Source organism: Carboxylicivirga linearis (genome assembly GCF_018271995.1).
Taxonomy (GTDB): domain Bacteria; phylum Bacteroidota; class Bacteroidia; order Bacteroidales; family Marinilabiliaceae; genus Carboxylicivirga; species Carboxylicivirga linearis.
In genome coordinates this window covers 1-113,202 of the sequence record NZ_JAGUCO010000017.1, presented here as the reverse complement: position 1 = coordinate 113,202, position 113,202 = coordinate 1, and the positions used below count along the sequence as shown (strand labels likewise).

Below are 113,202 nucleotides of genomic sequence, written 5' to 3'. Positions count from 1 at the left end.
TGTTGATATTACAATGGTGGAATCCGTTTGCATGGTGGCTACGGAAATTAATAGCCCAAAACCATGAATTCTGTGTTGACAAAGCCATGATGCAAATTTCGGAAGAACCCAAACAATATCAGTATTCATTAATCAATTACTTGCCCGGGAGTACCAATTTGAGGTTGGTAAACAACTTCAGTCAAAGTTTAATTAAAAAGCGAATAATCATGATGAATAATACAATTCAAAATAAAATTAAAACACAGTTAAAGGGAATACTTATTACAGCCTTTACTGCTATTGCATTGCTGGCATGTACCGATTCGGATAAAACTACATCGGATAATGAGGTTGAAACCCTGACAGGTGCCCGGGCCACGATAGAATATCCTGATGGAAGTATTTATAGCGTTGTATTAACCGACAATGGTTTGGTTGAGGAAGCAGAGAACTTAAAAGGTGTTCAATTTATCCTTAACGGAGAGGTTGTTGACTGGACTTTATTAAAAGGGCTCAATGCAGATCAGATTAGATCTTTGGGGCAAATTCCTGTTGGCCAAAATTTTAAAGGCCTGTTATCGGCTGACAACAATGGGGCAATATTTGTGATGACCAAAGATTATGAATTGCCTAAATCTGATAAATCCATTTCTGATCAAATAATTTACCTGAATGGAGAGAGGTATACCGAAGATATCAATAGTATTTCTCCAGATGATATTGAGGCAATTAGTGTGTTAAAGGGTGAAGCAGCTATTGAAAAATATGGTGAAGATCATAGTCAGGGAGTGATTGAAATTACAACGAAGGATTTTGAAAGTACTTCTACCAATTTAGAAGGAACTTCTCAGGATGAAGTAGTTGTGGTGGGTTATGGAAAGATGGAAGATAAAGAAGTTAATGATGTTATTAAAATAACGAAGAAATGATTGATATGCATTAATAATATTGGTGGTTTTTTGTGAAAGTAGCCCGGGTAGTATTTTTGCCTGGGCTACTTTTTTATAGACCAAATGGTCGGCAGTTACTTTTTTATCTTATTTTTGCCATAAACGCAACGCTATTATGAACGAAATATATTTGAACCTTCCGTTAATTGAATGGATTGGTTATTTGGCATCAACACTGGTGTTTATTTCATTGAGTTTATCATCCTTGGTAAAACTTCGTATTTATAATTTTATCGGATCGTCCATCTTTTCGTTTTATGGTTTTTACATAGGTGCTTTGCCGGTAGGTATTATGAACCTTTTAATAGCGCTATTTAATATCTACTATCTGCGGTTTTTATTGTTTAAAAAGGAACGATTTAGTTTAGTCAGGGCTAATGTTGATGATGAGTTTTTACGTCATTATTTGTTATATCACTTCAAAGATATCTGTCGTTTTTTTCCTGATTTTAATCTCAACTTCGACAAACGAAACGGCCAGGTCTTATTAGCATTGCGCGATGCCAAGGTGGCGGGTGTTTTTATTGTGAGCAATAATGAAGAGGGCAGGTCTGAAATTATATTGGATTATGTGACGCCCGAATATAGAGACTACAAAACAGGCCGCTTTTTATTGCAGAAATACCGTGAGCAGTTTGCTGATGTAAATAACAATAGACTGGTTTGTGAATCAAATAACAAAACGCACATTCGTTATTTAAAAAAGATGGGATTTGAGCAGGTAGGAGAGCAGGAGTATATTTTGCAGATGTAGTTGAGGTGGTTATTTGTTTAATCGTTGAGTTGTTTAAACGTTGAATTGATTTACATACAGTTAAATAGTTGGTCAACTTAACAATTAAACAACTTGGCAACTGCACAACTCTACATGCATTACAGTTCAGCCCAGATACGTGCCAGTGAAAAGCCCGGTGCATTAATGTTTAAATCAAGGAAATAACCGAAAGGTGTTTGAGCTACTTCGTGTTCGGCATTCTCCAATCGTTTTTGAGCCGCATCAAATACCTGTTTTGTAAAATCAACGTTGGCCTTTGATTCGCCTAAATGAGCAAAGGAATGGAGTACAATTCGTTTGGTGTTGTTCTTGCGGGCAGCCCATTTTAAATGGTTAACCAGCTTTTTTTCGCGGCTTTTTACATCTTTCTCTTCATCGGCTTCTTCAATCTGAATGCAGGCCAGCAGACAATCTTCAAATGATTTAGCTTCGCCCGGATCTGGTGCATCTTCCAGATTTTTAACCTGTGGAGTGTAACTGAATGATTGGGTGTAAAAGATAAGTACGCGCATAATATTCTTTGTATAGGGCTAATGTACTAATAGTTGGTTAGTTTGAAAGGTAAATGGTGGAAGTTTATGGTTCGATTATCAATGAATCAATTGGCAGTTAGTTAATAGGAATTGATAAACAAAATGCCCCTTCGTTAAGAAACGAAGGGGAGTAATCTTTTATCCAATTTTCTGGTTCACTATTTCCAGAATTTCTTTTTCGGCTTTTATGGCTTTTTCTTCAATCATTTTGCCTTGGGCCAGAACGCTTTCAACAAAGCTTTTATCATCCAAACCTGAGGCGTTGATCTTCACATTCAGGTAAGCACCCATCACGGCACTTCTTACGCATAAAGCACCTACACCTGCATCCGATACCGAATTAAGATTACCTGTTTCGGCCATGGCACGAATCATTTCAAATGCTTCGTATGATTTTTGCATTACTTTGAATGGTATTTCAATGGCAAAGCGCGTGGCATCGTCAATGGCTTGTTTGCGGGCGGCTTTTTCTGCATCGGTTCCTTTAGGCAAACCAAAAGCATCCATAATGCGATTGAAGGCATTGGTGTCTTCGTCAACCAATCGCAATAATTCGCTTTGGATAGCCATTCCTTTTTCGGCCCAGTCGCTGAATTCTTCCCAACGATTATCCCAGCCTCGTTTGTGAGCCGATAAGTTGGCCACCATAGTGCCCAATGCAGCTCCCAACGAACCTACATAAGCCGATATAGATCCCCCGCCCGGAGCAGGCGATTCCGATGCTGTTTCGTCAGCAAAATCGGTAAGGTTCATATCAATCAGCTTTTTCTGATCATCTTTTAAAATGTATTCAATGATCTTCTTATCCGGATCGAATGGATATAATTCATCCAGTCCCATTGACTTAACAGCTATCTTAATGATTTCTCTTTCTGGAATACCGGTTGATCGCTCTTGCTTACGCAGGAAGTATTTACCGGCATCTAACATAGCTTGTAAAGGAACTACGCCCACCATTTCGGAACCGGTTACGCGAATGCCACGGGCATTAGCACGTTCGTAAACGGCATCGTAAGCAACATGCAGAGGTGTAACGGTTATATCAGTGAGGTTCATCGAAATCTGGGCAACGCCATATTCCTCAATAAACCAGCCAATACCTTTAACCGACTTCAGCATACCGGGTTCCATCACCGGATTGCCTTTTTCGTCTTTTACAATCTTACCGGTTAAAGAATCTCCTTCTCGTTTTACACGTCCGCGCTCCCGCACATCAAAAGCAATGGCATTGGCACGACGGGTAGAGGTGGTGTTAAGGTTGACATTGTATGCAATAAGGAAATTTCTCGCTCCCACAGCTGTTACTCCCGATTTAGCAACACTTTCGTTCCACTCGGCAGGACCAAAATCAGGTTTCCACTCAGCTGTACCGATACGTTTAGGTACGGCTTCGTATTCGCCTTCGCGGCACGATGCCAGGTTTTTGCGTTTGTCTTCTTGGGCAGCAAACTCATAGCAGTAGATAGGAATATTCAATTCTGTTCCGATACGTTCTGCCAGTTTATGTGCATACTCAACGGTTTCTTCCATGCTGATATTGGCCACCGGAACCAGCGGACATACATCGGTAGCACCAAAGCGGGGATGGGCTCCTTTGTGGTGGCGCATATCAATCAGCTCCTGTGCTTTTTTAACGGCCTGAAAAGCGGCTTCGCAAACTTCGTTGGGTGTGCCTACCATGGTTACTACAGTACGGTTGGTGGCCTGACCCGGATCAACATCAATCAGTTTAACACCGTCTACTTTTTTTATTTCATCGGTTATCTTTTCGATGATGGTCATATCGCATCCCTCGCTGAAGTTTGGAACGCATTCGATTAGTTGTTGCATATATCTTTGTGTTTATTTGTCGATTTGTTTAGCTGTTAATTTGTATTGTTTAAGGATTCTTGTAAATAAGCTAGCGGCTAGTAGCCAATAGCTATCAGCTATTTAATAATAACTCCATTTAATATCGTTGTCTCCACCTTATTCTCTCCATAAGCGTATGGCAGGTATTCGATGCCGGGGATGGGTTTAGTAATAACAAGGTTGGCTTTTTTGCCTTTCATAATCGAACCCAGTTCCTTGTCGATGCCCATTGCGTATGCTGTGTTTTTGGTAACGGCATTAATTACTTCTTCGGGCAGCATGCGGTACAGTACACTTCCCATGGACATAATCAGCTGCATATTACCCGACGGTGATGATCCCGGGTTAAAGTCGGAAGCCAAAGCAACGGGTAATCCTGCATCCATCATTTTACGAGCCGGAGCGTAGGCCATATTCAGGAAGAAAGCTGCTCCGGGTAGGATGGTTGGCATGGTGCCTGAGTTAAGTAATGCTTTTATCTCGTCATCGCCTGTAAACTCCAAATGATCGACCGAAAGTGCGTTGTGCTGAACACCTACCTGTATACCACCTGAATAATCCAGCTCGTTGGCATGAATCTTAGGTGTCAGTCCGTATTTAGCTGCTGCATTAAGTATGCGATCGGTATCTTCAACCGTAAAGAAACCCACATCGCAAAACACATCCACATAATCGGCCAGATCTTCTTTAGCCACTGCCGGAAGCATCTCATTAATCACCAAATCGACATATTCTTCTTGCTTGCCACGATATTCCATGGGTATAGAATGGGCACCTAAAAACGAACTTTTGATGGTGAGGGGAGAAGCTTCTTTTAAACGACGGATCACGCGCAACATCTTCAACTCACTTTCTAAGGTAAGTCCGTAGCCACTCTTGATTTCCACAGCTCCGGTACCCCAGCGGATAATTTCCTGAAGTCGTTGCATCGCATCTTCAAACAATTGATCTTCGCTGGCTGTTTGCATCAGCTTGGCCGAGTTTAGAATGCCGCCACCACGTGCAGCAATCTCTTCGTAGCTTAAGCCTTTTATCTTATCAACATACTCTACATCTCTGCTTTTAGGATATACCAGATGGGTATGCGAATCGCACCAGGCAGGCAGAACCAAACGATCGCTTGCATCAATAACTTCTGCATCGCGGGCAAATTGCTGAGCTGAAAAGTCACTCATCGACCCATAATCCTTAATCAATCCGTCTTTCACTTCCAGCCAGGCATTGTTAATGACAGGTAGCTTAGCCATATCGCTTCCGGCAACATACGGTATGTGTTGCTCTTCTGTTTGAATCAGGCTTTTTATATTTTTTATTATCAGGTTATTCATGTTTCGAAATGTATTCTTTTTGCAAAAAATAAAGGTAAGGCATTATCTGTTAGCATGCTTATGATTTTGGTCAATCGGGAGGTTTTATGTTAGGCAGAAGGCAGAAGTTTGTTAGGCAGTAGTCAGTGGACAGTAGTGAGGTAGAAGGCAAATAAAGCTGTTAGCATACGGACTGCGGACTCTGTGCTTCGGACTCATCAACACAGACATCCCTCCGGGATTAGAATGGCAGCTTTCTTAAGAACATAGCATTTACATACTATGCTGTTACAGGTGTCCCTTTGGGACTGTTTTTTAGTCATTAGTCAGTAGTGAGGTGGAAGAAAAGCTGCTGATTTTTGGCTCGCGGACTACGGACTTTAGGCTTCGGACTCACCAACACAGACATCCCTTCGGGATTTGAATTGCAGGTTCTGATGTGAACATAGCATTTACATACTATGCTTTTGCAGGCGTCCCTTTGGGACTGTTTGTTAGTCAGTAGTCAGTAGTCAGTAGTGGGGCAGAAGGCAGAAGAAAGCTGGCTATAAGCTGTTAACTATCGGACTTTGGACTTTGTGCTTTGGACTCATCAACACAGACATCCCTCCGGGATTAGAATGGCAGCTTCAATTATGAACATAGCATTTACATACTATGCTGTTACAGGCGTCCCTTTGGGACTGTTTGTTAGTCAGTAGTTAGTAGACAGTAGTGAGGCAGAAGGCAGAAGTTGATTAGGCAGAAAGTAGCTGTATGACTCCATGCACTGCGCACTTCTCACTAAGCACTGAAAAGTGAAGGCAGAAGTGAAAAAGGTTAAGGATAAAGGCAAAAAGGTTTAAGAGATGACCGGGGACGATGCCAGCAGCATTGTTGCGAACTTTTTTTATCAGGTAGTGTTATGCTTAAAGATTCTAAGGTGTTGATCTGTAGAATGTATTTGAATAAAGTTGCTAATTAAAAATCTACATCATGAAAAAAGTATTTTACCTGCTATTACTGCTTCCCTTTATGTTTGCTTGTTCCGAATCGAGTGACGAAGATGAGATGGTGCCCGAAGTCAACGAAGAATATATTGCTGCCAAAAATTACTATAACAATACATTAAAATCGGTTATTACAACTAATTGTGTGAGCTGTCATGAGGGGTATCACAGTCGGAGTAACGGGAGTAATTATGGCGAGTTGACCAACGCAATTAATAGTGCTACTACCATGTACAACCAGGTTAATTCGGGAAACATGCCTAAAGATGGAGATAAACTATCGCAGACCGATATTGCTAAATTCGAAGAGTTTAAGAATCTGGTGGATGCCATTGAGTGAGAGATTGTAATTTTTATTTCATCATAATACAGACATTATGAAGTACAGAATCGTATGTGGATGTATCTTCTCGTGGCTTTTATCGCTGCCTTTGTATAGTCAGGAAAAGAACTTACTTGAAGAGTTAAATGTCACCGAAACAAGTAAGTCGGAGCAGGTTGTTTCCACCTTTAAAAGCACCCGACTGGTGCTAGGATCCACTACGGTTCAGTTAGCACCAGGCGAGCTGCAATTCAGAGTTTCGCATCTGTTCGGACCAATGTCGGAAGGTATTCAGGAGCTGTATGGATTGGATCAGATCTTTAATGTTGACATTGCTCTTGATTACGGAATTAACCAATGGTTTTCTGTGGGACTGGCCCGATCGAGCGATTACGACAAAACCCTGCAGTCGAATGTGCAATTTGCCATTCTTAAACAAACGACTTCAGACAACGAATTTTCGTTGAGCTATGTGGGGGGTGTAAATGTACGGACACGAAAATATGATGTAGATCGCGATTTTGTCGATCGGATGGAGTATGAACATCAACTATTGTTATCGCGCAAGTTTACCCATGGTTTTTCGGCACAGCTAACACCCGGATGGGTTTATCTGAACCGCGTTCCAACAACCGTCCATCCGCATTCGCTATGGTATACCGCTCTGGGAGTGAGTTATGCTGTAACACCTTCCACAACCATCAACGGAGAGTATACCTATACCTTTCCAACCTTTGATGATAAGCTTTATGATGCCGGAAAAAATGTACTGTCTGTAGGGGTGGATATTGAAACCGGTGGACATGTATTTCAAGTGTTTGTAAGCAATGCAACGCGTCTTCAGTCTTCGGGATATGTGGCTCAATGGAATAATAATGTCTTTTTTAACGGAGATATTCATTTGGGCTTTAGTATAATGCGATCCTTCGGTTTGTAACTGATCTGTCTTGATGTAAAGGTTTTTATCATTAAAAAGCACAACGATGAAACAGCTAATAGCAGGGGTGATAGGTTTGTTCTTTATCAGTACGGCAGCTTTGTCGCAAAGCAAATATAAGGCCGATGAAGGAATGGTTTCGTTTTTCTCATCTGCTCCTTTGGAAGATATTTATGCCGAAAATAAAACGGTTGTTAGCCTGGTTGATTTATCAACAAGGGAAATAGCCTTTGTAATAACAATTGTTGATTTTCAGTTTGAAAAGTCGTTGATGCAAACGCATTTTAATGATAAATACATGGAGTCGCATAAGTATCCCAAAGCTACTTTTTTGGGAAATATTATCTCGCCTAACGAGCTAAAGAATCCGGGAAATTATAAAGTGAAAGTGAAAGGTGATTTAACCATACATGGAGTAATACAAAATATTGAGGTAGACGGAGAAATAATTATTGGTGAAGCAGAGGTGGAAGCTTCATCGGAGTTTACCGTCAAGCTGGAAGATTACAAAGTGAAAATACCTCGGTTATTGGTCCGGAATATTGCAGAAGAAGTATTGGTAAAAATCAATCTCACCTATTATCCTGTTCAACCTTAAAATTCTGCCTTTAAATTTTATCGCAATAGTTCACTATTATTCTAAAATTATTCATGGCAAATTAGCTCTTTATTTCAATCTGAGTTTTAAAATTTAAATCTAGCTCAGGTTATTAATATTCTTCTTTCCCGTTATCAAAGTTATTTAGTCAGGCAGAACAATATATTAATATATAATTATAATAAGTTCATCAATACTGAATAAATAGTATCATTATAATGTGTTACGAATTAGATCATTTGCAATTAACCGTTAGAAGAATGTAATAACAAGTAGTTTCTTTTGTGATTTGTGCAGGAAGCAATTGTCAAGATGTATAAGCAGAGAAGCTAAGTTCTAGAGGTTAATATACTTTTACTATAATATATCCCTTAAATCAGTAAAAATTTATGAATAATATTGATAATAAAATTTCAGCAGAGTTAAATGTAGAAGTGTTAACTCAGATCAAAGATCTGTTAAAGCAAATAACAGATCTGATGCCTTTTTTAATTGGTTTATCGCCCGATGAAAGAATGCGATATCCCAAGATGGATGTAAGCAATAAGGATTTTGTTAACGATGCCGTTAATGCAATCAGTAACGATGGAGCTATTCTTCCGGGATACATCAATCCGGATGAGATGAAAAAAGATTTGAATTTATTTAATCAACTCGAAGAGGTATTAGTGCCTCTTACGTATTTGTATGATAAAGTGCGCGATACTCAGATACTAGCCGGTTCAGAAGCTTATTCAACCGCTTTAATGGTTTATAATATGACCAAAGTTGCGGCCAAAGCCGGTGTTCCCGGAGCCAATAGTATTTATACTCAATTAAAGGGTAGGTTCGAAAGAAGTAAAAAAGTAGATAATATAAACGAAAACTAAATGTTAAACCTCACAGGGATTGCATAATAATGTAATTGTGCTAATAGTAGTAAAAGTATATTTTACAGGTGTAAGGGGGGCCTCCGAGGTACCCCCCTCCACCTAATAGGTACCCCTCCCCACCTCAAAGCTCGGGGCTTCGACCTTTTACCTAGAGTGATGGAGCAAAAAGCTCGACAACCGGAGCTTTTACCTCGACGCTTGCACCATTGAGGTACCCCTCCCCACCTCAAAGCTCGGCACTTCGACCTTTTACCTCGAGTGATGGAGCAAAAAGCTCGATAACCGGAGCTTTTACCTCGACGCTTGCACCACTGAGGTACCCCTCCCCACCTTAAAGCCCGGCGCTTCGACCTTTTAGCTCGAGCGATGGAGCTTAAAGCTCAACGTTTGCACCTTATTGCTTCAGTGCTTTACCCTTTAGTTGATCTATTAAAGGTTAAATGAGGAGTGATACACTTTAAAAGAATGCCGCTCAACTTGTTGGGTGTGTTTTTGGAAAGTATAGTTATGTTAGCTACTTTTAAAAGCACAAAAATAATAGATCCGTCAGTTAACGACGGTTACAGAACCATATTAGCAATATAACCACTATTAATAGTGCTTATATACTAGTTGGGTGCAATAACATATGTGCTTGAACAAACATGAGTGCAAGGAGAGAATAAAATAATAAATATGAAAAAGACATTTAAGATTATTGGAATTGTAATACTTATACTTTTGATTGGAGGTATATCATATATCTTTCTTACAGTGCCACAATTACCGAAAAATAGTAACGGTATAATTGAAGATATCATAACTTCTGAAGTTCCTGAACTTGTTAGGGGTAAATCAGGGTATGTTGTGAATAATGGGACAAAAATCTGGTATGAATCTATTTCGCCCAAGGATACAAATAAGGGGGCTATTCTTTTGTTTATGGGTATTTCAAATGATGCTTTAGGATGGCCTCAAACATTTATTGATAAATTAGTTGAATCAGGATATCAAGTTATAAGATTTGATTATCGAGGCACAGGTTTTTCGGATTGGATTAAGAATTGGGAACAGCAACCTTATTCTCTAAAAGATTTAGCAAGTGACAGTAAAGTAATACTTGATTCTTTGAAAATAGAGAAAGCTAATTTATTTGGAATATCTTTAGGAGGTATGGTTGCTCAAGAATTTGCGATAAATTTTCCGGAGAGAACCAATACTCTTACATCTTTAATGTCATCAGGAAATATTCTTGATAAAGAGTTACCACCAATTTCAAATGAAATAGTTTTTAAATTGATCAAAACAAGTATAAGATATGGAGTATTCCCGAGTGAAAAAAACACAATTAAACTTCATTTATCATCAAGAATCATTCTTCAAGGTGAAGCAAAGTATGATATTGATGTCAAGGGAACAGCAGTTCAAGTATTGTATAATTTAAATAAGAGAAGAGGTTATAATCCAGATGCTTCAAGTCAACACCATGAAGCAACTTATCGTTCAGGTTCTCGGTATGATAAATTGAAGAGATTAGAAATGCCTGTTTTGATTATGCATGGATTGAATGACCCTTTTATCCCTATTGAGCACAGTGAAAAGATGGCAACTATTATACCTAATGCAAGAACAAAATGGTTTGAAAATATGGGACATGATATTCCTGTAAATATGACTGATACGATTTGTGAAGAAATAACCAAATTTCTTAATTCGAAAAGAGAATATTAATTACTGCACCCAACAATAAATATAGGTCATTTGGCGGATATTGCTAAATTTGAGCATGTTAACATTTAATAAAACATATAGCAGTTTGATACTTTGGAGCCTTAAATGCCAAACGCTCCATATTATCAACGTTGTGCCGTATTTGAGGAAACGACCCCTGCAATCAAATAAACGAACAATGAGAAATAGATTTTTATACTTGATTTTAGCATTTGGATTATTCACAGCATGTATTAATATGAATGACCCAAAACAACAAGCTGAATACATTAAATGTTACAATTCTTTTGACACCTCTTTGGTTAATTTAATGCCGAGAAAGATTCCAAATAATTTCTTAAACATGGGATATGCTTCCTTGGATTTTCTGGATGGAAGGGGATTTAATAAATATGCAGGAATGCATATAAAAACAAAGATTAAAGATTTGAACGAGTATACAGAATTAAAAAACAAATATTCAAGTCAAGCAAAATCAATTAACAAATCGACAGATAGTTGTTTGATAATTGTCTCAACTTATGGACAATTTGAGGATGGTGTACAAGGTAGTTTTCATTGTAACAAACCGATTCCTGTGCCACAATATGGAATTTGCGATGCTAATGATTCTACGAATTTATGGGAAAGACTAAATGACATTGAGATTATTGTGCTTGACTATGAATTTAAGGATTTATTAAATCGTCCTGATTCCAAAAAGAGAAAGGATATGCCTACTGAATTATTAACGGGATACTCAAAAGGAATTACACTGAATAAAAATAATTTGACAATTCAAAAATGGGTAATTGTCTGGTAAATTGGAAAAATATGGATATAAAAAGAATTCTAACCAAGTATGTTATTTTGTTGTTGATTTATATTGTAATTGTCAGGTTTATACAACCGTATGGACTGCAAATCTATTATTCAACAGTTGAAAATCCGATTGATAATCCTAATACGATTCAAACAATACAGTCAATTATGGCATTGGTAACATTTATAATCAATCTGATTTTTGTGATTTTTATGATAGTTGATTCAAAAGCTAAGAAGTTGCTGGATTGGTTGATTATTGTGATTACATTTTTTAGTCCCGAAGCAGGGATTACAATATTTATTGTGTGGCAGATTTTTAAACAATTGACAAGTAAAAACGAGGCACAACAATAAATGTTGGAGAATGAGGAACTAAACAAAGCCCTGGATAATCCACTCAAATTTGAAGGAAAAGACAGCGATGAAACCCCATCCGAAGGTGATGCTTCAAAAGTAACAGGTCGTGTGGCTGTTTTATCGGTTAAGGAACAAGAGAAATTTTATCAGGAAGTCATTGAGCGATACAACGACTATGTGGAATATCTCAAGCAAGCCGATGAGTACGACCTTGAGGTGGAAATCCTGAACCTAAAGGCAGAATACCGAAGTATTATGCAGGGGCGGACTAATCCTTAGTAGTGATGAAGTCTTTGTAATGAAGATGGAGCAAAGGGGTTAGCTAGTATGTATTTGTATCTTGCCAACCTGAGAGGGGATGAGCTTTTTGATGTAAAGCATACTAGAAGAGCCGTATGATGGGAGACTATCACGTACGGTTCTGTGAGAGGCTTAGGGTGCAATTCCCTTTGCCTACTCGACGCCCAATCCGTTGGCGGTAATTAGAACTAAGAGACAAATGAGGTATATTTTAATATTTGGGATTTTACTAACTATAAACATTAAGTCATTTGCTCATAAGGACAGGTATTTTACATACAAGTTCGATAAGGTGACAGTTCGTTTCAAAACAGGATTTTTATACGAAGAAATCACTAATGCAAAAATAATTGGACAATATGCATCTCTACTTTGTAATGAATTAAAATATGAAGGACCTGTCTTGCTGGACTTCATTCATGATTATGGACAAAGCTATATGGGGAAAAACTACAGTTTTGTAAATTTTGGTTCAGATAATTATAGCTCAGTAAATTATTACAGAACTGCTTATGATAGTTTAATCGAAGAGAATGTTCTCCAAATGGTTTCTTATTCAAATTTAAATGAACAAGACCTAAGGGGGCTTGAAAAAATGGTTTTTACTACAGAACCAGTTGATTCAATCGAAAAAATAGTAATTCGTCAATTTGGATTTCACTTTGATGTTAATAAAACATTGAACCTACTTCATTATGCGATTAATAACCCTAATGAAACAATTAATTTATCTCAAAAGGATAGCTTAGCAAGCTATTTGCCAAATATGTATTACGAACTTAATACAATTCCAAAATGCAAAATAGATTCTATTAGTAGTTTGAAAATAAAAGACGTTGAAAAGATAATTGGACAAAAAATATATGCGAAAGTTGATACAATAAACAATAACCGAATATCATATTCATATTTTGCCCAAAATAATTGTTATTTAATTTATGCAAGTGTTAATAACAACGAAATAGTTCTGGATACTTTAAATCAGATTTATTCATTTGAATTAAATAATGATTATTGGCAATCTCTTTTTGTTTTTGAAACACCTAAGAGTTTTAAATACTATGAACAAGACGGTTTTGACAATGAATTTAAAAAATCAAGACTTCATGAAATGCCAATAAATGAACATGAATCAATTGTGTTTTTTGACATCAATTGGATTTCAGAGGACATTTATTTTATAAACTTGCTTAATAGCTTCGAAATGTCCGCATTTAAAATTTTTCCATATTTGAAAAGAGATGATATTCTGATTACAGATTTTGAGAATTATATAGAATCATATCGAAAGGATTAAGAAATAACTACCGCCAACAATGTGTAAAAATAATAGCCGTGTTAGTACGTATTCAGGCGGCTTTAGCCCGCTTCAAAATTTTAACGGTTTGATAGGTTTGTCACCCGCAATCGGCTACATTTGTATATACTTGACCGTGTGCGCCCGGCATGGGCATTAGCTTTAGGGTGCGAGTCCCGAACAGGCAGGGGTAAACTGTACTGTTAGCAAGTGGCAAGGTGTATCGGGGCGACCCGACCGCTGAAGGAAGCCAGACTGCAAAATCCTGTACTGATGAACAAGAATCGCATATTTAGGCGGGTGTTTGCTGAGGATGAGATGGCACGTCACATCGAAGTCCATATTCTTTACCACATAGCAGACTACGTAGATGCGGCAGCGATAGGAGGACAGTTAATGTCATTACCCGGGGATATCTCACTGATTACGCGATAATGGAGGTGAGAAGTCAGCAGAGGTCATAGTACTTTACGGGAAACGAGGTGTATAGAGAAATACACAGGACTCACGGGCAAAGGAAGGACCGAACGTTAAACGCTTGGAATTGTATTGTAATTCATGGGATGTGTTGAAGGTAGTATCCAAATATTCCGTGGCATTCATTCAACGAAAAGCAGCAAGAAAAGAGTAGATGTTAGAAGAGATTGTAAGCAAAGATAACATGAAGGCAGCCTATGACAGGGTAGTCGGCAACAAAGGCAGTGCAGGAATAGACGGTATGTCGGTTACCGAACTAAAGCCCTATCTTGATGAGCACTGGCCTGTTATTAAAGCATCGATCTTGGATGGAAGCTATCGCCCTCAACCCGTCAAAGGAGTTGAGATAGATAAGCCCCAAGGTGGGAAACGTTTGTTAGGTATTCCCACCGTATTGGATCGAATGATTCAACAAGCTATTCAGCAGGTGCTTAATGTTAGGTTTGATCCTGACTTCTTGCACTTCAGTTATGGTTTTCGCAAAGGCAAGAGTGCTCATCAGGCCATTAAACAAGCATTGGACTATGCAAACTCAGGTTCGCGATATGTTGTGGATATTGACCTATCGAAGTTCTTTGATAGGGTAAACCACGATTACCTGATGGGGTTGCTTGCCAAAGAAGTTGAAGATAAAAGATTATTAGGCTTAATAAGAAGATATCTTCAATCGGGCATAATGCTAGACGGAGTAACGAGCAAACGAACCGAGGGCACGCCCCAAGGAAGTCCGCTCAGCCCATTACTGTCCAATATACTTCTTAACGAACTGGACACGGAGTTGTCTAAGCGCCAACATCGTTTTGTGAGATATGCTGACGACTTTAGTATTTATTTGAAAACGAAGCGCTCTGCTATACGGGTTATGAGATCAGTTAGCCGTTTTGTGGAGCATAAGCTAAAGCTAAAAGTCAACCGTAAGAAGAGTGCCGTTCGCTATGTGGGGCATATGGAGCTCTTGGGCTACGGCATATACCGGATGCGGAACCAGCAATTTGGTTTAAAGATAATCGAAAGCAACTGGCAGAAGTTTGTGCGGAAATGCAAGACCCTTACCAGGAAGAGTTACCCAATCTCGTTTGATGAAAGGGTATTCAAACTGAAAGAGTATTGCATGGGTTGGATAGGCTACTTCCGATACGCAAACATTAAAACCAGATTGAAAGGTCTTGACCGTTTGCTAGGCAGTCGATTACGCTACTGTATTTGGAAAAGCTGGAAACGTATCCGCACTAGCATACGCAACCTTAAGAAGCTTGGATTGCCTGAATGGCTGGCTGTCAAGTGGGGATTTACAAGAAGAGGTGGCTGGCACGTAGTGCAAAGCCCCATTCTGCAAACCACATTGACTAATGCATGTCTTCAAAAGAGGGGATTTATGCCAACAGCTAGCATCTACGAAAGATATTGCCATGTTTAGCGAACCGCCGTATACCGGCCGGTAGGTACGGTGGTGTGAGGGGGTGGAGATACGATTATTTTCGTATCTTACTCTACTCGATTGGCACCAATTCCCCCCCCCCCTCCCTTTTTTTTTTTAAACCAAGAAGATTGGCTTTTAGAGTAAGTTAATAAATCTCTTAAAGGTTAATTTATTTCTGAGGCAAAACTAAATTCAGTTAGCAAAAACATACAGGAAATGACAAAAATATAAGCAATGTTGATTTTTATTCATGATTTGAAAAGTCATATGTGGATTAACTTATGAATGGAAAAACTGGATATTAAAACATCACCCAACACCTTGTAATCAAGATAAATCCTTCATATTTATTGAGAAGAGAGTGATTTACTGAGAGTTATTCAGACCCTAACCTATGGACTTTTTGTCCATAGTGAAGCAGTGTTTTGATAGACTTATAATTTTGAGAGGTTAAATTGTTTTATTGTTTGATAAACACAGTGGTAATAAGTGTAAAATCATTTACTATTATATTAATTTTATATTTAATTATTTATAATGAAACTTAATATTAAAATTTATGAGATTTAAATCATTTTATGTTACAACATTATTTGCGATACTTTTCACTAGTAGTTGTTCAAAAGACTCTGATCAGGATTTACAATCTGGAAGTATTGAAGGAAATTGGAAGGTCTATAGTGCGCTAAGTTCCAATGGAGATTGGGATGTTTCATATGAAGATGACAACTATATATATGAATTTAAGAATGATGGAACCTGTGAGGGGAATGTTGCTGTGGTGGAGCTAATACCTGTTTTTGGGCATTGGTCTATTGAAAGTAATAACTTAACCATATCTGGTGATGGCTATAAATTGGAGTATAAACTCGCTAAGTTAGACGCTAACAGCCTGATTTTGCACAAAATGTGGGAGGATAATACCAATTATTATGAAGTAGCTTTAAAAAGACAATAACTTTATCAAACCTATACAACAATTAGATATTATGAAAACAATTTTGCTTTTAACTCTTTCTTTATTCTTATTTTTTACCAATACATATGCCAAAACTTGGGTCATCAATAACATGGATGCCAATGCCGATTTTAATGAGATAGTGGATGCTCACAACAGTAGCCAGGTGCTCGATGGCGATATCCTTTATGTAGAGGGATCGACTGAACGATATACAAGTTTTGACTGCACAAAACAATTAACCATTATTGGAGCCGGTTATTATTTGGCTGAAAACCGAAAGACGGCTAACATGCTAAGTTCAATGATTGTAGAAATAGATTTTCGGGCAGGATCAGAAGGATCAACTGTTATTGGAATGACGTTTAATGGTTCAAGTAGTGCAGCACCTAATTTTTATGCCAATAACATTACTGTAAAACGTTGTTATACACAAGGACCCATAGTAATAGGAAATGTTAATGGAGCAAGAATACTAAGTAGCGATATATACAAAATCTCAAAAGGAGGCACTTCAGTTTTTTTCAACGAAGTGGTGGTTTGCAACAATATTATCAGGAGCAATTTAGATATTAGTACTTGTGAATTTCAGAAAATTGAAAATAATATCTTGCTAGGTTCAGATTTTAGTTTAAATGTTGCTTATTTCCGTAACAATATTGTACTCGACGGAAGTGCAGCTATAAGTATTAATAGCAATTACATTACCCATAATATTGCGAGCAACCAATTATTCGACAGCAATAATTACAATGTATCAGATTTAAATGCGCTTTTTGTCAATGGCGATAGCCCGGATATGAAGTATGTATTGAGCGAAAGTTCGTTTGCCAAAGGTAAAGGGCACGATGGTTCCGATTGTGGTATTTTTGGTGGTAGCACACCTTATGTTGTTAGCGGTTTGCCAACCATTCCGGTTATCACAGAACTGGAAACCGATCAGGCAGGTAACCTTAATAGTGGATTAAGCATACGCGTAAAAGTTAGTACCTACTAATTGTTTCTTATTAAATGTTTAATCCAAATTGTTGTAATATGACTAAATGGCTTCTTTTAAGTGTTTTTTTAATAACAACACATATAAGCTCGGCAACTATTGTAGGCGGCGAATACTTTTTTAATACCGATCCGGGAGTTGGCAATGGTACACAAATAACCATACTAACACCTGTTAACGATGCTGACCTCGATTTAAATATTAGTATACCTGAATCGTTACCCTTAGGTGTTAATTATTTATACATCCGTTTTTTAGACGATAACGGACAATGGTCGCATACTACCCGACGGCCTTTTTACAAGGAAGAAGAGCCGATAAATTCTGTAAAGCTTATGGCTTTGGAGTATTTTATTGATGAGGCTGTTGCCCCCGGTAATGGAACACCTCTTGCTGTTGATGCCGGAGCATCATCGAGCGAAGTGCAGTTTAATATGCAATTAAGCGGATTATCGGCAGGCGCACATTATTTGTATGTTAGGGCTCAAAATCAAGATGGTGAATGGGGTATAGCAACAAAACGTGTGTTTTTTGTGGAAGAAGAGTTGGCTAAGCCAATTTCTGAGTTGGAGTATTATTACTTTAACGATCAATTTACATCAGGCAAGTATGTGGTAAACCTGAATACTCCTGGTACTGAATTAATGGAGACATTTGAAGGCAATACCGCAGAACTTGTGAAGAATGAAACTTACACACTTAATGTGGTAGCCATCGATGTTGATGGTGTGCGTAGCTCAGTGGCCAGCCACAGTTTTGTTTTTGATAATGCTACCTCAGCCTATCCGCACTTAAGTTCAAAAGCCATTGTTATTGCTCCTAACCCGGTGGTAAATGAAATTTGCCTTAATGCAGATGCGGAGTATTTACTTAATCATTCGTATCAAATTGTATCAAGCAATGGAGCTGTTGTAAAAAAAGGACTTTTAAGTTCTGATAAAATAGCGGTAGCGGAGTTAGGTACGGGTACTTATATTCTTATTGTGAGTAATAAGGAAGGAATCATTTTTAGTGACTTTTTTATTAAGAAATAGCTTTATGATGATGAATTTTAAAGAACAATGGAATAAAGGACTATCAGAACTTGAAACCATTTACTTGACTAGTAATCTGGCTTATTAGGTAAAAAAATGTTGTATTTAAAAAAATTGACATTGGATAGATCTTCTAAGCATTCGTTGTTCAATACTAATGGTTTTGTAGCTTTATCTAATTCTTTAAGTAAAGTTTCTATCGTTGTCAATTCTTTTGGTGTAGGTATATTTTATTAATCCTTGAGGCTTAAGAGTTATTCTTAAAACAAACACGATAAGCAAAAAAATAAATTATGAAATATTTATGTATCTTTTTAGTGTGTCTTATTCCACTTGTTGTTTCGTGTGATAAGGACGAAGAAAATGTGAAGTCAAAACAAAAGGTGCTAATCGATTTTGATGGCATAACGGAAGAACAGTTACTGGAAGGTGTGGTAGATGGATTAGTCACTTATCAGATTGTAAGCACTACTGAAGACGATGCTTGTGGTGAAGGCAGAACCTCCTTTGAATTGAATTCAAATACTTCAGTGTCCTGGCTGTGGTTATATGGTGCAAGGCTGCAATTAGATGTTTCAAGAGTAGAAGTTGAGTTATTAACTTTGTTTGTACATGATAATTGTGGAGGCTGTTTTAAAGTGTTTTTTTATAATGATAAAGGTGAGATAATTGATTATTACCATGATTTTAATAGTGAGCTTGGAAAACAAAAGATAGTGATTCCTGCTAATTTTTCTAACCTTAATTCCATTGCTTTTTCCGGATGTGAAGACGCCATTGGTAAAATAGTACTTAATTAAATTTTAAAGCAAATGTTTCGATTAGCAAAAGCTGTATTTCTATTTATAATAGGTTCATTAGTGGTTTTTTCGTCGTGCGAAGTGAGTAAAGAAGATGTTGCACCAGAGGATAATAAGGATGGGGATAATACACCCAAAGAAACTATTTATATTGACCTCGACAATGCTCAACAGCACGATTTAAAATACATATCTTTACACACATATGGTGAAGAACCATCTATAAGAGGGTCACTTCAAAACTCAACTCAATTTATAGCGATACCTACTCTTCATAAAGAAGAGGCTAACGCCACAATATCTTTTGAACTTAACTACTATGGTTCACAGAACTATGGTTACTGGGAAGACATGAAAGAAACATATAGTTATGTTGCCAACCCTCCAGCAGTTGAAGTTAAAGTTAAAATTGAGGATTGCGAAAATGACAATGTCTTACTTGGCATCGATGATGATGAGTTTAAGCATGTAATGGTGAACTCTGTTACCTTTGGAAGATCAGAATGGACGAACTACGTAAAGATTTCATCAGATGATAAAGAAGATATGATACCGGAAGGCACAACATATAAAAGCTATTATATGAAACAGTGGTATAATCAAGTTGAATTTTTCAAAAAATACGCAGAAGATGCATTATTTGAAATTATTGATAATCATTCTGAAGAAAGAACTGATATTACCAATAATTATATATCTCACCACTATGTAAGTGCAAATCAGGATAGTCTGAATAATTTACAACAATCATTTTATGAAATATGCAAGTCAGGAAAGGCATATGAACTATCTGGAACCATGCATGTTAAGTTGACTGAGTTTAACGATAATGTTAAAGCTGATGAGTTGTATTACAAAGATATTCCTGTTAGTGATCAAGATGCATCTTATCCATTAGTGATTAAGTAATGTGAAAATATGAATTTACTTGTGTCTTAAACATCTTTTTTCATCAAATAAACAGTACTGCCGATATCTAATGTTGCATAGGTTCTAAACCCCATGCGCTCATATAGAGGAAGGTTGCGTAAGGTTGAGGTTTCGAGGTAAATGGGTAATTTCGAATGTGCTTTTATTTGGTCGTTCGCTTAAAATAAAGGTATACTGATAATAAAAATCATAAACTGCTACGATAATGGCTCATAAATCATGGGGTTGTCCCAGGCGCAACACATGCTACGCTTGAAAGCCGCGTTCGTTAAAGCCACTCCCCCCCCGCTCGGCGTAATTTGTGATTAAGTTCATGTTAATAGGTAGTTTAAAATTACCAGATAACTCAACCGAAGTCGCAGACTTTGCTTTGTTAGTGGGATGGGCATTAATTAAAAAAGACATAACAACTAGACAACAATACTCTAAAATGAAAATAGAAACTACAACACATTTCACAAAACAAGGACATCAGATTGAAGTTCGAGAAGCTAGAATTGAGGATGCAGACGGATTAATAAAATGTGCAAAATCGTATATGAAAAATGGATTTATTCCTTTGACAGAGGAAGAATTCAATCCCACTGTTACAGAGCACGAGAATTGGATTCGTGGATTCATGGAGAATGAAAATAACCTATTGCTTGTTGTTGAAGCAAATGGATTAATAATTGGAAATATTGACCTGACTTCACATAAACGAAAAATGCTAAGTCATACGGGATTTGTTGGAATGGGAATTCATCAAGATTGGCAAAATCAAGGGGTTGGAACAATTATGATTGATATTGTAAAACAATGGAGTAATATGAATCAGAATATTGAAATCTTATGGCTTCAAGTTTTTAGCAACAATCTGGGAGGAATACACCTTTATAAGAAATCCGGATTTATTGAAAATGGAAGACAAGTGAAATTTATTAAGACTGAAGATAACCAATACATAGATAATGTAATAATGACCTTAAATTTATAAAAGAGAATCAATAATTGTTGTCAATAAATTGGAATATGAGTCTTTGGCACGACCGAGCGATTACTCCCGGTTGAACTACATTTGTCCAGCTCGCCATCCCCAAGTACTTATTGAGACTTTTTTATGATTTCACATCAGATTGTTTTAACCGTGCAAAGGTCTTAGGGACGGTTATCGGTTGAATTTAGGTTTCAGGTCGGTTAAAAAGGCTTTTGATCAAACCCGCTGCAGAGTTCAGTTAGGGGTGTAGATAAATTGAATTTAAAAGCGTTTTACCCAGTAAACAATTAATGCCAATCAAGTATTCGTTCATTGATTTCAAAAATTCGTTTACTCATATTAATAGCTTCGCTGTCTGAAATCTCTGAACTGATTTTTGCAGAAGATTGCTTAATTTTTTCAACAGCCTTAGAAACGATTTCTCTTCCATCGTCTGTGATTCGAATCTGGACTTTTCGCTTATTATTCTGATCAATTTTTCGCTCTACTAATTTTTTATCCTTTAGCTTGTCAATTAATCTACTAGTGTTGGTTGTTGACAAAATCATTCTTTCCTGAATCTCCAAAAGAGATAATGATGATTCACAAGAATCGTAATGTAGTATTATCAATATATTTAATTGTTCGTGCGAAATACTAAACTCTTTTAATATAATTTCCTGATATCGACTAATATTCTTCGCTAATTCAAGCACATTATGAAAAAGCGACAATTGTGGTGATCTGAATGTTTCCAATTAATTTCTCATTTATGTGATTGATGAATTCTCATCAATGAAATTTTAATGTTTTGTAAGTTTGCGTGTAAACTATTGATTAATTAATAGTTGATATGCAATGATAATAATACTAATGCTGATATGAAAGCAACTGTAATTTAAATGTTAGCTCTTGATTAGCTCGTAATTAACATTTGAGAAATAAAACACTGATTAACCAATAACTACTTAAATATGAAAAAGATCAAATTATTGTCAATAATTTTATTTGTATTGTTTTTTACGGCTTGCAATACAACTTCCAACAAGAAAAATACGGTTGAAACAAACGAAAACGGCTTTGTTATTCTTACAGATGACCAGATTGATAATATAATACGACGGGCGTATCAGTATGTTGCCTTATACAATGTAAATAACAAATTTGCTATAACACAAGGCGGCTGGAATACTTTGCATGCTGATACAAAGCTAAAAGATCATACCATGAGGGACATTGCCCGGCCTAATAATGATTCTTTCTATACCGGTATTATGCTGGATTTAAGAAAGGATGCCTTTGTGGTAAACCTTCCTAAATTCGACTCAAAATATGTGTCATTAATGGTAACAGCCTACGACCATTATGTTTATGTGCCAAAATCTACCCGACAAGGTGATTTTCAGAAAGACGAAAAAATTGTGTTCTATAGCAAGCGCACCGAAAATTATCAAGGTGAGTCTGTTGCCGGTATCGATAATGTTTTTGAAGCCAATGGCGATTTTATTTCAGTTATCTTCAGAGTTATGCCACATGCCAATGAACCTGAAAGGTTTAAAAAAGTAGTAGAGCAAATAGGGCAGATCAGCATGCAGTCGCTTTCCGAATTTCAGGGAAAAGAACCAATACCTGCTAATGAAATTACATTTCCGGAAGTGGGGAAAACCGATCTCGATATTTTTGAGAATAATTTTCTTGAAGTAATGCAATTCATTTTTAATCATATCACTTTTGATGATAATGATGAGATGGACAGAGAACTGTTAGCGTGTTTTGCACCCCTGGGAATAGCTCCGGGAGAAACCTATGACCCAAAAACTGCCTTGAAAATTGATGGTAAGAAGTTTAGGCAACATGCAGAGAAAATTCATGCAGAAAATCTAAACAAGCTAACAGATCCTGATATGTCAGCTAGTTTAGGTCCACGAGTCTTTAAACAAAAAGGACAAACTGATCTGGAAGCTATATTAGCGGTTTCGATTATTGGCCCTATTGGATTACCTATTGAAGAAGCATTTTACCCTGCAGTAAATACAGCTGATGGTTCGCAGATGAATGCCATGAACGATTATGTGATTAAAATGACCAAAAAAGAATTGCCTCCTGCCCGGGCTTTCTGGTCCTTAACATTATACGACAAAGCGAATGGATTCTTTATACCTAATGAATGGAATAAGTATAGTGTTGGCGAAAATGCAGGTATGAAATTAAACGATGAAGGAGGAATAGAGATTTATGTTGCTGCTGAAAAGCCAGATGGCGTGCCTATTGAGAATTGGTTGCCAATTAATCGTAGTGATGAAGATTTGGATATAATTTTGAGGGTTTATGTTCCTGAACTGGATAAATTAAGAAGTTGGAAAGTACCTGTTGCACATAAACTGTGAAAAAATCAGATGTATTTTAAACACAAAAAACCTCTTTTAATTAAAAAAATTTAGAACAACATGAGAAAAATATTCATCTTAATACTAGTAATAACTTTTTCAATAAAGCTGTTTGCGCAATCATCTAACGATTCAAAATTTCGTTTAGGCGTGGGAACTCTATACGCCTCTGAAGTTGAGTCTACAGGTTTGACAATAAATGGTATTTATAGTATTTCTGAAAGATGGGAAACGGCTGTAGCATATTCACACATCTTCGAAAACTTAAACCTTAGCTGGGATGTATTGGATGTTGATGGACATTATATTTTTTATGACAATGATAAAAAACTGAATGTTTATGCTTTAACCGGTCTTGCATTTACTTATTGGAAGCGAGAAACCATAGGCACAATACTGATTCCTAAGAAAACAAGAACAGGGACTTATATTGGCTTGAATATTGGTGTAGGAACTAATATAGCACTTTCGGAAAAGTTTAATCTCGTACCTGAAATCAGGGGTACCCTGTTTGACCTTTCGTATACAAGAATTGGTGTAACAGCTCAATTTAAGTTTTAGTTAACTAATATAAGTTTATATCGAGTTGAAATTGTTTTAATACATAAAGCTAACCTTCTTAAGATGAAGTAAGAAAAAGGCGCAGACCTCAAAGCTTATCAATTGGAGCTTTGGGGGCTGCGCTTTGTTTTTACGGTGATCTATTCAAGGTTAAAGGAGGAATGATGCATTAAAAATAGATCACTATTCTGTTTTTGGAGACAATTAATATGTTATCTATATTTAAAGGGTTATAAAAAATGAATAGACAACTGTCTATTTGTTGATTAAGTTAATTACCAAAAGGCGTGGAATAGCAGATATAGGAAATATAACCGTCATGCAATGGCGGTTACAGAGTAGTTGTAAACCATTTGGACGCGAAACTACGAGCTATATCTAATTGAATAAAATGAGCAAAATAATTATAAAAGAATAGAACTAATGGACACTAATATGATACCAGGACTTATAAAAGCTGAATTTGGGTATGAAGGGACAATTAAACTAGATTCATGGGCTGGATTTCAAAGTAGAAATGGAGATTATGGCTCAATTAGTTCGTCAGAAGGTTGTGATGGCAGTTGTAGACTTGCAACTGGAGGAGACATGGCAGATAAAAATCCAGAGATTAAGGATTTTCATATAAAAGCCTATGAATTCACAATTAAGAATCAGGAATTGAGTTAAGAACACGATTCTTGAATACCTGCTGAAAGAATATAAAGACCTACAAGAAGATTTTGGATATGATGATGACGAAAAGGAACAATACATGCCCGATGTTTTGGACATAAGCGGATTTAGAAAACTGATTGGATTATCAAATGTTCATTTGTTAAATGTGGAGAAAGAAGGAGTTGGATATGTTGGTTATGAATTCGGATGCACATGGGATGACGAACATGGATTCGGAGTGATGACACACAAAGACAGAATTGTAAGTTTTGGCGGTGCAGATTCTTCTTTTTTGACATGGATAGCTAGAAAAGATATAGAACCGATTGAAAAAGAAACTAATGATTCTAAATCAGAGGAAACTGACATCCAAAATAACACAGAGATTAAAGATGACAGAAAGCCTTGGTGGAAATTCTGGAAGTAAAAACGGTTTACAACACTAAATATAAGCAATAGCGGTTTCTGTGGGTGTTCGGGCGGTAGTGGCTCTAATCAGCCCCGCCAAATCTACCGATTTGACTATTTTATATTGTGTAGCTTTGGCTACTTAACAGCTTGATACGAAACCGCATTTAAGTCCGCTACATGCTCATATTATTAACGTTAGCTGCAACCAAAAATTGAGAGACGCAATAAAATAAAACCCATTGAATATGAATAAAGATCTACCTCATATCGGAATTGATATTCCAGAAGATGTTCCAGATGAATTTCTAGAACTTATATCAAATGACGTTAAAGCTCCTGGACTTAATATCGAATTCCGAAAGCATTCACAAGGCGTTATGATGGCTGCGCTTGATTGGGTAGTTCCGACAGCCATAGCGGCATATATTTTCAAGCCATATTTCGAAGCATTTCTTAAAGAGGCTGGAAAAGACCATTATAATGTACTTAAGAAATGGCTTAAAAAGTTCGTAGATAATGGTCGTGCAATTAAGGTACATAGAGTAACTGCCACTCAATCTCCAAATAAATTAAACAAAGAGGACAGTCAATCAAAAGCTGTATCCTTATACATTCAGTCAAAATCGGGACAAAAAATCAAATTACTATTTGACAATGATTTGACTCAACAAGATTGGGACCAAGCAATTGATAGTATTATGGATTTAGCAAAGGACAATTACGAAAACTTCCCTAATGATAAATTGACTACAGAAACAGAAAAGTTTGACTATAGAACTTTTATTTATGCAGTTATTGACAGAAAGACAAAGCAATTTGTTTTTTACGATGACAATGATCTATTGAGAATTCATAAAGAAGAAAATATAAATGGCAGCAGCTAACACGCTGGCATAAAGCATGGCTCGGTCGGCTCGTCCTGACACTTTAGTCTAATATGAAAATTGTTAATTATGAAAACTTATACCGAAAAGTCATTTAAAATAGCGATGGTAATAATATTGCTTTTTGCTATCACCTACCTGAATGTATTTTTAAAAGTATGGAATAGATTTGCTGATGGTGAAGTTCTAATAGCCATTCCATTTATAGCTGCAGGAATTTTGGGAATTATTGGTTCTATATATGCATTTAAAGGTCGAAAGGATAAAGCAACAATAAAGAAAAGAGTAGCAATCCTGATTAATGTAAGTGTTATAATTCTGTTTCTGGGATTAATTATTAATAATATACTTGATATAACTAAAGTCCTCCATTGACTTATTAGTTAGTAATATTACAACAAGTAATGCACAAAGCTCAGGTATGTACTCAGTAGGATATAGAATTTAATTTAGCTGTAGTTGTTTAAGGCTTACATGCAGTTGCAATAGTAAAAAAAGATCAAGATTATGAAACAATTGGGTGTTACAATATGGATGAGTTTTATTTTCTCGACCATTGTGTTATGTCAAAATAACTTCAAGAAAGAACATACAAATGAAATGGATAAAAGAGAACTGATTTTTTGTCCCAAACCAACTTATTCGGTACAAGACACTGGTGTTGTTAAAATTAATTATTGGATCGATAAAGATGGTAATGTAATAAAAGCGCAACAAGATTCGATTGAAACAACTGCCATCAACAAGGTTTTAATAAAAGAAGCCCTGGTATCAGCCTATAAATTAAAATTCTCTGCCATTAAAAAGGATACTGTTATGAAAGGGAGCTTCACATATTATTTTGATTTGGAATGATACCAGCTTTTATTGTGCATAAACGATCTTGCGAAACTTGATTTTGTTATCATTGTATCTCAACTGTAATACTTTCAAATACATTTTGTATGAATGAGCTGGAACAAAATATTAAAAATTACTTTGGTGTTATTAAGCCGGAGGATTTGAGTACTATCAGTTCGTTATTCAAACTAACTACCATAAAAAGGGGTGATTTTTATGTAAAAACAGGAAGCTGGTGTAACAAATTGAGCTTTATTCAGTCGGCTTACCTGAGGATCTATTCTGTAGCAGAAGATAAAGAAGTAACCCAATGGATTTCAACACAAGGGTATTTTATCACCGATTTGTCCAGTCTTTTGTTTGGTAATCCATCCCGTTGGACTATTCAGGCACTAACAGATTGTGTGCTTTACACCATTCATCACGACGACTATCAGCAAATAGGCAAGCTGGTTCCACAATGGCACCAACTCGAAAAGTTATTTATTGGCAAGTGTTTTACCATATTAGAAGACCGAATATTTAGCCATTTATCAATGACAGCTGAAGAAAGATATACCTATTTCTTTGAGAATAACAGAGAGTTATTTAATCAGGTTCCATTGCAATACATTGCTTCCATGTTAGGCATGACACCCGAAACATTCAGTCGAATCAGAAAAAAGCAACTTTCCTGAATTCTTGATATTTGTCAAGAGTAATAGATGCAATACTCATAACCTTTGCAACGTACTTCAGAGATAAGGAAATACGTAACCGCAATTTTATTAGTACCATTTTAAATGTAAATGTTATGGCAAAGGAAATTAAAACAGTAATCAGTATTAAAGCATCACCTGAGAAGATCTGGGCGATTTTAACAAACTTTGATAAATACCCCAATTGGAATCCGTTTATAAAAGAACTTAGTGGTGAGGTGAGGGCAGGCAATAAAATTAGGGTTATTATTGAGCCTGAGGGGCAAAAAGCAATGACATTTAAACCGAAGGTGCTAAGTTATGTGACAAACAAAGAATTTACCTGGAAAGGTCATTTATTAATGCCGGGTATTTTTGATGGCGAACATCATTTTGAACTGATGGACAACGGAGACGGAAGTACAACTTTTTTGCAAAAAGAAAAGTTCAAAGGTGTATTAGCAGGCCTGCTAAATCTTGAAAACACAGAAAAAGGTTTTAAATTGATGAACGAAAAATTGAAAGAGTTGTCAGAACAAAAATAAGAACCAAATCCTAAAATTTGTGTTAACTCAGTTTAATTCTTACATGAAGATGAGGTATAGGACAGTACTATTAACTGCATTGACCTTTTTTATAGTAGCTTGTAATAAAGAGGGTGATAAAAAGGTAGATGATTGTATTGACAGCCATTTCTTTTCTGAATACAGTTCCCGAAGTTTCAAAATGGGCTTTAGTACCTGGGCTTATGCTAAAAGGGTGGAAGCGGTTGATAGTACCTATCTTTTTATTCGCGATAATTCAGATATTTATTCCGAGCATATTGATAACAACATACCATGGAATGCCTGGATGAATGATTTGCCCTTACCGGACGAGTTTACAAACGAAATTGCCGCAAGGGTTTCACGAAGAATAGTTGATAAGAAATTAACGGTGTCGGTTAGTTTATTAAATACCTCCAGAAACGATCTGGCACCTGATTTTGATGGTTCAGTTCCTGAGTATTCTGCCTTGAATGACGTGGAGATTGCCATTGCATATTTTAAACATCTGCAATATATAGTTTCTCAACTCAATCCCGATTATTTAATTATCGCCATTGAAGTCAATGAATTATTAATGAATGCACCTGATAAATGGAAAGGCTTTAAGTTGTTAATGGCTAATGTTAGAACAAAAATAAGGCAGGAGTATCCATCATTAAAAATTTCTGAATCTATCACCTTACACAACTTATATCAACCGGATGTGGTCAATCCAGAAGGCTATATTAATGAGGTGATTAATTACGCCAATACAAATGACTTTGTATCAATCAGTTTTTACCCCTATTTTAAAGCGTTAAGCACGAAGGCAGGTTTTCAGGATGCATTTGATTTTTTACATGATAGGATTGACAAACCAATTGCATTTGCTGAAACAGGTCATCTGTCTGAAAATCTGATAGTCGATTCCTACGCTATTGATATATCAGGTAATCAGTGCGAACAAAATGAATATTTGGAGGTGCTCCTTTCAAATGCTCAGGAGCAAAAATATGAATATGTAATCTGGTGGGCACATCGCGATTACAATGAGTTGTGGGCTGAATTTCCTGCAGAAGTTCGGGATATTGGCAAGCTTTGGTTAAGTGCTGGATTGATAAATGAAGACGGAATTGAGAAAAAAGCGTATTCAACCTGGAAAAATGTATTTAATAATTAACAGGTTGTGCTTGCCATCTCTTTATTTTTTAGATGAATTGAAGGGTGGGGAATAATTATAAAGTGTTGTAAACAATCAAATTAAATAAAATGAGATAATGAAAAAAATACTGCTTTTATTGGCTGACGGATTTGAGATTTACGAAGCAAGTGTGTTTATTGATGTGATGGGTTGGAATCTAGAAGAAGGCGACAACTCAACTCAATTGTTTACCGGCGCTATACGTAAAGAGATAAAAAGTTCGTTCAATCAACGCTTTATTGTTGATTATACCCTTGATGAGGTAGATGTAAATTCTTTTGATGCTTTGGCTATTCCGGGAGGTTTTGAGGTGTATGGTTATTACAATGATGCTTATGATGATGCCTTTTTGAATCTGATTCGTGAGTTTAAAACAGCTAATAAAATAATAGCAACCGTTTGTGCGGGAGCTTTGCCCACAGGTAAAAGTGGAATTTTGAAAGGCAAAGATGCTACGGTTTACGATATGCCTAAGCGCCGGGAAGCACTGAAAAGCTTTGGAGCCAACGTAATTCATCAGCCCATTGTTATTGATGATAACATCATTACATCGTGGAATCCGTCTACAGCCATTGATGTAGCTCTATTGCTTCTGGAGTGGTTGACTTCAAAAGAGAATACCAATAAGGTTCGCAAACTGATGGGGTTTTAGTAACTCAAAGCCTTATTGATGTGAAAGGATAGTCAGCTTTTAACTATCCTTTGGAGGCGGCACGCTGTAAGCGATCATTTATGGTCTTACCCAATCCTTCATCCGGCAAGCGTTCAGCAACAATTGCATCCAGTTTCATTTTATCCAAATGATGCAATGTGCTAAATAGGTTTGAAGCTGCTTCTTTCAGATCGTTGTTATAGGATAAGGCTACCTGATGAAAAACAGAATAATCTTGCCTTGATTCGTTGAATGTGATGACACCTACTTTCTTATCCTTCAGCGATTCAAGTGTTTGGGTAATATTGTTTGATAAAATAAACTGCGTTTTAGGAGAATAGTGTTTCGAAAGCATACCCGGAGCATTGGGTGAATTTTTCGACTGATTTTGAGTTGTTAACTCACCGGTAACCTCTTCGATGTCTTCCATTGAAATGGCACCTAAGCGATACAGAATTGGTGAATTGTCCTGAAAACCAATAATGGTTGATTCAACTCCTTTTTCGCAGTTTCCACCGTCTAGTATATAAGGAATTTTGTTGCCCAATTGCTCTTTTACATGCTGTGCACTGGTTGGACTTAAATAATTAAACGGGTTGGCGCTGGGGGCTACCAAAGGAAAATCAATATAATTCAATAATTCCAGAGCAACAGGATGAGCAGGTAACCGAACAGCAACGGTTGGTTTTCCACCTGTAACCAGATCAGAAATTGAAGGTTGTTTATCCAGTACCAGAGTTAAAGGACCGGGCCAAAACACCTCTGCCAGTTTAAATGCCATTTCCGGAATGTTGGTAGCAATCTTATTGAGCTCATCAATGCTTTTAATATGAACAATAAGAGGATTGTAAAACGGACGGTTTTTAACTTCAAAAATTCGTTTGATTGCCTTATCGCTAAAGGCATTTCCGGCTAATCCGTATACTGTTTCTGTAGGGATGGCAACCACATCTTCATTTCTTAAAAAATGGGCAGCTTTTTCTATATTGTTCATGTGATGATGTAAAAGATAGAGATACAGTAATCGCAAGTGCCATTACCATATCCCTATTATTAATTTGCAAACTATTAGTTTTTAAAAGAACAGTTTTGTTTGTATTCTTACTTTTACTCGTTATTGAATAGATGCATTATCCTCAATCAGTTTCTGTCTTTGGTTTTCCTGAAACTCCTTCACCTTAGCCTGAATACTTTCATCTGACAGACCCAGTATTTTGGCTGCAGCTAAAGCTGCATTTCCGGGATTCAGAATCACCATTGGAGCTACACCTGAAGGCATTCTCAGGCTTGAGTAAACGTCGTTTCCGCCAAATGAATTACCAACCGGAGGGCAGGCAATTACCGGGCAATGTGTTTGTGCATCACTAAACCCGCTGAGTGCATTACTCATACCTGCAATGGTTATAAATACCACATTTTCTTTTTCCTTTTCTTTGATGATATCGTAGCATACCAAGGGTACTTTGTGTGCCGATGCAATATGGCACTCGCTTTGAATATCAAAAGAATCAAGTTTGTCGGTTATCTTCTGAGCCCATTCAAAATCGGCTTTCGATCCCATTATAATCACTACTTTACTCATTAGTCTTCTATTTTATTAAATGAATAATCGTACTCGTAACTCATTGGTACAATTTTGTTATACTCTTCAATGCTGGCATCGTTTAAACAGGCTTCAATTATGCGTCTTCCTGTTTCGTGCAATTCGGGTTGCAGATATTGTTTTAGCTCTTTTTTGAAGAACTCAGTTAGTTCAGCTGCACCGGCATCATATCCCTCAACGCCAACTTCGGGTTGCTTGTATACCTTTAATAAAGGCTTTGGAATTTTGGCTCCTTCAATGGTCAGGTAGTTCAGCTCATAACCCAATAACGGACAACGTGACTCCTTATACTGGTCTTCGCGTAATTTAGCTGCACCACGACGAGTCATATATTCGCGCATTAAAAGTTGTGGTTTAAATCCAACCTTCCAAACACCAATGTTCTGGTTTGGAACCAATGTAAAGGTGGTACGCGGAGTATTGATAATCTGCTTTAGCAACATGTTGGCGTGGTCTACCTTTTTACCGGTGGCAAAAGGCCAGTACGAACCTACACCTTCACTTTGCATCGATCCATCACTTACAATACTTGGGTTTTTATGTCCGCGAGGAGCTACTAAACGCCATAACCAGGCTAGTGCCGGAGGTAAGATGTGGAACATGCCGGCAATACCGTAAGAGGGTTCACCCTTGGTACACTGTGGAGCACGCAATCCAAAACTGCGAACATCTACCGCAACCGGACGATCGATTACGTTAGGTATAATTTTACGAGGAATCACCACACGTGGATTAGGGCATTTTTTACCCGGTTCATCTTCAATGTGATCCCAGATAAGAGCGGTTGAGTTAGGTGTGGTTTCAATGTTTAAGAACAGCAATGGTTCTTTCGGATCAATAGTTGTTTTCTCCAACGTTGGATCATCACCATATTGGTTTACCGAATCAACACGCACAAACCATGAGTTCTCAGCATCAACAATGCGCAGTTTACCATCATTCTCTTGAACAGAAGGATGACAGAAAGCCATATCGTCAGCCACCGGACGGAAGGCACATGACTTAGGTAGTTCGATGTGTTTGGTTTCAGCGGTTACAGAATTTTGTCCCAATAAAACAGCTCCTTCTGTTTCGCGTAAAATATGTTGGTGCAACTCCGACTTACCACCACCCGAGGCACCCTCGTGCATAAATGTTGTAATGTTATCATATGGCGAAATAGCCTCAACAGCAGAACAGTGTGCAGTTGTCCACCCTTCTTTTTCTCCCTGGGTTAATAACACGCCGTAAATACCTTTTTTAGCTGATGGTCCCGGGTATAAATTATAGGAATATAATTCGTGAACTTCGTCTGTGCGGTTGTGAACCACTACTTGTTTGCCATTAAAATGAGTGTGTCGGAATACCGGAGCCACAAAAATAGATGATTTGATTTTCATACCCTCCTCAAGTTCATCCAGTGATCTCATTTCCTGTAGCATGGCCAGTCCTAGAGCAAAAAATCCTGCGTTAGCCGGTGCAATGGCAATACCTAATGAGCCAATACCTGCACGACCTGCAAAGTAAAAAAATACGGCCAGATCCTGAGATTTCAGCCAATCAAATGTCTCCCCTTGAATTTTTGAGAATTCATAACCAAATTTATCTTCGAAACGTGTTTTATCGGTTGGTTTACTATCCGCTATAACCATTGTTTCAGGGTCTCTGCGTCGCATATATGGTTCGGTGTAATTGGCTGAAATGCCATTTTTCACGCGTTGCACCACTGCTTCAGTAACCTCGCCCTTTCCAGGAACATCATATTTTACATGAAATTCCGAATTATCTAACCCATATGTTGCAGCCGCAGCTAACTCACTAGTGGAATTAAATACCCTGACACTTTTACTATTCTGTAATAACTTCGCAATGTTTGCGGGTACTTCAATATTCAGCTTGGAAAGATGTTGTAGTAAATCGCTCATTTTAATGGTTTTTTAATGAATAATGTTTATTTGTTTTTTTCTCTTAATCACTTTTCATGGGGAGGTTTTTTGTTGATGAGATTAGATCATATTTTATAGCGGGAGTTAAACAAAACTTAAAACACTTAAGGAATGCTTAATTTAATAGGTAAAATTTTTTAACCATCCGGAGGTGTAATTACCCAAACAATTTCTGTTGTCATATCCGAATTATTATAGGCGGCATGCACTCTGTTTGAGTTGAAATAGAAACTATCTTTTTCTTTAAGCGTATATTTTCTCTCATCAAATTGAATTTCGAGTTCACCTTTCAGTACAAAACAAAACTCCTGACCTGGATGGGTTTTCATAATGTTTTTTGAATTAGAACCCGGTTGAAACTCGATGAGAAAGGCATCCATTTGCTTGCTGTTACCATGGTTGGATAGAAGATACAAAGAAGCTCCTGATTCGTTCTTTTCAACAAAATGCTTCTGATCAAATTTTACCAAAGGATTGTTGGTTACAGCCTCATTTTCACCGATTAGTTCACCCACTGTTGTATGAAGATTATCTGCAATGGACTTCAAGGTAACAATGGATGGCGAAGCCTTTGCGTTTTCAATTTGAGATAAAGCACTGGAACTAATTCCGACTTTTTTAGCTAAATCGTTCAATTGCAAATGAGAAGCTTCTCTCTTTCTCTTTATTCTTTCACCCAATCTTTTCATTGAAATGATACTTTTAACATGAGTTGAGACAAAAATAGTAAAATTATAATATTAAGCACTATTAAAAATAGTTAAGAAGGGCTTAATTTATCAAGGCGTAATCTGAAGCTTTTCTCTATAGTTTGGTAAGGTGTACAATCAAAATATTATTTTTGAACCTGTATCAGGTCTCAATACTTTATCGAACTCATGCTTATAAATAAGATTCAACATGTTTAAAAAAGTCCCCCATACCTACGTAATAGTGTTTTCGTTAATTGTGATAGCTGCCATTGCCACCTGGTTTGTGCCAGGCGGTGAGTATGTTGAAGAAACAATTTCTGTGAATGGTATTGATAAAACAGAGATGGTATTTCAACAGGTAGAAAATCAACCTCAGACATGGCAGGTTTTTGCTGCTTTTGTTAAGGGCTTTGAGCGTGGAGCGGGTATTATCATTTTTATACTGTTGATTGGTGGTGCTTTCTGGATTATGAATGAAACCAAAGCCATTGATGTGGGAATATTTTCGTTTTTAGGATTGGTAAAGCAGCTCGATAAAAACAAGGTCATACGAATAATTGGAGCTAATAACTTAATTCTGACTTTGATCATGCTGATGTTCTCGGTGTTTGGAGCGGTGTTTGGTATGAGTGAGGAAACCATTGCTTTTATGGTGATACTGGTACCCTTAGCTATTTCTATGGGATACGATAGTATTACAGGCATAGGAATGGTGTTTGTAGCTGCTGGTTTGGGTTTTGCCGGTGCTGTTCTAAATCCCTTTACCATTGGAATTGCGCAAGGCTTGGCAGGCTTGCCTTTGTTTTCTGGTTTCGAGTATCGCTTGTTTTGTTTTGCCGTAATCAATGTAATTGGTATCAGTTATATATTGTGGTATGCAAATAAAATTAAGGCTCATCCGCAAAAATCATCGGTTTATCATGAGGATGCCTATTGGAGGGAGCGTTCTTCTAACGATGTAGAACAAACAGAAAAAAGTACACCATTGTCGGCATGGATTACTTTTAGTCTTACATTGGTTGCACTGATATTATTGAGTATAAAATATAGTTCTACTTCAATGCAAATAGGTGACAGTGAATGGCGCCCTTTACCAGTCTTGCCTGTATTAACAGGTCTGTTCGCTTTCTCAGGTGTATTGGCCTTACGTAAGAAAATTCACTTTTTTATTCTTACCATTCTGGGCTTTTCAATGGTGTTTTTAATTGTGGGAGTAATGGGCTATCAGTGGTACATTACCGAAATAGCAGCCTTGTTTTTAGCAATGGGATTAGTTGCCGGTGCTTCCTTTGGTTACGATGCCGATAAAATAACCAAGTTGTTTTTAGAAGGAGCCAAAGATATCATGTCAGCAGCTCTGGTAGTTGGTTTGGCCGGTGGTATCATTGTTATTCTCGAAGATGGTAGAATAGTACATACAATCTTGCATAGCATGGCTCAATCGATGAGTGATTTGGGTAACATTGCATCGGTGGGTATAATGTATGGCATTCAAACCTTGATCAACATTTTTATTCCAAGTGGTTCGGCCAAAGCGGCACTGACCATGCCCATTATGGCTCCTTTCAGTGATTTAATAGGCTTATCGCGTCAGGCAACAGTAATGGCTTTTCAGTTTGGTGATGGATTTACCAATATGATAACGCCTACCTCACCGGTTTTAATAGGTGTATTAGGTATTGCAAGGGTTCCATATACCAAGTGGGTAAAATGGATTTTACCTTTAATTATTTTGTTAGTAGTAGTTGGATTTTTACTTTTAATACCGACAGTTACAATGGAATTAAATGGATTTTAAAATGATAAAAGAGAAATCGACTCAGCCTGGAGATGTAATAAAATACTGCCCAAAGTGTGGTAGTAAGGAATTTATTTTTGATGGTTCGCGATCGTTTAAATGCTCAACATGTGGATTTCATTTCTTTATCAATTCATCGGCGGCAGTAGCTGCTGTTATTGTCAATGAGAAAGGTGAGGTGTTATTAACGCGCAGAGCCTTCAATCCGGGAAAAGGAATGTTGGATCTTCCAGGTGGTTTTGTCGATCCAATGGAAAGTGCTGAATCAGCTATCAAGAGAGAGATTAAAGAAGAGTTAAACCTGGATATTGAAGAGATGCAATACCTGATTTCATATCCAAACGAATATGTTTTTTCAGGGTTTTCAGTTTTCACTACTGATTTAGGTTTTTTATGTAAGGTAAAATCATTTGAAAAAATGCATGTAGAGGATGATGTGTCTGGTTATGAATTTATTAAAGAAAATGATATTAATTTTGATGAGATCAGTTCGAAATCAATTGGTGATATCTTAAAGTTTTATTTCCGCGAAAGAAAATAGAAGCTATAAAAACTACAATCTTCAGTTTAAATACTAATACTATCTTTACCAATAAAAATCACCATGACTCAGGAGTTACAGCTACTTTTGATTACTGCCGCATCCGTCGGATTTTTTCATACATTAATGGGCCCCGATCATTATTTACCATTTATAATGATTGGAAAAGCACGTGAATGGTCGTTGCGCAAAGTTATAGGTTTAACTTTGCTTTGTGGAGTTGGTCATATCCTGAGCTCTGTTGTTTTAGGTTTTTTCGGTATTGCCTTGCAGGTTCAGGTGGCTAAGCTCGAATTTATTGAGTCGTTCAGAGGAAATCTGGCAGCCTGGGCATTTATAGCTTTTGGATTATTGTATACGTTGTGGGGTATTCGACACTGGATAAAAAAGAAACACCATGGTCATTCTCATGGTAAGCTAAACGATTCGAGAAATATTACGCCTTGGGTGTTATTCATCATTTTTGCATTAGGGCCTTGTGAACCTCTTATACCAGTCTTGATGTATCCGGCTGTTGCTCAAAGTACATCGGCTTTAATATTGGTAACTTCTGTTTTTGGTGTAACTACTCTTCTAACAATGGTTGCTATGGTGGTTACTTCTACTTATGGCTTAAGTTTTATCAATATTAAAAAGTACGAGCACCTTAGTCATTCCATTGCAGGTATGGTTATCTTTCTTTCCGGCTTGGCTATGCAGTTTTTGGGTTTGTGATTGTTGTGCCTTGATGTCTCTGAATATAGTAGATTTATCTATATTTTTTAGTGGTTGATAAATTTCTGAAACTTTTTAAGAAACAAACCGTTTGGTCTGTTATCGGGGAAATTATTAAGTTTCGGGAAGTTGCTTATGGAAAGATATATATTACTTGTGGCTTTAATTGCAATAAGTATCATCAAGGTATTTACGTGTGCTTCTGCACAAAATTCAAAAAATGAATACCTGTTTATTAATTATGGTGAAGAATATGGAGTTTATGATCCGGATGTAATTGCATTTGATCAGGATTCCACTGGCTTTTTCTGGATTGCTACCAATACAGGTCTTTTTAGATATGATGGTCAGTATTTTGATTATTTTAATCATATAGCTGGGGATACTTTATCGATACCAGATAATAAGATAACAGCCTTGGAGTATGATGCTGTTGATGATGTTCTATGGGTAGGTACTTTCTTTGGGGAAGTCAGTCGACTTGATCTTGATACCTATAAGTTTTATAACCCTAAAGCCATCCCGGTTAAAAGTGTTTTGGATGGAGATGCAAGAATTACATCCATATCAAGGTACGATAAAGACTGGTTGATTTTAGGTACACTTAGTTCAGGAATGTACTTTTACGATTTAAAGAATAAAAGATACATACCTTCATCTGAATTTGGAGCTGAATTTCGCAGGATACATCAGATAATAAGTTTTGGTGGTGATACATATATTGCATCTGGAAAAGGATTGTATTCTTTGAAAAAACTCGAGCATTCTTTTCGTATACAACAAGTGGAAGAGTTAAGTGAAATAGTTCCGGTAACATCAATCCGATTGCACAATAAGAACTTAAGTCTTACCAGTAGAAATACACTTTATACGTTTAGCCTGTTATCTCACGAAAAAAAGGTAATTTATCAAAACAGAGATGCAAGTAGATTTACATCGCATCATGTTGATGATGAAGATAATTATTGGATTGGTACCAATGGGTCAGGTGTTTTGAATGTATCAGAAGATGGTAAATTACTATGTCATTATACTGCGGATGTTGAAAAAAATATGACGTTGAATACGGATTGGATTAATGACATTTTTATAAGTAATCAGCAAAACATTGTTTGGGTTGGAGGCAAAGGTAGTCTTGGTTACTTTGATAAGGATCATTTTAAATTTAAACAAAAGGTAATTGATGATAATGGTAAGGGAAATCGCATATACCTTTTGTTTAAGGATTCGATGGGGTGCTATTGGTACTATTCGTGGGGTGGAGTATACCGTAGTGAACCAGACGGTAGTAATTATAAGCTATTTACTTATGGCAAGGAGAAAACAAAGCTAACGGAGCGAGTATTTGAAATTTTTGAAGATGATTTACAGAATGTATGGTTGGCGTCAACCATTGGTTTGATTAAATATAATCTTAAAACGAACACATCTTCTCTGTTTCGTTTTAAGGAAGAGGGAGTGGAGACAAAACTCCTAAATCGTATTTCATCAGTAAAACCAAGTGGTGATTCTTTATTATGGATTTCATCCTACAAGGGATTGATAAAGTTTAGTACAAAAAATAGCAACTACTCTGTTTATCCTTATTCCAACAAACTCTCGCAATCATCATTTCGCACTAACAGAATTTGTATTTACAATGATACAACTGTACTGGTTGGAACAGATGAAAGCTTTTTGTTGAAGTTTAACGCCAATAAAAAAACATATAAGCAAATATCAGTTAAGCATTCCTTTGGATCGATAGAAAAAAGCTGTTATATACTTGACGTTATAAAAGATAAAGATGATCAGGTATGGTTGGCAACCTATGGCTCCGGACTTCTTCAGTACTTTGTAAATAATGATTCTATAGCAAGTGCATCAGCAAATCAAGCCCTCAATCTTGATGTTTATGGAATTTTACCCGATGATGATGGTATGCTTTGGTTATCAACCAATACTAAATTGGTTAAATTTAATCCTCAAGATAAAAAGATTACAAGTTTCAGTTCGCGCGATGGAGTCAATGTTCTTGAGTTTAATGATTGTGCCTTTTCAAAAAGTAAAGATGGTACGATGTTATTTGGCGGGTTTGGTGGTTTTATAGAGTTTCATCCTAAGTCATTATTTTATAATACTGATAAGCCCAAGGTGAAAATTAATTCATATAAGCTTGACTCTAAAATTTATGCCAACGAAAATACGGGGGATATTGATGTTGAGTATTATATTCCTGATACAATAGTTGTTTCAACCGATGAAAAGAAAGTGTCGTTCTACGGCTCTGTCTTTAATTATACACAAAGTTATAAAAACCAGGCGGCCTGGAAGCTGGACGGGTATGATGCTAGTTGGGATACTATACCTGCATATGTTGATAAAAGTTATAGTCGTTTGCCTGAAGGAACCTACAAACTATTACTTAAAGGAAGTAATAATGATGGGGTATGGAGTGATAAAGCCGATTCGGTAGTGGTGATTGTAAAACCAACCTTTTTTAAAAGTCGTTTATTTAAGGTATTGTTAGTTGTTTTCAGCATAATCATATTGTACCTCATTTATTATTTAAGAGGAAGAATACATAAACGACGTGAGAAGCGATTGCAGTTCTTAGTTGAGCAAAGTACCCGAAAGTTGAAGAAGACCAATGATGAATTGGAGGAAAGTAGAGAAGAGTTGATTAATCAGCAGGCAGAATTAGAAAAACACCGCCATTATTTGGAAGAACTGGTGTTAGAAAGAACGGAAGATCTGGAAAAAGCACGCGAGAAAGCCGAAGAATCAGATCGTTTAAAAACTGCATTTTTGGCCAATATGTCTCACGAGATCAGAACGCCGATGAACTCAATTATAGGTTTTTCAAGTTTGCTATCTTCTAATTTGCATAACGAAAAAGAACGTCATGATTTTGTTCAATTGATTCAACAAAGCAGTGAAAGTTTGTTGGTTTTAATAGATGATATCATTGATATATCAAGAATAGAATCGGGGCAGTTACACTTTGTGAAGAAGCAATTTCAAGTAGTTGATCTGTGTAATACAGTATATAAAACGTTGATTGTTAATGATAAAATATTTAAGGGGACTGAACTTAAACTCGATATAGATGGTGTTTCAGAAGATGCACAAATCTATTCTGATTGGGAACGATTAAAACAAGTGTTGTTCAATCTTCTTAATAACTCACTTAAGTTTACATCTGAAGGGTATGTTAAACTTTGCCTGAAGAATATGTCACGGTCAGAAGCAAAGCCTGATCCGGAATTGTTTGGGCAGCGAAATTTACCTGATCGATTCTTTTTATTTTCGGTAGAAGATACCGGAATAGGCATTAGAGCTGAAGACTATGAAACGATATTTACTCCATTTGTTAAGATTGAAGATCGGGAAATAAACTACGGTGGAATGGGCTTAGGATTACCAATTGTTAAACAAATAATAAATGCTTTAGGTGGTGATATCTGGTTAAAGTCTACCTTGGGGGTAGGTACCACTTTCTATTTTTACTTACCGAATTAGGTATTTAAAGCCCGAAAAGGAATCGGGCTAAGATGGTTTAAATAACAGGGGTACCTTTATAAACTCTTGATTGCCCAACTGGCACTATCGTACCCTGATAATTAACTCTTGTTGAAGTGTTACCTTGTACAGTAGCTGAAGCTATAGTGCCATCTTTATTACTGTCAATTCGAATATCCCAGCTGCCTATAGCTGAACTGGTATAAATATGGATGTAGTAATTTCCTTTCTTCTCATTTCGTTTAACCTCGTATTTATTTATTTTGGCTCTAACCGAAACTCCACCCACACCATTGGGACCTAATCCGGAATTGGATCCCAGCTGAATAAAGGCTTCATCTTTTTCAATGGCAATAAAATTTAAATTGCTGTTAACGGGTACAGATCTTCCGTATTTGTTGCTTAAAGTATTGGCTTCCAAAACCCATAATTGCGAATCAATAGCTAAAGAAAGAACTTTAGCCATGGCTTCGCTTAATTTAGCATCTTCTTTTTTCTTGAGTTCACGCTTTTCTTTCCGGGTTAATTCTTTCTCGTTTTTTTGTGCATATAAGCCTGATGTAAGAGCTAATGCAATTAAAATAATAAAATAGCTTTTCATGGGATAAGTTTTAAATTGGTCTTACTAGTTCCATTTAATTCTGTAACCAATATTCCATTCAATTACGTCGGCAACAGAAAAGTTATGAGCTCTAACGAGCAAACCAACATAAATATCTCTTTTAAAATGATACTTAAGGCCAAATTTTTGGTATAATAGGTTAGGGGCATTGCTGCGCGAATTGCGAAAAGCAAAAGCTCCAAAATATGATGCAACCGATAAACGATCAATTGTAAACTCATAAGTTCCATATAAACCCAGTATCAACTTATCAGTAAATTTATCAGCTTGATGAACCACAGGAATTTCATTATCAGGGTAAGTAACTTTAGATCCAATCATTTCATCATAAGTAAGATCAAAACCAGCTCCAAACTTATTTTTCCATGTTGTTTGCTTTAAAAACGCTGCAGAAATATTTGAGAAGGAAAACATCGCGTCATTAATCAATTCTTTATTCTCGCGGTTCGTGTATATCTTATTTTTGGCACCTGAACCAAATTGTATAGCAACCTCGTAATGTTGTTCGTATTCTGGTTGCGCAATTCTTATAAGTTCGGGTCTGTCTTTAAAATTATATGTTAATTGAAAAAATGGAGAGACAAGATTAAGTCCGCTATTGGGCTTTTTGGTACCTCCATTAGAAAAGTGAGTAAAGCCAAGTCCACCCCTTGCGCTCCAGCGTTTGTTAATGTAATATTCGTAGAACATATTTGCATTTACATATACGGTACGATACGATCCGATAGCTATATTAAAAGGGTTATCGTACGCATCATAGGCTTCCCAGTTATAGGTCAATCCAAAGCCAAGTTCATAACCAAATAATGAGTTTTCTTTTCGTTTTATGGGTATACCAATAAATCCATAAAGGGCTGTTGGCAATCCTAATTCATCAACATTAAAAAAGTTGGCATTATAGAACGATACTCCATAATATGGGAAGTTAAAAATGTGATGCCAGTCTTTACGACCATCTGTTTGAACACCATAAGAGATATCTAGTGCTTGGTAATATCTGATAGGATCACCGGATTCATTTTCACCTTTTACAAAATCATTTGTTGGCAGTATATAGCCGGGAGTGTAACGTAACGAAAGGTAATTATATCTTTTAGGTAAAGTTTTAGTACTGTCTGATTTATTCTTTTTAGTAAGACTAATTCCATTTGAAGCATATGATAGAACTGAAAATGGAATTATAATAGATATAATAAGAAGTTTTCTAAACATTGGGAACAGGTCTTATAAATGTTAATAGATAATAAACTAATGTAAAAAAGTATGATACGATAAAAATAGTGAATCTTTGGTAGTAAAGTTGTGGTATAATGCTGAAAAAGTAAAGAAGATGAAGAATATTTTTTTTATCCTCATATTACTTAACCTTATTACACCTGCACCGGCACAGCTGATGGTTCCTGTTAAACAATATCAACTTCTTTGGGATAATGATGTGTTTATGACAACAGACCATTATTATACTCAAGGATTGGGATTCAGAATGTACGATCCTTTTCTTAGTAACAATCCTGTTAATTTAATTTTGTTAAAAACAGGCGGTTATGATAGAATTGTTCATAGTTTATCAGTATTGCAACAAACCTATACACCCAAAGATATTAGAAGTGATGAAATTCAATACAACGACCGACCATATGCCGGAGTTTTACTCGTAACTTCTGGTGTAACAAGTTCTACTTTTGATAAAAAAAGAATTTACCATAGCGAATTAGATCTTGGAGTGATGGGGCCTGCTTCAGGAGCAGGAAAAGTCCAATATTATTATCATGATATAACAGATAATCCATTACCTAACGGCTGGCATTATCAGCAGTATAATTGGCCGGTTATTAATTATAATTTTATCGCTTTTCAACAAATACACTCAACAAATTTGTTTGAAGCATTTGCAAAAGGTAGGTTAAGAGCTGGTACTTTGCATGATGATGCTAATATGGGTCTTTTAGTAAGGTTTGGGAAGATGGATAGCTATATGCAGAGTCTTGGTGTTAATGTAAGTTCCAGAAGTTCTAAATGGAGGTATTATATTGAGGCAGAACCAAGCATGAGATTTGTTGCTTACAATGCCACATTGCAAGGTGGATGGTATCGAAATAGGAACATCCATTATATACCATTTAATGACTTATCATACATAGTGCCTAACTTTAGGGCTGGTATAACCGCTATATATCAATCTTTTGGGTTGAGGTTTGATCTTAATTATACAGGAAAAGAATTTAATGAAGGTACTGATCATTGGTTTCATAATATCACACTTTTTCTTTCGTTCTGATTACCTTTGAGCCATGAGCGATATAAAAGTGATTTTTCAGGATGATGATCTGATTGTTGTAGATAAACCCGTTGATCTGCCCATTCATAAAAACGACTTCATGCCTGCAGATGCTCCTTATTTGACAAAGGAGATTGGAGTGTTAACAGGTAAATCGGTTTTTCCTGTTCATCGGCTTGATTCAAAAACATCAGGTGTTATTGTATTGGCTTTCTCACGCGAAATAGCTTCTGAACTAGCACAGCAATTTGAACAACGTAAAGTTGAAAAAACGTATGCTGTGGTTTGTAAAGGAATTCCGGGTGAAGGAACATTTAATAAACCTGTGGTTATTAAAAAGAAGAAGAAAAGAGTGAATGCTTATACAGCCTATAAAACCATAAAGAGTATCTCAACAAAAATCTCTTATAAAGATATTACAGACGTTGCTTTAAGCTTGGTTATTGCAAAGCCTGAGACGGGGCGCTGGCATCAAATTCGTCAACATTTTGCCTTTGAACGATTGGATATTTTGGGTGATACGCAGCACGGCGATTGGACTTTAAATAAGATTATGACTGCGCAAACCGATATAAAGAGGTTATTGCTACATGCTTACACCTTAACCTTTACTCACCCTGTAACTACTGAAAAAATGAAAGTTACAGCCCCAATACCTGAGGAATTTGAGCAAGTATTGGAGCAATTAAATGGTTATGAAGTTTGCTTAACTGATGATTGATCAGAAATAGCTGTTTTTTTCTTTTTATTCCCACTAATGGGCGGTTTATATGAATCAAAACCCTTACCGTAAACCGCCATTACATTAGCTACAGTTACAAAAGCTTCCGGATCAATTTCTTTGATGGTTTGAAAAATCATATGTGATTCTGATTTGCGAACCACCATCACAATAAAATCACGATCTTTTTTACTGTAAAAGCCATGTCCTTTTACAAAGCTGAGTCCGCGGTTAATCTGACTGGCTATCATTTTAGCCACTTCGTCTGGTTTAGATGATATGATGGTTATCTGCACCGATTGGCGGGCTCCGGTTAAAACCCAGTCGGCAACATACGACATTAAGCCAATTACAACAAAACCATAAACCATTGTTTCTAGTGAATGGAAAATGATATACGAAGAACTTATTACAACAAGATCGCATGCTATCATTACTCTACCCGGACTAATATTACGTTTGCGGTTGATAAGCATGGCAATTATTTCCGTTCCACCAGTACTTCCTCCCTGAACAAATAAAATACCGATACTAAAACCAATCAAACCTCCACCAATAATGGCAGCCATAAATTTTTCCTTAACAATAGGCTCTGGAATAAGGTATTGAAAGATAGTAAGGAAGACCGATAGCATGATTAATGAATAAATGGTTTTAATACCAAAACCTTTACCCAATACCTTCATCGCAATCAATATCAAAATTGAATTGAGAACCAGGTTAGTAGGTCCAACAGGTAAATCAGTCAGGAAGTAAATTAAAGACGAAAGTCCCATAATACCTCCACCAACAATATTGGAAGGAATAATAAATCCTGTCCATCCAATCGAACTAATCATCAGCCCTGCTGTGATAATAAGATAACTCTTTAGTTCGCTGAAAAAAGCTGCCTTGTTCATTTTTTGTAATTACTAATATATAAGCCCAAAAAAAGGTGTCTGAAAAGAAAACAGACACCTGAAAAGTTACTATTTAAGATTTTTTAGTTTAGTGTCTTTTTGAAGCAACGCTTACGTTTATGTTGTATGTGATCAAATGATTTCCACATTTGAATAGCTACATGGTTGTTTTCAAGCATTCCTGTTGTTTCAACATATTTAATGCCATCTTCTTTGGCTGTTTTCCAAAGGTCGTTCATTAGCAATGCAGCCACACCCATCTTTTGCAATTCGGGTTTAACGCCTGTTAGCATTAAGTCCATTTCAGTAGGTTTCTTTAACGCTCTCATAATATGCCACCATCCGAATGGTAATAATTTACCTTTGGCTTTTTGCATGGCTTTAGAAAGTGACGGTAAAGCAATCAGGAAACCGGCCATTTCATCTTCCTTATCCAATATGATTTTTACATATCTGGGATTGAGAATCGGAAAATATTTATTCATATAAAACTCAATCACCTTAGGAGGAAGTTTAAAGGTTCCGAATAACTCAGCAAAAGCTTTGTTGAATAGTTCAAATACCTTCTCTTTATAGGGCTCAAGCTCTTTGGATGATTTAAAGTTTTGAGGTTTTAATCCATAACGCTTAATAAGCATATCGGCTACCTTAAACGATTTTTCAGGTAAAGCGTCAGGGAAAGTAATTCGAAATTCTAACCAGTCAATTTCTTTTTCGTAACCCAAAGCTTCAAAATGCTCAAGGTAATAATCCATATGGTAATCTGAAGCAACAGAAGGAAGCCAGTCGTGCCCTTCAATTAAACAGCCCTGATGATCAAGGTTCGAAAAGCCTAATGGGCCTTGTACTTCAATCATGCCTTCCGACTTTAACCAACCCTCTACGGTTTCCATCAACTTGGCTGATACCTCTTTGTTGTCGATAAATTCAGGACGAGTAAAACGGCCTACTTTTTCGCCTTTTTTCTCAATCCACAATGAATTGATGATACCCCCAACACGACCAACACATTTATTGTCGATGTAGGCTACCCACAACTTAACGGTACAAAATTCAAATGCAGGATTTTTCTCAGGTACCAACGCACTTTTTTCTTCGTCGATCATTGGAGGTACCCAATATTTATTTGATTTATATAGTTGATACGGAAACTTAACAAAGTCGTTAAGAGTCTGGTTATTTGTTACTTCTTTAATAATAATTTCCATCAGAAAACCTGTTATTTGATTTTGCGAAGATAGTATTAAATTGGTTTAATTTCAGAAAAATTTCACTAATTAACAAACGTCTTCATTGATAGTGTTTTAAGGGCTTGTTTAGAAGGCGGTTTTGTAAAACTGCTTTCTAATTGTAACAGATCGTTTAGCTTGGTCGATGTTCTGTAAAATCTTCTTTTTAAGGTGATCGGGGTAATTAGGATGATTAGTCAAAAACTGATCAACTATGTCAACAAGATTCTTCGATGAATACATACCTAAACTGTTTTGAAGCCAGCCAAACGGGAAAAAGATGTCTCCGGTCATTTGTATTTCTTCCAGCATTTCTAAATTCTTCATAAGATAATGAATGGAATGTTGTTGGCGCAGCGGATGGTGCAGATAGGAGAGAGAGAGCTCAACCCATTTTTCTTTTGAGCGATTTTCCTGGTTACTTAATGATGCCCAGAATAAGTCTCTGTCTTTGGTATTGTTTGAAAGGGCGGGGAGTGCGAATGTCATCATATTTTTCAAATCGTCATTTTCTATTTGCTTGATGACTTTATTGTAACAAGCTTGCCAATTCGGGAATTGCTTAATTGCTAGTTGTGAAACTATATCAACGCGATTACGATCACTTAGTTCGGCGCCATAAAAGGTGTTTTCTTTATCGCACAGTTCAACCATTTGTTCATACGATTGGGTATCCAAGGCAATATTCATCCAAAGATTTAATAAAGTTTTTTTTGTCGCCAGGTTATCAATTGCCTTTGCTTTGGTGCGAACCGTTTTTGTAATCTCTTTACTTATTCTTACCCATGAATCCTGAGGGATGGTTTTCCAGAAAATGCTTTTCAACTGATTGGCATATAGATTGATTAATAGAGGTTCGTCTTCTGTATAAATGTTTTTTAGTAAGAAATTGATGTATTTAGAAGGATCAATTCTTCCGTCCCAAAAATTTTCATATAAATTAATGGTTGACCGGCCTCTTAGTAAAGGATCTTCCAAATCAAAAGTGTGATTCATCCAATAATTAATCTGTTGACCATTCATTCTGAAAAGACCATATCCCATTTCATCACTAAAGAATAATGTGTTGGGATATGCTATGTTCTTATCAACCGAAACAATGGCATCAAAATATTCCACTTTAGAATTATTGTTAGCATTCAGAATGTTTAATTGTTGTGGCCAGTAGGTAGTTTCTGAGGTTAATTCGGGGTGTTCAGGAAATTGTTGCAATGTCCATGAATCATAATTGTCATTTGGTGGCGTCATGGCAATAACCGGACGGCCAGGCTCATTTACCCAGGTGTTACTCCAAACACTCAGGTCGTGTTCGGTTAGTTTGTCAATGCAATTAATTAAATCGTCCCATGTAGCATTGGCAAAGGCAAAGCTGCTAATGTATTCCTGAATTCCTGTTTGTAATTTATCTGAACCAACCATATTTTCGAGTTGGGCCATTACAATAGGTGATTTGTGATAAATAATGGAACCGTACAATGTTCCAGCATTCTTTAGGTTAAGTAACTTCTGATTAATGGCATTGGTTCCTTCACTTCTGTCAACTGAGTAGGCACTCGGAAAGTGTGCTAACAAAAATTGAAGCTTATGATTGATGTTATCAAACCATGGTTGCGTTATTTTATCAGCCATAAAATTGGCAAAGACCTCTTTTAGCCATACTTCTTCAAACCATGTCATGGTTACCAAATCCCCAAACCACATATGAGCTGTTTCATGCGCTATTAGGTTGGCACGATTTATTTCTTCATTCTGCGTTGGATTTTCATCCAGGAAAATCCGTTCAGAACGATAGTAGGTTGCTCCCGGGTGCTCCATGCCTCCAAACTGAAAAGATGGGATGGCTACCAGATTATAATGTTCGTATGGATACGGATAGCTGGTATAGTCTTCGAGCCAATCCAGTGATTTTGTTGTTTGGGAGAAAATGGTTTTAAGGTTACGATTTACTTTTGATGTGTCATCGACCATATGATACAGACCAATGGACTTACCCTTCCATTCAATCGTTTCGCGTTTGAACTCACCGGCAGCAAACGCCCATAAATATGTGCTGATCGGTTTAGATAAAGCAAACTCAACTGTTTTTCTATGCATATCTAAATCCTGAGTTAGTATCTGTACACCGTTGGCAATTCCTTCCCAATGTTGAGGGATGGTCATTTTAACTGAGAATTCACCTTTTATATCAGGCTGATCGAAACAAGGAATGGCTGATCGGGCTCTGTCTGGTACAAATAACGAATAGAAGTAATTATCGTTACGGTTTAAAGGCCCATCGCCCATAATGAAATCAATCATTACTTCATTTTGCTCTTTCAGCGATGCCTTAGGAAGCATGATATGCTCATTAACAATGCGTGGAATGAGCGTATCGTTATTTAAAATTATTTGTTGTAATTGAGCACTGTCGGCTTTAAAATCCAAAAAAAGATCATCTGTTTGATCGGAAAGAGAAAAGCTTATAAGGGATTGAGCGGAAATTGATTCAGATGCCTTATCTGGCACATCCATTGATAAAAAGTAATTTAAATTCTGGATGCGAGCTGCTCGTTCTTTTGCCAAAGGATGGGGTACACCATCTTCGGGCCATTGTGTGGGAATTAAATGGCAAGAACTTAGTACAATTAATAGTAGAGAAAATAGGTATGTAAATTTCATCTTTTAGGTTTTTCGAACCCTAAAGATAGGATTTTGAAACCTTTTTGCCGATAAAGCTTGTGTCTCCTTTTATTTAGTAAGTTCCTGAATGATTAAACCGGCCAAAGTAAAACCAAAGATGGCTGTAATATGGGCTAATGATCCGTTGATAACTGCTTTTTTATCGGACCAATCATGATTAACCAGTTCAGGATCACCGGGGCCGGTTGTTTCTTTTTCTTCGGGTTGATGCTCTGTGTTTGTAGGTTCATCCAAAACGATGTTTTCCATCACTTCATCGCTGTAAACGCACATAAATGGTTTACCAGGTTTACCCACTTTACGAACCAGTTTGCGGATTTTACGGGCCAGAGGGCAGCCCTGAACTTTCCAAAATTCATCAACCCGAACTCGGGTAGGATCTACTTTTAAAGCTGCTCCCATTGATGAAACAAAAAGAGCATCAGTTTCGGTGGCCGCCCTGATAAGGTGAACCTTACTGCCCAGGCTATCGATGGCATCAATAATTACATCGTATTTATTTAGGTCGAAATCTTGCGATGTTTCACGACTGTATATCTTCTGAAGCGAAGTAATATTAGCATTGGGGTTGATGTCGAGCAAACGATTTTTCAGTGCTTCGGTTTTAACTTCGCCAACCGTTTTGGAGGTTGCCATTAACTGACGATTGATGTTACTGGCTGTCACTCTATCGCTATCAACAATGGTTAAATCCATCACTCCTGTACGGATAAGACTTTCGGCACACCAACTGCCAACACCTCCAATGCCAAATAAAATCACTTTTTTAGATGCAATGTTTTGCATCTTATCGGTTCCCAGTATCAACTCGGCTCTGTGAAAAATACCTTTGCTCATTCCTTACATACTAAAATTTGGGCGCAAAAGTAGTAATATCTGACTTATAAAGTAGTCATCAATTGTTAAATGGTGTTGATATGTTTGGAAGGTGTTTGTAATAAAACACAATCTCTGTCAAAGAAAGCTTCGTATTTACGGCTTGCAATGCTGAAAAACTGGAGTTTTCTATCAGAGATTAGATATTTATTTCTCTGTCTCTGAAGCCTAATAAATACAAAATCGCATCCAGTCCAATGGTTGATATATGGTTTTTAGCCGATGCTTTTACTTTAGGCTTAGCATGAAAAGCAATACCTAAACCAGCTTGTTTCAACATTGGTAAATCGTTTGATCCATCACCCACAGCAATCACCTGATCGAGGTGGATATCTTCTTTGAAAGCAAGAAGTTTAAGAAGTTCTGCTTTTTTCTCACCATTCACAATTTCGCCTGTATGACGACCTGTTAACTTACCATCTAGTATTTCCAGTTCGTTGGCAAAAACGTAGTCGATATCCAGTTTGCTTTTTAGATAATTACCAAAATAGTTGAATCCACCCGATAAAATGGCTGTTCGGTAACCGTATTTCTTAAGTGTTTTAAATAAACGCTCAGCTCCTTCGGTAATAGGCAGATTTTCGGCAATTTCTTTCATTACCGATTCATCCAATCCTTTTAAAAGAGCCACCCGTTGCTTAAAACTTTCATTAAAGTCGATCTCGCCGCGCATGGCAGCTTCGGTAATGGCAATTACCTTATCACCTACACCGGCTTTAATGGCTAACTCGTCAATAACTTCTGTTTGAATAAGTGTTGAGTCCATATCAAAACAAACCAATCGGCGGTTACGGCGGAATATGTTGTCGGCCTGGAAAGCGATATCTATGCCAAATTCTTTTGATATTGACATAAATTCCTGCTTCATACCTTCAGAGTTCTTTGGTGTTCCGCGTACCGAAAATTCCACAACTGATTTGGAATTTTTTTGATCATCGTTTAACATGACACGACCACTCAAACGCGTGATATAATCAATATTTAATCCTTGAGTAGATATTACATCGGTTACTTTCGAAAGCTGAGAAGCTTGCAGCTTACGGGATAATAATGTAATAATAAAGCGTTCTTTCCCTTGGTGACCTACCCACTCGTTGTATTTCTTTTCGGTAATAGGAGTGAATTTGATATTCACACCCAGCTCGTATGATTTAAAAAGAAGATCTTTTAAAATAGGAGAGGATTCGTTAGTGGCGGGCACTTCAAATAAAATACCTAAACCTAAATCTTCGTGTATAACAGCCTGACCAATATCCAGAATATTAACATCGTAATTAGATAGAATATTAGTTAATGCAGCCGTTAATCCCGGTTTGTCTTCTCCCGATATATTTAAAAGAATTATCTCCTTATTCTTATTCATGATAATGTTTTGTTAGTGATGCAAAAGTAATAAATCGCAATAAAAAACCGTAGATGTAACTTTAAACTTTAATATAGTTTTTACTTTCTTTAATAATTCGTCACCATTTAAAGCATGGGCCCATTAACAAGTGAAAGGCAATAACCGGTATGTGAGCCATACCATCTACAATAGGAACGGTTCCATATCCTGCACTTACCTTTGCTTCCAGAGGTAAACAAAAATGCTTAGTGTTAATGAGTGGGTAGTAAATGGCTCCCTGTAGGGTTATTCCGGCAAGGTAGTAACCATCATTAAAAAGTCCTCCTTTCTCTGTATATGTTTGATTTCGAATGGTGCTTTCAGGATGTCCGATAACGGCACCTGCACCCATTATCCAGGTATATTTTTCTTTTAGTATATGATGATTAAGAAATACCTGATTATATCCGTGAGAAACACTTATTTGTTGAATCTCATCGTTGGTGTTTTTTAGAAATATTTTAAGATGATTCATTTCAAGACTCCAGCCTTTGTTATTCTTGTAGCTTCCTAAACGATAGGAATAGTAAATAGGTAATCGTAATGACTCGGTTTTGTAATGAGCTGTTATTGTAAGGTCGTTAAAACCATCTTGTTCTATTTTAAGCGGCATAGGTGGTACAACAGCAATACCGGGTAAAAACTCAAATGACCAACTTCTTTTTTCTTGAGCAACTATGGAGGAAAACAAGCTGATGCTAATAAATAAAATAATAGTAGGCTTGTTAATAATCATAATTGAACGGATTAAAATAAACTTAAGCGTTAAAATCTTTTATTAAAGTTAACCGATTAATGCATTAGAATCAAATGAGTTTTGTGTGGGAATACAACATATGAAGCGCTATATAGGATGAAAAAAAATAAAAAGTATTTGCGGAAAATTAAAAAAGTTCTACTTTTGCACCGCTGTTAAAAGAAACAGTGTTTATTGCGAAAATAGCTCAGTTGGTAGAGCACGACCTTGCCAAGGTCGGGGTCGCGGGTTCGAGTCCCGTTTTTCGCTCACATTTTGCCGATGTAGCTCAGGGGTAGAGCGCTTCCTTGGTAAGGAAGAGGTCACGAGTTCAATTCTCGTCATTGGCTCACGAAGGGTAGGATTATTTCCTGCCCTTTTTTGTTTCCTTTATATTCTTCTGTTATCAGGTTAATTAATATCTATCAACAATTCTTTAGGACGAATTACAAGCATTGTCATCTCTGGATTGCAATTTAAGCTCTTAGATGAAAACATTGCTATCTCGGGATTACAAATTAAGCATTTAGAGTAAAGCATTGAGTACTTTAGGTAAAGCAATGTCATCTCTAGATTACAATTTAAGCACTTAGATTAAAGCATTGCTATCTAGGGATGGCAAATTAAGCACTTACAGTAAAGCAATGAGTACTTTGGGTAAAGCAATATTATTGTTAATAATGTCGAAAGCAGGTATAAGTCTAAAAAACGCTAAAAAAAACTAAGTGAGTTGTTTGAGTTTAGCTGTTCTCTTTAATTTTTTGTTTTTTTGCGACTTAAAGTTTTTAGCATGAAGATGAATGGTTTAAAGGCCTTGTTGCCGGTCGGTATATTTCTTGTTATTTATTTGGTACCCGGAATTATTGGAGGCGATTTCTATCGAATGCCTATTTTAATTTCGTTTTTTGTGGCAGCCATTGTTGCTGTGGCTATGGCACCCGGTAAAACCATTTCGAAAAAAATGGAGCTTTTCACCAAGGGAATGGGACACTCAGGAATAATGATGATGTGTCTGATTTTTTTGATGGCAGGTGGTTTTGCCGGATTGGCCCGCGAAGTGGGTGCTGTTGATGCTACTGTGCGGATAGGTTTAAGTATTCTGCCGGGTGAGGTACTGTTGGTTGGATTATTTGTGATTGGCAGTTTTATTGCTTTGTCGGTGGGTACTTCGGTAGGAACTGTAGTAGCGCTCTCGCCGGTTGCTTTAGAGCTGGCCGAAACAGCACAGTTTTCGTCTGCACTGGCATTGGGAGCGGTAATTGGTGGTGCTATGTTTGGCGATAATTTATCGATGATATCAGATACTACTATTGCAGCAGCAAGAACACAAGGCAGTTCTATGCGCGATAAGTTTAATATGAATATTAAGCTGGTTTTGCCGGCGGCAGTTATTTCAATAATTCTTTATTTATTGTTGGGTGGATCGGGTGATCAGCAAGATGTGGAATTGCTGTCAGGAGATTGGCTTCGTATCATTCCTTATTTGGCAGTTTTAGTATTTGCTTTAGCAGGTGTGAATGTTTTTGTAGTGTTGCTGGGCGGAACTATTTTGTCGGCAATTGTAGGTTTAGTATTGCCTGTTAATGATGCGGTAATGGATGGATGGCAAATAATGTCAGCTACCAGTAATGGAATGTTGGGGATGGCTGAGATTGTAGTTATATCGCTCTTGGTCGGCGGATTGGTTGAGATTGTAAAGGCAAACGGTGGTATAGACTATTTACTTCATACTATTGAAAAAAGAGCCAAAGGGAAGCGAGGGGCTGAAATAACTATTGTTGCCGTTACTTCCATTGTAAATGTTTTTACAGCAAACAATACCATTGCAATTCTAATGGGTGGCCCAATTGTTAAAAATATTGCTACCAAATTTACGATTGAACCCAAGCGTTCGGCCAGTTTAATGGATACAGCGTCGTGCTTTGTGCAAGGTGCTCTGCCTTATGGAGCCCAGATACTGGCAGCCGTTGGTTTGGCTTCGATGACGGTAACTCCTTTTGAAATAATGCAGTATTTGTTTTATCCTTATTTGATGGGAGTGTCGGTGTTGGCGACTATATTGTTATCTCGTCACTCCGACCTCAACAACGCAGCTTGGGACCCACTAGCAAAAGAGGAGGATAGAAAAATTTGAGATACATACTGTAAATCTTTAAATTTTTCCCGAAGCGTTGCTCAAGTGGGTAAGTGAGTGCTGTTGTCGGCGGACTTTTTGCTTACTTTTTTGACTGCTGAAAAAAGTAAGAGCCCCGCGGCTTGAGCGAAGAATTCTATTATTCCTTTTTTAGAAAAACCTGCCTGTCGTCAGCCAGAGAATCAAAAATCTTTCGGATTGAGGCGATTGCTGCGCAACGTTGACGAACTTATGGCTTCAGGTACAACTTCTCGTTCCTCGACGCCACCATTCCGCCATGTTCGCAACTATCACTAACAATCCGAAGTTCGAAACTATGTTTCGAGTGGAGTGATTCTGGTTCTTAAGTTATTCGAATATAAATAGAGTTTAACATCAACTTTCAGATTCTCCTCAACCTTTTAAAGTGATCCGGAATAAAAAATAAATTAAAAAAGCAGAACCAAACTGATTCTGCTTTTCTTACGTTTTATGTTATTAATACCTATCGCATCGACTTTAAATACTTAAAGAACTCACTGTCGGTTGATAGAATAATGTGTGTTTTGCTATCAAATGTTTTTTGGTAGGCTTCCATAGATTTCATAAAACCGTATAATTCTCTTGATGAAGCTGTTTTGTCGTAAGCCTCTGCATAAATGCGAGCGGCTTCTCCATCGGCTCTACCTTTAATCTCTTCGGCTGTTTTGTAGGCTTCAGAAACAATACGACGCAGTTCACGTTCTTTCTCACCGTTTATGTTGGAGGCTTCTCCCTGACCTTCTGATTTGAATTTATCGGCAATACGATTACGCTCACTTTTCATTCTTTCGTAAACCTGAGTTTGTACTTCCTCAACGTAGTTAATTCGCTTAAAACGGAAATCCAGAATTTCAATACCAAGGTCTTTAGCTTGTTCATTGGCTGAAGTCTGAATCATTTCCTGTATTTGATCTCTACCCACCTTAATGGTAGTTAAGCTATCGCCAATTAATTCGCCAATAACACCAGAAGATACAGGTGTGCGATTGGTTGATCGAACAGCCTCTTCAATATTGTGTTTGGCAATGTAGTTACGGGTTTCACCATCTAATATATCGTCAATACGAGAGATGGCACCTCTTTCGTTAGTTAATCGTTTAAAAAACTGAAGAGGATCAATAATTTGCCAGCGGGCATAAGTATCAACAAAAATAAACTTCTTGTCTTTTGTTGGAACCTGGTTAGGATCACCATCCCATTCTAAATACCTCTTATCAAAGAAATGTGTTGTTTGAATAAATGGTATTTTAAATTTAATTCCGGGGGTAACTATTGGTTGCCCAACGGGCTTACCAAATTGAGTAACTACCACCTGTTCGGCTTCATTAACTACGTAAGTGGCCGTTGATAGAAGAAAAACTACAACCGCCCCTAATACGATCAATATGATGAATTTTTTATTGTCCATTGGTTGATTTGTTTTGTTGTGTTAGTTGCATTTGTAGCAATGGTAAAACATTGTTTCCTTTTTGGTCAGTTATAATTTTTTCTCCTAAACGAGGAATAACATCTTCCATTGTTTCAAGGTAGATACGTTTTTTAGTCACCTCAGGCGCTTTAACGTACTCTTTATACAAAGCATTAAAACGAGCCACATCACCTTTTGCATTATTAACCCTCTCCGAAGCATATCCTTCGGCCATTTGAATCGTTTCTTTGGCTTGTCCCGCGGCTTTTGGAATTACCTTGTTGTATTCTGCTTTGGCTTGATTAATAAGTGTTTCTTTCTCCTGCTGCGCTTCGTTAACCGCATTAAAGGCTGCTTTCACTGGCTCTGGTGGATTTACATCTTGCAGTACAACCTGCTCTATCTTTACACCAAGAGAATATTCTCTACAAACTTGTTGCATCAGCTCTTGCAGCTTGCTACTTATCTCGGTACGACCAACGGTTAGTACTTCATTAACTGTTCTGTCACCAACAATTTGGCGCATGGCAGCCTCTGAGATATCACGCAGTGTGATTTCGGGGTTGCGAACTTTAAATAGGTAATTGTAAGCGTTGTCAATTCTATATTGCACTACCCATTCCACATCAGCAAGGTTGAGATCACCTGTTAACATCAGCGATTCGTCCATGGTGCCTCGGCGGGTATACTCAGTTCTAACACCGGGTTTAGTGGTTCTAAATCCAAACTCCAGTTTCTGCTGACGTTCGATAGGTACCTTATAAACCGTTTCCATAAACGGAATTTTATAATTAAGTCCGGGGTCTACAGTTCGTTGGTATTTGCCAAAACGAACAATTACACCAACTTCTTCAGGACCAACCTGAAAGAAAGCTGTCGTTAGCACAATGGCAATGAAAGCTATTGCAATAACGGCTTTGATGTTTTTGAATAATTTTTCCAGCCAGGGGTTGGAAGAATTAAGATTAGAAAATTGATTTGAACTCATTGAATTATATATTGAGGTTTCTTACAAATGTATTCAGAAAATAAGAAAAGAAAGAATATAATACTGCTTATTATTTATAATAAAGTTAGAAGTATAGTTAGAGTAATTAGGAAAAATTAGGATTCAAATGGGACTTAAAGATCTGTTATTAGTATTGGGTTTACGGATTATTTTCCATGTTTTGTATCACCGATATTGTTTGAGGTGGTGTGTTATAATGTTATGAAATAGAGGTGATAGGGGGAGTGTTGGAGTGTTGGTGTGAATTGTGTTTAACTCCCATATGTATAATTGTACTCATCTTAAAAGTGCTACTGCTACTTTTTAAACATTAAAAAAGTTGAAAAAATGTAATTAATACCTCAATTTCTAATAAGGAGAGTTAAGTGGAAGACTCTATATTTGGGGGTTAACTTTTTAGTATCATTTATTAGCATTAAAATCCCTTTTTTACACATGCTTTGATAGATACATTAAGACAGCCAAAATTATTTTTATGAAAAGACATTTTTACCAGATTTGGACTATTCTATTAGTGTTATTTGTGTTTTCTTCTCAGGGTTTTTCCCAGCGGAAAATGGAGAAGTTGAATCACGGTTTATTAGCCGTAAAAACTAGTGGAGGAGTCTTAGTAAGTTGGAGAGTACTTGGATGGGAACAAAAAGATGTTAGTTATAATTTGTATCGCAATGGTGCAAAGATAAATAGCACTCCTATTGATGGAGCCACTAATTATCTTGATGCTTCTGGAGCAACTAGCTCAAACTATGAGTTAAAGTTGGTTATTAAAGGAGAAGAACAAACCGAGAGTGAAACATGTGAAGTGTGGGCGCAAACATACTTAGATGTGCCTGTTAGAGAAATTGACGGAGGATTTGATACCTATGAATTGAATGATGCTTCGGTTGGTGATTTAACAGGAGACGGGCAATATGAAATTATTGTAAAGCGATTGGCCAAGGGTGATGCAAGCATTAGTAATTATCATTATTTAGAGGCTTATAAGCTTGATGGTACTTTACTCTGGGCCGTTAATATGGGGCCTAATATTTATAACAATGTTGAATTTAACTTTTTGGTATACGATTTTGACGGAGATGGTAAAGCTGAAGTAGCATTGCGAACGTCTGACGGTTTTGTTGATGGTGTTGGTAATGATATTGGTGATGCTGATGGTGATGGTGTAATCAATTACAGATATTCAATTTCAAGTGTGGGATATCGGACCGCAGGACCCGATTATCTATCTGTTTTAAATGGTGAAACAGGAGAGGAAATGGCACGTACCAATTATATTCCCAGGGGTAATATTACCGATTGGGGACGCGATGATGGTGGTCACCGTTCAACTAAATGTATGTTCACAGTTGCCTATCTCGATGGGGTTAATCCTGATATTGTTATTAGCCGTGGTATATACGAGCGTATTGTTTTAGAGGCCTTCTCATTTGAAAATAATGCGCTGACAAAAAAATGGAACTTTGACTCCAATAATAATCCGGACTATGCACAGCAAGGTTATCATAACCTTACCCAAGGTGATGTTGACGGAGATGGTTGTGATGAAATCATGTATGGTTCAATGTGTATTAATAATGATGGTACCGGATTGTATTCTACAGGATTGGGACATGGCGATGCTCAGCACTTAGCCGATATTAATCCTAATAGAAAAGGGCTGGAATTTTTTGGATGTTTGGAGAATTATGCTGGTGGTAATTACCGCGATGCAGGTACCGGCGAGATTCTGTTTTACAAAAATATAGGAAGAGATATGGGACGCTGTGGTGCAGCTGATATCACACCTGATTATCCAGGAATGGAAATGTGGGGACCATCAGGCTTTCCTTTCTTAAGTTCAACAGGAAAAGAAATAACAGATTTAGCAGCTCCCGGATCAATGAACTTTTTTATCTGGTGGGATGGTGATGTAACACGTGAAATGTTAGATCATGCATGGTATGATGATCATGGTGTTGGAACAATTACAAAATATAATAATGGAGCCAATAATCAGTTGTTATATGCCGAAGGAACTTTATCTGATAACTGGACCAAAGGTAATCCTGCGTTAAGTGCTGATATTTTAGGTGACTGGCGTGAAGAAGCCATCTGGAGAACATCAGATAATAGTGCGTTGCGTATTTATTCTACTCCTTATACAACAACAGAAAAGATCTATACTTTAATGCACGATCCTCAATACAGAGCTGCAATTGCATGGCAGCCTAATTCATATAACCAACCACCTCATCCATCTTTTTTTATTGGACATGATATGGATTCAATTCCTCCATCACCAATATTAATTCCCGGACAGCTGGTGTTTACTAGTGGAGTTTGGGATTTAAGTTCAGCTTCATGGAAGAAGGATGGTAGTGAAATATTATTCTCAAACGGAGATAGCCTGTTGTTTGATATTTCAAGTAGTCAATCTTTGGTGGAACTGGCTGGAGAATTGGTTCCTGAAGATATTCGGGTTATTAGTCCAAATGATTTTACATTTACAGGAGAAGGTTTTATTTCTGGGGAGACTGATTTAACCAAAGCAGGTCAAGGTAATTTAACCATCGAAACAGCTAATACCTTCACCGGAATTACCAGAGTTTGGGATGGACAACTTACATTGTCAGGAGAGCTGAATGGACCGGTTTATGCTAAAAGGTTTGCTACTGTGGCTGGTTCAGGTTTGTTTAAAAAAGGAATTGATGTTGAGACTTATGGAGAGTTGATTGTGAGTAATGCAAAAGAGGATGCGGATAGTATCTTTATAAATCAGCATTTAAGTCTGGGTGATAAAACTACTGTTTACATGGATTTGTCAGACGACATTGAAGCGGTAGATAAGCTTAATGATATTATTGTAGTTGACGGAGATATTAATGTAAACGGTAACGTTACTATTAATATTAATCGTTTAGATGGGAAATTAACTGCAGGTACATATATATTGGCCAAGTTTACAGGTGCCTTTAACGGAAGTATAGAAGATATTAAGATTGAAGGATTACCTGGATTACCGTTTGAACTTATTATTGAATCGGGAGAAATTAAGTTAGAAGTTGCGGATACCCGATTGCCAGGAACAGTAGTATGGAAAGGTAGTGTAAATAAAACCTGGGATTTATTTAATACGCTTAACTGGGATAACCAGGGAGTACAGGATTATTTCTTAGGAGAAGATTCCGTGGTGTTTGATAATACGGCTATTCAGAGAAGTATAGAAATTAAAGGGGAATATGCAGTAAGCGATTTTCTTTGTGAGTCGGATAATACAATGATACTTTCAGGATCGGGTAAAATTGCCGGAGATGCCAATTTTACAAAGAGAGGAGACGGTATGTTCGCTATTTTAAATTCAAATAGTTATACAGGCGCAACCATTATTGAGGGTGGTATACTTCGTGTAAGTTCATTGGCCAATGGAGGATATAATTCGCCTATCGGTTCATCGTCAGCTGATGCTTCCAATTTAGTCATTAACGGAGGTGAATTACAATATGCAGCTTTCTCTGAAGTAACTACAGACCGTAGTATTACATTAGGTGAGAATGATGGAACCATTAATGTTAATGGAGGTAGTATAATTGTAAAAGGTAGCCTAACCGGCTCTGGTCGCTTGATTAAAAAAGGTAGTGGTACATTGTGTCTTGAGACAGTCAATAATCATGCAGGTACAGTAATTGAGGCCGGTACTATACAACTATTGGAAGATGTTGCTAATATTAATGGTTTAGGAGATACGCTTACTTTAAAGGGTGGAACTCTGGCAATGTTAGATAATAGTTATTCATACACCGATGGTTGTAGATGGCATATTGTAGTTCCGGAAGGAGAAAGAGGAACATTGCGTTTAGACAGTAGAAGTTCATTAACCGGTAAGTTGTTCGGAAAAGGAACCTTGAATTTGTATTCACCCTGGATTAGAAATGATTTAAATGGTGACTGGTCTAATTTTGAAGGCACCATTAATGTTACAACTGATGGTGATGGAGGAGACTTCCGTATTAATAACAACTACGGCTTTGGAAAGGCTTCTGTACATGTAAGTTCTGACCTTTATGTTTATAATATTGCAGGAGGGACAATGGCATTCGGAGCCTTAAGCGGTGAGGCAGGTGCCACAATGTCGGGAGCCACCTATAACGTTGGATATAATAATAACGATGCTATATTCCGGGGATTATTTACCGGATCGTCAACTATCAATAAATATGGTGAAGGAAGCTGGACGTTAACCAATGCTAATGATTACAGTGGAAGCACAAATGTTTACGGTGGAACACTTGTAGTGGCAAATAATGGTGGAAGTGCCACAGGAACCAGTTCTTTAATGATCAGAAACGGAGCTACATTAGATGGATCAGGAAGTGTAAGCGGAACTGTTTCTGTCTTATCAGGTGGAGTGCGTAAAGGATCCAATACCTTATCCGGATCTTTAAGAGTGTATGGTAATGGTACTCTGTCTGGTGAAGGGAATTTAAATGGGAACATAACTTTTTATGATGGTTCAATAGTTGCACCGGGTAACGACGGCGTTGGTACATTAACCTGTCAAAGATCAGTTACCTTCCATGCCGGATCAGTTCTTTATTTTGAGTTGGACAAGAATGGAAGCGATAATGATCAATTCGTATCTGGTAATACTTTAACGCTTGCCGGTACATTAAATATTTCAGAATTAAACGGCGCAGCATTAGAAGCTGGTGATAGTTTTAAATTGTTTGATGCCTCTACCATTGAAGGTAGTTTCGCTGGTATCTCACCTGCTAGTCCGGGTGAAGGATTAGAGTGGGATTTATCGAAGTTGAATTCTGAAGGTATAATTTCTGTTACAGGTACAACGGCAATTGATGATTTGAGTGTTAGTGCTGTAAAGTTATACCCAAATCCAACAAGTGGAATTTTGAATATTGAACAAACAGATAATACTATTATTGATCGTGTTGAGATTGTGGATCTGAAAGGAGAAGTTGTATATAAAATGAAGGATGTAGGAGCATCACGAATCCATATTGATGCTTCAGAGCTATCTGCAGGATTACACTTTGTTTGTATCTATACCAGTAAGGGTATGAGTAAGCAAAAAATATTAATAACAGAATAACTCAATAATACATAAGAAAAACGCCGTAACTTTAATTTTACATTTAGTTACGGCGTTTTTTTTAATCCTATTTGATTCAAAATTGATATTTAAGGAGGATAATTTTGTAATTATTTAACTGTCATTTTTTTTAATCAATACATTTTGTTTTTTTGCTGAGCTGTTATTTTGTAACTAAAATTCATATATGAAAGAATTAACTTTTACATCTAAAAAAATACTGATTACGATCCTGTTATTTGTCGGTTTAATGGGTGTTTCAAAGGTTGGAGCCCAATCCTGGCCAGCAGGTATACATGACCCTTCCAGTATTGTGAAGTGTGGTGATAAATACTGGGTATTTGGCACCGGCGACGGAATTCATGCCATGTATTCATATGATTTGGTGACCTGGCAACAAGGACCATCTCCATTTACGAAGACCGAATTTCCAGATTGGATAAACGATTATGTAAACGGTGCAACCGATGGTGATGGAAATCCTGTATTTCATGGTGGTTTCTGGGCGCCTGATATAATCTATATGAATGATCAGTACTATTTGTATTATTCTTGTTCGGAATGGGGTACTATGACATCAACCATTGGTTGTGTAACCACTAAGAGTCTTAATCCTGAGGATGCTGATTACGGTTGGACTGATGTTGGATTTCTTGGGATTTGGTCATATCAACCTGGTTTAGCCTTAAACGCAATCGATCCCGCATTATCACGAGGACATGATAACAAAATATGGATGGTATATGGTTCGTTTAATTCGCGAGGAATGGTTGTTACAGAAATTGATTCTGTTTCGGGTAAGCCTAAAAGTTATGAAGGTAACTTGCCCGGGACTACAATCGCTAATTCTTGGACAGGTCCTAATAGTAATAGCTATGCCGAAGGTGAGGGAGCTTGTATGATATATAGAGACGGTTACTATTACCTTTTTTATAATAAAGGTGGTTGTTGCAATGGTATAGCCAGTACCTATTATGTGGTTATGGGACGATCAACAAGTCCTAAGGGACCCTTTGTTGATAAAATTGGAAGGAACATGGTTGCTTACGGTACCAGCAGTGGAGGAACAGTGGTGTTAAGGCATAATGATTCAAGGGGAGAAGAGGATCGGTATTTTGGACCTGGTCACATTGGGGTGTATCGAGAGAATGGTGTTGATCATGTGAGTTTTCATTATTATTCACCTAATGGATATTATCCAAGTGAGGCTGCCGATTATAAAGGTGGACCTACTTTAGGTATGGGATTCCTAAAATGGGGTGCTGACGGATGGCCTTCAATATCGATGAATTATCTTGATCCTGGTTATTATACTTTGAAGAACGCGAATAGTAATAAAATGCTGGATGTACAAGGTCATTCTTCTGCTGATGGCAGAGTGTTGTATCAGTATGCTGAAAATGATCTGTATGATACCCAAAAATGGTTGTTTTCCTCATTAGGAACAGGTGAATATACCATCAGGAGTTATGATGATAAAACACTTTATATAGAAGCAGCCGGGGATAATAATGGTGATATATTGAGATTAACAGATTCTTATACGGGATCCATCAATCAGAAATTTAGAGTAGCACAATCACCCAACGGGAAAACATTAGTTTATCCCTCAGCTCAGGATAATTTACTGGAGATTCCTTATGCGTATACTTCGGATTATCAGGTTAAGTTATGGCCTAATACCAATCATGACTGCCAGCGTTGGTATGTAGAATCGTTTGATGAAACGTTGATAAGTTCAGTTTCCGATTTGGACTTTACGCACCAGGATACCATTTGTACTTCTGTTGAGCTTGAGAGTAATGGATCGTGGAGCATAAGGGTAACAGATGATTCTTGGTTGAGTGTTTCGCCTCTCGAAGGGACGGGGAGTAGTGCATTAACTATTACCGCAACCGCAAATACTTTATCAGAGGAAAGAACGAACAGAATTACTATTACATCAAAAAGCGGACAGAGGGAAACTATTAAAATTACTCAATCCTTCTCTACATCTACCGGTATAAACACTGAAGACTGGATTGATCTTCAGGTGTTTCCTAATCCTACCAACAGTAATTTAACCGTAAAGGCTGATCAATTAATTAGTGTTGATATATATAACAGTGCGGGCATGAAAGTTAACAGTTATAAAGAACAAAAAATTGAGTTTAACTGCGATCTAAGTGGATATAATTCCGGCATATACCTTGTTAAGGTAATAGGAAAAGAGGGCTTTGCATTTAGGAAAGTAATCAAAAAATAATTGTCAAAAGGCAACACCAAAAAAAGGCGAATCAGTTACGATTTGCCTTTTTTTATTTCTGAAGCAGAGTAAGGCAAAAAGTAGATCCTTCACCAATTTTTGATTCCACAGATAACTCTCCGTTGATGAGCTTCGCGTTTTCTTGTGCTATAGATAATCCCAGTCCTAATCCTCCGGATTTATTAACAGCATCTTTTTCGGCTTGTGAAAAGCGTTGGAAAATGGTTTGAATACTATTTTCCGGAATACCAATGCCTGTATCTCTTACAAAAATTTTAATGGTATCATTTTCTTTTATACAACTAAGCTCGATATGTCCTTCGTTGGTAAATTTAATGGCATTATCAAGTAAATTGCTCAAAATAGTATAAAGTCTGGCGCGGTCTGTAGTTATTACTTCATCCGTATTAAAACTATCACAGTTCAAAAAAAGCTGTAGTTTGCTATCTTTAATTTTGAGGTTAAATAATGAATGTAATTCTTTTAATAGATCGTTTAGGTTAAACTCTGATTTTTGAACATTAACTTGCTTGGTTACTAGTTGTGAAATTTCAAGTATGTCATCAATAATACGGAGTAATTGAGAGGTACTGTTTTGTATTATTTTTAAATAATGCTTTCTATCTGATTTGTCAATGTCATCGTTTTCAAGCAAAGAAGCAAACCCAATGATTCCATTCATTGGAGTTCGTATTTCGTGGGTTAAGTTGTAAATAAACTCGGTTTTCAACTGGTCGCTCTTTTCGGCTTTTTCCTTGGCTATCTTCAGGGCTTCCTTTTGGCGTTCATTCTCTTCTTCCAGCTCCTGCACACGCAGAGCATCGCCAATAATCTCGAGTAGACTTTTTTCGCTCCAGGGTTTTTGAACGTACTGAAAAACCCGAGCCTGGTTGATGGCCTCTTCAATTGCTTTGATGTCGGAATAGCCAGTTAATAAAATACGGTTTGTTTTAGGGTATTTTTGAAAAGAGTATTTTAATAATTCAACGCCTGTCATTTCCGGCATGCGCTGGTCGCTAATAATTAAATCAATATTGTGGTTGTCCAGAATTTGAATACCTTCTTTAGCCGAGGTAGCTATATGAATATTAAAGCTTCTGCGGAAAGTATCTTTGAATATTCTTAAGTTGCTGGGTTCGTCGTCAACGTATAAAATGTTGTACTTTTCCATAGTTGCAGTTAGAGTCATAGTTTGGTTGTTTAAAGATAATAATTAAATAAGGAGTTAATGGAGTGATAGCATTAATTTTCTTCCATAGATTGAATTATAACTTTTTTAAGATCTTCGTAATCCCAGGGTTTGCTTATGAATTTTGAAAGATGATAATTGTTAAACGCTTCTTGAATTTCAGAGTCCTCAGCATATCCCGATAAAATAAGACGGTTATGAGGTATATCATTAAAACGATGGGTTATTTCTCTTAATAATTCAACGCCGGTCATTTCGGGCATTCGTTGGTCGGTTATTACCAGATCAATAGTTGTTTTACTAATTAGCTCAATAGCCTTAGCTCCTGAATCAACAATAAAAACCTCAAAATCGCGCCTGAAAGTATCTTTGAAAATTCTCAGGTTACTTTGTTCGTCATCAACATATAGTACTTTGTATCTCATATTTCGCAATTATTGAATGGGTAGTTGAATGATGAATTCAGTTCCTTCACCATCTTTAGAATTAACTTCTATAGTACCATTGTGTTCGCCAATTATGCCAAAAGTTATGGCTAATCCTAAACCCGTACCTTCACCAACCGATTTGGTTGTGAAAAAGGGATCAAATATCTTACTTTGGATTTCTTCCGGAATACCGTAACCATTATCTCTGATTATAATTTCTATAAAAGCATCGGTATGATTTGTGGTTATCCAAATTGTTCCTCTGTCTTTAATAGCATCTACTGCATTGGCCAGAATATTCAGCAAAGCCTGATTTATTTTACCGGGAAAGCATAAAAGATCAGGAATGTTTTGGCTGTAGTCTTTTACTATTTCAATGTGATTTTTGTATTTGTTTTTTAGTAGCAAGAGCGAAGTATCGAGTCCTTCGTTAATATTTAGCTTTTCCTGATTGTCAGAGTCCATATGTGTGAAGTTGCGAAGTCCTTTCACTATTTCTGCTGTTCGGTCGGCACCTAATTTTATGTCGCTGATAATTTCTGGAATTGCTTCCATGGCTTCATCAAAGTAATTTTCTTCTTTCAGTTTTTTTATCAGCTCAATTTTTTCATTGAGATTATTGTTGTCGACATTTAGTTTACTTACCTCGTCAATTACCGGTTTAATGTCTTCAAAATCGCGCAAAAGACTGTTGATTCCAGCGTAAACGAAGTTAATTGGATTATTTATTTCGTGGGCTATACCTGCAGACAATACACCCAAAGAAGCCATTTTTTCGGATTGAACCAATTTGTTTTGCATGCGCTTGTTTTCTTCCAGCATGGTGGTGAGCTCTTCATTGTTGTCGCTCAATTCATCCATCATTGATTCAATTAAATTGCTGTTCTTTTCCAAAACTTCATTTTGTTTTGCCAGTTCTGCCTTTTGCTTTCTTAGTTGTTTGTTTTTTCTTTTTTTATCTTTTAAACTCTTTAGTAATAAAATAAGTAGTAAGAGGTTAACGGTAATTCCAACCACAAAAAAAGCTACCACAATACGTTGTTTTCTAATCACTGTATTTTTTTGCGATAGTACCTCTTTATTGTTTTTTATTTCATCTTGTTGATCGAGCAGAATTTGGTTGTTTTCAGCTATCTGATTCTGGAACGATTGAAGAATTTCGCGAGAATGAATCAGGCTGTCGTTATACAAGCGCATTTTTGCCTCATTTTGCGTAAAAGCATCCTGAACAGATATTAATTGTTGTTTTTGTTCCGAAATGTTGGAGGTTAGCTTTTGTTGCTCTTGTTTCTGTTTGCTAATTATTTCTTTCTGTTGTTCAAGAGCTTGATCCTGCTTAGCTATTTGTTGCTGATTCTTCCCAATTTCGGAACTTAAGGTTGATAAGCTATCTTCAATTTCTTCTATTTTACTATCCGAACTTTGTAATTCTTTTTGAGTCTCAATGTATAATTCTGTTAAATCAACAATGTTACCACCCATCAATAAAATTTCATCGCTAATAGTTATGTTTCTATCGTAAATGTTACCCTTGTTCATTTCAAATTTCATTGTTTGATCCGAAGACTCATAAAGGTTGAGCATAATGCTTGTTTTGTCTTTGTAATTTTCACTTACAAGAAGTACTTCGCTATTTTTGGTTTGATTAAAAATAGATCTGTAATGATCATTCATGTCAGAACTGATAAAGACAAGGCAGGCTTCTTCAAAATTACTTGTAGCATTGTTGTCGATTGTAAGTTGAATAGGTTTACCATTAACTTTATTGTTTTGCGCCATCTTTTTAAACTCCTCAATCAATAATTGGTTATTTGAAACAACCACAATGGGATAGGTTGAAAATTGATTTTGTTTAGGTGATGAAGAGAGTTTTGCAAAATTATAAATGTATGCCCCAGTGGCATTTGCTTTATTTATTTGTGCTTGTACTAAAGTGGATGAAAAGATAATTATAAGGATGGCAAGTAGATTTCTCATAGCGGAAGTTTTTATTAAGGGTTAAACTTGTAGATAAGATTCACAAAAACAGTTCTTCCAGGTTGGGGATGATAAGCCGGAATGACTCCATCAGGATTGACATTGCTTAGGTAGTTATAGTCGTCGATAAAACCAGAACCTGACTCGTGACCAACACCATAATACTGTGTGTTAAACGCATTATTTATAATTATTTGTCCCAGTAGTTGAGGTGATAACTGGTACGAAAGTACCCAATTGGCTTTGGTGTAGGAAGGGGCATAACCATTCTCGTAGGTCTGCAGCCAACTATTTGATTCCGGAGCTTTTCTTTTGCCTACATAATTCATTCTAAGGTCACTGGTTAATAGGCCATCGAAAAGCTTGATATTTAGCCCAGCATTAACTTTGTGTGTGGCTGTTCTATCAATAGCGTAAAAGGCTCCTTTGTTATTAATGCCATTTATTAAATTGTAATTAGAATATAAACGGATAGATTTGCTTATCTGATAATCGGCTGTGGCTGAAATACCTCCTATTTTTTGCTTACCAATATTTTCGTAACGTTCGCCGGACGGCATTGCAGGATCTTCTACCTGGCCAATTAAATCATTTATAAGCGAGTAATATACATTCATTTTAATGGCCAGTTTATCATCATTAAAAAGACTTGCCATTTGTAATTCAATTGTTTGAATGTTTTGCGGAACCAGATTTGGGTTTCCTCTGAATTCGCTAAATAGCTCAAAAATAGAAGGCTGCCTGAAAGCTCTTCCGTACATCAATTTAGTACTTAAATAAGCAGATGGATTATAATTAAGTGCCAGTCGTGGATTAACAATACTACCAAAGTCGGAATTGTAATCGTAACGAATACCGGCAGAACTGGATAATTTATTGTTGAAAGTATAATCCCAAAGGGCAAAGAGAGCAACTTCCTTTACCCAAAAGTTGGGATAATCTTTTGTTTGGTTAAGTCCTCCGCCATCAGCTGCGATATCCCACGACCAGTCAGTTGAATATCTTTCATTGGGGTAATTGCCCAATGAAACAATTCTATTATTGGCATTGCTGAGGCTGAATTTTAATCCAAATGAAAGGTCGTTGTTGGCATTCAAATCGTAAAGTAAACGCTCTTCAAAATAAGTTTGATTGCTATAACCAGCATAATTTTTTCGTAAATCCGGAAACTGATATAAATATTTGAAACCTCCATCTGGTATAACATTGGTTGCTCGATATACCAAGTCAGATTTTAAAGATAGCTTGGCATTGATTTGAGCAGTGTAACTGGCGTAAATATGATAGTTTTGGTAATGAGTTGTGTTTTCCTTGTCGTTTAAGTCATACTCGTAAGCCACAACAGCAGAGCCGTAAGCTCGCGTATAATCAGATAGGAAAAATCCTACTTCTATGTTTTTATATGATAGTTTAGACCGAATGGCAACATTATCTTGCTGTGTGTTGAATCCATCATTTAAGTATGTGCCACCTCTGGGATTTGAAGTGTTGGTAACAAATTCGCCTGCTGCGTTATAGTTATAGATAAGTGAGGAGGGATATCTGATATTTTTGAAATAACTACCCGGATCGTATCTATCATGCCCATTATCGCCCAATGAGTGATATTGATGAAGAGCAAGAGAAAGGTTAGTTTCTTTACCAATTGTAGTTCCGGCAAATACTTCCAAACCCCTGGTTGAATGTGATCCATAAAAGGCATTGGCATGTATTCCCTTAAAATTCTTTTTGGTAACAATATGTATTATTCCTGAAAATGCCTGAGCACCATACATTACCGAACCCGGACCTTGAATAATCTCAATGCGGTCGATATCAATTAAAATATTCTCATATGTCCACAACATTGACCAGTTAAAACTAATGTGGTTTTGAATGATGCCATCAACCATCACCAAAATTTCTGAATTTCCCACTTCTCCCATTCCTCTGTTCATGTTGAAGGTAGGATATTCGCCTCCGCCATCGTTATACATCATAAAGTCAAATCCCGGAATATCCTGGCAAATATCAACCAGCGTTTTATACCCTCGTTCCTCAATCATTTGAGGTGTGATAACAGTAAGGTTGGATGGCGCAGATCGGCGATTTTCTTCTTTTATCGATCCTGTTGTAATTTTAAGTTCAGCAAGTTCTTTTAATGAATAATTATATGTAAAATCTTGATTATTTTGATTTTGGCCGTAAGAGTAGTGGGTGAAAATAAGTATAGAAAAACAATATAAGAATAATGTTCTGTTCATAGGTTTGGTTGTAAAGGTGTAATTGATCAACGATCAGGGATTATCAAAAATAATTATTATTTATTTGATAAACAAAGTAGTTAAGTGAAGGGCGTATGACTACTCGTCAGTATTTATTCTAATAACTACATTTCCAACCTTGTTGGCAGATAAAACATACTCAAAAGCCTGTTTTATTTGATTAAAAGGATAAGTTTTATCGATAACTGGCTTAAAAGCCTCCTGTTTAGCTAATTGGTTTATGAGATTAATGCTGGCCTGCGGATTTGAAGGGAAAGGGAACTTGACATTTTTTCCATTAGAGAAGAGATCCCAAAAAGCCAGAAAAGCATTTTGAGCATAAGGTCCCAGTTCTGATGAAAGGTATATACCCCTAGGTTTTAAAATTTTCTTACACTTGTAAAAAGTACTTTTACCAACCATATCAAAAATATAGTTATATTGAAATTCTTTTTGTGTAAAGTCTTCTTCTTCATAGTTAATGGTTTGGGTGGCTCCTAATTGTAATACTAAATCAGAGTGTTCTTTTCGGCAGGTTGCAGTAATAACAGCTCCATAATGAACCAGTAGTTGAATTGCAGCTGATCCTATGGCTCCAGTTCCACCATTAACCAATATATGATCACCTTCTTTGATGTCAATCTTATTAATGAAGTTATAAGCATAATGGGCGCCTTCGGATAAGGCAGCTGCTGTTTCAAACGACATAGATTCGTGAATGTGTCCGATGGCTTTGTTCTCAGAAAGGCATAAATACTCAGCATGCGAACTCAAACCCATATCATCAAACCCAAAGATTCTGTCACCTGGTTTAAAGCGGGTAACTTTTTTACCAATATCAACAACTATTCCGGCAAAATCAGTTCCTAAAACAGGATTTTTTGGAGAGTTAAGTCCTGTTAATAAGCGCATAATCCATAACTCCGCGGTTAGCATGGCGCAGTCGGTTCTGTTAACTGTAGCCGCATAAACTTGCACCAATATTTCTTTGTCCCCTGGTTGAGGTTTTGGAATTTCTTTTATTTCAAGAACATCAGATGAGCCGTATTTTGTATAATAACTAGCTTTCATTTATATGGGGTGGTTGGTAATAGTATATGAATATACAAAATACTCCTTGTTTGTAAAAGTCTGATTATTTAAATCTTTCGCTCTGTTTCAAATATCGAATTTAGGTAGTCAAGTCTGATGAATATTTCTGTCTTAACTAGTAAGTGTGGTTTGATGAAATTTAAGTGTTACAAAAGTAAAAAATACGTTTAAAAAATTTTTAAAAGTAATTTTTACTTTTATATTTGACGCATGGAAAATCAGCAACAACTATATAACCAATATCAAAAGATTAAGCGCTTTGTGTCTGTGGATTGCGTTATCTTTGGTTATGAACAAGATCAGTTAAAGTTATTGTTGTTTAAGCGTATTATTCCGCCGGCTCAAGGCGAATGGTCGCTAATTGGGGGATGGTTGCAGGAAGATGAATCGGCAGAGACCGCAGCCATGAGAGTTCTACAATATATTACCGGATTGACAGATATTTACCTGGAGCAAGTACATGTGTTTTCGAAGCCTGATCGTGATCCGGGCGGAAGTGTGCTTACTGTTGTATTTAATGCTTTAATCAGGGTTGAAAAACACTCTAACCAGTTGATTGAAAAATTTGGTGCTAAATGGTTCGCAATAGATGAGGTTCCGCCATTAATTTTCGATCATGACGAGATGTTTAAAATAGCCTTTGACAAACTTCGATTAAAGGGCACTTATAATTTAATTGGTCGTCAGTTATTACCTGAGAAGTTTACTATTACGCAACTTCGAAATTTGTATAATGCTATCTTTCAAAAACAATTTGATCCAGGCAATTTCAGAAAAAAAGTGTTATCGTTAAAAATGCTGGAACAACTGGAAGAAAAAGATATGTCGGAATCGAAAAAAGGAGCTTTTTACTTCAGGTTTAAAGATATAGAAGACAGTAACTTGTATGAACCCATATTTAGAAATGCAATAAAACTTTAAAATATAAATATTAAACTCATAAAAATGGATACTTTTCAATTTACAGAACACTCGCATCGCCGTTATAATCCTTTAAACGGTGACTGGGTGTTGGTATCACCACATCGCACAAAGAGGCCTTGGCAAGGTAAGGTTGAAAAACCAGCTGTTGATGAGCGCCCTCAATACGATGAAAAATGTTACTTATGTCCGGGTAATGAAAGAGCCGGGGGATTTAAAAATCCTGAATACAAAGATACTTTCGTTTTTCAGAACGATTTTAGCGCTTTGGTGCCGGATATTCCTCAAGGCGAGTTTGAAAAGAAAGGCTTATTTAAAGCGGTAAGTGAGAGAGGTTTTTGTAAAGTAATCTGTTTCTCGCCACGCCACGATCTTACCATTCCTGAAATGGAAGTGGAAGGAATTAAAAAGGTGGTTGATTTGTGGACAAAAGAATACGAGGAAATAGGTAAGTTGGATTATATCAACTATGTTCAGATTTTTGAGAACAAAGGTGATATAATGGGATGTAGTAATCCTCACCCTCATGGTCAGATTTGGGGACAGTATTCAGTGCCTGTTGAGCCAGCTAAAGAGCAAAAAATGCAAAAAGAGTATTTTGATGCCAATGGTAAAACACTTCTGGGCGACTATGTAGAAGAAGAATTAAAAGACAAAGAGCGTGTTTTGGTTGAAAACGATCACTTTGTGGCCTTAGTTCCTTTCTGGGCAACCTGGCCTTTTGAAGCTATGATCGTAAGTAAAAGAGCCGTTTCTAAATTGACAGATCTCACAGAAGATGAAAAAATGGCTTTGGCCGATGCCTATAAAAAGCTAACGGTAATGTACGATAATCTGTTTGAAGTATCATTCCCATATTCGGCTGGTATACATCAGGCGCCAACCGATGGCGAAGATCACCCTGAGTGGCATCTTCATATGCATTTTTATCCTCCATTGTTACGTTCTGCTACTGTGAAGAAATTTATGGTTGGATACGAAATGATGGCTAACGCACAACGCGATATTACAGCAGAGCAAGCTGCAGAACGTTTGCGAGCTTTGCCAACAACTCATTATAAATCAAAATAATCACATACTAAATTCAAATAATAAATTATGTCAACAATTAGTGAATTAATCGGTAAGATTAATGGTGGCGATAATGCTGCTTTTAAAGAGTTATACGGAGCTGAAAGTGATGTTTTAAAATCACAGGCTGAAAGATACGAGTCTTTAATGGGAACATTTAAAGACACATTTGGTAAGGATGATGTTATGTTATTTTCATCACCAGGACGTACCGAAATTGGTGGTAATCACACCGATCATAACTATGGTCGTGTATTAGCAGGTGCTGTTAACCTTGATAACATCGCAGTGGCAGCCGCCAATGGTACCGATATCATTAAAATTAAATCAGCAGGTTATCCGGAGTTCCAGGTTGATCTTTCTGATCTATCTATCGACGAATCACAATTCTATACTTCAGGATCTATTGTAAAAGGTATCAGTGCTCGTTTAAAAGAGCTGGGATACACAATTGGCGGTTTCGACGCTTGTATTGAAGGTCGTGTGCCAGCAGGTTCTGGTTTAAGTTCATCAGCTTCTTTTGAAGTGTTAATTGGTGCTATTATCAGTCACTTATTCAACGACGGTAAATTAGACGCTGTCGAGAATGCAATTGTAGGACAGTGGGCTGAAAATAATTTCTTTGGTAAGCCATGTGGATTGATGGATCAAACAGCTTGTTCGGTTGGTGGATTGATTACCATCGACTTTGAAGATCCGGCTAAACCAATTGTAAAAGCATTGGATTTTGATTTTGTATCAACTAACTATGCATTAGTAATTACTGATGTGGGTGGTGGTCATGATGATCCTGCTTCACAAGAAGAATACGCTTCGTTACCAACTGAAATGAAGTCGGTAGCAAAAGAATTAGGTAAAGAAGTTCTTCGTCAAACAACTTTGGAAGAAATTGTTGAGAAAATTCCTGAAATACGCACCAAAACAGGTGACCGTGCTATTTTACGTGCTTATCACTTCCAGGGAGATAACCAACGTGTAGTTGACCAGGTGGCTGCTTTGGAAAACAACGATTTTGATGCTTTCCTTAAAATGGTAGTTGAGTCAGGATATAGCTCATACATGTACAATCAAAATATCTATGATATCGTTCACAAAGATGAGCAGGTTGTTTCTTTAGGTTTAGCCTTGAGTGAAATGGTATTGAAAGGTAAAGGTGCATGGCGCGTTCACGGAGGTGGATTCGGGGGTACTATCCAGGCTTTCGTTCCTCAAGACTTGGTTGATACATATGTGAAAACATTAGAGCACGTTTACGGCGAAGGTAAATGTCATAAATTATTCATCCGTTCGAAAGGTTCGGTTAGAGTTGAATTGTAATCAGAACTAAAAAAATCGAATTATGACTAAAGCATCTGATGTTTTTAAATTGAAAAATGCCAATAATGTAGAAGTTACATTTATTGGACGTGGTGGACAAATTACAGGTATTACCGTACCCGATAAGGACGGTAATATGGATGATGTGGTTATTGGATATCAAAGTGTAGAAGAAGCATTGGCCGGCGACGGATATTTCGGAGCACTTTGTGGACGTTTCTCAAACCGCATCGTAAAAGGTCAGTTCAGCCTTGATGGTGTTGATTATCAGTTGGAGTGTAACAATACTCCTAACCATTTACATGGTGGATCTGATGGTTTTAATAACCGTGTATGGGATGTGACTCCATATGAAGAATCACGTTTTGCACAAGCATATAAATTAACTTTAGTAAGTCCTGATGGAGATCAGGGATATCCGGGTGAAGTTAAGGTTGAGGTTATTTATGGCCTGACTGACGAAAATGAAATGGTGATTGAATATGTTGCTGAAACATCTAAAGCAACTATTATTAATTTAACCAGCCATGCTTATTTTAACTTAAAAGGAGCAGGAAAAGGTACTGTTGAAGATCATCAGTTAGAGCTAAATGCTTCAAAATATACTCCGCTATCTGCTGAATTAGGTACTGTTACCGGAGAAATTGCAGAGGTGAAAGGTACTCCAATGGATTTTGTTGACACAAAGGCTATTGGCGAAACGGTTAATACTGATGATGAGCAAGTGAAAATGGTAAATGGTATCGATCATAACTTCGTAATTGACGGTTATGATGGAATGTTGCGTTTAGCAGCTCGTTTATCTGATGAAGAAACCGGTCGTTGCATGGAAGTATTTACCGATCAACCGGGAATTCAGATTTACACAGGTGGACACTTTGATAGTTCTGAGACTGGTAAGTTGGGCAACCCAATTGAGAAATGGGCTGGTGTAGCTATGGAAACACAAATTTTCCCAGATTCACCAAATCAGGATCATTTTCCAAATGCTGTATTAAAACCGGGTGAGGTTTACAAACATACTTGTGTTTATAAATTTTCAATCCAATAAATAAAATCCTTAAATCATAATCATGAGCAAGAACAAGTATTTATTTCCATTGATAGTAATGGCCACATTATTTTTTATGTTTGGCTTTATTACTACAATGAACAATTCAACCATTGCCTTTTTTAAAGATGCATTTGGTTTGAATGATGTGCAAAAACAGTTTCTTAATACATTCTTTTACGGAACTTATGCACTTTCTATTCCTGTTGGTTTTTTAATCAATAAAATCGGTTATCGTTTTTCAATTTTTACCGGTTTAGGATTAATTGCTTTAGGTTTCTTTGCCAGTATTCCAGGGGTTGCTTTTGGATACTACGGATTCCTTAGTGCGGTATCTATTTTTGCGGTAGGAGTTGTAATTCTTCAGGTTGCCGCAGCGCCATATGTGGTTGCTTTAGGCCCCAAAGAAAGCTCGGCAAGTCGTTTAACACTAACCAATGCGTTAAACTCAGTAGCTACAGTAATTGCACCTATTTTTGTTTCTTTATTATTAGTGGTGCCTGAACTTGGGGAAGGCGAAACTCTTGAGAATACAGTAATACAAGGTATTGTAAAATGGCCATATATCAGTATTGGTTTGATTACAGCCGCTATTCTTGTTATTATGTTCTTCCTGAAATTACCTAATATTAAAGATGAACAAGAAAAAGCTGAGGCTGAAGGAGTTGTTAAGCATAAATCAAGTGCCTTTAAATACACTCACGTATGGTTAGGTTCATTGGCCATCTTTGTATATATGGGTATTGAAATTGGTATTCCTAGTTTCTTCGAAGATTTTGCTTCAGAGAAAGGAATTACAGGTATTAACTCAGTTGATATGTTGAAGTATTACTGGGGTGGTCTTATGGTTGGCCGTGTTTTAGGTATCTTCATTCTACAGAAATTTAAAGCAAGTACCATTCTTACAGCCTGTGCTATAGGTGGAGCTGCAATGTTAGGTGGAGCCATTGTAATGGATGGAAATATCGCAATGTGGTTGTTCCTGGGTACTGGTTTATTTCACTCAATTATGTGGCCTGTAATTTATAGTTTGGCTTTAGAAGATTTAGGACCTCATGCCGATGTAGCTTCTGGTATAATTGCTACTTCAGTAATTGGTGCTGCTATTTTAATGCCTATTATGGGTGGTATTCAAACTATGGCTGGCGTTATTGCTGCTGTTAGTGCCTTGTTTGTTTACTATTTATATCTTGTATTCTTTGCAACCAAAGGATCAAAAATCAGATAATCAACACAACTGATTATATTTTAAGGAGGGCTGTCGTTTGGCAGCCCTCTTTTTATTTGAATATATTATAAGTTTGGTTTCCAAAAAAGAGAAAACGGTTGATACCTCGCCAAAAATATCAACCACTTATTAACTTAAACCTTTTGTCTACAGCTAAAACAGGGGAGTAATATGGAAGATAATTTAGTATTAACCCGTATTTTGGAATTTTTTGCATCTTCAAAATACTATTAAGAGAGTAAACAAATCAACCATATCTAATAAAGATTTTAACTACCTATGATATTGATTTTTATTTATTTTTGAAAAAGATAATCCTTACAAAATGAATAAAAATCTAACTAATCCTGTTTCAAAGCCACGCATTGTGGTGGTTGACGCATTGCGAGGTCTGGCACTTACCGGAATACTTTTGCTTCATGCACTTGAGCATTTCGACTTTTATTGGCCTGCACAGTATAATCCTATCATTTTGACTGGAGCAGATAAAGTGATTCATGATGTAATATTCTTTTTATTTGCCGGTAAATCATATGCCATATTCTCTGTATTATTTGGATTCAGCTTTTTTATTCAAATGCAAGGGCAGGAGAGAAGAGGTATTGATTTTAGAGGGAGGTTTGTTTGGCGCCTGGTAATTCTTTTAGTATTAGGTTATTTGCATCGCTTAGTTTATACGGGCGATATTCTGATGATTTATGCTATTATGGGGCTGCCTTTAATATTCTTTTATAAAGTACCAACCAAATATTTAATTACGGTGGCTGCAATACTGCTATTACACATTACCCGTATTTATGAGCTGGTTTATAGCTTTATTAATCCTGATTTTGTAATTCAGCGCGATTGGGGTGATTGGGGTACGGCATTTCAAACGTTTTGTAATGGATCATTCTTTGATGTATTGAAGCATAATTCAGCATCCGGTTTTATAACTGTTGTAAAGTGGACGGTGGCATCGGCACGAGTTTACCAGTTGTTTGGTTTATTTGTGGTAGGTATGATACTGGGACGAATCGGTTTTTTTGAGAAATCTACTAAAAATAAAAGGCCGCTTTGGACAATGTTGAGTGGGGGTGTAATAGTAATGATTGTTTTTCTGTTAATCAGTCGCTTTTTACCTGTAATTATTGAAACGAATGACACTCAAAAGTCATTAATTATTGAGCTGGCGGGTATTTTTACCAATTTATCGATATTAACAATCTGGATCAGTGGTTTTATGCTTTTGTATTACCGGTTTGAAAAGGCAGGAATATTCACTGCACTATCTCAATACGGACGAATGAGTTTAACCAGTTATGTTATGCAGCCATTAATTGGAGTCCCCTTGTTTTATGGTTATGGACTTGCTCTTTATCAATACCTGGGTAATACGTTGAGTTTTTTGTATGCAGCCTTGTTTTGGGTGTTTCAGATGTGGTTTTGTCAGGTATGGTTTAAGAAATATAAGTATGGTCCGCTTGAATGGTTATGGCGTGCCTTAACCTACTTTAATTTCAGATTGTCTAACAAAAAGATCTGATCATAGAAAAATGATATAGCGAAGAATCCATGCGCTTTAGTTTGTTTTAAAAAACGAAATTAATTCATTCAGTTTCTTAGACTGATGCATTAGTTGTTCTGCGCTGGCTGACATCTCCTGACTATTGGCACTTGTTTCTTGTGTTATGTTATTTAACTCAGCAAGAGCGCTTGAAATCTGATCCATAGAATGTTTCTGTTCTAAAGCACCAGTATTAATTTCATCAACCAAGGTGGCAGTATTTAGTATTTCAGGAGCCATGTTATTTAGTGAGTCTGAAGCTTCAGTACCCATTTGTAAAGCTGATGATGAGAGGGTATGAATGATACCCGAAAAATGATTGCTGTTTTGAGCCAGGTTGCGCACTTCATGGGCTACTACGGCAAAACCTCTTCCATGATCTCCAGCCCTGGCAGCTTCTACAGCCGCATTTAATGAAAGTATTTTGGTTTGTTCGCTCAGGTCGTTAATCTTGTTGATATTACTTAAGATATTATTGATTGAAATTTTGGTCTCCTCCGATTTCTTTATGTTGTCGTTAATCTTTTTAGCAGCATCAGTAGAAATCTGCTTTGCCTTACCTGCATGGTCGCTGCTTAGTTTAATTATTGCATGTGCTTCTTCCAGCGAACTGCCTATTTCCTCTGTTGCGGCAGCCTGAGTATTGGTTCCGTTTGCCAATAGTTGAGATGTGTGACTAAGCTGTGAACTATGACTAACCACCTCCTGCGAAACGTTTTTTACTTCCTGTATAATATTATTAAGCGATTCAGAAACTTCCTGTATGCTTCGTGATATTTTGCCTAATTCAGTGTTATCCTTTAATAGTTTGTCATCAATAACAATATTCAAATCTCCCTGAGAGAAGTTATGTATTATTTGTTCTACTTCACCAAATGGCTTCTTAATAAGTTTTACCAAAAATAGGAAAGATGCGAATAAGCCACCTAATGCCGGAATAAATAATAAGTAATTGAAAGATAGTGCAAAGGCAAAAGCACTATATGCCATAATTAGTAGGCTGGGCATAAAGGTTAATGCAATCTTCCAGATTACAGAACCTTTTCCGATTCGGTGGGTAACCACAATATATCCAACAGCACTTATTGATAAAAGAATTAAATAAATTTCATACTTATTCAATGAATTGTAAAACGATAGTAGGTTTGGCATCTTATTTCAACTGTAAGGTTTGTATTTGAATTTATTTAAGAATATAAATAATACTAAAGATGAGAAAATATTATGAAAAACCAACTAAGATAGTTAATGATTATGATTACGAAATGCGAATAAATACGTATTGAGTAAAAATAACTGTTAGTTGTACCAATAATTTGGTTGTATGTTGAGATATGAGTTGAGTAAATGGAATATGATATTTGTACTTTTCTTCGTTTGCACTTAAAAAGCAATTTTTTGTAGAAAGCTGCTAAAGTGCTGACATTGCCATATTTTATTTTTAATTTAGAGAGACATAAAGGATTTTAAAGACTTGATAATATTTCATGAATACCAAACCCCTGACATTTCAAAAATGGCTGGAGGCTGCCTACAAAGAATTTGCCTGTTATGGACCAGACTTTAGCCTAAAAGCTCTTTCCGGTAAAGCTGGTCTCCCGCGTGCCACTTTTTATTATCATTTTAATAATAAAGAGCACCTTACAGAAGAGTTATTGGTTTATCATTGCAAAGTGGCTGAGCAATTTAGTAATGAACTAAAAAGAGAAGTATCTGAATTAATCCCTGATTTGTATGAAGTTATGTTTCGTTATAAATTAAATGTCAGGTTTCACCAGCAATTGCTTCGAAACAATCATGTTGAAGCTTTTCAGAATGTTTATACGAGAATAAATACCTGTTCAATCGAGATTTTACTTCCTTTTATTCGTAAATATTTTAATTCGGATAAGTCAAATGTGGATCTTATTGAATTTTTTAATACGCTAACAGGTGCCTGGTATGCAAGGATCAACTTTAAGAATTGCACTGTTGAGTATATGTGTAATCTGGCCATTGAGATTATGGAGCATACCTTGGGTTTATACAATCATCCCAAAGTTAAGAGTCTTTGATTTAGCCAAATTATACTGTATTCACAGTAAAACCTGACACCCCTGTCTAAGTTTCTTCTTTTCGTTATCAGTACTTTTGATTAGTACATGCTTAAGCTGTGATTGATAGCAATAATCAAATTCAAATCTTATAAAATGAAAAACCTTTTCCTACTTACCTTAATGGTATCAGTATTGTTGACAGGGTGTAAGTTTAGCAATGATTCATTAACCCCCGAAGAAGCTAAACAAATTGCCAAAGAAGCCTATATTTATGCATACCCCATGCTGGAGCATTATAAAATGATGTTTGCCATGGCTATGTATCCCGAGTCAGGTGCTTATAACGCTGCGTTTAATATTTTAGTTAATAACAGTACATTAAATGGTCCGCAGGATACTATTATAGTCAGGCCCAATAACGATACATTTTACTCGGCTGTTTGGTTCGATCTGTCTGTGCAGCCACAGATATTATCAGTCCCCGAGATTACCGATGGAAGATATTATTCCTTTCAGATAATTGATATGTATACTTACAATATCGATTATGTGGGTTCGCGTAAAACGGGCAATGGTGCCGGCAAATATATGTTTACCGGTCCGGATTGGGAAGGAGAGGTGCCTGAGGGTATTGATAAGGTCGTACCATCGGAAGGAAATTACCTGCTAGCTTTAGGACGTACGCAGGTGTTTGGTCCTGATGATATAGAGCAGGCGCAGGCGGTGATGAATGGTTATCAGGTTGAATCATTGGGGCAATATATAGGGCAGGATATGCAGATAATGGCATCACCGTTATTGAATCTTCCACCCTACAATCCGCAGAAGGCTAATGACGAAAATTTTATAGGATACTTCAATGCCTTAATGGCAATGGGTAAGATTCATCCATCAGAAAAGGATATGTTTGAACGTTTTGCTAAAATTGGTGTTAAGCCCGGAAAACCATATAATCCGGAAGACTACGATCCGGAGATTATTAAGGCGGTGCAAGAGGGAATTGAGTCAGGAAGAAAAAAGTTTATGGAAGCATCAGCAAGTTTGGGAGAACGAAAAAATCAATGGCAATTGGTGGCCGGAGCTTTTGGAACTCGAAAAGCCATGGAAGGTAAATACCTGACCAGAGCCTCTGCTGCTTACTTTGGTTTGTGGGGCAATGATTTGGAAGAGGCTTTTTATCCCGAATCGACTTTTGATGCTGATGGTGATGAACTGGATGGTTCAAAGCATAATTATATCCTGCATTTTGACGAAGATGAACTTCCGCCGGCAAAATCTTTTTGGTCGTTAACCATGTATAAACTGCCTGAGCAATTGTTGATTGAAAATGAAATTAACCGCTATATAATTGGCAGTGCTACCAAAGGCTTGCAATACAATTCCGATGGGTCGTTGGATATTTATATTCAAAAAGAGAATCCGGGGGAGGATAAAATATCAAACTGGTTACCTGCCAACGATGGATTGTTTTCATTGCAGACTAGAATATACTGGCCGGAACCCAATGCTCTGAATCCTTTGTATGCTATGCCTGCAATTCAGAAAAAATAAATTACAGTAGTCTATATTATATACCTTAAACAATAGAAAAATGAAAAAGCTATTAATTTTATTAGTGTTGACATTGGCTGTTTCGGGCCTGAAAGCGCAAACAAGTAAAGCAGAAGTAGATTATATCCAGTCTATTTTTGGAATGGAGAAAAAAGCCCTGATAGCCGAAGTGGTAAAACCCGACGAAGCCAAACAAACCGCCTTCTGGACTATTTATGACGAATATGAAGGAAAAAGAAAAGAATTGGGGCAAAAGCGTTTTGAGTTACTTGAATCTTATGGTGATGATATCAGCAATCTTACCGATGAAAAAGCTGCCTCATTATTGAAAGAAATGGCAACATTAATAAAGCAAAACGATAAGTTGTTGGCAAGCTATGTAAAAAAGGTGAGTAAGTCGGTAGGTCCGGTGGTGGCACTACAGTTTCATCAGGTGGAGATGTATGTGCTAAGTGAGCTAAGAGTTTCATTGGCCAGTGGCTTGCCTTTTCCTGAAGTGAAAAGATAAACTTATACATTAAGACTAAACTCTAAAAACAGATTTGCTCCTAAAATATCAGGTGGAGCGAATCTGTTTTTTTATGAACTAATATTAATATCAGGAGCTTTTATGCCTGGATGGTTATATAAAAACTCAGAGCTGTCCTAAACATTTTGAGTTTATTGGCGCTTCGCCCAAACCCGACTTCATTTCTTATCTTGATACAAGAAACGAAGCAAAGAAAATCAAGGCTGCACCCACTTCTCTCAAAAAACTACGGCTATTTGATTGAAATCGTTTAAACTCACTACGTTCAAACAAAAACGATTTTTAATCATCAAACTAACCTTGTTTTTTGGTTCACTGGCTGAGGCCTATCTAAAATGCATCTTACAGTAGGACTCTATTTTATTATCTAGGACAGATGTGATAAAAACTAATTGTTTGATGCATCTTATAAATAATGATTTTAAACTATAATCTGTGTATTTTAGACTTTATTACCAACGTTATTAATCATCTATCCCCTAAATGATGAAAACAAAAAGTAAGAAATATCAAAAATGGCTTACTACTGCCTATAAAGAATTTGCCTGTAACGGTCCTGATTTTAGTTTAAATGCATTAGCTGCTAAAGCAAAGTTACCCCGGGCAACCCTTTATTATCATTTCGACGATAAAGAGCATCTGTTAGCGGAGCTTGTTAAGCATCATAAGAGTATCATTGAAGTATACCATAACGACATCAGTAACAATGTAAAGGTGCTCATTCCTGATTTGTACAAAGTGATGTTTAAATATAAAGATGCATTGTTGTTTCATTATCAGCTATTGAAGAATTGCCACATAAAGCAGTTTTGTGAACTGTACAGGGGTAGTAATGAGCGATCATTGATTATTCTACTTCCATTAATTAAAGAGCAGTTTTATTCTGATAAATCAGACAGAGAGATAATACAGTTTTACCACACGCTAACCGACACATGGTATACACGCCTTGATGTTAATAATCTTTCGGTTGAATCAATGGTAGCTTTAGCAATGGAGATTCTGGAAAGTACCCTGGGATTATATCAAGGTAATAAAGTGCTGTGTAATTAAAGGTAGTTGAAAATTTCCTAAATATTTCTGTATCCCTTATATAGAGAGCTATGTAGGTGTAAATCCTGACAGTGTTGTTCATGTTTTAGTGGTTTGTATTGGTTAAATTTGAATGAATCGTACAAGTTGGCAGGCATAAAGTCCATTAATATGTATGTATTGAGTGATTTTGGCTATAGTTTAATTAGCAGTGCTAACCTTTGAAAAAATCAGATTAACCAATTTAACTAACATGAAAAACAAATTTTTAGTAGGCACAGGATTCATACTGATGCTCGCCATTGTATCATGCACACAGGTTCAAAAGAGCGCCATGCAAGATGCCGGCAATGCTATTCCCTATCCAAACAAGGAATGGAAAGGCGTACAGGGGAAAACCCTTACCGATTCAAAGCCCTATTTTATTGGGCAACCCAGTGCGCCCGAGGATGCTCCTAATGTACTGGTTGTTATGCTCGATGATGCCGGTTATTCCAATGCATCATCGTATGGTGGCGTTATGAAGACCCCTACTTTCGACCGTATAGGTGATGAGGGAATACGCTACACCCATATGTCGGTAGCAGCAGTTTGTTCCCCAACCCGAGGTTCTCTGCTTACCGGTTATAATATCCACCAGATTGGAACAGGGATCATTTCCGAGTTTGCCACCGGTTATCCGGGCTACAATTCACAAATTGATTACACCACCCCTTCTATAGCCAAAATTTTAACTGAAAATGGATATGCCACTGCAGCCTTTGGTAAATGGCACAATACGCCTATGGAAGAAGCTTCTCCGGCTGGTCCCTTTGAAAGTTGGCCAACAGGTGTATGGGGTTTTGAATATTTCTGGGGCTTTTTAGGCGGTGAAACCAACCAGTTTCATCCTTTGTTGTATGAAAATACTACGGCTATTGAAACCCCAAAAACCAATGCCGATGGATCTCAATTCCACCTGTCACATGGCATGGCCGATCAGGCCATTAAATGGTTAGATAACTGGAAAGGCTTGCGCGATGATCCGTTCTTTATGTACTATACACCGGGTGCCGTTCATGCACCTATACAGGTTCCTGAAGAATGGCGTGATAAGTACAAAGGGCAATTTGATGAGGGCTGGCATGCTTATAGAGCGCAGCAATTTGAACGTCAGAAAAAAATGGGCCTGGTGCCCGAAGATGCTGAGATGGTTGATTGGCCGGAAAGTATTCCGGAATGGGATTCTTTTAGCGAAGAAGGCAAAAAATATCTTGCCCGTCAAATGGAAGTAAATGCGGCCTTTTTAGAGCATGTCGATTTTCATGTAGGAAGGGTTATTAGCCACCTGGAAGAAATGGGCGAACTGGATAACACGCTTGTTGTTTATTTAACTGCCGATAATGGATGTACGGCTGAAGGTAGCCCAACTGGAACCTTCTCAGAGCTTTTAATGCAGAACGGATTTCCACCACTTACTATGGATCAGCAGCTAGAAAAATTGGAAGAATTCGGAGGACTGGAAGCTTGGGGAGGCCCACATATGGCCAACCACTATTCTGTAGCATGGGCCTATGCGTCATCAACTCCGTTCCAGTGGACCAAACAAATGGCATCGCACTTTGGAGGAACCATGTCGGCTACAGCCATACGTTATCCCAAAGCAATCAAGGCCAAAGGCGAGTGGCGCCGTCAGTTTCAGAATATAACCGACCTGGTACCCACCATACTTGAAGTTACCGGTGTACCTGCACCTGACTATGTAAATGGGCAAAAACGCATTGAGTATCCCGGTAGATCACTGACCTATGCCTGGAACAATGCCGATGCTAAAACCAATCATCCCACTCAGTATTTTGAAATGCTCGGATTTGTAGGCTTGTATCACGAAGGTTGGACACTTTGCGGAAAACCTTATCGAATTCCCTGGTCGGTTGATCCGGCAGCGATGGCTAATTTCGACCCTCTGAAAACCGAATGGGAATTGTATAATATCGATGAAGACCCCATACAGCAAGTAAACGTAGCCGATCAGTATCCTGAAAAAGTCAAAGAACTGGAAAAACTTTTCTGGGAAGAGGCCGAAAAATATGATGTTTATCCTGTGGGTGGTTCATTAGGCAGACCGTTGCAGCCTGAATCGAATCCACAAAGGGAAGCTAAGAAACACTGGGAATTAACACCTAATGTTTATCGAGTGCCGGAACTGGCCGGACCTGAGATTAAATCTACCAACTATAAAATTAATGCCTATATAACTGCCGATAAAACTACTCAAGGGGTAATTTATGCCGTGGGTGAGCACATTGGCGGTCAGGCTTTATTTATTAAAGATGGTAAACTACGCTACAGCTATTCAACGCTCGGTTTATACTGGCACGATTTTAAAGGCAACGTAAAAATCCCTTACGGCGATATAAAAATCACACTGAAACATACCATGAAAGAGCCAAAACTGAATGGCCCATCAACCGTTGAGCTCTTCATTAACGATGAAAAAGTAGGTGAAATGGATATTAAGGCGACAGTATATGGTTCTTATACTGCTCATGAAACTTTTGATATTGGACGTGATGAAGGCATGCCGGTGAACGAAGAATATGAGCATCTTGGCAAATTTAAGTTTACCGAAGGGCAATTGCATAAAGTGGTATTTGATATTAATTGATCCTGATGATCAGAACGTAAATGCAGCTGAGTACAGCGGTATTGACTAGTAGCAGGTTGGGTCACAAATGAACTTAAAACCACTCATAAAACTCATATTCGATGCACGCTTGGATAAGAGCATCGAGTTGGTGTGACCCATCCTATTTTTTAGTACTTGATTGACGTTGATACGCCTGTGATCATTGGTGGCAGAGCAAGCTTCAACGAATTCAAAGAAGATAAATTATGAGAACAATTCAAAGGAGACAAATTATGAGAACGATGAATGTGGCCTTACTAAGTATCTTCCTAACATGGGGCTTGTTATTGCCCTGCGCAGGACAAGACGCTGAGCTACCCGCAGTGTTTAGCGACGGCGCCGATGCCAGGTACGATCGTGTTGACAATGTGCACCAGGTACGATTCGTCGAAATCTTCCTTATCGGCCGTAAGGCAGACACAGGGGACGTAGTTGCTGCCGTCTACAACACCATGTACACCACTCAGGGCATACCGAAGTCGAAGGACACTTCCCCGCAAGCGCTGCTCGAGGGCATCAATTTCGACCAGATTCAGAAGCAATACGGTGTACTCGGTGCGTCTTTAAACGGCCCGAAACTCTGCCTGCCCGATTGGGTGGAAATCGATGTCGGGGCCGAAAGGGATTTCGATGGTCTTGCAGCCGTGTGGTGCGCCCAACTGAACATGGGCAAAAACACCAGCGTGGGAGATATCGCGACCTATAAGCCCGTGACGATTGCCCGAAACAGTGGCTTGGGTTGGAACAAGGGCACGACCGTGATACTCCTGGACGATGCTGAAGGCAACACCTGGGTTATGAAAGGGTTCGAGTTGGGCCTCGAACCGGAATATACGTATGATGAATTCCTGGCCGCCTTGCCAGGAATTTACAAGAAGCTTCCGGAGGGATGGAAGGTTCGGGTAAAGACGCTGGAGAAGGATCTGATTGAGAAGCCGGAAGGTGGAGTTGCCACCATCATGAAGGACGAGTTCTTCAATGTTTATGACAAGACCGGACCAGGTATGACCAACTACAAACCCTAGTCATCCGACATTGGTCGTGATGAAGGTCTGCCGGTGAACGAAGAATATGAGCATCTTGGCAAATTTAAGTTTACCGAAGGGCAATTACATAAAGTGGTATTTGATATTAATTGATTCTGATGAATAGGAAGTCAATACAGCTGATTACAGCATTATTGAATAAGCTATAAAATAGAAAAATCCTTTTTACAAATTAAAAGCCTCACCTGTGTGTTGATATGCACGGGTGAGGCTTGATTTATTATTTCAAATAATGAAAAAGAAATTATTCTACGATATCGTCTTTTTTAATGCTTATTCTTCGCTTAACCTTACTGTTACTATCCGTTATAATCTGATCCACTTTTCGGGCAAAGTCACCAAAATTTTCTTCATCAATCTGTTGCAGGGTATGTAAGTAACCAATTAATTGATCGTTAATGATTTTAATAACCTGGCGTTTTAAGGTAGAAGCATTTTCGTAAGTACCTTCATTCGCTTTGTCTTCTTTATGCTCGATAAAGGTAGTATTGAAATTATTTTGCGATTGTTCAAAGGCTTCGAAACTGGCCACTCCTCCCGAAATGGCTTGAAGAGCCTGCTGCATTTTATCCGATTTCATATCGTTGATAAAAGAGTTAAACATGGATGACTCCGAGGCATAACTTACATGGATAACTTCCAGTCCGTATTTATCCAGAATAGCTTGTATTTGCAAGGCCGGTTCGCTGATAGCCGGATCGGGGTGATGTGTGTTGCCCGAAATAAGGTGGTAAAAATTACGATATTGAGTGTCTCTATCGTTGTCTTTTTCTTCTAATAGCGATTTAGACTTACTTCTCTTAATGGCTTCGTTCAGATTTATTGAAACATTAATGAGGTTTTTGATAATTGTTACCATGTGCGGATGTTCACTTAATTTTGGATTTTTCTGATACAAATCAATAATACCGCTTCAAACATTGTCGGTGTCGGTTGTGCGGGTGCTGCTGTTGATTTTTTCCATTGTACAAGGGTTTTAAAAAATAATTTAGTTCTAAAAGTTATTCAATATGTTCACTAATATACTAATTTAATTTTAATATAATGATAATAATAATAGTTTTAAATAGTTAACAAATCTTTATTTGATTGTTTGTAAATATATTGGTAGATAGTGTTATAGGTGGAATTAAGTAGATGTTACATATTAAACGTTATAATATTTTATCATATAATTTAATGTTGGCGTAATATCTGTTGTATGCTATAAGAAATGAAATAATACCACTGTTTGCAGGTGTCGGTAAGCTACCATATTAAGGGTTGAACTCATGCAGGTGGGTGCAAGGCTTACCCAAAGGCAAAAAAATGCCTTGCACGCTTGGGTAAGCCTTGTCTAAGGTTAAAAAAGTGGGTTGAACAAAGCTGCAAGCGTTTCTTTTAGTTCCGGGGAAGCCTTGAAGGTATGTGCAAGCCTTCCCTGAGTTAGTTGGGAGGCTTGAAGGTTTGTGCACGTCGTTTTTTGGAGTTTTTTGGAGCCTTGCGCAAGCGTGCAAGCCTTGCCAACAAAAAAAGTTGCTGTTGCACAGGTGTGCAAGGGGGGTAAAAGAGACCGAAGACTGAAGACCGAAACGAAACGAGTGCATAATGTTTAAAAGCCATTAGCTAACAGCTGTTAGCCATTAACATGACATAAGTTGTCTCGATACTCTGTAATCACTACTATCTACTGACTACTGACTATGTCAGTCCGAAGTCCGAAGGGAGTGCATAGTTATAAGTGCATAGTGCGCCTTCGACAGGCTCAGGCGGCATTGCTTCTGGTTTCTAATATCTATGCTATGAAACCTACAGAAACCAATAGCTTTTTTGGAACTTTTGTATTGGTAGACGTTAGAAAAACTCCGGAGGAGTTCAATATGAATAGCCCCGGGTGATTGAGCTTCCTGAGCAGCACTGAGCCTGTCGAAGTGTGTCGAAGGAGCGAATGAACCCGGGGATTTGATGAAAAAAAGCCTGCCGCACTCACAAAACTGGTTTGATTCGCTGCTTTATCTGCGGCAGTGTTGGAGGTGTTAGCCATTATTCATTTATTTAAGCTCAATTGTCTGACTTCAATAATACATAATTGAATAAGTTATTAAGTAACAGTGGTGGTATGCTTTGGAATGACTGGCCATTGATATCAATAATCATTAAATTGTAAAAAAAAGGACAAATAATTCGTTTAATTATTTAATTATGTCGTCTACATCTTATATTTTGCGACGATTTTTTAAAGAGAAAATATAAAATTATGAGTGATCAGATCGAAAGGGCTTTCAGAGAGGAAGTAGAGCTGAAATATGAGCTTTATAATAGTTTGTTTCTGACTCTTCCTTTAGATGCCGTTCAGCAAACCGGCCTGTTGTTGCCATTGTTGAATGATGCTTGCCAAAAAGGTTTGGCAGAGGGTTTGTCACCCGCAACCATTATCAGAAATTTCTTTGCAGAACATAAACCCGGTTTTACCGAAGAAGATCAGGTGAAGTTTTTATTTAAGGTGATACAATATGTCGAACGTCAGATTGTATTGATTGACGCCTTGGAAGAAGCAGCCTACAAAAAAATTCACCGTATTGGTAAACACTGGCAACGTATTAAAGACAAAGTACAGCGTAAGAGTTTAGAAGATCAGCTGGAAAAAGTATTGGAATCGTTTGCTATACGGGTAGTGCTAACGGCTCACCCAACACAGTTCTATCCGGGTAAGGTGCTGGCTATCTCAACCGATTTAATGGATGCCATTAGAAAAGGTGATGTGGCTTATGTGCGCGATTTGTTGCAGCAGCTTGGACAAACACCTTTCTTCCGTAAACAAAAACCAACTGCTTACGACGAGGCTCATGCCTTGATATGGTACCTGAGCAATATCTTTTATCCGGCCATTGGTGAGATTATGGACAATATCTCCAAAACACTGGCCGATCATCATCAGATGGGCAAATTAATTGCCATGGGATTCTGGCCTGGTGGCGACCGCGATGGTAATCCATTTGTAACGGTTGATACCACTATCAAAGTTGCCAAGCGCTTAAGAGCCGCTGTTACTTCGTGTTACTACGAAGATTTAAAACTGCTGAAGCGCCGCTTAAGCTTTCCGGGTATTTATGAGCTGATGAATGAGCTGGATGTAATGTTCACTGATGAGTTGTCGAACTCAAGCGGTGAAAAAAATATCGATTTAAATACTTTAATTGCCAAACTCGAAGAGATTGAGACTATGTTAACAGATAGTTACGAAGGTCTCTTTCTTGATCAATTACAATCGTTCCGCAGAAAAATAAACCTATTCGGTTTTTACTTTGCCAGTATCGATATTCGTCAGGATAGCCGTATTATTCACAAGGCATTTGATGCTTTGGTGGAGAAAAATCCAGGGTTGCTTCCTGCTGATTTCGATAGTATGGATGCGCAACAAAAACTCGATGTTTTGCTTTCGTTAAATGCTGATGTGGAAATAGAGGGTATGGAAGATCCGGTGGTTCAGGATACGCTTCGTTCGTTTGGAGTGATGAAGACCATTCAGGAACAAAACGGAGAAACAGGTGCTCATCGATATATTATTTCTAACTGCCGTGGTCCATTGGATATGGCTCGTGTTATGGCAATGGCTAAAATGTGTGGCTGGAAGAGCGATGAGGTATCGGTTGATATCGTGCCACTTTTCGAAACTATTGATGATTTAGAAGGAGCAGGTACTTCCATGACTACCATCTATAATCATCCAATATATAAAGCGCATCTGCAGCGCCGGAAGAAACTTCAAACCGTAATGCTTGGTTTCTCTGATGGAACCAAAGATGGTGGTTACTTAACTGCCAACTGGTCTATTTATCGTGCCAAAGAAGATATTACCGAAGTTTCGCGTAATGCCGATGTTGAGGTAATGTTTTTTGATGGTCGTGGAGGACCTCCGGCTCGCGGTGGAGGTAATTCTCATCTTTTCTATTCAGCCATGGGTAAAAAAGTGGAGAATAAGCAAATTCAAATGACCGTTCAGGGGCAAACCATCAGCTCGCACTACGGTATTAAGCAGGCGGCTATCAATAACCTGGGACACTTATTGTCGGCAGGTATGGAGAATAATCTGTTCAATCATCAGGCCGCTGAACTGGATGATAAGCAGCGTGCTTTATTTGAGCAATTATCGTCGGATAGTTACAATAAGTACGAGTCGTTGAAGCAAAACGATTTGTTTATGCCTTTCCTCGAAGAGCGCAGTACACTTAAGTATTATGGCTTGGCTAACATAGGTAGTCGTCCTTCTAAGCGCGGAAAAGACTCGAAGTTAAATTTCGATGATTTAAGAGCCATTCCGTTTGTGGGAGCCTGGAGTCAGTTGAAGCTGAATGTACCTGGTTTCTATGGTTTAGGAACAGCGCTAAAAGCACAACAAGATGCCGGTAACTGGGATGCTTGTGTAGATTTATATAACACATCGGTGTTCTTTAAAGCATTGGTTGCAAATAGTATGCAGAGTATGAGTAAGTCAAACTTTGCATTAACTCAGTATATGTCTGAAGACCCTAAGTTTGGTGAGTTCTGGAAACTAATTCACGATGAGTTCGAACTGACTAAAAAAATGGTGTTGAAGATTTCGGGATACAACGAATTTTTGGAAGACAGTGCCCGTAGCCGCATGAGTATTAGTTTGCGCGAGCGTATTGTACTACCATTATTGACTATTCAGCAGCATGCCTTAATTCAGGTGGACAAGAAGAGTCAGGAAGGTGATGATAAATTTAAGGATAAATATGAAAAAATGGTGATCCGCTCATTGTTTGGTAATATTAATGCCAGCCGTAATTCGGTTTGATCATATTTTAACTAATCATACAATGCAGCCCCGGTTTTTATCGGGGCTGTTTTTGTTTTGTAGTAAGTTGTTGCGTACTATCATTTATATTCGACGAAGTTGCAAACTTAACCGAGCGATGGGAATCAAAAAGTAGTTGTAGGCTATTATTTACATTCAACAAAGCTTCAAACTTCGCCAAGCTGGCTATGCTTGAATCAGCAACCGCTACTTCAAAAATCTTAATTTGTGAATCAAAATTTTATTGTAATCTGAATCTCAAAATTTAAATCCAATTCAGGTAATTAATATATTTAGGCATTGATTTTGTTAAATTCCGCATAAAAATATACTCGACAATGCTAAAAAGACTATTCCTGAACGATCGCTTTATTCTTACCCTTATAATTATCAATGTCTTCTTTCTTTTTGCTGAAGGTTATCAGGATCACAATCATGGAATATGGTATCTTACTTTTTTGGATAATCTTATTACCATTCTGTTTATTGCAGAAGCAGGGGTGAAGATTTCGACCTGGGGAAGCAAATATTACTTTAAAAGTAAATGGAACCGTTTTGATTTTACGCTGGTGTTATTGTCGTTGCCGGCACTTATTACTTACCTGTTTAAGGTTGAGTCTTTTGATGTGAGTTACCTGCTGGTTTTTCGTATCTTAAGGGTTTTTAAATCATTCCGTTTCTTTCAGTTTATTCCCAATGTAAACACCTTAATGAGTGATGTTAAACGGGCTATGAAAGCATCTGTTTTTGTGTTGTTGGGCTTTATCATCTTTATTATTGTAACCGGTATATTATCGCATTATATTTTTGGACCAAGTGGCTCCGATATGTTTTCAAGTCCCATGAAATCATTGTATTCAACTTTTAAGGTATTTACCATTGAAGGCTGGTTTGAAATACCGGAAGAAATTATAGAACATTACGGAGCTGTTGAATCTTTCTTTACTTATCTGTATTTTATAGTTATTGTTCTGTTAGGAGGTATTTTAGGTTTGTCGCTGATCACATCTATTTTTGTTGATTCGATGGTGAGTGATAATAACGATGCTTTGGAACAGAAAGTGGTTAACCTGGAATCGAAGATTGATGTTTTACTCGATGAAATTCGAACATTAAAAAAGTAGAATGAAAGCCATCACCTACTTAAAATATGGAAATCCGGAAGTTTTGGAATACAGCGAAATTGCCAAACCAAAACTAAAACCTAATGAAGTATTAATAAAGGTGCAGGCTGCGTCTGTTAATTCGCGCGATTGGGATATGTTAATCGGGCACCCCTATGTTTATCGCCTGTTATTCGGACTTTTCAAACCCAGGTATAGAATTATAGGAACAGATATTTCCGGAATAATTGAAGAGACAGGTGACGAAGTGTCGGATTGGAAACCTGGAGATGTTGTATACGGAGCCAATCCTGATGGTGGTTATGGAGCTTTTGCTGAATTTATATCGTTGCCTTCGAATAAAATTGTTCGAAAGCCGAATGAAATGACAATGGAGGAGGCCGCTGCAATCCCCGAAGCCGGACTGCTGGCGTATCAGGCTTTGTATTTGAAACGGAAGATTCTACCAGGAGACAAAGTGTTGATTAATGGGGCAGGAGGAGGAGCAGGAACTTATGCTGTTCAAATGGCTAAAGGAATGGGGGCACTGGTAACTGCTGTAGATTCTGAAATAAAGGTGAGTGCAATTCGTCGTTTAGGTGCTGATGAGGTATTGAATTATCAGCAGATTGATTTTGCACAAAAGGAAGGAAAGTATGACCTTATTCTTGATTTTGTGGCTACTCGCACTTTCTTTCAGATTAGGAAAAAGTTAAATCCGAATGGTGTTTATATAGTTGTTGGTGGCAGTGTAACTAAGATTTTATCTTTAATGTTTTGGGCAGCATTATTGCCAAAATCACAAAGGAAGAAGTACAGCTTATTAGCTTACGAATTAAATGCTAATCACCTGAAAACAATTAATGAATTGTACACAGCTAAGATTATGAAACCCATAATTGATAAAGTCTTTGCTTTACAAGACGCATCATCAGCAATGGATTATTTTAATAGAGGTTCATTTGTTGGTAAAATTGTACTTAAAGTTCAATCCTAACACTCTTATTGAGATTTATTTCAATAATTACCTATCTTGTGCTTTGTAAATAATTATAAGAAATGAGTACAAGCAAAACCTCCCTGTCTGTAATAATCGCATCTATTATTGTAATCATAGCCGGAGTAATGGCAGCCAAATCAGTTATTCTACCTTTTGTATTGGCTGTTTTTATTAGTGTTATTTGCATGCAGCCAATAAGTTGGCTTGAGAAGCGAAAAGTTCCTTTCGGATTGGCTGTTTTTATTGTTCTCATGGTGGTGGCTATGATATTGATTTTATTGGGTGGCATAATTGGGCGTTCGCTTAATAACTTCATGAAAGATGTACCTAAGTATGAAGAAAATCTAAGAAGTATGTTTACTTCGATTATTGATAGCCTAAATGCCATTGGTGCAGATATTGATTCTACTCAGTTAATTGATTTGATTGATCCGGGTAAGTTAATTAGTTTTACTACAGGTGCTTTGGGCGAGATTGGTCGTTTAATGTCTGATTCGTTCATTATACTATTGATTACGGTATTTGTCTTATTGGAAGCTAAGTCTTTTATTAATAAAGCAATTGTTGTACAAAAGCACTACGGAACATCATTGAGTCACTTCAATCAGATAGGAAATAGCATACGTCATTATCTGTCTATCAAAACTATCATTAGTATTTTAACAGGTCTTTTTATTTGGTTTTGGTTGTGGCTATTCGGAATTGATTATGCTATTCTTTGGGGAGTAATCGCTTTCCTGCTGAACTATATTCCAAGTATTGGTTCTATCATTGCTGCTGTACCTACCATTTTATTAGCCTTGGTGCAACAGGGTGTAGGAGCTATGATTTGGACAGCGGTAGGTTACCTGATAGTGAATACTGTTATGGGTAATGTTGTTGAGCCGCGTGTGATGGGTAAGGGCTTAGGGCTATCAACCCTGGTTGTGTTTATGTCGTTAATTATATGGGGTTTTGTATTTGGACCGGTTGGAATGTTCCTGTCTGTACCTCTTACAATTACTTTAAAGATATTTCTTGAGCAAAGCGAAAAAACACGTTGGTTGTCAGTGCTTATTGGTAGTGGTCAGGATTCCAAGCGATTGCTTCAGCGAGATAAAGATTTGTAAATGGTTAATTGCAATTGTGCCGGGTGATGTGTAGTTGATCGGTGGCAAACTCCAGTTCATTTGCCTTTGAAACTAATTTGTTGAATACGCTCTCAGGTAAGCTGGAGGTGCGTGACAATATCCATAAATATTTTCTGGATGGATCACCAACCAACGCATACTGATAGTTGTTATCTAAATCAATTATGTAATAGTCACCATAAAACGGACCAAAGAAACTAACCTTTAACCTTCCCGGGTGTTGAGTGTCGGGCACTTTAGCTTTACCTGTTGCCGTTTCCTTTTGCATTCCATCTGTCAGGTTTATTCCTTGATTCAGAACTTTAATCGTTCCGTTGTTATTTAATGTATAGGTGGCAGTAACACATTCAAGGTCTTTTTCAAATCGGTTGGGTAAACGGGCTATTTCATACCAGGTTCCCTGGTACCGGTTCAAATCTACTTCTTTAACGGTAGGTAGTTCTTTGTTTGAGTTACATGCAACTGTTAAAAGGGCTATTGCCAATAGTGTTAATTGAATTTTCATGAGGTTTTGTTTTGAGTAAAACCACCATGTCTGCTAAGTTGTTTTAATGTTGAAGGATTAATTTTGGTTCAACTAAAAATCGTTTCGTACATAAAAAACGACTATTTATTCTTATTTAAGATTTAATTAATTGTAAAGTTTGTAGCTTTGTCAGTTGATTTTACGCCATGTTGTTCTGATACGAAGAATCAATTGGCAGTGTGATAGAATAGCTTTATGAAAACATTAAATATACCTTTCCTTAATAACAAATTAGAGCGTAATGAATACCTGGTGCTCTTATATCGATTTCTGTACCTTATTGTTTTTTATTCGGTATTTCGTTTAATCTTTTGGGGCTTAAATATTGATCTTTTTCCTTCGGTTTCTGTCAAAGGATTTTTTAATATAATGAAAGGAGGATTGGTATTCGACCTTGCTGCTTTGTTATACCTGAATGCTATATATGTGGTTTTTTATCTTCTCCCGCTACCATTTAAATTTGGTAAGGCTTATCAATCATTTTTAAAATGGGTTTATATGATTGTCAATAGTGTGGGATTGGCTTTAAATAGTACAGATATCATCTATTACCGTTTTATTTTAAAACGCACTACCTACAATGTTTTTGATATAGTAAAGAATGAAGATAATATGGGCCGCTTGTGGGTGCAGTTTATTATTGATTACTGGTATATTGCCATATTGTTTATAGCTTCTGTATGGTTATTGTCAAAGCTGTATTCCAGAATTAAACCTCGTCCTATTGCTTTTAGCAGAAGCTGGCTGGTTTATCCAACAGCAGTGGTTTCCTTAGTAGTATTTACCGGCTTTAGTGTGGTGGCCATCCGTGGTGGTTACCGTCATTCTACCCGCCCGATGACTATGAATAATGCGGGTAAATATGTGGAACAGGCTGAGCAAATGAACCTGGTGTTGAATACACCTTTTTGTGTGATTCGTACCTGGGGAAAAAGAGGTATTGAACGTAGGAATTACTTCGGGCAAGATGAATTGCTGGACATTTATAACCCGGAATATAAATACGATATTAACACAGCGAATAAAACAAAAAAGAATGTAGTTATCATTATTCTTGAAAGCTTTAATCGCGAATATGTTGGTGCCTTAAATAAGCAGCTGGATAATGGAAATTATAAAGGCTATACTCCATTTCTGGACTCATTAATTAGCGAGTCATATACAATTGAGCACGCTTATGCAAACGGATTTAAGTCGATAGATGCTTTACCATCGATTATTGCTTCAGTACCGTCATTAGAGTTACCCTATATTGTTTCGGAGTATTCAACCAATCGCATTAATGGTTTACCAACTTTGTTGAAAAAAGAGGGATATAACAGTGCCTTTTTTCATGGAGCCGCCAATGGATCAATGGGTTTTGATGCTTTTGCAAAGATGGCCGGTTTTGATCGATATGTAGGTAAAACAGAATATGCAAACGATGAGGATTACGATGGTATGTGGGGGATATGGGATGAACCGTTTTTTCAGTTTTTTGCTGATGAAATGGATCAGATGAAACAACCTTTCTTCACCACTTTGTTTTCTTTATCATCGCATCATCCGTTTAAGGTTCCTGAAGAATATGAAGGTGTTTTTCCAAAAGGAAAATTGCAGGTACATCAATGTATTGGGTATACCGATATGGCTTTAAGAAAATTCTTTGAAAAGGCCCAAAAAATGGATTGGTATCAAAACACCCTGTTTGTACTTACCGCTGATCATAGTACAGCCACCTATTTTAAGTCATCAAAAAATAATATTGACTGTTATTCAATTCCTATGTTGTTTTTTGCCCCGGGTGATAGTACATTAAAAGGAATGGATAAAAGAGTGGCTCAACAAATCGATATTCTGCCTTCAGTTTTAAGCTATGTAAATTACGATCAACCTTTTGTTTCGTTCGGTAACAACATCTTTAATGAGGACGATGAGCGTTTTGTTATTGGTTATCGCGATAGTAATTATCAGTTTCTAAAAAATGATACCATTATTCATTTCAACGGTAACAAGGTAACTGCGGTGTATGATATCGCATCAGACCGAATGATGAAAAACAATTTGATAAAAGAAGCAACGCCAAAAGCTATTGAGCAGGAGTGTAAAGGTTTTCTTCAACAATATAGCAACCGAATGATTGATGATGGTTTTAGTATTAACCAGTAGGCAAGGAGAAGTAAAATACAGAACCTTCATTGGGTTTACTCTCTAGCCATAATTTGCCGTTTAATATATCGGCAATTCGTTTGGATATAGCCAGTCCCAACCCGGCACCATCGTTAATTGTGTTACTTTGATCAACCTGCCAGAAAGGTTCAAATACTGATTGGGCATCACTTTCGCTAACGCCAATGCCTGTATCTGAAACATAAAATATTACTTGATGATCCTCCTTCTTAAAACCAATCTTAATGATTCCTGAAGGGGTATATTTAATGGCATTTGACAATAGATTATTTAATACTTGTTGAATCAAAAGCGGATCACTATCAAATAGAATATCTGAGTTTGCCTTTTCACTTTCGTTATAAATGATGATTTTTTCACCTGAAGCATACGAAAATAAATCAAAGGTACCAGTAACTAATTGCATGGCCGATAGGCTTGAAATATTAGGTTTGGTCATACCTGAATCCATCTTTGAAACTTCAATCAGATTATTGAGTATAGATAAAAGCTGTTGGCTGTTTCTGACAATAATATTCGAATAGGTATTTAAAACAGGATCAGCAAGATCTTCTACTTCTATGAGCTGAGCAAAGCCCATAATGCTGTTCATAGGTGTTCTTATTTCGTGACTGATATTGGCCAGAAAGGATTTTGTCAGGCGCTCGCTTTTGGATGCTTTTTCCAGCGCAATTTCAAGTTTTGAATTGGTTCTTTTTAATTCTTTTTTCTCCGATTTTAAGTCAAAGTTAGCTTGATTCAGTTTGTCGATTACATCACTTAATTGTGTTTGCATGTTCTGAAAACTTTGAGCCAAATGGCCTATCTCATCTGTTCTGCTTATCAGGTTTTGATCAATTTTAGTATGAAGCTGGTTTTGCCAAAGCTGGTTTGCTATGCCTGTTAAACGTATGATTGGATGGGTAATGCGATTGGCTACAATAGAAACTACAACCAGAGTTAAAAGTAGTATGATTATACTCAACCAAACGGTATTGGAACGAATCACATCTAAAACGGAAAGCAGATCTTTTTGAGGAATAATCATAACCACCTTATATTTGGTGGTTCCAACATTCATTGAGGCCAGTTCGTATTTAGTGTCGGCCAGTATTATATGTTGCACATAGGAATGATTATTACTTTTTACAATGTTTTTTACAGTTTCTTCACCTAAACAGTTAGATAGTTGTTGGTTTATTTCAAGGGAATCTTCCGACATTATAATTTTACCACTCTGATCAATAAGCCATAGAACTGCATTGTCAGATGATTTATTTTTTTTGAACTTATCTACCAAGATGGATGGATCTATTCCAATGCCAGCAACGCCTATGGGATTATTAATGTCTCCCATAAGAACATTCACAAATAAAATAGTTTCGTTTAATTCTTTATTGTAGTCGAAATTGAGGGCACTTTTTTGTTTGCTTATAATAGCATCAAAAAACCATGAATCATCCGGGTCATCTTTAGATACTATATCCAGTAATTTGAAGTTTTCACGCCAGTATTCATGTGTTTTTTTACTAACAGCAAAAACCGTAGTATATCCAAACTGTTCTTTAAGTTTATTGAGTCTTTCTAATGCAAGTTCTTTTAGTTGATCATTGGGTTCCGGAGATTCAAACCATTCAATAAGAATTGGATCATCAGCCAAAATTTCTGAGGTTTCTATTGCTCTTTCTAAAAGAGCCTGAAGTGAACTTTGGTAGGCACGTAAAGTTGTTATTAATTGCTTTTCGTACGCATCTTTCATTAAAGATCTGCTGACTGAAAAATAGTGTACCCACCCCAAAACCATTATGGTTAGAAATACAAAAGCACCAATTGTAATGGCCAAATTGGTCCTGATATGTCTCAGTTTTAAATTTATCATAGATGGTTTTGTATAAATTGGCCGCACTAATTTCAAAACTAATAACGAATTGCCCAAGTATTTGTTGGTATTGTTATACTAAATATTGAAATAATTACATATAACGTCATAAGAGTAGAGGTAAAAAGTAAACAAGTTGTTCACTATCGGCAAAAGAATCAATGAAAGGATGTGTATTTATGTGTAAAAATGTATTCCAATTTTAGTTCATTAAGCCGATAAGCTAACATTAAGTTAATATTCAAACATTGGATATTCGAACATATAGTTTTGGTTATTGATAGCAAATAGAACAATAGGATTTGGAAATCATTTTAACTTCAAGAAAATAAGTCGTAAGCACAAATACGTTATTTTTTTATAAAGACTGTAAATATATCTGACAGGAAACAATTCAATAACAAATCAATTAACATTCCTTAGAGAAATTGAAGTGTTCTTGGCATAAACTTGGCATGAGCGAGGTCGACCAATAGGTCTGTAATTTTATCAATTAAATTAATACAAAAACTATTAAGTGATGAGAATCCGGTTTTTCAGATTCATTTTGATTTTATGTGTGGGGCTATTACCTATGGCTCTTATGGCACAAACCTCGGTTAAAGGAGTACTGGTTGATCAGGCAACTGGAGAGGAATTGATTGGTGCTTCGGTTATTGAAAAAGGAACTACTAACGGAACGGTAACTTCCTTTGATGGTACATTTAGCTTTGATCTTCAGGGAGGTGAAAAGATGCTGGTATTTAGTTATATCGGTTATAATACCATCGAAAAGACAGTAGAAATTTCTGGTGTCGAATTGGATTTAGGAATAATTCAGTTAGGAAGTGACGAAGTTGGCCTTGATGAGGTTAAGGTGGTTGCCAATTTTGCGGTTGATAGAAAAACACCTGTGGCAGTGTCAACCATTCAACCCAAAACAATTGAAGAAAAACTGGGTGCTCAGGAATTTCCTCAAGTATTAAAAGCCACGCCCGGTGTGTATGCAACCAATGATGGTGGTGGTTTTGGAGATTCACGAATCACTTTACGTGGTTTTGATACTGATAATATTGCGGTAATGATCAACGGTGTACCGGTTAATGATATGGAAAACGGTAAAGTATACTGGAGTAACTGGTCAGGTTTGTCGGACGTAACGCGCACTATGCAGGTGCAACGTGGTATGGGAGCTTCTAAATTAGCGGTTCCATCTGCCGGAGGTACCATTAATATTTTAACAACCACTACTGATAGCGAAGCAGGTGGGAATATCTATTATGGAATAGGTAACGATGGTTACGAGAAAATGGCCTTTACCGCTTCAACTGGATTAAGCGATAAAGGATGGGCTTTTACATTCTCGGGTTCACATACCGAAGGTAATGGATGGGCCGATGGTCTTCAATTCGAAGGCTGGAGTTATTTTGCCAATGTTTCTAAAATAATTAACGATAAACATACTGTTTCTTTCAATGCTTTTGGTGCGACTCAGGAGCATGGTCAACGTCGTACAATGATGACTATGGATGAGTGGAATAAGTATGGTCGTAAGCATAACTCAGATTGGGGTTACCTGAATGGTAGCGAATACAATGGAAGAACTAACTATTATAGCAAACCTCAATTGTCGTTAAATCATTTTTGGAATATCAATGATGATTTAAACCTGAAAACGGTTGTTTATGCATCATTCGGACGGGGTGGTGGTATTGCCGGATTTGGTGATGATCGTAACTTCAATGATTACCGAATTGGTGATAGCCGTAGCTTAATTGATTTTGATCGTTTGTATCGCGAAAATGCTGTTAACAGAGAGTCATCTACCTATATGGTGGCATCAACTAATCATCATAATTGGTATGGTGGAGTTTCTACTTTAGATTGGGATATCAACAATAAGCTTAAATTCATTGGAGGTGTTGATGGACGCTATTATTTCGGACAGCATTACCAGGAAATTTCAGACCTTGTTGGAGGTGAATATACGGTTGTTACCCGCGATGTGCATGGTGTTTCAACAAACCACGTAGCTCGTGTAGGTGATAAGGTAGGATACGACAATGACGGAGAAGTACTTTGGGAATCTGTTTTTGGACAATTAGAATATTCTGAAGGACGACTTTCGGCTTTTGCCAATCTGGCTGCAGCTAATGTATCGTATCGTCGTATCGATTATGGTAACTATGCTTATGGCGATCATATTTCACCCTGGGTTCATAGTCAAACTATTAGCTTGAAAACAGGTGTTAACTTCAATATTGATGAGAAGAACAATGTGTTCTTTAATACCGGATATTTCCAACGTCCTCCTATGATGAATGCAGTATTTATGAATCATACCAACGCTATTAATGATGATGCTAAAAATGAAGGAATATTCAGTGCAGAGTTAGGTTATGGATTGCGTACAAAGACATTTGCTGCCAATGCCAATGCTTATTATACCTACTGGATGGATAAATCAATGGTTCGAACTATGTATGATAATGGAGAGGTTGCCGGATATGCAAATATTTTAGGCCTTGATGCTGTTCATATGGGCGTAGAGGTTGATTTCGAATGGCGTCCTACAAATAAACTAACGGTTACAGGTATGGGATCTGTTGGTGATTGGCGATGGGCTGATAATGTGAATGCTACTTTTGTTGATCAGGATCAGAACGTACTAGGTCAATACGATTTATATACTAAAGATTTAAAAGTAGGTAATGCAGCTCAGATTACTGCTGCCTTAGGTGCTAAATACGAAGTGTTGGATGGTTTAAGTGTAGGAGCAGATTACAACTTCTTTGCTAAAAACTATGCCAACTTCTCGCCAGAGGATAGAACGAGTGAAGATATGGAAGGTGTTCAGGCCTGGCAGATGCCAAACTTTGGTTTGGTTGATGTAAATGCTGTATATCGATTTAAGATGGGCAAGTTGAATGCATCTGCTTTTGGTCAGATTAGTAACCTTTTGGATACCTGGTATATTGCCGATGCAAATGACGGAACAACCTGGGATGCATCAACCATGTACATTGGTTTAGGTCGCACCTGGTCGTTTGGTTTAAAATTGAATTTCTAATAACAGACAGTTAAAGCAATAGAAAAATGAAATTACTTACGAATCTATTATATATCTTTTTTGCATTTGCCATTGTAGCTTGTGATCCGTTGGCAGATTTTCGCGATGATTTAGATGATGGCTTAGAGCAAGATGACGATTGGTTTATTTACATCTCAGACCGAATATTGGCTACTGAAGCAGAGTTTGGAGAAAATTCTCCATATGTATTAGCTGATGAGGATTATGAAAGGTCTTCCAATGAGGCTGTTGCTAAATATGGCAACTTCTCAGATTCGGCACCTTTTGAAAAATATTTGCCTGAATGTATCAGCCATTTATTCGGAAATCCGGGAGAATTAGTAACAATGGAATTTGTTTATTATGCAGGTTCTTCTATTGACTCGACTTGTTTTGTAACTTTTGTTCGCGAAACACCAGCCGATTCATCTTACTGGAAAGTGGTTCCTAACTTTGTTTTGGAAGAAACTGAGCTTACTAAAGCAACTAATAAATATACTTTAATTGGTTCTGATTACACTATGGTTGGCGAAGGATATCCAAACTTTGATTTGCGATACAATACTCGCGAACAAATTATGGCTAAAATCAATACCATTATTAAATCTAAGTTTATGTTAGATTTGGAAGAAGGTCAAATTTGGGAAGTGGAATTTGCCACTTATGGCCAGGGTGAGGAGGTTGTTGAATCCCCCATGTATTTTGAGGTTGAAATTCAATAGATAGTATACTTGAATTGAATATAAAAAGAGGAAGCCGTTCGACTTCCTCTTTTTTATATGTGATTGTTGCTTAATTGTTACTAAACATTACTGTAAATTCGCCAGTATAAGTTCCTTCAAAAACAACTCCATCTTCCATTGTTAAATCCATTTCTACAGAATAGTTATTACCTCCATTGTGTTTAATATTAACGCTTCCTGTTTGTAAATTAGAAGAGGTCATGTCAGAGCCACTGTATTCCATATAATTAGTTAGCCAATTGTCTAATAATTTGCTGCCTTCCGTTTGAGGATAACTATAGTTTCCTTCTATGGTTTCTTTAGTAAAAGATTCAACATCAATGGTTAGGGTAGTTCCTTGTGTTTCGCTTCCATCGAATAATGTGATGCCAGTATGACCAGAATCATCTATTGAAATACCTATCATTCCAGCTCCAATAATTTTAAATTGCTGATCGTTCATTTTTACTGAATTACCACTTGGTGATTCGTCATCTTTACTACAGCTAAATAAGATTAGAGGTAAAAGTGCTAGCAGGGTGAAAGTTACTTTTTTCATGTGTGTGTGTTTTAAGTAAATAAAGCTGCTAAACGATAATTGTTATCACAATGTTTCATTTTGTTAATAACATTCTTAGACTTTGTTATTCTTAATTTTATGTCAGATTAGTTAGGTGAAGAATTTCTCGATATGGTTTTACATCAAAAAAAAGGTATTTTATCTACTGATTTAGGCCTTGCATAAAATACAGGTAGGTTTACGTTTAGACGATTACAGCTTAGAATATTTAAATTCTAATTTTGTTTCATGTAAAGTTATGCATTTAATAATGCTCTCTGCTATTACTGTTTGTCATGCTTTGCAATACAAAATGTTTCAGGCGACAAAAGAACAATGAGTGATTCAATTAAATCGAATAATCTAAAAGATGAGTTTGATGTTTATTTAAGTAAGGTTTTTCTTAATAAACTTACATACATATTGTTGGCAGGCATTGTTATACTTACCTACTACTTATATTCAGACTGGAATGTCAGAGACAGTATGGGGGCTGTTTATACACGCATTCCATCCTTAATTTTAATAAGTGTTTTACTAGTTATTCATTTAGCATATCAGAGTAAATTTTACAAGTTTAAAAGAGTTTTATACATTGTAATCTGCATTGCTTTGCAATTAATGATGTACGGTAAATGTCTGGTTCATCTTCATGAACCTGCGTTGGCTCCCAGTGTAACCGGAACAATCTTAGTTATCTTCTTAATCTCTCTTGATATAAAAGAAAATACCTCTGTTTCATCCATTATTTACTTTTTACCAGTTGTTGTTTTTTCTGCCTTATTATTTTTTGTCAGGCAGCCATCTGCTAAAGAGTTTTTTGTGCTTGCTGATGTTTATCCTATCATATTTGTTGGTTTTGCTATTAATCGTATTCAGTACAGGCTTCGCTTTCGGTTATTTAAGAGCAACCATCTTTTAAAGTTAGAACAGCATAAAACAAAGGCTCTTTTTAAAGAAACACTCCAATTTAATACTGAGCTGGAGAAAAAAGCAAAAGAAGCAATTGCAATTAAGGAAGAGATTCAACAAAAGAATGAAGAACTGAACAAGAGTAATGCAACCAAGGATCGATTTCTGGGGATAATAGCCCATGATCTAAAGAACCCTATCAATACAATTTGGGGTTTATCCGATTTACTTATAGTTGATAGACAAATAGAGGAAGAGGAACAGTTTAAAATTGTTGAGACCATTAATAAATCTGTTCAACATACCCATGACTTACTGGAGGATCTTTTAAGTTGGGCACGAGCTCAGAATAAAAGTATTGTTTTTGATCCGTCAATGGTCAGAGTCAATGATATTATTGAAAAAGAGTTGCAGGTGCTGAATCAGATGGCAATGAATAAATCAATAAAAATCAAAAATGTTATCAAGGATGATTTGAATATTTTTGTTGATTCACAGATGCTAGAGGTAATTGTTCGTAATCTTGTATCTAATGCTATTAAATACTCCTTTTTAGAAAGTAGCATTATTATTAATGCAAAAGAGGTGGTAAGAAACGATCAGGAAGGTGTTGAGATATGTATTCAAGACTCAGGCATTGGTATGGATAATGATAAGCTTGCAAAACTATTTACAATTAGTAAAGATATTTCAACAAAAGGTACCTTAAATGAGGATGGTACCGGATTAGGACTACTTCTTTGTAAAGAATTTATAGATCTTCATAAAGGAATAATTGAGGTTGAAAGTGAACCGGAAAAAGGAAGTACATTTTCATGTTTTTTTCCACTTCAGGTTAACCTTGAATTGAATTAGTAAAAACGTTTTCTTTCTATCTATTAAACTTCAAATTTTAACATTAAACTTATTCAAAATCCAGATAGTGCAATTCTTTTTCTTATCTTAAAAGATTGAAAGGCAGTATGGCTCATTGTATTGGGGGTGAAGTATTTTAATGGTTAATAGTTGGTATGAGCTTTCATAAGGTTTAGCCGGAGGTTAGTTGTCCAGTAATAAAGACAAGGTGAAGGTTTTGAAGAATTATTAAATCAGCATAAAATGAAACAACCAATTCAAATTCTGTTCTTAGTCCTGTTCGTAGTTTGTTTTAGCAGTTGTAGAACTTCAGGATCCAAAGAAAAAACGAAAACGATTAAACCTAATATTGTATTTATTTTTAGTGATGATCATGCTTATCAGGCTATAAGTGCTTATGGAGGACGATTAAAAGATGAAGCTCCCACCCCAAATATCGACCGAATAGCAGATGAAGGTATGTTGTTTAATCGCTGTGTAGTAACCAACTCAATTTGTGGTCCTTCACGCGCAACTATCATCTCCGGAAAATATGGTCATTTAAATGGTTTTGTGTCCAACGAAGGAGGAACGCAGTTTGATGGTTCACAATTAACCTTTCCAAAAGTACTTCAGCAAGGTGGATATCATACAGGTATTATCGGTAAATGGCATTTAGGATCAGAACCAACTGGTTTTGATTATTGGGAAGTGCTTCCGGGGCAAGGTTTTTATTATAATCCTAAGTTCAGAACAGTCGATGGTATTCATGAAGAAACAGGTTATGTGACTGATATTATTACCGATAAAGCAATTGCCTATCTTGATTCGGTAAGGACTTCAGATGAGCCTTTTATGTTGATGGTGCAACACAAGGCTCCACATCGAGAATGGGAACCCGGACCTAATGAATTGTCTTTGTATAAGGATGTAACATTCTCTGAACCTGAAACTTTGTTTGATACTTATGAAGGCAGGGGAAGCGCAGCTAAAGAACAGGATATGACAATTGATCTAACCATGCGTATGGATAGGGATTTAAAGATGTTTGAGAATGAAAAACTGGGAACTACAGCCCGCTTGAATAAAGAGCAGGAGAAAGCCTGGGATAAAGTGTATGATCCAATCATTAAATATTATCGGGAGGCTGATCTTTCTGGTAATGATTTGGTTCGATTTAAATATCAGCGTTATATGCAAGATTATTTGGCTTGCATTGCCGGGGTAGATAAAAGTGTTGGTAAGATTCTGAATTACCTGAAAGAAATAGGTTTAGATAAAAATACAATTGTTGTGTATTCTTCCGATCAGGGATTTTACTTAGGTGAACATGGTTGGTTTGATAAGCGTTTTATGTACGAAGAATCGTTACGAACCCCTTTGTTGGTGAAATGGCCAGGAGTTATATCTCCAGGTACACAAAGTGATGATATTGTTTCAAATCTTGATTTTGCAGAAACATTTTTAGATATGGCTGGCTTGAATATTCCCCAACAGATGCAGGGAGAGAGCTTTGTTCCTATTTTAAAAGGAGAGACGCCAGCGGATTGGAGAAAAGAATTCTACTATCATTATTACGAATACCCAAGCTGGCACATGGTTAAGCGTCATTATGGTATTACTACTGATCGTTACAAACTAATCCACTTTTACTACGATGTTGACGAGTGGGAGCTATTTGACTTGAAGGAAGATCCACATGAAATGAATAATGTTTATAATGATGAAAAATATGCTGACGTGAAAGCTGACTTACATGAAAGGTTAATCAAGCTAAGAGAAAAATATAAGGATTCGGAAGAACTTACTCAGGATTATCTTCAGAAATCACTTAAGACATTAAAACATTTGAAGTAAAAAAATAGCAATTTTTTTGTGTATCTGATTGTTGTTAATTACTTATTATAAGTCTGTGTGTAGTGGTTTTGCAGGTAAAGAAACTTTTTTCACGCTTACTAATATGGAGTTTTGAATCAGGGGACTAATAACTGATAATGTTCCCCAAAAAAATAGAAGATATTAATTGTTGAATTAGATGCATTTGATATGAAAAAGTGGTAAATTTTATGGGATTATAAATTTCCGGTTTAGAATTACTTCTTATGCAATCGCGTGTTATCATATACTTATCAATTCTCATCTAATGCAATTATTATGAAAACAAAATCAATAGGTTTTATAGGCGGTGGACGAATTACAAATGTTTTTTTGCAAGGGTTTCAAAATAAAAACCTGAATTTTCGTTCAGTTAAAGTTTGCGATACTAACTCTGATGTACTTGCTGGATTAAAAAAGAGATTTCCGGAAATAGAAACAACAACAATAATGGATGATGTTTTTAATCAAGAAATCATCTTCTTAGCTCTTCACCCTCCTGTGATAGCCGAAAATATAACTCAGTTAAAAGGGCAGGTAAATAGCGATGCAATTATTATTTCTCTTGCCCCGAAATTCACAATGGATAAAATTAATGAACTCACAGGGGTGAATAAGGTTGCTCGAATTATTCCTAATGCTACATCGTTTATAAATCAAGGCTATAATCCGGTTTGCTTTTCCGAATTTATTGGCAGTGAAGAGAAAACTTCAATTATTGATACCTTAAGTGTATTAGGTAGTACATTCGAAACAGAAGAAAGTAAATTGGAAGCTTTTGCTATAACTTCAGCTATGTTACCTACTTACTTTTGGTTTCAATGGAAAGAAATAGAGAAGATTGCTGTTGGTATCGGACTTTCAGAACAAGAAAGTAAAGAGGCTATTTATCAAACATTACAAGCATCTTTAAACATCATGTATAAGTCTGACATGAACTATGAGGAGATGGTAGATTTGATTCCAATTAAGCCTATTGGTGCATCAGAGGACGAAATAAAGGATATCTTAAACAGCAATTTAAAATCTCTTTTCAATAAAATTAAACCGCAGCAGTTAATTAATCATTAGTTCGATAGTATACATGGATGTATGCAAATTTTGCTTGTAAAGTATTGGGACTAATGGATGCTAATGATGCTGTTGCTACTTACTTTGTATTGATAAAAAGTAAAATGATTTGCTGATAGCATTCATATGCCTTAGAAATTTATATTAGAGCCAACGATTATTTCTTTAGATATTATAAATGGAAAGAGCGGGTTACTATCACCTCGCTCTTTTTGTTATTATTCAGTTTTCGTTAATGATGTTAGGAATATCTTTATTAAGCTTTTCTTCATCAATTGAGCATTGATATAGCTTTATTAAATATAAAAGCGGAAGATATTTATTATAAAACATCAAAAGTGTATTCTCCTGAATTTATCTTATAAATTGCTTTTCCATTCTCCATTTTTATAAAATTGATGTTTTTATCTTTTAACTGTTTTTTATTCAATTCCACCTTTTGATTGTCAGCCACAGGTATATAAACAGTAGCAGAAGTATTAGCAGGTACCACAAAACGATAATGATAAATACCATTCTCAATATTCCAGCTGCTTTCTATTCGTCCATACATTGAATCGTAATGCCCTTTCGCATATGTCATTTCACTTGTTGGATCAGGTTCGGGTTGTAAAATAAAATGCTTAAAACCCGGGAATTCCTCATCACGTGTAATCCCTAAAGAATAATTATACATCCACGAACCAACGGCTCCAAATGAATAATGATTAAAAGAGTTCATACTATTATTCCCACCAAAACCATTGGTGTGGGTATATGAGTTGAGTCGTTCCCAAATGGTAGTGGCTCCTTGAGTAACCGGATATAGCCATGATGGATAAGAAGTTTGTTGCAATAGTTTGTAGGCAATTTCAGAATATCCATTATCGCTTAAGGCTTTATTTATCCAGGCTGTGGATATAAAGCCAGTCATTAATGAGTATGGATCACAAACTGGTCCATTATCAATTTTATTCTTGCGTTTGATGGAGGTGATAAACTGATCTAATACTTTTGCTTTTTTGCTATCTTCAATGATGTTGAACGCAAGTGGAAGAACATATGATCCTTGTGTGTCAATCATCTTTCCTTGGAAAGCCGTTTTTCCACTTTCTCCATCAATATAGATCTTATTAAAAAAGGATTTACGATTTTTATAAAGATCTTTAAATGCTATCTCATCCTCTTTTTTACCAAGAACGGAGGCCACTTTTATCATTATCTCCAGATCAAAAATAAAATAGGATTCCCACAAGAGTGTTTTCTCATTGCGGCTGTCCTCCAAAGATAACCAATCACCCAAAGATGACCATTGATTGCGTTCGTCTTCGCACAAAATACCTGAATCAGGATTAATTCTGGAAGTCAGATATTCAATATATTTCTTCATGGCATCATAATGCTCTTTTAATAAATCAACATCACCATACTGTTGATACGATTCCCATGCAACAGTAATTCCGGCGCTGCCCCATAAGGTTTCACCAAAACCGACATCTAACGGAGCAACATTGGGGAAATGTCCGTCTTTTCTCTGAAGGTCTCGCATGGCAAGCATGTGTCTTCTAAAGAACAAAGGAAGATCAGCTAAATAAGTAGCCGTTCTGGAAAATACAGAAATATCTCCACTCCAACCTAACCTTTCATTCCGCTGAGGGCAGTCGGTTGGTATTGAAACAAAATTACCGTAGGTTGACCAGGTTATGTTTTTCCAGAATTGATTAACTAAAGGATTAGAAGTCTCATAACCGGAGTTTAATTTATGAACCGAACTTAAAACAATTCCTTTTACAGCCTCCAGAGCTAATGCTTTATCGATGCCTGTGATTTCCAAATATCTAAAACCATGATAAGTAAATCGGGGTTGAATAATTTCAGTATCACCACCTTTAGTAATATAAATTTCCTGAGCCATGGCAGCCCTGATATTTTCCATCATTAACATACCTGTGTTGGCTTTATATTCTGGTAGAGTAGGGTATAATACCTCTGAGAAACGTAGTATGATTTCTTGCCCGGCATCCATATTTTCTAACGTAACTTTGGGTATTCCTACCATATTTTGTCCCATATCGTAGATAAAAACACCTGGTCGAACTTCCTTTACATCAACAGCATTTAATTCTTTTACAGCTTGGACAGAAGGATCAATCTGACCGATCATATTAGCATCTTTGAAATCATCAAAGTCAGGCCAATTAGAGGTGTTTTCATTACTTACAGTACCTTCTGTTGTAATGACTGTAGTCTGGTGCCAGCTTGAAGCATCGTAGTTTGCAGTACTCCAGCCTTCAATTTCTTTTTCTTTTCGGGCGTCATAAACCTCGCCCTGAAACATGCTTCCATATCGGATAGGCCCATTATTATAATAAGTCCATGTCTCGGGATTGGTCGTAATCACCTTACTGCTTCCATCTTTATAAGTTATAACCAATTTGGCCAATAAGGATTGTCTGTCACCATAGAAATTCCAATAATTCCCAAGGAAAGTAATTCCACCGCTCCACCAACCTTCTCCCAGGATGGCTCCGATGGCGTTTTGGCCGGTTTGAATATATTCACCAACATCGTATGTTTGATATAAATGCGTTTTATTATACTGTGTGTTTTCGGGACTGAAGTAACTATTTCCTATTCTTTGGCCGTTGATATACATCTCATAGATTCCGCGGGCAGTTACATATAAACGGGCCTTTGCTATTTCTGATTCAGATGAGAAGGTTGAACGTAATAATGGCATTGAATTTCTACTTGGATCAGCAAAAATCATATTACCAGACATTCCTCCATCAAGTAAATAAGCTTTATAATTCACTGGTAGGTCTGTAAATATTCCATTATATGGTTGATTTTTTAAATCTTCTGAGAATATAATGTTTGATGGTGATCTGAAATTGCTAATGGTTATGTTGGAAAAAGCAGCCTTTTGATTGGCAGGAATGTCGAATCCAATATCACCTACAACAGGGAATGCAATATAATCACCGCCACGCCAACCAATAGGATTCACATATATTCTACCTACTCTATTTCCTTGAGTTGTTCCATCTATAAATAGTTGTGTTTCTCCCAGGTTAGAATAAATGTTAATTTGATGACTCTCATATTTATTATCATTATTGATAATCAGCTCAGGAATAGAAAAAGTTTTAAAGGGTACGTCTTTTTTATCATCAGGATGATATCCAACTCTGTAGATATTTAATGTAGCAGGCTTACCTGAGTGTAAATGAGAAATATCAAGTTCAACTTTTAAATACGATTCGTTTTTAGTGCTTTCAATATTAAATAGGTTTTTATTTTTATCCATTAAGCGGATGTCGTTGGCCCCATAAATAAATCCAGCTTTTACAGATTCTGAATTTTCATCCAGTTGAATATTGTATTCGATTTTGAAAACAGGAAGGTATTGAGAATAAAGCACCATGTCATCATCATTACCTCCAATCCATTGGGCGTTATTCCAAGCAATGGATTGATGATCTGAATTCATAGGTCCGGTTTCAAACCATGATTCGGCAGTGTGTTGCCTATTATGGTTATCCCACACTTTTACGCTCCACTTGTATCGTGTTGTAGCAGCTAGTGGTGCTCCTGAATACTTAATATTAAGTGATATATCTGTTTTTGTTTTTCCCGTATTCCAAACTATTTCTCCATATTCATTTATCACCTCTATTTGATAGGCAGATTGTTTAAATCCTCTCTTTTTTGAAGGAACTTGCATCTGCCAACTGAAATTGGGTTTTTGAATATCAATACCTAATGGAGTTTGAGTGTATTCAACCTTTAAATTGGTAATTTGAACTTCGGCTCCCCAGATAGTAAAATGGACGAGTAATAAAAGCAGGATAATAGAAAGTTGTTTCATAATTGGGTTTTTCGATAATATGTTGAATTTAGACAAACAAAACTAATGGTATCAAATCTTTAATAGTGTCAGTTTTTCACGTTTTAAGTATCATAATTTGACATTATTTGGTAAGTGTTGATTTAAAATTGAGTCATTTTGTTGAGAAGATGCTACTTACAAACATTTCTGAATTCAGTTTAATGAAGAATTAGAGTTTCAACAGAGAACTAGTTAAACTTGATAACCAGAATTGGAATAAGTATTTTCTTCTTTTAAGTCAGACTAAGTTTATGTGTTTTCTAGTCAACGCATATGGTAAACTTTTAATGCTAAAATTATAGGTGATAGTTTATTAAGCTATTCTAAAATGAGGAATTGAGGGCAGTTGAAAGAATTTTTAATACCCTCTCTGGTGGACCAAATTTGAGGATTTCAAGTCCACCTGAAATCCACCTCAAAACATGCTTTTTTCTGCTTTTGGGTGCACACATTTGCGCATTAAAAACCCTGTAAGTGTTGGAATACTGGGTTTTGCTAAAGGGAGTGAAACCTTTGTCTCAAATTGTAAAAAAATAATTATCTTTTGAATTAAAAAATTATATGAATCTATGTTGTTAATGTTGGTTCATATAATCTTGCCATTTTATTAAGATATACTTTTTATATCCGTTTACACTAGTTTCCATAAATCCATATTCGTAGCAGAATAAATATAAATTACCATTCTTAGCTTTCCAATAATGTGTGAAATATTTTGGGTTAAATCCTTCAGCTAAGAGATCAGTC

At 36.9% G+C, this 113,202-nt stretch carries 88 protein-coding genes, 2 tRNA genes and 1 pseudogene; 62 read left to right on the top strand and 29 right to left on the bottom strand.

Translation table 11 applies throughout. The annotated features are described in order from the left end of the window. A pseudogene (locus tag KEM10_RS17230) lies at positions 1-911 on the top strand (hypothetical protein); the annotation flags it as partial. A gap of 136 nt (positions 912-1,047) precedes the next feature. Further along, complete coding sequence (locus KEM10_RS17225) at positions 1,048-1,686, top strand: GNAT family N-acetyltransferase (RefSeq protein WP_212217274.1); 639 nt, start codon at positions 1,048-1,050, stop codon at positions 1,684-1,686. Positions 1,687-1,805: 119 nt separating this feature from the next. Here the strand turns inward: KEM10_RS17225 and KEM10_RS17220 are convergent, their stop codons facing one another. From KEM10_RS17220 to hutI, 3 genes are all read right to left on the bottom strand, one after another. After that, complete coding sequence (locus KEM10_RS17220) at positions 1,806-2,219, bottom strand: threonyl-tRNA synthetase editing domain-containing protein (protein WP_212217273.1); 414 nt, start codon at positions 2,217-2,219, stop codon at positions 1,806-1,808. A gap of 159 nt (positions 2,220-2,378) precedes the next feature. Then, positions 2,379-4,070: a glutamate formimidoyltransferase gene (gene ftcD / locus KEM10_RS17215; protein ID WP_212217272.1), complete on the bottom strand. Its 1,692-nt coding sequence runs from the start codon at positions 4,068-4,070 to the stop codon at positions 2,379-2,381. Between the two features lie 98 nt (positions 4,071-4,168). Then, entirely contained in the window at positions 4,169-5,419 is a 1,251-nt protein-coding gene (hutI, locus tag KEM10_RS17210; protein ID WP_212217271.1) for an imidazolonepropionase, read from the bottom strand. Positions 5,420-6,373: 954 nt separating this feature from the next. Between hutI and KEM10_RS17205 the strand changes: the two genes are divergently transcribed. From KEM10_RS17205 to KEM10_RS17130, 16 genes are all read left to right on the top strand, one after another. Beyond that, positions 6,374-6,727 carry a hypothetical protein gene (locus KEM10_RS17205; protein ID WP_212217270.1) on the top strand — a complete coding sequence of 118 codons (354 nt, stop codon included), beginning with the start codon at positions 6,374-6,376 and terminating at the stop codon, positions 6,725-6,727. A 37-nt stretch (positions 6,728-6,764) separates the two neighbouring features. Then, entirely contained in the window at positions 6,765-7,646 is an 882-nt protein-coding gene (locus KEM10_RS17200) for a DUF5777 family beta-barrel protein (protein WP_212217269.1), read from the top strand. Positions 7,647-7,692: 46 nt separating this feature from the next. Next, positions 7,693-8,244 carry a YceI family protein gene (locus KEM10_RS17195; protein WP_212217268.1) on the top strand — a complete coding sequence of 184 codons (552 nt, stop codon included), beginning with the start codon at positions 7,693-7,695 and terminating at the stop codon, positions 8,242-8,244. Between the two features lie 389 nt (positions 8,245-8,633). Then, a complete protein-coding gene (locus KEM10_RS17190; protein ID WP_212217267.1) occupies positions 8,634-9,113 on the top strand; it encodes a hypothetical protein in 480 nt (159 codons plus the stop codon). Positions 9,114-9,791: 678 nt separating this feature from the next. Next, the gene (locus tag KEM10_RS17185) at positions 9,792-10,826 is read left to right on the top strand and encodes an alpha/beta fold hydrolase (RefSeq protein WP_212217266.1); all 1,035 of its coding nucleotides are present in this window, start codon (positions 9,792-9,794) and stop codon (positions 10,824-10,826) included. A gap of 178 nt (positions 10,827-11,004) precedes the next feature. Then, positions 11,005-11,628 carry a hypothetical protein gene (locus KEM10_RS17180; RefSeq protein WP_212217265.1) on the top strand — a complete coding sequence of 208 codons (624 nt, stop codon included), beginning with the start codon at positions 11,005-11,007 and terminating at the stop codon, positions 11,626-11,628. 11 nt (positions 11,629-11,639) lie between these two features. Further along, positions 11,640-11,984 (top strand): hypothetical protein, encoded by a 345-nt coding sequence (locus KEM10_RS17175; protein WP_212217264.1) that lies wholly within the window; start codon positions 11,640-11,642, stop codon positions 11,982-11,984. Then, a complete protein-coding gene (locus tag KEM10_RS17170) occupies positions 11,985-12,266 on the top strand; it encodes a hypothetical protein (RefSeq protein WP_212217263.1) in 282 nt (93 codons plus the stop codon). Between the two features lie 313 nt (positions 12,267-12,579). Then, on the top strand, positions 12,580-13,584 hold the full coding sequence (locus tag KEM10_RS17165) for a hypothetical protein (RefSeq protein ID WP_212217262.1): 1,005 nt from the start codon (positions 12,580-12,582) through the stop codon (positions 13,582-13,584). A 631-nt stretch (positions 13,585-14,215) separates the two neighbouring features. Next, positions 14,216-15,478 (top strand): group II intron reverse transcriptase/maturase, encoded by a 1,263-nt coding sequence (gene ltrA, locus KEM10_RS17160; protein ID WP_212217261.1) that lies wholly within the window; start codon positions 14,216-14,218, stop codon positions 15,476-15,478. A 562-nt stretch (positions 15,479-16,040) separates the two neighbouring features. Beyond that, complete coding sequence (locus KEM10_RS17155; protein ID WP_212217260.1) at positions 16,041-16,439, top strand: hypothetical protein; 399 nt, start codon at positions 16,041-16,043, stop codon at positions 16,437-16,439. 31 nt (positions 16,440-16,470) lie between these two features. After that, complete coding sequence (locus KEM10_RS17150) at positions 16,471-17,436, top strand: hypothetical protein (RefSeq protein ID WP_212217259.1); 966 nt, start codon at positions 16,471-16,473, stop codon at positions 17,434-17,436. 38 nt (positions 17,437-17,474) lie between these two features. Further along, positions 17,475-18,470, top strand: coding sequence for a T9SS type A sorting domain-containing protein (locus KEM10_RS17145; RefSeq protein WP_212217258.1), 996 nt, complete (start codon positions 17,475-17,477; stop codon positions 18,468-18,470). Between the two features lie 293 nt (positions 18,471-18,763). Then, positions 18,764-19,270: a hypothetical protein gene (locus tag KEM10_RS17140; protein ID WP_212217257.1), complete on the top strand. Its 507-nt coding sequence runs from the start codon at positions 18,764-18,766 to the stop codon at positions 19,268-19,270. Positions 19,271-19,282: 12 nt separating this feature from the next. After that, positions 19,283-20,179, top strand: coding sequence for a hypothetical protein (locus KEM10_RS17135; RefSeq protein WP_212217256.1), 897 nt, complete (start codon positions 19,283-19,285; stop codon positions 20,177-20,179). 334 nt (positions 20,180-20,513) lie between these two features. Beyond that, positions 20,514-21,176 carry a GNAT family N-acetyltransferase gene (locus KEM10_RS17130; RefSeq protein ID WP_212217255.1) on the top strand — a complete coding sequence of 221 codons (663 nt, stop codon included), beginning with the start codon at positions 20,514-20,516 and terminating at the stop codon, positions 21,174-21,176. Positions 21,177-21,463: 287 nt separating this feature from the next. Here KEM10_RS17130 and KEM10_RS17125 read toward each other — a convergent pair whose 3' ends face one another. Continuing rightward, the gene (locus tag KEM10_RS17125; RefSeq protein ID WP_212217254.1) at positions 21,464-21,913 is read right to left on the bottom strand and encodes a MarR family winged helix-turn-helix transcriptional regulator; all 450 of its coding nucleotides are present in this window, start codon (positions 21,911-21,913) and stop codon (positions 21,464-21,466) included. Between the two features lie 216 nt (positions 21,914-22,129). Between KEM10_RS17125 and KEM10_RS17120 the strand changes: the two genes are divergently transcribed. From KEM10_RS17120 to KEM10_RS17070, 11 genes are all read left to right on the top strand, one after another. Beyond that, on the top strand, positions 22,130-23,542 hold the full coding sequence (locus KEM10_RS17120; RefSeq protein ID WP_212217253.1) for a DUF1214 domain-containing protein: 1,413 nt from the start codon (positions 22,130-22,132) through the stop codon (positions 23,540-23,542). A 60-nt stretch (positions 23,543-23,602) separates the two neighbouring features. Then, positions 23,603-24,103, top strand: coding sequence for a porin family protein (locus tag KEM10_RS17115; protein WP_212217252.1), 501 nt, complete (start codon positions 23,603-23,605; stop codon positions 24,101-24,103). Positions 24,104-24,538: 435 nt separating this feature from the next. Continuing rightward, positions 24,539-24,772, top strand: coding sequence for a hypothetical protein (locus KEM10_RS17110; RefSeq protein ID WP_212217251.1), 234 nt, complete (start codon positions 24,539-24,541; stop codon positions 24,770-24,772). 7 nt (positions 24,773-24,779) lie between these two features. Next, positions 24,780-25,187, top strand: coding sequence for a DUF6985 domain-containing protein (locus KEM10_RS17105; protein ID WP_394369446.1), 408 nt, complete (start codon positions 24,780-24,782; stop codon positions 25,185-25,187). A gap of 229 nt (positions 25,188-25,416) precedes the next feature. Beyond that, complete coding sequence (locus KEM10_RS17100) at positions 25,417-26,055, top strand: hypothetical protein (RefSeq protein WP_212217249.1); 639 nt, start codon at positions 25,417-25,419, stop codon at positions 26,053-26,055. Positions 26,056-26,124: 69 nt separating this feature from the next. Then, positions 26,125-26,430, top strand: coding sequence for a hypothetical protein (locus KEM10_RS17095; protein WP_212217248.1), 306 nt, complete (start codon positions 26,125-26,127; stop codon positions 26,428-26,430). Positions 26,431-26,562: 132 nt separating this feature from the next. Continuing rightward, positions 26,563-26,910: an energy transducer TonB gene (locus tag KEM10_RS17090; RefSeq protein WP_212217247.1), complete on the top strand. Its 348-nt coding sequence runs from the start codon at positions 26,563-26,565 to the stop codon at positions 26,908-26,910. Between the two features lie 89 nt (positions 26,911-26,999). Then, positions 27,000-27,572, top strand: coding sequence for a Crp/Fnr family transcriptional regulator (locus KEM10_RS17085; RefSeq protein ID WP_212217246.1), 573 nt, complete (start codon positions 27,000-27,002; stop codon positions 27,570-27,572). Between the two features lie 11 nt (positions 27,573-27,583). Beyond that, positions 27,584-28,117 (top strand): SRPBCC domain-containing protein, encoded by a 534-nt coding sequence (locus KEM10_RS17080; protein ID WP_244825967.1) that lies wholly within the window; start codon positions 27,584-27,586, stop codon positions 28,115-28,117. A 49-nt stretch (positions 28,118-28,166) separates the two neighbouring features. Further along, positions 28,167-29,279, top strand: a complete 1,113-nt coding sequence (locus KEM10_RS17075) for an SGNH/GDSL hydrolase family protein (RefSeq protein WP_212217245.1) — start codon at positions 28,167-28,169, stop codon at positions 29,277-29,279. Positions 29,280-29,376: 97 nt separating this feature from the next. After that, the gene (locus KEM10_RS17070) at positions 29,377-29,952 is read left to right on the top strand and encodes a DJ-1/PfpI family protein (RefSeq protein WP_212217244.1); all 576 of its coding nucleotides are present in this window, start codon (positions 29,377-29,379) and stop codon (positions 29,950-29,952) included. Positions 29,953-29,995: 43 nt separating this feature from the next. Here KEM10_RS17070 and KEM10_RS17065 read toward each other — a convergent pair whose 3' ends face one another. The 4 genes from KEM10_RS17065 to KEM10_RS17050 all read right to left on the bottom strand — a co-directional run bounded on the left by KEM10_RS17065 (position 29,996) and on the right by KEM10_RS17050 (position 34,169). Further along, on the bottom strand, positions 29,996-30,946 hold the full coding sequence (locus KEM10_RS17065) for an L-threonylcarbamoyladenylate synthase (RefSeq protein WP_212217243.1): 951 nt from the start codon (positions 30,944-30,946) through the stop codon (positions 29,996-29,998). A 120-nt stretch (positions 30,947-31,066) separates the two neighbouring features. After that, complete coding sequence (locus KEM10_RS17060) at positions 31,067-31,534, bottom strand: AIR carboxylase family protein (RefSeq protein WP_212217242.1); 468 nt, start codon at positions 31,532-31,534, stop codon at positions 31,067-31,069. Continuing rightward, entirely contained in the window at positions 31,534-33,459 is a 1,926-nt protein-coding gene (locus KEM10_RS17055) for a DUF4914 family protein (RefSeq protein WP_212217241.1), read from the bottom strand. Before KEM10_RS17055 ends, KEM10_RS17060 begins: the two co-directional genes overlap by 1 nt. Positions 33,460-33,617: 158 nt before the next feature. Beyond that, on the bottom strand, positions 33,618-34,169 hold the full coding sequence (locus KEM10_RS17050) for a helix-turn-helix domain-containing protein (RefSeq protein WP_212217240.1): 552 nt from the start codon (positions 34,167-34,169) through the stop codon (positions 33,618-33,620). Positions 34,170-34,380: 211 nt separating this feature from the next. Here KEM10_RS17050 and KEM10_RS17045 point away from each other — a divergent pair, with 211 nt between their 5' ends. The 4 genes from KEM10_RS17045 to KEM10_RS17030 all read left to right on the top strand — a co-directional run bounded on the left by KEM10_RS17045 (position 34,381) and on the right by KEM10_RS17030 (position 40,726). Beyond that, a complete protein-coding gene (locus KEM10_RS17045; protein WP_212217239.1) occupies positions 34,381-35,970 on the top strand; it encodes a YfcC family protein in 1,590 nt (529 codons plus the stop codon). 1 nt (position 35,971) lies between these two features. Then, positions 35,972-36,511, top strand: a complete 540-nt coding sequence (locus KEM10_RS17040; protein WP_212217238.1) for an NUDIX domain-containing protein — start codon at positions 35,972-35,974, stop codon at positions 36,509-36,511. 63 nt (positions 36,512-36,574) lie between these two features. Then, the gene (locus tag KEM10_RS17035; RefSeq protein WP_212217237.1) at positions 36,575-37,225 is read left to right on the top strand and encodes an urease accessory protein UreH domain-containing protein; all 651 of its coding nucleotides are present in this window, start codon (positions 36,575-36,577) and stop codon (positions 37,223-37,225) included. A gap of 135 nt (positions 37,226-37,360) precedes the next feature. Beyond that, positions 37,361-40,726, top strand: a complete 3,366-nt coding sequence (locus KEM10_RS17030) for a sensor histidine kinase (protein ID WP_212217236.1) — start codon at positions 37,361-37,363, stop codon at positions 40,724-40,726. A gap of 37 nt (positions 40,727-40,763) precedes the next feature. Here the strand turns inward: KEM10_RS17030 and KEM10_RS17025 are convergent, their stop codons facing one another. Both KEM10_RS17025 and KEM10_RS17020 read right to left on the bottom strand, forming a co-directional pair. Continuing rightward, the gene (locus tag KEM10_RS17025) at positions 40,764-41,327 is read right to left on the bottom strand and encodes a DUF4251 domain-containing protein (protein ID WP_212217235.1); all 564 of its coding nucleotides are present in this window, start codon (positions 41,325-41,327) and stop codon (positions 40,764-40,766) included. Positions 41,328-41,351: 24 nt separating this feature from the next. After that, positions 41,352-42,560 carry an acyloxyacyl hydrolase gene (locus tag KEM10_RS17020; protein WP_212217234.1) on the bottom strand — a complete coding sequence of 403 codons (1,209 nt, stop codon included), beginning with the start codon at positions 42,558-42,560 and terminating at the stop codon, positions 41,352-41,354. A 118-nt stretch (positions 42,561-42,678) separates the two neighbouring features. Here KEM10_RS17020 and KEM10_RS17015 point away from each other — a divergent pair, with 118 nt between their 5' ends. Continuing rightward, a complete protein-coding gene (locus KEM10_RS17015) occupies positions 42,679-43,626 on the top strand; it encodes a lipid A deacylase LpxR family protein (RefSeq protein ID WP_212217233.1) in 948 nt (315 codons plus the stop codon). Positions 43,627-43,639: 13 nt separating this feature from the next. Beyond that, positions 43,640-44,347 carry an RluA family pseudouridine synthase gene (locus tag KEM10_RS17010; protein ID WP_212217232.1) on the top strand — a complete coding sequence of 236 codons (708 nt, stop codon included), beginning with the start codon at positions 43,640-43,642 and terminating at the stop codon, positions 44,345-44,347. Here the strand turns inward: KEM10_RS17010 and KEM10_RS17005 are convergent. The 6 genes from KEM10_RS17005 to KEM10_RS16980 all read right to left on the bottom strand — a co-directional run bounded on the left by KEM10_RS17005 (position 44,320) and on the right by KEM10_RS16980 (position 52,150). Continuing rightward, on the bottom strand, positions 44,320-45,246 hold the full coding sequence (locus KEM10_RS17005; protein WP_212217231.1) for a YitT family protein: 927 nt from the start codon (positions 45,244-45,246) through the stop codon (positions 44,320-44,322). The genes KEM10_RS17010 and KEM10_RS17005 overlap by 28 nt on opposite strands. An 83-nt stretch (positions 45,247-45,329) precedes the next feature. Then, positions 45,330-46,454 carry a GNAT family N-acetyltransferase gene (locus KEM10_RS17000; protein WP_212217230.1) on the bottom strand — a complete coding sequence of 375 codons (1,125 nt, stop codon included), beginning with the start codon at positions 46,452-46,454 and terminating at the stop codon, positions 45,330-45,332. A gap of 108 nt (positions 46,455-46,562) precedes the next feature. Next, positions 46,563-49,133, bottom strand: coding sequence for a M1 family metallopeptidase (locus KEM10_RS16995; RefSeq protein ID WP_212217229.1), 2,571 nt, complete (start codon positions 49,131-49,133; stop codon positions 46,563-46,565). A 69-nt stretch (positions 49,134-49,202) separates the two neighbouring features. Continuing rightward, positions 49,203-49,991, bottom strand: a complete 789-nt coding sequence (locus KEM10_RS16990; RefSeq protein ID WP_212217228.1) for a tRNA threonylcarbamoyladenosine dehydratase — start codon at positions 49,989-49,991, stop codon at positions 49,203-49,205. A gap of 178 nt (positions 49,992-50,169) precedes the next feature. Continuing rightward, the gene (gene serB, locus KEM10_RS16985) at positions 50,170-51,393 is read right to left on the bottom strand and encodes a phosphoserine phosphatase SerB (protein ID WP_212217227.1); all 1,224 of its coding nucleotides are present in this window, start codon (positions 51,391-51,393) and stop codon (positions 50,170-50,172) included. A gap of 100 nt (positions 51,394-51,493) precedes the next feature. Next, positions 51,494-52,150, bottom strand: a complete 657-nt coding sequence (locus tag KEM10_RS16980) for a hypothetical protein (protein WP_212217226.1) — start codon at positions 52,148-52,150, stop codon at positions 51,494-51,496. 197 nt (positions 52,151-52,347) lie between these two features. On the opposite strand from KEM10_RS16980, the gene KEM10_RS16975 reads away from it, so the two are divergent. The 3 genes from KEM10_RS16975 (at position 52,348) to KEM10_RS16965 (ending at position 54,284) form a co-directional block, all read left to right on the top strand. Then, positions 52,348-52,420 (top strand) — tRNA-Gly (locus KEM10_RS16975). 8 nt (positions 52,421-52,428) lie between these two features. Continuing rightward, positions 52,429-52,500 (top strand) — tRNA-Thr (locus KEM10_RS16970). 440 nt (positions 52,501-52,940) lie between these two features. Then, positions 52,941-54,284: a Na+/H+ antiporter NhaC family protein gene (locus KEM10_RS16965; protein WP_212217225.1), complete on the top strand. Its 1,344-nt coding sequence runs from the start codon at positions 52,941-52,943 to the stop codon at positions 54,282-54,284. A gap of 484 nt (positions 54,285-54,768) precedes the next feature. Here KEM10_RS16965 and hflC read toward each other — a convergent pair whose 3' ends face one another. Then, positions 54,769-55,713, bottom strand: coding sequence for a protease modulator HflC (gene hflC, locus KEM10_RS16960; RefSeq protein WP_212217224.1), 945 nt, complete (start codon positions 55,711-55,713; stop codon positions 54,769-54,771). Beyond that, a complete protein-coding gene (hflK, locus tag KEM10_RS16955) occupies positions 55,703-56,701 on the bottom strand; it encodes an FtsH protease activity modulator HflK (RefSeq protein WP_212217223.1) in 999 nt (332 codons plus the stop codon). Before hflK ends, hflC begins: the two co-directional genes overlap by 11 nt. A gap of 496 nt (positions 56,702-57,197) precedes the next feature. On the opposite strand from hflK, the gene KEM10_RS16950 reads away from it, so the two are divergent. Further along, positions 57,198-61,808 (top strand): rhamnogalacturonan lyase family protein, encoded by a 4,611-nt coding sequence (locus KEM10_RS16950; RefSeq protein ID WP_212217222.1) that lies wholly within the window; start codon positions 57,198-57,200, stop codon positions 61,806-61,808. Between the two features lie 187 nt (positions 61,809-61,995). Beyond that, on the top strand, positions 61,996-64,053 hold the full coding sequence (locus tag KEM10_RS16945; RefSeq protein ID WP_212217221.1) for a family 43 glycosylhydrolase: 2,058 nt from the start codon (positions 61,996-61,998) through the stop codon (positions 64,051-64,053). A 52-nt stretch (positions 64,054-64,105) separates the two neighbouring features. Here the strand turns inward: KEM10_RS16945 and KEM10_RS16940 are convergent, their stop codons facing one another. The 5 genes from KEM10_RS16940 to KEM10_RS16920 form a co-directional block, all read right to left on the bottom strand. After that, positions 64,106-65,242: a hybrid sensor histidine kinase/response regulator gene (locus KEM10_RS16940; RefSeq protein ID WP_212217220.1), complete on the bottom strand. Its 1,137-nt coding sequence runs from the start codon at positions 65,240-65,242 to the stop codon at positions 64,106-64,108. A gap of 53 nt (positions 65,243-65,295) precedes the next feature. Beyond that, positions 65,296-65,667 carry a response regulator gene (locus KEM10_RS16935; RefSeq protein WP_212217219.1) on the bottom strand — a complete coding sequence of 124 codons (372 nt, stop codon included), beginning with the start codon at positions 65,665-65,667 and terminating at the stop codon, positions 65,296-65,298. Positions 65,668-65,676: 9 nt separating this feature from the next. Further along, on the bottom strand, positions 65,677-67,647 hold the full coding sequence (locus tag KEM10_RS16930) for a YfiR/HmsC family protein (protein WP_212217218.1): 1,971 nt from the start codon (positions 67,645-67,647) through the stop codon (positions 65,677-65,679). 14 nt (positions 67,648-67,661) lie between these two features. Then, on the bottom strand, positions 67,662-69,890 hold the full coding sequence (locus tag KEM10_RS16925; RefSeq protein WP_212217217.1) for a TonB-dependent receptor plug domain-containing protein: 2,229 nt from the start codon (positions 69,888-69,890) through the stop codon (positions 67,662-67,664). A gap of 99 nt (positions 69,891-69,989) precedes the next feature. Further along, a complete protein-coding gene (locus KEM10_RS16920) occupies positions 69,990-70,961 on the bottom strand; it encodes an NAD(P)-dependent alcohol dehydrogenase (protein ID WP_212217216.1) in 972 nt (323 codons plus the stop codon). A 231-nt stretch (positions 70,962-71,192) separates the two neighbouring features. On the opposite strand from KEM10_RS16920, the gene KEM10_RS16915 reads away from it, so the two are divergent. The 6 genes from KEM10_RS16915 (at position 71,193) to KEM10_RS16890 (ending at position 78,095) form a co-directional block, all read left to right on the top strand. Further along, the gene (locus tag KEM10_RS16915) at positions 71,193-71,903 is read left to right on the top strand and encodes an NUDIX hydrolase (protein ID WP_212217215.1); all 711 of its coding nucleotides are present in this window, start codon (positions 71,193-71,195) and stop codon (positions 71,901-71,903) included. Positions 71,904-71,927: 24 nt separating this feature from the next. Then, the gene (locus KEM10_RS16910) at positions 71,928-72,974 is read left to right on the top strand and encodes a UDP-glucose--hexose-1-phosphate uridylyltransferase (RefSeq protein ID WP_212217214.1); all 1,047 of its coding nucleotides are present in this window, start codon (positions 71,928-71,930) and stop codon (positions 72,972-72,974) included. Positions 72,975-73,001: 27 nt separating this feature from the next. Continuing rightward, on the top strand, positions 73,002-74,291 hold the full coding sequence (locus KEM10_RS16905) for a galactokinase (RefSeq protein ID WP_212217213.1): 1,290 nt from the start codon (positions 73,002-73,004) through the stop codon (positions 74,289-74,291). A gap of 22 nt (positions 74,292-74,313) precedes the next feature. Next, positions 74,314-75,342, top strand: a complete 1,029-nt coding sequence (locus KEM10_RS16900; RefSeq protein WP_212217212.1) for an aldose epimerase family protein — start codon at positions 74,314-74,316, stop codon at positions 75,340-75,342. Positions 75,343-75,364: 22 nt separating this feature from the next. Further along, on the top strand, positions 75,365-76,570 hold the full coding sequence (gene gluP / locus KEM10_RS16895; RefSeq protein ID WP_212217211.1) for a glucose/galactose MFS transporter: 1,206 nt from the start codon (positions 75,365-75,367) through the stop codon (positions 76,568-76,570). Between the two features lie 325 nt (positions 76,571-76,895). Further along, positions 76,896-78,095 carry a DUF418 domain-containing protein gene (locus KEM10_RS16890; protein WP_212217210.1) on the top strand — a complete coding sequence of 400 codons (1,200 nt, stop codon included), beginning with the start codon at positions 76,896-76,898 and terminating at the stop codon, positions 78,093-78,095. A 36-nt stretch (positions 78,096-78,131) separates the two neighbouring features. Here KEM10_RS16890 and KEM10_RS16885 read toward each other — a convergent pair whose 3' ends face one another. Beyond that, on the bottom strand, positions 78,132-79,268 hold the full coding sequence (locus tag KEM10_RS16885) for a methyl-accepting chemotaxis protein (protein ID WP_212217209.1): 1,137 nt from the start codon (positions 79,266-79,268) through the stop codon (positions 78,132-78,134). A gap of 335 nt (positions 79,269-79,603) precedes the next feature. Between KEM10_RS16885 and KEM10_RS16880 the strand changes: the two genes are divergently transcribed. The 6 genes from KEM10_RS16880 to KEM10_RS16855 all read left to right on the top strand — a co-directional run bounded on the left by KEM10_RS16880 (position 79,604) and on the right by KEM10_RS16855 (position 86,957). Next, complete coding sequence (locus tag KEM10_RS16880) at positions 79,604-80,170, top strand: TetR/AcrR family transcriptional regulator (RefSeq protein WP_212217208.1); 567 nt, start codon at positions 79,604-79,606, stop codon at positions 80,168-80,170. A gap of 135 nt (positions 80,171-80,305) precedes the next feature. Next, positions 80,306-81,703 carry a DUF1254 domain-containing protein gene (locus tag KEM10_RS16875; RefSeq protein WP_212217207.1) on the top strand — a complete coding sequence of 466 codons (1,398 nt, stop codon included), beginning with the start codon at positions 80,306-80,308 and terminating at the stop codon, positions 81,701-81,703. 40 nt (positions 81,704-81,743) lie between these two features. Next, positions 81,744-82,211 carry a hypothetical protein gene (locus KEM10_RS16870; RefSeq protein WP_212217206.1) on the top strand — a complete coding sequence of 156 codons (468 nt, stop codon included), beginning with the start codon at positions 81,744-81,746 and terminating at the stop codon, positions 82,209-82,211. A 504-nt stretch (positions 82,212-82,715) separates the two neighbouring features. Further along, positions 82,716-83,285 (top strand): TetR/AcrR family transcriptional regulator, encoded by a 570-nt coding sequence (locus KEM10_RS16865; RefSeq protein WP_212217205.1) that lies wholly within the window; start codon positions 82,716-82,718, stop codon positions 83,283-83,285. Between the two features lie 232 nt (positions 83,286-83,517). Then, positions 83,518-85,911 (top strand): arylsulfatase, encoded by a 2,394-nt coding sequence (locus KEM10_RS16860; protein WP_212217204.1) that lies wholly within the window; start codon positions 83,518-83,520, stop codon positions 85,909-85,911. A gap of 227 nt (positions 85,912-86,138) precedes the next feature. After that, positions 86,139-86,957 (top strand): hypothetical protein, encoded by an 819-nt coding sequence (locus KEM10_RS16855; protein ID WP_212217203.1) that lies wholly within the window; start codon positions 86,139-86,141, stop codon positions 86,955-86,957. A 265-nt stretch (positions 86,958-87,222) separates the two neighbouring features. Here the strand turns inward: KEM10_RS16855 and KEM10_RS16850 are convergent, their stop codons facing one another. Then, positions 87,223-87,837, bottom strand: a complete 615-nt coding sequence (locus KEM10_RS16850; RefSeq protein ID WP_212217202.1) for a DUF6261 family protein — start codon at positions 87,835-87,837, stop codon at positions 87,223-87,225. Between the two features lie 1,377 nt (positions 87,838-89,214). On the opposite strand from KEM10_RS16850, the gene KEM10_RS16845 reads away from it, so the two are divergent. The 4 genes from KEM10_RS16845 to KEM10_RS16830 all read left to right on the top strand — a co-directional run bounded on the left by KEM10_RS16845 (position 89,215) and on the right by KEM10_RS16830 (position 94,988). Next, complete coding sequence (locus KEM10_RS16845) at positions 89,215-91,776, top strand: phosphoenolpyruvate carboxylase (RefSeq protein WP_212217201.1); 2,562 nt, start codon at positions 89,215-89,217, stop codon at positions 91,774-91,776. Positions 91,777-92,114: 338 nt separating this feature from the next. Then, a complete protein-coding gene (locus KEM10_RS16840; protein WP_212217200.1) occupies positions 92,115-92,900 on the top strand; it encodes an ion transporter in 786 nt (261 codons plus the stop codon). A gap of 1 nt (position 92,901) precedes the next feature. Next, positions 92,902-93,876: an NAD(P)-dependent alcohol dehydrogenase gene (locus KEM10_RS16835; RefSeq protein ID WP_212217199.1), complete on the top strand. Its 975-nt coding sequence runs from the start codon at positions 92,902-92,904 to the stop codon at positions 93,874-93,876. Positions 93,877-93,938: 62 nt separating this feature from the next. Continuing rightward, complete coding sequence (locus tag KEM10_RS16830; RefSeq protein ID WP_212217198.1) at positions 93,939-94,988, top strand: AI-2E family transporter; 1,050 nt, start codon at positions 93,939-93,941, stop codon at positions 94,986-94,988. 4 nt (positions 94,989-94,992) lie between these two features. Here KEM10_RS16830 and KEM10_RS16825 read toward each other — a convergent pair whose 3' ends face one another. Continuing rightward, on the bottom strand, positions 94,993-95,514 hold the full coding sequence (locus KEM10_RS16825; protein ID WP_212217197.1) for a lipocalin family protein: 522 nt from the start codon (positions 95,512-95,514) through the stop codon (positions 94,993-94,995). A gap of 216 nt (positions 95,515-95,730) precedes the next feature. Between KEM10_RS16825 and KEM10_RS16820 the strand changes: the two genes are divergently transcribed. Further along, complete coding sequence (locus KEM10_RS16820) at positions 95,731-97,683, top strand: LTA synthase family protein (RefSeq protein ID WP_212217196.1); 1,953 nt, start codon at positions 95,731-95,733, stop codon at positions 97,681-97,683. Here KEM10_RS16820 and KEM10_RS16815 read toward each other — a convergent pair. After that, positions 97,673-99,562 carry a HAMP domain-containing sensor histidine kinase gene (locus tag KEM10_RS16815; protein ID WP_212217195.1) on the bottom strand — a complete coding sequence of 630 codons (1,890 nt, stop codon included), beginning with the start codon at positions 99,560-99,562 and terminating at the stop codon, positions 97,673-97,675. The genes KEM10_RS16820 and KEM10_RS16815 overlap by 11 nt on opposite strands. Before the next feature lie 583 nt (positions 99,563-100,145). Between KEM10_RS16815 and KEM10_RS16810 the strand changes: the two genes are divergently transcribed. Both KEM10_RS16810 and KEM10_RS16805 read left to right on the top strand, forming a co-directional pair. Next, complete coding sequence (locus KEM10_RS16810) at positions 100,146-102,611, top strand: TonB-dependent receptor (protein WP_244825965.1); 2,466 nt, start codon at positions 100,146-100,148, stop codon at positions 102,609-102,611. Positions 102,612-102,637: 26 nt separating this feature from the next. Further along, positions 102,638-103,333 carry a hypothetical protein gene (locus KEM10_RS16805; RefSeq protein ID WP_212217194.1) on the top strand — a complete coding sequence of 232 codons (696 nt, stop codon included), beginning with the start codon at positions 102,638-102,640 and terminating at the stop codon, positions 103,331-103,333. Positions 103,334-103,403: 70 nt separating this feature from the next. On the opposite strand, the gene KEM10_RS16800 is transcribed toward KEM10_RS16805, so the two are convergent. Beyond that, complete coding sequence (locus KEM10_RS16800) at positions 103,404-103,892, bottom strand: hypothetical protein (protein WP_212217193.1); 489 nt, start codon at positions 103,890-103,892, stop codon at positions 103,404-103,406. Between the two features lie 336 nt (positions 103,893-104,228). Between KEM10_RS16800 and KEM10_RS16795 the strand changes: the two genes are divergently transcribed. The 3 genes from KEM10_RS16795 to KEM10_RS16785 all read left to right on the top strand — a co-directional run bounded on the left by KEM10_RS16795 (position 104,229) and on the right by KEM10_RS16785 (position 108,584). Beyond that, complete coding sequence (locus tag KEM10_RS16795; RefSeq protein WP_212217192.1) at positions 104,229-105,659, top strand: sensor histidine kinase; 1,431 nt, start codon at positions 104,229-104,231, stop codon at positions 105,657-105,659. A 243-nt stretch (positions 105,660-105,902) separates the two neighbouring features. Then, positions 105,903-107,495, top strand: coding sequence for a sulfatase family protein (locus KEM10_RS16790; RefSeq protein ID WP_244825963.1), 1,593 nt, complete (start codon positions 105,903-105,905; stop codon positions 107,493-107,495). Positions 107,496-107,792: 297 nt separating this feature from the next. Next, a complete protein-coding gene (locus tag KEM10_RS16785) occupies positions 107,793-108,584 on the top strand; it encodes a pyrroline-5-carboxylate reductase family protein (RefSeq protein WP_212217191.1) in 792 nt (263 codons plus the stop codon). A 322-nt stretch (positions 108,585-108,906) separates the two neighbouring features. On the opposite strand, the gene KEM10_RS16780 is transcribed toward KEM10_RS16785, so the two are convergent. Next, complete coding sequence (locus KEM10_RS16780; protein WP_212217190.1) at positions 108,907-112,434, bottom strand: family 78 glycoside hydrolase catalytic domain; 3,528 nt, start codon at positions 112,432-112,434, stop codon at positions 108,907-108,909. Between the last annotated feature and the right edge of the window lie 768 nt (positions 112,435-113,202).

Coding starts and splice junctions, on each gene's coding strand:
- KEM10_RS16905 (WP_212217213.1), top strand. CDS start 73,002: ATGTCAACAATTAGTGAATTAATCGGTAAGATTAATGGTGGCGATAAT.
- KEM10_RS16930 (WP_212217218.1), bottom strand. CDS start 67,647: ATGAGAAATCTACTTGCCATCCTTATAATTATCTTTTCATCCACTTTA.
- KEM10_RS17155 (WP_212217260.1), top strand. CDS start 16,041: ATGAGATTTAAATCATTTTATGTTACAACATTATTTGCGATACTTTTC.
- serB (WP_212217227.1), bottom strand. CDS start 51,393: ATGAATAAGAATAAGGAGATAATTCTTTTAAATATATCGGGAGAAGAC.
- KEM10_RS16890 (WP_212217210.1), top strand. CDS start 76,896: ATGAATAAAAATCTAACTAATCCTGTTTCAAAGCCACGCATTGTGGTG.
- KEM10_RS17005 (WP_212217231.1), bottom strand. CDS start 45,246: ATGAACAAGGCAGCTTTTTTCAGCGAACTAAAGAGTTATCTTATTATC.
- KEM10_RS16980 (WP_212217226.1), bottom strand. CDS start 52,150: ATGATTATTAACAAGCCTACTATTATTTTATTTATTAGCATCAGCTTG.
- KEM10_RS16880 (WP_212217208.1), top strand. CDS start 79,604: ATGAATACCAAACCCCTGACATTTCAAAAATGGCTGGAGGCTGCCTAC.
- KEM10_RS16885 (WP_212217209.1), bottom strand. CDS start 79,268: ATGCCAAACCTACTATCGTTTTACAATTCATTGAATAAGTATGAAATT.
- KEM10_RS16920 (WP_212217216.1), bottom strand. CDS start 70,961: ATGAAAGCTAGTTATTATACAAAATACGGCTCATCTGATGTTCTTGAA.
- KEM10_RS17205 (WP_212217270.1), top strand. CDS start 6,374: ATGAAAAAAGTATTTTACCTGCTATTACTGCTTCCCTTTATGTTTGCT.
- KEM10_RS16945 (WP_212217221.1), top strand. CDS start 61,996: ATGAAAGAATTAACTTTTACATCTAAAAAAATACTGATTACGATCCTG.
- KEM10_RS17220 (WP_212217273.1), bottom strand. CDS start 2,219: ATGCGCGTACTTATCTTTTACACCCAATCATTCAGTTACACTCCACAG.
- KEM10_RS16875 (WP_212217207.1), top strand. CDS start 80,306: ATGAAAAACCTTTTCCTACTTACCTTAATGGTATCAGTATTGTTGACA.
- KEM10_RS16965 (WP_212217225.1), top strand. CDS start 52,941: ATGAAGATGAATGGTTTAAAGGCCTTGTTGCCGGTCGGTATATTTCTT.
- KEM10_RS17145 (WP_212217258.1), top strand. CDS start 17,475: ATGACTAAATGGCTTCTTTTAAGTGTTTTTTTAATAACAACACATATA.
- KEM10_RS16935 (WP_212217219.1), bottom strand. CDS start 65,667: ATGAGATACAAAGTACTATATGTTGATGACGAACAAAGTAACCTGAGA.
- KEM10_RS17030 (WP_212217236.1), top strand. CDS start 37,361: ATGGAAAGATATATATTACTTGTGGCTTTAATTGCAATAAGTATCATC.
- KEM10_RS17140 (WP_212217257.1), top strand. CDS start 18,764: ATGAAATATTTATGTATCTTTTTAGTGTGTCTTATTCCACTTGTTGTT.
- KEM10_RS17110 (WP_212217251.1), top strand. CDS start 24,539: ATGATACCAGGACTTATAAAAGCTGAATTTGGGTATGAAGGGACAATT.
- KEM10_RS16815 (WP_212217195.1), bottom strand. CDS start 99,562: ATGATAAATTTAAAACTGAGACATATCAGGACCAATTTGGCCATTACA.
- hflK (WP_212217223.1), bottom strand. CDS start 56,701: ATGAGTTCAAATCAATTTTCTAATCTTAATTCTTCCAACCCCTGGCTG.
- KEM10_RS16940 (WP_212217220.1), bottom strand. CDS start 65,242: ATGACTCTAACTGCAACTATGGAAAAGTACAACATTTTATACGTTGAC.
- KEM10_RS16855 (WP_212217203.1), top strand. CDS start 86,139: ATGAGAACAATTCAAAGGAGACAAATTATGAGAACGATGAATGTGGCC.
- KEM10_RS17195 (WP_212217268.1), top strand. CDS start 7,693: ATGAAACAGCTAATAGCAGGGGTGATAGGTTTGTTCTTTATCAGTACG.
- KEM10_RS17040 (WP_212217238.1), top strand. CDS start 35,972: ATGATAAAAGAGAAATCGACTCAGCCTGGAGATGTAATAAAATACTGC.
- KEM10_RS17045 (WP_212217239.1), top strand. CDS start 34,381: ATGTTTAAAAAAGTCCCCCATACCTACGTAATAGTGTTTTCGTTAATT.
- KEM10_RS17175 (WP_212217264.1), top strand. CDS start 11,640: ATGGATATAAAAAGAATTCTAACCAAGTATGTTATTTTGTTGTTGATT.
- KEM10_RS16785 (WP_212217191.1), top strand. CDS start 107,793: ATGAAAACAAAATCAATAGGTTTTATAGGCGGTGGACGAATTACAAAT.
- KEM10_RS16840 (WP_212217200.1), top strand. CDS start 92,115: ATGCTAAAAAGACTATTCCTGAACGATCGCTTTATTCTTACCCTTATA.
- KEM10_RS16865 (WP_212217205.1), top strand. CDS start 82,716: ATGATGAAAACAAAAAGTAAGAAATATCAAAAATGGCTTACTACTGCC.
- KEM10_RS16860 (WP_212217204.1), top strand. CDS start 83,518: ATGAAAAACAAATTTTTAGTAGGCACAGGATTCATACTGATGCTCGCC.
- KEM10_RS17115 (WP_212217252.1), top strand. CDS start 23,603: ATGAGAAAAATATTCATCTTAATACTAGTAATAACTTTTTCAATAAAG.
- hflC (WP_212217224.1), bottom strand. CDS start 55,713: ATGGACAATAAAAAATTCATCATATTGATCGTATTAGGGGCGGTTGTA.
- KEM10_RS16835 (WP_212217199.1), top strand. CDS start 92,902: ATGAAAGCCATCACCTACTTAAAATATGGAAATCCGGAAGTTTTGGAA.
- KEM10_RS17035 (WP_212217237.1), top strand. CDS start 36,575: ATGACTCAGGAGTTACAGCTACTTTTGATTACTGCCGCATCCGTCGGA.
- KEM10_RS17225 (WP_212217274.1), top strand. CDS start 1,048: ATGAACGAAATATATTTGAACCTTCCGTTAATTGAATGGATTGGTTAT.
- KEM10_RS16950 (WP_212217222.1), top strand. CDS start 57,198: ATGAAAAGACATTTTTACCAGATTTGGACTATTCTATTAGTGTTATTT.
- KEM10_RS16795 (WP_212217192.1), top strand. CDS start 104,229: ATGAGTGATTCAATTAAATCGAATAATCTAAAAGATGAGTTTGATGTT.
- KEM10_RS16845 (WP_212217201.1), top strand. CDS start 89,215: ATGAGTGATCAGATCGAAAGGGCTTTCAGAGAGGAAGTAGAGCTGAAA.
- KEM10_RS17010 (WP_212217232.1), top strand. CDS start 43,640: ATGAGCGATATAAAAGTGATTTTTCAGGATGATGATCTGATTGTTGTA.
- KEM10_RS16800 (WP_212217193.1), bottom strand. CDS start 103,892: ATGAAAAAAGTAACTTTCACCCTGCTAGCACTTTTACCTCTAATCTTA.
- KEM10_RS16910 (WP_212217214.1), top strand. CDS start 71,928: ATGGATACTTTTCAATTTACAGAACACTCGCATCGCCGTTATAATCCT.
- KEM10_RS16995 (WP_212217229.1), bottom strand. CDS start 49,133: ATGAAATTTACATACCTATTTTCTCTACTATTAATTGTACTAAGTTCT.
- KEM10_RS17130 (WP_212217255.1), top strand. CDS start 20,514: ATGTTAATAGGTAGTTTAAAATTACCAGATAACTCAACCGAAGTCGCA.
- KEM10_RS16915 (WP_212217215.1), top strand. CDS start 71,193: ATGGAAAATCAGCAACAACTATATAACCAATATCAAAAGATTAAGCGC.
- KEM10_RS17150 (WP_212217259.1), top strand. CDS start 16,471: ATGAAAACAATTTTGCTTTTAACTCTTTCTTTATTCTTATTTTTTACC.
- KEM10_RS16850 (WP_212217202.1), bottom strand. CDS start 87,837: ATGGTAACAATTATCAAAAACCTCATTAATGTTTCAATAAATCTGAAC.
- KEM10_RS17135 (WP_212217256.1), top strand. CDS start 19,283: ATGTTTCGATTAGCAAAAGCTGTATTTCTATTTATAATAGGTTCATTA.
- KEM10_RS17065 (WP_212217243.1), bottom strand. CDS start 30,946: ATGAACAATATAGAAAAAGCTGCCCATTTTTTAAGAAATGAAGATGTG.
- KEM10_RS16870 (WP_212217206.1), top strand. CDS start 81,744: ATGAAAAAGCTATTAATTTTATTAGTGTTGACATTGGCTGTTTCGGGC.
- KEM10_RS17090 (WP_212217247.1), top strand. CDS start 26,563: ATGAAACAATTGGGTGTTACAATATGGATGAGTTTTATTTTCTCGACC.
- KEM10_RS17015 (WP_212217233.1), top strand. CDS start 42,679: ATGAAGAATATTTTTTTTATCCTCATATTACTTAACCTTATTACACCT.
- KEM10_RS17180 (WP_212217265.1), top strand. CDS start 11,005: ATGAGAAATAGATTTTTATACTTGATTTTAGCATTTGGATTATTCACA.
- KEM10_RS17120 (WP_212217253.1), top strand. CDS start 22,130: ATGAAAAAGATCAAATTATTGTCAATAATTTTATTTGTATTGTTTTTT.
- KEM10_RS17060 (WP_212217242.1), bottom strand. CDS start 31,534: ATGAGTAAAGTAGTGATTATAATGGGATCGAAAGCCGATTTTGAATGG.
- KEM10_RS17190 (WP_212217267.1), top strand. CDS start 8,634: ATGAATAATATTGATAATAAAATTTCAGCAGAGTTAAATGTAGAAGTG.
- KEM10_RS17185 (WP_212217266.1), top strand. CDS start 9,792: ATGAAAAAGACATTTAAGATTATTGGAATTGTAATACTTATACTTTTG.
- hutI (WP_212217271.1), bottom strand. CDS start 5,419: ATGAATAACCTGATAATAAAAAATATAAAAAGCCTGATTCAAACAGAA.
- KEM10_RS16830 (WP_212217198.1), top strand. CDS start 93,939: ATGAGTACAAGCAAAACCTCCCTGTCTGTAATAATCGCATCTATTATT.
- KEM10_RS17050 (WP_212217240.1), bottom strand. CDS start 34,169: ATGAAAAGATTGGGTGAAAGAATAAAGAGAAAGAGAGAAGCTTCTCAT.
- KEM10_RS16805 (WP_212217194.1), top strand. CDS start 102,638: ATGAAATTACTTACGAATCTATTATATATCTTTTTTGCATTTGCCATT.
- KEM10_RS17000 (WP_212217230.1), bottom strand. CDS start 46,454: ATGGAAATTATTATTAAAGAAGTAACAAATAACCAGACTCTTAACGAC.
- KEM10_RS16925 (WP_212217217.1), bottom strand. CDS start 69,890: ATGAACAGAACATTATTCTTATATTGTTTTTCTATACTTATTTTCACC.
- KEM10_RS16990 (WP_212217228.1), bottom strand. CDS start 49,991: ATGAGCAAAGGTATTTTTCACAGAGCCGAGTTGATACTGGGAACCGAT.
- KEM10_RS16790 (WP_244825963.1), top strand. CDS start 105,903: ATGAAACAACCAATTCAAATTCTGTTCTTAGTCCTGTTCGTAGTTTGT.
- KEM10_RS17075 (WP_212217245.1), top strand. CDS start 28,167: ATGAGGTATAGGACAGTACTATTAACTGCATTGACCTTTTTTATAGTA.
- KEM10_RS17095 (WP_212217248.1), top strand. CDS start 26,125: ATGAAAACTTATACCGAAAAGTCATTTAAAATAGCGATGGTAATAATA.
- gluP (WP_212217211.1), top strand. CDS start 75,365: ATGAGCAAGAACAAGTATTTATTTCCATTGATAGTAATGGCCACATTA.
- KEM10_RS17100 (WP_212217249.1), top strand. CDS start 25,417: ATGAATAAAGATCTACCTCATATCGGAATTGATATTCCAGAAGATGTT.
- KEM10_RS17200 (WP_212217269.1), top strand. CDS start 6,765: ATGAAGTACAGAATCGTATGTGGATGTATCTTCTCGTGGCTTTTATCG.
- KEM10_RS16810 (WP_244825965.1), top strand. CDS start 100,146: ATGGCACAAACCTCGGTTAAAGGAGTACTGGTTGATCAGGCAACTGGA.
- KEM10_RS17170 (WP_212217263.1), top strand. CDS start 11,985: ATGTTGGAGAATGAGGAACTAAACAAAGCCCTGGATAATCCACTCAAA.
- KEM10_RS16825 (WP_212217197.1), bottom strand. CDS start 95,514: ATGAAAATTCAATTAACACTATTGGCAATAGCCCTTTTAACAGTTGCA.
- KEM10_RS17020 (WP_212217234.1), bottom strand. CDS start 42,560: ATGTTTAGAAAACTTCTTATTATATCTATTATAATTCCATTTTCAGTT.
- KEM10_RS17085 (WP_212217246.1), top strand. CDS start 27,000: ATGAATGAGCTGGAACAAAATATTAAAAATTACTTTGGTGTTATTAAG.
- KEM10_RS16900 (WP_212217212.1), top strand. CDS start 74,314: ATGACTAAAGCATCTGATGTTTTTAAATTGAAAAATGCCAATAATGTA.
- ftcD (WP_212217272.1), bottom strand. CDS start 4,070: ATGCAACAACTAATCGAATGCGTTCCAAACTTCAGCGAGGGATGCGAT.
- KEM10_RS16820 (WP_212217196.1), top strand. CDS start 95,731: ATGAAAACATTAAATATACCTTTCCTTAATAACAAATTAGAGCGTAAT.
- KEM10_RS16780 (WP_212217190.1), bottom strand. CDS start 112,434: ATGAAACAACTTTCTATTATCCTGCTTTTATTACTCGTCCATTTTACT.
- KEM10_RS17055 (WP_212217241.1), bottom strand. CDS start 33,459: ATGAGCGATTTACTACAACATCTTTCCAAGCTGAATATTGAAGTACCC.
- KEM10_RS17070 (WP_212217244.1), top strand. CDS start 29,377: ATGAAAAAAATACTGCTTTTATTGGCTGACGGATTTGAGATTTACGAA.
- ltrA (WP_212217261.1), top strand. CDS start 14,216: ATGTTAGAAGAGATTGTAAGCAAAGATAACATGAAGGCAGCCTATGAC.
- KEM10_RS17025 (WP_212217235.1), bottom strand. CDS start 41,327: ATGAAAAGCTATTTTATTATTTTAATTGCATTAGCTCTTACATCAGGC.